The sequence below is a fragment of the Pseudarthrobacter raffinosi genome, from assembly GCF_023913735.1.
GTDB lineage: Bacteria > Actinomycetota > Actinomycetes > Actinomycetales > Micrococcaceae > Arthrobacter > Arthrobacter raffinosi.
Genome location: NZ_JAMXBH010000007.1, coordinates 115,344 through 216,629, shown reverse-complemented (window position 1 = coordinate 216,629; position 101,286 = coordinate 115,344). Strand labels below are relative to the sequence as shown.

At 66.0% G+C, this 101,286-nt stretch carries 85 protein-coding genes, 7 tRNA genes, 3 pseudogenes and 1 riboswitch (1 of these 96 cut by a window edge); of the genes and pseudogenes, 40 read left to right on the top strand and 55 right to left on the bottom strand.

Annotated features, from left to right (window positions below; translation table 11 throughout):
- Nucleotides 1-263: 263 nt before the first annotated feature.
- From NG698_RS08585 to NG698_RS08550, 8 genes and pseudogenes are all read left to right on the top strand, one after another.
- A pseudogene (locus NG698_RS08585) lies at nt 264-767 on the top strand (IS630 family transposase); the annotation flags it as partial.
- A gap of 331 nt (nt 768-1,098) precedes the next feature.
- Nucleotides 1,099-1,974, top strand: coding sequence for a MurR/RpiR family transcriptional regulator (locus NG698_RS08580; RefSeq protein WP_252603498.1), 876 nt, complete (start codon nt 1,099-1,101; stop codon nt 1,972-1,974).
- Between the two features lie 39 nt (nt 1,975-2,013).
- Entirely contained in the window at nt 2,014-4,170 is a 2,157-nt protein-coding gene (locus NG698_RS08575) for an outer membrane protein assembly factor BamB family protein (protein WP_252603501.1), read from the top strand.
- Nucleotides 4,167-5,120: a carbohydrate ABC transporter permease gene (locus tag NG698_RS08570; protein WP_252603503.1), complete on the top strand. Its 954-nt coding sequence runs from the start codon at nt 4,167-4,169 to the stop codon at nt 5,118-5,120. Before NG698_RS08575 ends, NG698_RS08570 begins: the two co-directional genes overlap by 4 nt.
- Nucleotides 5,117-5,947: a carbohydrate ABC transporter permease gene (locus NG698_RS08565; RefSeq protein ID WP_252603504.1), complete on the top strand. Its 831-nt coding sequence runs from the start codon at nt 5,117-5,119 to the stop codon at nt 5,945-5,947. The genes NG698_RS08570 and NG698_RS08565 overlap by 4 nt, the downstream gene beginning before the upstream one ends.
- Nucleotides 5,948-6,006: 59 nt before the next feature.
- Nucleotides 6,007-7,302 (top strand): extracellular solute-binding protein, encoded by a 1,296-nt coding sequence (locus tag NG698_RS08560; protein WP_252603506.1) that lies wholly within the window; start codon nt 6,007-6,009, stop codon nt 7,300-7,302.
- A 2-nt stretch (nt 7,303-7,304) separates the two neighbouring features.
- On the top strand, nt 7,305-8,426 hold the full coding sequence (locus tag NG698_RS08555) for an ABC transporter ATP-binding protein (RefSeq protein ID WP_252603509.1): 1,122 nt from the start codon (nt 7,305-7,307) through the stop codon (nt 8,424-8,426).
- Nucleotides 8,423-9,037 carry an HAD family hydrolase gene (locus NG698_RS08550; RefSeq protein ID WP_252603511.1) on the top strand — a complete coding sequence of 205 codons (615 nt, stop codon included), beginning with the start codon at nt 8,423-8,425 and terminating at the stop codon, nt 9,035-9,037. Before NG698_RS08555 ends, NG698_RS08550 begins: the two co-directional genes overlap by 4 nt.
- Nucleotides 9,038-9,443: 406 nt before the next feature.
- Here the strand turns inward: NG698_RS08550 and NG698_RS08545 are convergent.
- Nucleotides 9,444-9,843: pseudogene (locus NG698_RS08545) on the bottom strand (transposase family protein); the annotation flags it as partial.
- Here NG698_RS08545 and NG698_RS08540 point away from each other — a divergent pair.
- On the top strand, nt 9,827-10,369 hold the full coding sequence (locus NG698_RS08540; RefSeq protein ID WP_509908523.1) for a DUF4192 family protein: 543 nt from the start codon (nt 9,827-9,829) through the stop codon (nt 10,367-10,369). The pseudogene NG698_RS08545 and the gene NG698_RS08540 overlap by 17 nt on opposite strands.
- Nucleotides 10,370-10,686: 317 nt before the next feature.
- Here NG698_RS08540 and NG698_RS08535 read toward each other — a convergent pair.
- Nucleotides 10,687-10,768, bottom strand: a tRNA-Leu gene (locus tag NG698_RS08535).
- Nucleotides 10,769-10,972: 204 nt separating this feature from the next.
- Between NG698_RS08535 and NG698_RS08530 the strand changes: the two genes are divergently transcribed.
- Complete coding sequence (locus tag NG698_RS08530; protein WP_056345656.1) at nt 10,973-11,578, top strand: ANTAR domain-containing response regulator; 606 nt, start codon at nt 10,973-10,975, stop codon at nt 11,576-11,578.
- Between the two features lie 117 nt (nt 11,579-11,695).
- Here NG698_RS08530 and pyk read toward each other — a convergent pair whose 3' ends face one another.
- From pyk to hisI, 11 genes are all read right to left on the bottom strand, one after another.
- Nucleotides 11,696-13,180, bottom strand: a complete 1,485-nt coding sequence (gene pyk, locus NG698_RS08525; RefSeq protein ID WP_252600223.1) for a pyruvate kinase — start codon at nt 13,178-13,180, stop codon at nt 11,696-11,698.
- A 71-nt stretch (nt 13,181-13,251) separates the two neighbouring features.
- Nucleotides 13,252-14,709 carry a glutamate synthase subunit beta gene (locus NG698_RS08520; protein ID WP_252600222.1) on the bottom strand — a complete coding sequence of 486 codons (1,458 nt, stop codon included), beginning with the start codon at nt 14,707-14,709 and terminating at the stop codon, nt 13,252-13,254.
- Nucleotides 14,702-19,312 (bottom strand): glutamate synthase large subunit, encoded by a 4,611-nt coding sequence (gene gltB, locus NG698_RS08515; protein ID WP_252609190.1) that lies wholly within the window; start codon nt 19,310-19,312, stop codon nt 14,702-14,704. The genes NG698_RS08520 and gltB overlap by 8 nt, the downstream gene beginning before the upstream one ends.
- A 263-nt stretch (nt 19,313-19,575) precedes the next feature.
- Nucleotides 19,576-20,730, bottom strand: coding sequence for a prolipoprotein diacylglyceryl transferase (gene lgt, locus NG698_RS08510; RefSeq protein WP_252609189.1), 1,155 nt, complete (start codon nt 20,728-20,730; stop codon nt 19,576-19,578).
- 5 nt (nt 20,731-20,735) lie between these two features.
- Nucleotides 20,736-21,542: a tryptophan synthase subunit alpha gene (gene trpA, locus NG698_RS08505; protein WP_056345641.1), complete on the bottom strand. Its 807-nt coding sequence runs from the start codon at nt 21,540-21,542 to the stop codon at nt 20,736-20,738.
- The gene (gene trpB, locus NG698_RS08500; RefSeq protein ID WP_252600219.1) at nt 21,542-22,948 is read right to left on the bottom strand and encodes a tryptophan synthase subunit beta; all 1,407 of its coding nucleotides are present in this window, start codon (nt 22,946-22,948) and stop codon (nt 21,542-21,544) included. Before trpB ends, trpA begins: the two co-directional genes overlap by 1 nt.
- 75 nt (nt 22,949-23,023) lie before the next feature.
- Nucleotides 23,024-23,845 (bottom strand): indole-3-glycerol phosphate synthase TrpC, encoded by an 822-nt coding sequence (gene trpC / locus NG698_RS08495; protein WP_252600218.1) that lies wholly within the window; start codon nt 23,843-23,845, stop codon nt 23,024-23,026.
- On the bottom strand, nt 23,845-24,132 hold the full coding sequence (locus NG698_RS08490; protein ID WP_252600217.1) for an HGxxPAAW family protein: 288 nt from the start codon (nt 24,130-24,132) through the stop codon (nt 23,845-23,847). The genes trpC and NG698_RS08490 overlap by 1 nt, the downstream gene beginning before the upstream one ends.
- A gap of 118 nt (nt 24,133-24,250) precedes the next feature.
- On the bottom strand, nt 24,251-24,853 hold the full coding sequence (locus NG698_RS08485) for a Trp biosynthesis-associated membrane protein (RefSeq protein WP_252600216.1): 603 nt from the start codon (nt 24,851-24,853) through the stop codon (nt 24,251-24,253).
- Nucleotides 24,850-26,451 carry an anthranilate synthase component I gene (locus NG698_RS08480; RefSeq protein WP_252609186.1) on the bottom strand — a complete coding sequence of 534 codons (1,602 nt, stop codon included), beginning with the start codon at nt 26,449-26,451 and terminating at the stop codon, nt 24,850-24,852. The genes NG698_RS08485 and NG698_RS08480 overlap by 4 nt, the downstream gene beginning before the upstream one ends.
- 124 nt (nt 26,452-26,575) lie before the next feature.
- Nucleotides 26,576-26,983, bottom strand: coding sequence for a phosphoribosyl-AMP cyclohydrolase (gene hisI, locus NG698_RS08475; RefSeq protein ID WP_252600214.1), 408 nt, complete (start codon nt 26,981-26,983; stop codon nt 26,576-26,578).
- A 135-nt stretch (nt 26,984-27,118) separates the two neighbouring features.
- Between hisI and NG698_RS08470 the strand changes: the two genes are divergently transcribed.
- Nucleotides 27,119-27,763 carry a TIGR03085 family metal-binding protein gene (locus NG698_RS08470; RefSeq protein ID WP_058932697.1) on the top strand — a complete coding sequence of 215 codons (645 nt, stop codon included), beginning with the start codon at nt 27,119-27,121 and terminating at the stop codon, nt 27,761-27,763.
- Nucleotides 27,764-27,873: 110 nt separating this feature from the next.
- Here NG698_RS08470 and hisF read toward each other — a convergent pair whose 3' ends face one another.
- The 14 genes from hisF to NG698_RS08400 form a co-directional block, all read right to left on the bottom strand.
- Nucleotides 27,874-28,650, bottom strand: a complete 777-nt coding sequence (hisF, locus tag NG698_RS08465) for an imidazole glycerol phosphate synthase subunit HisF (protein ID WP_252609184.1) — start codon at nt 28,648-28,650, stop codon at nt 27,874-27,876.
- Nucleotides 28,651-28,708: 58 nt separating this feature from the next.
- On the bottom strand, nt 28,709-29,569 hold the full coding sequence (gene hisG / locus NG698_RS08460) for an ATP phosphoribosyltransferase (protein WP_248761504.1): 861 nt from the start codon (nt 29,567-29,569) through the stop codon (nt 28,709-28,711).
- A 94-nt stretch (nt 29,570-29,663) separates the two neighbouring features.
- Nucleotides 29,664-29,927 carry a phosphoribosyl-ATP diphosphatase gene (locus tag NG698_RS08455; protein ID WP_056345618.1) on the bottom strand — a complete coding sequence of 88 codons (264 nt, stop codon included), beginning with the start codon at nt 29,925-29,927 and terminating at the stop codon, nt 29,664-29,666.
- Between the two features lie 104 nt (nt 29,928-30,031).
- Nucleotides 30,032-30,517 (bottom strand): 6,7-dimethyl-8-ribityllumazine synthase, encoded by a 486-nt coding sequence (ribH, locus tag NG698_RS08450; RefSeq protein WP_252600213.1) that lies wholly within the window; start codon nt 30,515-30,517, stop codon nt 30,032-30,034.
- Nucleotides 30,518-30,534: 17 nt separating this feature from the next.
- Entirely contained in the window at nt 30,535-31,266 is a 732-nt protein-coding gene (gene ribA, locus NG698_RS08445) for a GTP cyclohydrolase II (RefSeq protein WP_252609206.1), read from the bottom strand.
- 10 nt (nt 31,267-31,276) lie between these two features.
- The gene (ribB, locus tag NG698_RS08440) at nt 31,277-31,993 is read right to left on the bottom strand and encodes a 3,4-dihydroxy-2-butanone-4-phosphate synthase (protein WP_252609182.1); all 717 of its coding nucleotides are present in this window, start codon (nt 31,991-31,993) and stop codon (nt 31,277-31,279) included.
- Nucleotides 31,990-32,625: a riboflavin synthase gene (locus tag NG698_RS08435; RefSeq protein WP_252609180.1), complete on the bottom strand. Its 636-nt coding sequence runs from the start codon at nt 32,623-32,625 to the stop codon at nt 31,990-31,992. The genes ribB and NG698_RS08435 overlap by 4 nt, the downstream gene beginning before the upstream one ends.
- The gene (ribD, locus tag NG698_RS08430; protein WP_252600210.1) at nt 32,625-33,743 is read right to left on the bottom strand and encodes a bifunctional diaminohydroxyphosphoribosylaminopyrimidine deaminase/5-amino-6-(5-phosphoribosylamino)uracil reductase RibD; all 1,119 of its coding nucleotides are present in this window, start codon (nt 33,741-33,743) and stop codon (nt 32,625-32,627) included. Before ribD ends, NG698_RS08435 begins: the two co-directional genes overlap by 1 nt.
- 174 nt (nt 33,744-33,917) lie before the next feature.
- Nucleotides 33,918-34,071, bottom strand: a riboswitch (FMN riboswitch).
- Between the two features lie 40 nt (nt 34,072-34,111).
- Entirely contained in the window at nt 34,112-34,792 is a 681-nt protein-coding gene (gene rpe, locus NG698_RS08425; protein ID WP_252600235.1) for a ribulose-phosphate 3-epimerase, read from the bottom strand.
- An 18-nt stretch (nt 34,793-34,810) separates the two neighbouring features.
- Nucleotides 34,811-36,400, bottom strand: a complete 1,590-nt coding sequence (locus tag NG698_RS08420; protein ID WP_252600209.1) for an RsmB/NOP family class I SAM-dependent RNA methyltransferase — start codon at nt 36,398-36,400, stop codon at nt 34,811-34,813.
- The gene (gene fmt / locus NG698_RS08415; RefSeq protein ID WP_252609178.1) at nt 36,397-37,317 is read right to left on the bottom strand and encodes a methionyl-tRNA formyltransferase; all 921 of its coding nucleotides are present in this window, start codon (nt 37,315-37,317) and stop codon (nt 36,397-36,399) included. Before fmt ends, NG698_RS08420 begins: the two co-directional genes overlap by 4 nt.
- Nucleotides 37,314-37,922, bottom strand: a complete 609-nt coding sequence (gene def / locus NG698_RS08410; RefSeq protein WP_252609177.1) for a peptide deformylase — start codon at nt 37,920-37,922, stop codon at nt 37,314-37,316. The genes fmt and def overlap by 4 nt, the downstream gene beginning before the upstream one ends.
- Before the next feature lie 120 nt (nt 37,923-38,042).
- Nucleotides 38,043-38,903: a cytochrome gene (locus NG698_RS08405; RefSeq protein WP_252609176.1), complete on the bottom strand. Its 861-nt coding sequence runs from the start codon at nt 38,901-38,903 to the stop codon at nt 38,043-38,045.
- A gap of 92 nt (nt 38,904-38,995) precedes the next feature.
- Nucleotides 38,996-39,067, bottom strand: a tRNA-Val gene (locus tag NG698_RS08400).
- 228 nt (nt 39,068-39,295) lie between these two features.
- Here NG698_RS08400 and NG698_RS08395 point away from each other — a divergent pair.
- From NG698_RS08395 to NG698_RS08370, 6 genes are all read left to right on the top strand, one after another.
- Nucleotides 39,296-39,368 (top strand) — tRNA-Gly (locus NG698_RS08395).
- 47 nt (nt 39,369-39,415) lie between these two features.
- Nucleotides 39,416-39,486: transfer RNA gene (locus NG698_RS08390), tRNA-Cys, on the top strand.
- A gap of 83 nt (nt 39,487-39,569) precedes the next feature.
- Nucleotides 39,570-39,644: transfer RNA gene (locus NG698_RS08385), tRNA-Val, on the top strand.
- Between the two features lie 58 nt (nt 39,645-39,702).
- Nucleotides 39,703-39,775: transfer RNA gene (locus tag NG698_RS08380), tRNA-Gly, on the top strand.
- Nucleotides 39,776-39,819: 44 nt separating this feature from the next.
- Nucleotides 39,820-39,891: transfer RNA gene (locus NG698_RS08375), tRNA-Val, on the top strand.
- Between the two features lie 155 nt (nt 39,892-40,046).
- The gene (locus NG698_RS08370) at nt 40,047-40,304 is read left to right on the top strand and encodes an antitoxin (RefSeq protein WP_141140172.1); all 258 of its coding nucleotides are present in this window, start codon (nt 40,047-40,049) and stop codon (nt 40,302-40,304) included.
- Nucleotides 40,305-40,417: 113 nt separating this feature from the next.
- Here the strand turns inward: NG698_RS08370 and zapE are convergent, their stop codons facing one another.
- Nucleotides 40,418-41,455 carry a cell division protein ZapE gene (gene zapE, locus NG698_RS08365; RefSeq protein ID WP_252600205.1) on the bottom strand — a complete coding sequence of 346 codons (1,038 nt, stop codon included), beginning with the start codon at nt 41,453-41,455 and terminating at the stop codon, nt 40,418-40,420.
- A 214-nt stretch (nt 41,456-41,669) separates the two neighbouring features.
- Between zapE and NG698_RS08360 the strand changes: the two genes are divergently transcribed.
- The 3 genes from NG698_RS08360 to ybaK are packed head-to-tail and all read left to right on the top strand — an operon-like array spanning nt 41,670 to nt 43,583.
- Entirely contained in the window at nt 41,670-42,581 is a 912-nt protein-coding gene (locus NG698_RS08360; RefSeq protein ID WP_252600204.1) for a sulfurtransferase, read from the top strand.
- A 10-nt stretch (nt 42,582-42,591) separates the two neighbouring features.
- Nucleotides 42,592-43,053 (top strand): SufE family protein, encoded by a 462-nt coding sequence (locus tag NG698_RS08355; protein ID WP_252600203.1) that lies wholly within the window; start codon nt 42,592-42,594, stop codon nt 43,051-43,053.
- 32 nt (nt 43,054-43,085) lie between these two features.
- Complete coding sequence (ybaK, locus tag NG698_RS08350; RefSeq protein WP_252609175.1) at nt 43,086-43,583, top strand: Cys-tRNA(Pro) deacylase; 498 nt, start codon at nt 43,086-43,088, stop codon at nt 43,581-43,583.
- On the opposite strand, the gene NG698_RS08345 is transcribed toward ybaK, so the two are convergent.
- Nucleotides 43,580-44,782 carry an alpha/beta hydrolase family protein gene (locus NG698_RS08345; RefSeq protein WP_252600234.1) on the bottom strand — a complete coding sequence of 401 codons (1,203 nt, stop codon included), beginning with the start codon at nt 44,780-44,782 and terminating at the stop codon, nt 43,580-43,582. The two genes, ybaK and NG698_RS08345, sit on opposite strands and share 4 nt — an antisense overlap.
- Nucleotides 44,783-45,001: 219 nt before the next feature.
- Between NG698_RS08345 and NG698_RS08340 the strand changes: the two genes are divergently transcribed.
- The 9 genes from NG698_RS08340 (at nt 45,002) to NG698_RS08300 (ending at nt 55,195) form a co-directional block, all read left to right on the top strand.
- Nucleotides 45,002-45,493 carry a hypothetical protein gene (locus NG698_RS08340; RefSeq protein ID WP_252600201.1) on the top strand — a complete coding sequence of 164 codons (492 nt, stop codon included), beginning with the start codon at nt 45,002-45,004 and terminating at the stop codon, nt 45,491-45,493.
- Between the two features lie 14 nt (nt 45,494-45,507).
- Complete coding sequence (gene msrB, locus NG698_RS08335) at nt 45,508-46,017, top strand: peptide-methionine (R)-S-oxide reductase MsrB (RefSeq protein ID WP_252600200.1); 510 nt, start codon at nt 45,508-45,510, stop codon at nt 46,015-46,017.
- A 154-nt stretch (nt 46,018-46,171) separates the two neighbouring features.
- On the top strand, nt 46,172-47,539 hold the full coding sequence (locus NG698_RS08330) for a DUF6421 family protein (RefSeq protein WP_252609174.1): 1,368 nt from the start codon (nt 46,172-46,174) through the stop codon (nt 47,537-47,539).
- Nucleotides 47,536-48,300, top strand: coding sequence for an SDR family oxidoreductase (locus NG698_RS08325; protein ID WP_252600198.1), 765 nt, complete (start codon nt 47,536-47,538; stop codon nt 48,298-48,300). The genes NG698_RS08330 and NG698_RS08325 overlap by 4 nt, the downstream gene beginning before the upstream one ends.
- A gap of 75 nt (nt 48,301-48,375) precedes the next feature.
- Entirely contained in the window at nt 48,376-49,491 is a 1,116-nt protein-coding gene (locus NG698_RS08320; RefSeq protein WP_252609204.1) for a threonine aldolase family protein, read from the top strand.
- A 61-nt stretch (nt 49,492-49,552) separates the two neighbouring features.
- Nucleotides 49,553-50,203: a DUF3000 domain-containing protein gene (locus NG698_RS08315; RefSeq protein WP_252600197.1), complete on the top strand. Its 651-nt coding sequence runs from the start codon at nt 49,553-49,555 to the stop codon at nt 50,201-50,203.
- Between the two features lie 31 nt (nt 50,204-50,234).
- Complete coding sequence (locus NG698_RS08310; protein WP_252600196.1) at nt 50,235-51,563, top strand: HRDC domain-containing protein; 1,329 nt, start codon at nt 50,235-50,237, stop codon at nt 51,561-51,563.
- Nucleotides 51,564-51,683: 120 nt separating this feature from the next.
- Nucleotides 51,684-52,982: a thiolase family protein gene (locus tag NG698_RS08305; protein ID WP_252609173.1), complete on the top strand. Its 1,299-nt coding sequence runs from the start codon at nt 51,684-51,686 to the stop codon at nt 52,980-52,982.
- Nucleotides 52,979-55,195, top strand: coding sequence for a 3-hydroxyacyl-CoA dehydrogenase NAD-binding domain-containing protein (locus NG698_RS08300; protein WP_252600194.1), 2,217 nt, complete (start codon nt 52,979-52,981; stop codon nt 55,193-55,195). Before NG698_RS08305 ends, NG698_RS08300 begins: the two co-directional genes overlap by 4 nt.
- On the opposite strand, the gene NG698_RS08295 is transcribed toward NG698_RS08300, so the two are convergent.
- From NG698_RS08295 to NG698_RS08285, 3 genes are all read right to left on the bottom strand, one after another.
- A complete protein-coding gene (locus tag NG698_RS08295; protein WP_308293022.1) occupies nt 55,181-56,635 on the bottom strand; it encodes an ABC transporter ATP-binding protein in 1,455 nt (484 codons plus the stop codon). The genes NG698_RS08300 and NG698_RS08295 overlap by 15 nt on opposite strands.
- A gap of 75 nt (nt 56,636-56,710) precedes the next feature.
- Nucleotides 56,711-57,457 (bottom strand): energy-coupling factor transporter transmembrane component T, encoded by a 747-nt coding sequence (locus tag NG698_RS08290; RefSeq protein WP_252609171.1) that lies wholly within the window; start codon nt 57,455-57,457, stop codon nt 56,711-56,713.
- 10 nt (nt 57,458-57,467) lie between these two features.
- Entirely contained in the window at nt 57,468-58,316 is an 849-nt protein-coding gene (locus tag NG698_RS08285; protein WP_252609169.1) for an ECF transporter S component, read from the bottom strand.
- Between the two features lie 212 nt (nt 58,317-58,528).
- Between NG698_RS08285 and NG698_RS08280 the strand changes: the two genes are divergently transcribed.
- The gene (locus NG698_RS08280; RefSeq protein ID WP_252609167.1) at nt 58,529-59,440 is read left to right on the top strand and encodes an aminoglycoside phosphotransferase family protein; all 912 of its coding nucleotides are present in this window, start codon (nt 58,529-58,531) and stop codon (nt 59,438-59,440) included.
- 188 nt (nt 59,441-59,628) lie between these two features.
- Nucleotides 59,629-60,801, top strand: a complete 1,173-nt coding sequence (locus tag NG698_RS08275) for an FAD-dependent oxidoreductase (protein WP_308293021.1) — start codon at nt 59,629-59,631, stop codon at nt 60,799-60,801.
- Here NG698_RS08275 and NG698_RS08270 read toward each other — a convergent pair.
- From NG698_RS08270 to NG698_RS08235, 8 genes are all read right to left on the bottom strand, one after another.
- A complete protein-coding gene (locus tag NG698_RS08270; protein ID WP_252609165.1) occupies nt 60,702-61,727 on the bottom strand; it encodes a nucleoside hydrolase in 1,026 nt (341 codons plus the stop codon). The genes NG698_RS08275 and NG698_RS08270 overlap by 100 nt on opposite strands.
- Before the next feature lie 12 nt (nt 61,728-61,739).
- Nucleotides 61,740-62,717, bottom strand: coding sequence for an aldo/keto reductase (locus tag NG698_RS08265; RefSeq protein WP_252600188.1), 978 nt, complete (start codon nt 62,715-62,717; stop codon nt 61,740-61,742).
- Nucleotides 62,718-62,728: 11 nt separating this feature from the next.
- A complete protein-coding gene (locus tag NG698_RS08260; protein ID WP_252600187.1) occupies nt 62,729-63,289 on the bottom strand; it encodes a hypothetical protein in 561 nt (186 codons plus the stop codon).
- The gene (locus NG698_RS08255) at nt 63,286-63,903 is read right to left on the bottom strand and encodes a DUF402 domain-containing protein (RefSeq protein WP_252600186.1); all 618 of its coding nucleotides are present in this window, start codon (nt 63,901-63,903) and stop codon (nt 63,286-63,288) included. The genes NG698_RS08260 and NG698_RS08255 overlap by 4 nt, the downstream gene beginning before the upstream one ends.
- Nucleotides 63,900-65,873: a 1-deoxy-D-xylulose-5-phosphate synthase gene (gene dxs, locus NG698_RS08250; protein ID WP_252600185.1), complete on the bottom strand. Its 1,974-nt coding sequence runs from the start codon at nt 65,871-65,873 to the stop codon at nt 63,900-63,902. Before dxs ends, NG698_RS08255 begins: the two co-directional genes overlap by 4 nt.
- Before the next feature lie 129 nt (nt 65,874-66,002).
- On the bottom strand, nt 66,003-68,813 hold the full coding sequence (gene acnA / locus NG698_RS08245) for an aconitate hydratase AcnA (protein ID WP_252600184.1): 2,811 nt from the start codon (nt 68,811-68,813) through the stop codon (nt 66,003-66,005).
- A 152-nt stretch (nt 68,814-68,965) separates the two neighbouring features.
- Nucleotides 68,966-70,390: a class I SAM-dependent RNA methyltransferase gene (locus NG698_RS08240; protein WP_252609163.1), complete on the bottom strand. Its 1,425-nt coding sequence runs from the start codon at nt 70,388-70,390 to the stop codon at nt 68,966-68,968.
- Nucleotides 70,387-72,363 (bottom strand): APC family permease, encoded by a 1,977-nt coding sequence (locus NG698_RS08235; RefSeq protein WP_252600182.1) that lies wholly within the window; start codon nt 72,361-72,363, stop codon nt 70,387-70,389. The genes NG698_RS08240 and NG698_RS08235 overlap by 4 nt, the downstream gene beginning before the upstream one ends.
- Nucleotides 72,364-72,481: 118 nt before the next feature.
- Here NG698_RS08235 and NG698_RS08230 point away from each other — a divergent pair, with 118 nt between their 5' ends.
- Complete coding sequence (locus NG698_RS08230) at nt 72,482-73,153, top strand: potassium channel family protein (RefSeq protein WP_056345371.1); 672 nt, start codon at nt 72,482-72,484, stop codon at nt 73,151-73,153.
- Nucleotides 73,153-73,902, top strand: coding sequence for a potassium channel family protein (locus NG698_RS08225; protein ID WP_252600181.1), 750 nt, complete (start codon nt 73,153-73,155; stop codon nt 73,900-73,902). Before NG698_RS08230 ends, NG698_RS08225 begins: the two co-directional genes overlap by 1 nt.
- Here the strand turns inward: NG698_RS08225 and NG698_RS08220 are convergent.
- From NG698_RS08220 to dut, 4 genes are all read right to left on the bottom strand, one after another.
- A complete protein-coding gene (locus NG698_RS08220; RefSeq protein WP_252600180.1) occupies nt 73,869-74,639 on the bottom strand; it encodes a DUF3159 domain-containing protein in 771 nt (256 codons plus the stop codon). The genes NG698_RS08225 and NG698_RS08220 overlap by 34 nt on opposite strands.
- Complete coding sequence (locus NG698_RS08215; protein WP_374209911.1) at nt 74,636-74,998, bottom strand: single stranded DNA-binding domain-containing protein; 363 nt, start codon at nt 74,996-74,998, stop codon at nt 74,636-74,638. Before NG698_RS08215 ends, NG698_RS08220 begins: the two co-directional genes overlap by 4 nt.
- A complete protein-coding gene (locus NG698_RS08210; protein ID WP_252600179.1) occupies nt 74,991-75,728 on the bottom strand; it encodes a DUF3710 domain-containing protein in 738 nt (245 codons plus the stop codon). The genes NG698_RS08215 and NG698_RS08210 overlap by 8 nt, the downstream gene beginning before the upstream one ends.
- 105 nt (nt 75,729-75,833) lie before the next feature.
- On the bottom strand, nt 75,834-76,376 hold the full coding sequence (gene dut, locus NG698_RS08205; protein WP_252600178.1) for a dUTP diphosphatase: 543 nt from the start codon (nt 76,374-76,376) through the stop codon (nt 75,834-75,836).
- A 115-nt stretch (nt 76,377-76,491) separates the two neighbouring features.
- Here dut and NG698_RS08200 point away from each other — a divergent pair, with 115 nt between their 5' ends.
- Complete coding sequence (locus tag NG698_RS08200; protein WP_252600177.1) at nt 76,492-76,980, top strand: DUF3093 domain-containing protein; 489 nt, start codon at nt 76,492-76,494, stop codon at nt 76,978-76,980.
- Nucleotides 76,981-76,990: 10 nt separating this feature from the next.
- Here NG698_RS08200 and NG698_RS08195 read toward each other — a convergent pair.
- Nucleotides 76,991-77,215, bottom strand: a pseudogene (locus tag NG698_RS08195) (DUF4193 domain-containing protein); the annotation flags it as partial.
- A gap of 218 nt (nt 77,216-77,433) precedes the next feature.
- On the opposite strand from NG698_RS08195, the gene sepH reads away from it, so the two are divergent.
- Entirely contained in the window at nt 77,434-78,807 is a 1,374-nt protein-coding gene (gene sepH / locus NG698_RS08190) for a septation protein SepH (RefSeq protein WP_252609160.1), read from the top strand.
- A gap of 4 nt (nt 78,808-78,811) precedes the next feature.
- On the opposite strand, the gene NG698_RS08185 is transcribed toward sepH, so the two are convergent.
- From NG698_RS08185 to NG698_RS08175, 3 genes are all read right to left on the bottom strand, one after another.
- Complete coding sequence (locus tag NG698_RS08185) at nt 78,812-79,978, bottom strand: alkaline phosphatase family protein (RefSeq protein ID WP_252609159.1); 1,167 nt, start codon at nt 79,976-79,978, stop codon at nt 78,812-78,814.
- Nucleotides 79,979-80,057: 79 nt separating this feature from the next.
- Nucleotides 80,058-80,804, bottom strand: a complete 747-nt coding sequence (locus NG698_RS08180; RefSeq protein WP_252600174.1) for a DUF5998 family protein — start codon at nt 80,802-80,804, stop codon at nt 80,058-80,060.
- 42 nt (nt 80,805-80,846) lie between these two features.
- Nucleotides 80,847-83,531, bottom strand: a complete 2,685-nt coding sequence (locus NG698_RS08175) for a bifunctional acetate--CoA ligase family protein/GNAT family N-acetyltransferase (protein WP_252609157.1) — start codon at nt 83,529-83,531, stop codon at nt 80,847-80,849.
- Nucleotides 83,532-83,643: 112 nt separating this feature from the next.
- Here NG698_RS08175 and NG698_RS08170 point away from each other — a divergent pair, with 112 nt between their 5' ends.
- Nucleotides 83,644-86,154 (top strand): DNA gyrase/topoisomerase IV subunit A, encoded by a 2,511-nt coding sequence (locus NG698_RS08170; RefSeq protein ID WP_252609155.1) that lies wholly within the window; start codon nt 83,644-83,646, stop codon nt 86,152-86,154.
- 9 nt (nt 86,155-86,163) lie between these two features.
- Nucleotides 86,164-86,682, top strand: coding sequence for a DinB family protein (locus NG698_RS08165; protein ID WP_252600171.1), 519 nt, complete (start codon nt 86,164-86,166; stop codon nt 86,680-86,682).
- A 6-nt stretch (nt 86,683-86,688) separates the two neighbouring features.
- Here the strand turns inward: NG698_RS08165 and cydD are convergent, their stop codons facing one another.
- The 3 genes from cydD to NG698_RS08150 are packed head-to-tail and all read right to left on the bottom strand — an operon-like array spanning nt 86,689 to nt 92,848.
- Entirely contained in the window at nt 86,689-90,177 is a 3,489-nt protein-coding gene (gene cydD / locus NG698_RS08160; RefSeq protein ID WP_252609153.1) for a thiol reductant ABC exporter subunit CydD, read from the bottom strand.
- A 6-nt stretch (nt 90,178-90,183) separates the two neighbouring features.
- The gene (gene cydB / locus NG698_RS08155) at nt 90,184-91,233 is read right to left on the bottom strand and encodes a cytochrome d ubiquinol oxidase subunit II (RefSeq protein WP_252600169.1); all 1,050 of its coding nucleotides are present in this window, start codon (nt 91,231-91,233) and stop codon (nt 90,184-90,186) included.
- A gap of 22 nt (nt 91,234-91,255) precedes the next feature.
- A complete protein-coding gene (locus tag NG698_RS08150; RefSeq protein WP_252600168.1) occupies nt 91,256-92,848 on the bottom strand; it encodes a cytochrome ubiquinol oxidase subunit I in 1,593 nt (530 codons plus the stop codon).
- Nucleotides 92,849-93,111: 263 nt separating this feature from the next.
- Here NG698_RS08150 and NG698_RS08145 point away from each other — a divergent pair, with 263 nt between their 5' ends.
- The gene (locus NG698_RS08145) at nt 93,112-93,498 is read left to right on the top strand and encodes a BlaI/MecI/CopY family transcriptional regulator (protein ID WP_056345326.1); all 387 of its coding nucleotides are present in this window, start codon (nt 93,112-93,114) and stop codon (nt 93,496-93,498) included.
- Between the two features lie 6 nt (nt 93,499-93,504).
- Nucleotides 93,505-94,530: a M56 family metallopeptidase gene (locus tag NG698_RS08140; protein ID WP_252600167.1), complete on the top strand. Its 1,026-nt coding sequence runs from the start codon at nt 93,505-93,507 to the stop codon at nt 94,528-94,530.
- A gap of 81 nt (nt 94,531-94,611) precedes the next feature.
- Here the strand turns inward: NG698_RS08140 and NG698_RS08135 are convergent, their stop codons facing one another.
- Complete coding sequence (locus NG698_RS08135; protein ID WP_252600166.1) at nt 94,612-96,720, bottom strand: DNA gyrase/topoisomerase IV subunit B; 2,109 nt, start codon at nt 96,718-96,720, stop codon at nt 94,612-94,614.
- Between the two features lie 256 nt (nt 96,721-96,976).
- On the opposite strand from NG698_RS08135, the gene NG698_RS08130 reads away from it, so the two are divergent.
- Nucleotides 96,977-97,198 carry a DUF7455 domain-containing protein gene (locus NG698_RS08130; RefSeq protein ID WP_056345317.1) on the top strand — a complete coding sequence of 74 codons (222 nt, stop codon included), beginning with the start codon at nt 96,977-96,979 and terminating at the stop codon, nt 97,196-97,198.
- Nucleotides 97,199-97,366: 168 nt separating this feature from the next.
- Here the strand turns inward: NG698_RS08130 and NG698_RS08125 are convergent, their stop codons facing one another.
- The 3 genes from NG698_RS08125 to NG698_RS08115 form a co-directional block, all read right to left on the bottom strand.
- Nucleotides 97,367-98,674 (bottom strand): RNA polymerase sigma factor, encoded by a 1,308-nt coding sequence (locus NG698_RS08125; RefSeq protein ID WP_058929344.1) that lies wholly within the window; start codon nt 98,672-98,674, stop codon nt 97,367-97,369.
- Between the two features lie 266 nt (nt 98,675-98,940).
- Entirely contained in the window at nt 98,941-100,200 is a 1,260-nt protein-coding gene (locus NG698_RS08120; RefSeq protein WP_252600165.1) for a DUF4192 domain-containing protein, read from the bottom strand.
- Between the two features lie 81 nt (nt 100,201-100,281).
- Nucleotides 100,282-101,286 carry the 3' portion of an MFS transporter gene (locus tag NG698_RS08115; RefSeq protein ID WP_252609151.1) on the bottom strand. It continues 357 nt past the right edge of the window, so the window shows 1,005 of its 1,362 coding nt (coding positions 358-1,362); its start codon lies off the right edge, out of view; its stop codon occupies nt 100,282-100,284.

Here is a 101,286-nt window from a genome sequence, read left to right as displayed (position 1 = left end):
GGCCACCGCAATGGCGGCCTTCACGCCAACCGCGCAACCGCTTCCCGCGGCTGCCTGACCAAAAAGAAACTACGCGACTGTCTCACATCCTTGACACACCTCAGATCAACCTCGGCCGAAACCTGGTCCTGCCCGCGCTCGTTAGGGACTTCCGGGCACACCCGCACGGCGCACTGAGTCTCCAGGCTTTGCATAACGATTTCACCTCCTCTTCACCCCTTCATGGTCCGATCGGCCGAAAGCCGCATGATCCCGGCTGCGTTCCTCAGATGCCTGGGACGCCCGAGAAACGAACCCACGACTACGTCAGGCACGGGACCACGACCTTGTTTGCCGCACTGAACACCGCGGATGGTTCCGTGATCTCCAGTCTTCACCGGAAGCACCGCGCCACCGAGTTCCGGAGCTTCCTGGTCAAGATAGACGCCCAGGTCCCCGAGGACCTGGACGTGCACCTGATCTGCGACAACTACCAAACCCACAAAACCCCGACTATCAGGAACTGGCTCCAGGCCCACCCGCGGTTCCACATCCATTTCACCCCCACCTACTCCTCCTGGCTGAACCAAGTCGAGCGCGGATTCGTCACCGAAGACCTCCTTCGCCGCAGCGACCACCGCAGCGTCCAGGCCCTCGAAGCCGACATTCGCAACTGGGTCAAAACATGGAACGAAAACCCCACACCATACATCTGGACCAAGACCGCTGAACAAATTCTCGAATCAATCGGCAGACTTCTGAAACGAACTTCAGGCGCAGGGAACTAGGTCAGCTTCGCAGCGGAGCAGTGTGGGGTTCCAGAAGGCCATGCCGAAGTGGCCTCGGCACGTGGCCAGTTGGGCAACGATGGCGGGGCAGCTTCCGCGCCGGAGAAGTGCTGTGCCTCCGCCACGTAAAGCCGCTCCAATGCCTCGTCTCCCAGTGAGTGGGCCCGCCACACCCGGAAGATGTGCCGCATTCTGTGGGCCGTTGCATGGATGCGCACTATTCCGGGCACAGCGTGAACGTAAATTTCACAGCTGACCATTTTGTGAAATGTTTTTTCTTCGTTTACCTCCGGTGTTCTCGCCCGTTGACTCAGCCACCTAACTTGAAGTTGTGAGCACGCAACAAATCAAAGTCCCCGCCAAGCACCAGACCCAGTTCCTTGAGTCCATCCGGGAAAACCTGGCCTCGTTTTCCGCCGTGGAGCTGCGTATCGCCCGTGCCATTCTGGGAGATCCGCAGAACATCATCAATCAGTCGATCGGCCAGTTCGCGGCTGAGGCAGGAGTTTCGTCCGCGTCCGCAGTACGGTTCTGCCAAAGCATGGGCCTGGCCGGTTTCCAGGCCCTCAAGCTGGTTCTGACCCGCGAGTCGCCGTCCGAAACTGTGCAGCTTGCCGATATCGAGGCCGATGACGATGAACGGACCGTTAGCCGCAAGGTGGTTCTCGGTTCGGCCGAGGCGTTACAGTCTGCCGCGGGGAACATTGACCACGGCAGCGTGGCAGAAGTTGCGGCCCGTATCGGCAGAGCACGCAGAACCCTGGTTTTGGGCATCGGCACGTCAGCTCCGTTGGCCGCGGATGTGGCGTATCGGCTTGCCTTGGTGGGAGTCGATGCTGTGTTTGTCGCCGATGCACATATCCAGAACATCATGGCCAGCCGCCTCACCCGGGAGGATGCCTGCCTGATCGTCAGCCATACGGGTTCCACCACGGAAACACTGGCAGCATCCCGTGCGGCGAAGGCAGCGGGGGCAGCGACGGTGGCGGTTACCAGCTTTACCGGAACACCGCTGACTGACCTCGTGGATCTGTCAGTGGTGGCGGGCAGTCAGGAAACGGCCTACCGGGTGGATGCCATGACCAGCCGTGTGGTGCACCTGGCTGTACTGGACGCCATCGTGGTTCTGCTGACCCATGGATCCCATCAGCGCATGGCCGCATTGTCCGCCAGCAACGACATCCTCTCCCAACTTCATCGCAGTTAGCGCAATTCCCAGAATATTCCGCTCAATCCTGGAGACCTCATGCCCACAATCATCACCGGCCGTGTCATCGCGGCAGAAGGAATGCCGCTTCCCGGCGTCGCCGTCACAAACGGTCGGGACGTCGTGGCCACCGGAGCGGACGGCACTTTCACTGTCGAAACCTTCGGCTCATTCATCACCCTGACCCGTCCCACCGGGTGGCATACGGACCACTGGTTCAGGCGGGTTCCCGCCAATGCCGGCAACAGCACGGAGCTCGTCTTCGAACTGCACGCCACGGAGCAATCCCTCCCGTACCAGTTCATGCACATCACCGATACGCATATCGACATGGCTCAGCCCGACCAGTGGGCTTTCGACAAAGGACGCCTGACAACGCCTGACCAGCTGAAGGAATTCATTCAGGACCTCCCTCAGCTTTCGCCGGCGAGCCGCTCCGTGATCGTCACCGGCGATCTGGTGGACCACGGATCTCCGGAGGAGTTTGCCGGTTTGCTGGATGCTGTGGCTGATGCCCAGGTTCCCGTCAACCTGGTTCCCGGGAACCACGACCACATGCACGCCGGACGGGCAGGGCGCATTTCCCGCAACAACTACATCGTCAACGATGGCGACCCGGGACTGTACGAGTCGTTGGTGGGCCCGCGGTGGTTCTCCTACGGTGTTGCCGGCCTGCACGTGGTGGTGATGGACTGGCACACGCACGAGCTCGGACTAGACCACACGGTCCAGGAGGAATGGCTCAGCAATGATCTCGCGGCCGCCGGGGACGATACCCCCTACATCCTGTGCATGCATGACCAGCCGGGGCATCCGGTCATGGACCGGCTCCCGCGGAAGCCGCTGGCCACCTTCTCCGGCCATTGGCACACGTCCCGGGTCGTGGACATCGACGGCGTCCTGCACGTCAACAGCCCCACCCCGTTTTTTGCCGGCCTGGACTATTCCCCGCCGATGTTCCGCGAAGTGGTGTGGGACGGCACGAGCCTGGAGCTGAACACCCGCACCATGCCGGCCCACTACCTGCACAACCCGGAACACGCGTTCGACGTCGACAAGGCCACCGTCGCAGGATATGACGCCAAATCCGGCAGTTCGCTGGTCCGCTGGCGCCATCAGCTGGCCGGTGCCGGCCACCGCGCCGGGCTCGCCCTGGCGGGGGACCAGATCTTTGCCGGCTCCCAGATTGAGGACCGCCCTGCCGGGACGGTAGAGGCGCTCGACGCTGAAAGCGGCCGGCTTCTGTGGTCGGCGCCCACCGGGTCCGCCGTCAAGACGCGTCCGGTCCTGGTTGGCGACGTCGTGGTGGTTGCCGAGGTCAACGGTGCGGTAGCGGGCCTGGCTGCCGGAACCGGTGAGCGGCTGTGGACGACGCCCTCCACGGACCCGTACCGGCGCTTCGCCTGGCAGTCACCAGTGGAATCGGCGGGCATCGTGGTGCTCGGCGACCAGAGCGACCTCCGCGCCCTGGACGCTGCCACCGGAGAGGTCCTGTGGCGGCGCACCGATCTGTCCCCCCACCACAACATCGTCACGCATTCCAGCCCCGCGATCGTGGGCACCATGGTGATGGTGGGGTTCTGGCCGACGCCGAACTCGCCGATCGCCGTCGACCTCCACACCGGGGAGTCTATCTGGCCCATGCCCCTACTGCAGGACGACCCGTGGGACGCCGCCCGGAACCTCCGGGTCACCGGGACCGCGGCCTACGACGCTGCGCAGGACAGCTTCCTGGTACCGGCGATCTCCAGCACGGCCAAGCTGGACCGGAAGACCGGCTCCGCGCAGTGGACCGTGCAGCATGAAGGCGGCTACAGCCCCTCCACCCCGGTCATCACCCCCGCCGGATACGTGGTCACCGTGACCGGCCGTGGTCTCCGCATGCTGGCCAAGGAGACCGGCGGGCAGCTGTGGGATGCAGCAGTGGATGGGCTGGCTCCGTTCCCCATGACGGCTTACCGCATGAAGGCAAACCCCGTCATGGCCGCCCCTGCCTACGAAGAGTCCAGCGAAACGCTGCTGCTGCCAGGGCTCGACGGCGTCATCCGCCGTTACGGACTGGACGGCACCCCGGCCGGGACGTACGACGTCGGGGTCCCCCTCGCAGCCCCGCTGGTCGCCGCCGGGGGCGGTAGCTACCTCACGGTGGGAGTCGACGGCGGGCTGCTCGCGCTTAATCTGGGAGCCGGATCATGAGCCTGCTGACGCGTTCGGCGGCGAAGGTCGCAGCCGCAACGCCGGCTCCCGGAGGCCGTACAGGCAAGCAGGCCCCCACTTCTGGATACTCCAGGCCGTCCCTGACGCCGTATCTGTTGCTGCTCCCCGCTCTGGCGGCCCTGTTGCTGTTCGTCTACGGGCCGGCCCTGTTGTCCCTGATCGGGAGCTTCTTCGTTATCCCGCTGTCCGGGGGTTCATGGAAGTACGCGGGCATCAATAATTACCTCAAGGTTTTTGCAGATCCGCTGATCCATCAGGCGGCGTGGAACACGCTGGTGTATTCGCTGGCCACGATCATCCCGTCCATTGTGCTGGGGCTGTTGCTGGCGTTGCTCATGGAAAAGATGGGCCGCGGGAGCTGGCTCGCCAAGACCGCCCTCATTCTGCCCATGACGGCGAACATGGTGGCCATGGCCGTGGTGTTCAAATGGATCTTCGCGTTCCAGGGCGGTTTCGCCAACCAGCTCCTCGGGATCGTCGGCCTCGCCCCGGTGAACTGGCTGGATGAAGCCGATACGTCATTGTTCACCGTTATTCTGCTGGGGCTGTGGCGGGCTACGTCCCTGTGCATGTTGCTGTTCATGGCAGGGCTGACCACCATCCCGTCCTCCATCCACGAAGCGACGGCCGTCGAAGGAATCCGGGGTTTCACCAAGCTGCGGACGGTCATCCTGCCGATGCTTCGGCCCACCGTGGTGTTCGTCACGGTCCTGTCCATCACCGGCGCCGTCCAGGTCTTTGAAATCGTCAACGTCATGACCAAGGGCGGCCCACTGGGAAGCTCGGAAACCGCCATGACCGCGGCCCACAAGGTGGGCTTCGAGTACTTCCGGATCGGCGAAGCATCCGCCATCTCCTTCATCCTGATCGCCCTGCTGCTTGCCGTCGGCATCATCGGACGTCCGCGGCGTACCAAGGAAACCCCATGACCAAACTGAACAAAGTCCACACAGCTTTGGCTACGACCCTCGGCATCCTCGCGGCGGCACTGGCACTGTTTCCCTTCTACTGGATGGTGCGGACGGCAGTGGCCCCCGCGGAGGGCCTGACAACCACGGGACTGAGCCTCATCCCCGTCGAATTCGACTTTTCAAACTTCACCCGGGCCTGGGACAAGGCGAACCTGGGCCAGGCCATGCTCAACGGCATCGCGGTGACGCTCGGCATCCTAGTCCTGCAGCTGTTGACCTGCATTCCGGCCGCCTACGCGCTGTCCAAGTTCCGGTTCCGCGGCGCCGGCCTCATCCTCGGCCTGGTGCTGGCCTGCCTCCTCATCCCGCACCAGGCCACCATGATCCCAACCTTCGTGGGGCTGAACCTGCTCGGCCTGGGCGATACACGGCTGGGCCTGGTGTTGCCGTTCGTCACGAGCGCCATCGGCATCTTCATGCTGCGCCAGCAGATGATGGCGGTGCCGGAGGCCATTATGGAGGCGGCAGAGACCGACGGGCTGGGCCCACTGCGGACCCTTGTCTCAGTGGTCGTGCCGATCTCGGCTCCGTCAATAGCCGCCTTCTCCATGCTGTCGATCTTCACCCACTGGAACGACTACCTTTGGCCGCTCCTGGTGGCACGTAGCCCGGCCATCATGACCCCGCCGCTCAGCCTCGCGATCTTCCAGAATGCCGACACCGGCTTCGACTATCCCGCACTCGCGGCCGCCGCCGCTATCGTGACCGCACCTGTGGTCATCCTCTTCCTCCTCGCCCAGCGTCACTTTGTCCGCGGTATGGCCGGCACCGAAGTCGCCGGCTGACTCCGTAACCCCTCCCCACCCCCATCTACAGACCTCCCAAATCACACGAAGGAATCCCCATGCGCCACAAAATCCTTGCCACCGCCGCGCTCGCCACCGTGACGGTCCTAAGCCTCTCGGCCTGCGGAGGTGCTGAGTCCGGCTCCGGCGGCTCTGTCGCCGCTGCAGCCGCCATCGACCAGTGCAAGCCGGAGGAAACCACCATCAAACTGGCGTTCGCCCCCCAGGGCACGCCCGCCGTCGACCACGCAAAGAAGGTCATGGAACAGAAGTTCCCCGGCCTCAAGATCGATGCCGTCGCCGCCCAGAGCGGTAACTATTCCGACCTCACCAAGCAGATCGTCGCGGATTCAGCAGTGGGTAAGCGGCCGGACCTGATCATGACGGGCCTGGGCCAGCTCCGGTTCTGGACCGACAGCTACAACCCCGCGCCGCTGGACCCTGCAACACTTCCTGAGGGTTACCAGAAGCAGTTCCTGACGGCCGGGGAAGTCAACGGCACCACCTACCTTGCACCGTTTCAGATCTCCACGCCCACCATGCTGGTCAACAAGAAGCTGCTGGCTGAAGCCGGCATTACCGATCCGGCGTCCATCAAGGATTTCGCAGCACTGGAGGAAGCCGCCAGGAAGGTCACCGAGAAGACCGGCAAGCCCAGCATCAACATCTCTTCGGATGATCTTCCGGACTGGTTCTCGCAGGCACTGGTGCAGTCCTCCGGCGAAAAGTACGTGGCCGAGGATGGGTCGTTCGGTTTTGACACCCCGAAGGGCCGCGAGGCCATCGGGCTGCTCTCGCGTCTGGCGGAGGACAAAGTGTCCCTGAATGTGCGCATGGATGACGGCCAGGCACAGTTTGTCGCCGGGAACCTCGCCTTCCATATGGCCACGACGTCCCGCATTGTGAAGGTTGCCAAGGAAGCTCCGAAGGACCTGGACTGGACGCCCATCGACCTTCCCGGACTCAACGGACCCGAGGGCGACCTGCCTGCGGGCGGCAATGGCTGGGTGGTCATCTCCGAGGACTCCTGCAAGGCAGCATTCTCCCAGGCAATGATCACTGAGATGCTCACCAAGGAGGCCTCGCTCCTGAGCAGCGGCAAGGACTACAGCTACATTCCGGTCAACAAGCTTGCCACCGAAGAGCTCCTCAAGGGAGAAAACATCGCTCCCCAGATGCGGTACGCGTGGACCTACGACAAGCCGCTGACGGTGTGGGGCGGTTTCGAAGGAGCCCAGACGGCCCAGATCATCAACACCGTGCGCACCATGATGGAGCAGCTTGCCACCGGAAAGCCGGCCGACGAGGTTGTGCCCGCCACAGCGAAGTCCATCAACTCCATGCTGGGTAAGTAACCATGACAGCGATTGAACTGACCAACATCACCAAGCGCTTCGGCGACGTGACGGCGCTCGACGGCGTCACTCTGTCCATCCGGGACAGGGAGAACCTCTCCATTTTGGGACCCTCGGGATCCGGCAAGTCCTCCCTGCTGCGGATCATCGCCGGGCTCGAACACCCTGACGAGGGCACCGTGGAACTGGACGGCAAGAACCAGGCGGGCGTGCCCGCCCACCAGCGCGACGTGTCGATCGTTTTCCAAAACTTCGCCCTGTATCCGCACCTGTCATCCCTGGGCAACATCACCCTGGGGCTGCGCCACGGCCTGGGCCTGTCCAAGCAGGAGGCGGAGAAGCGGGCACGCGAGGTTGCCTCCCGGATGCGAGTCGAGGAACTGCTTCACCGGCGCCCGAAGGCGATGTCGGGCGGCCAGCGCCAGCGTATTGCCCTGGCGCGCGCACTGGCCCGGCATGCCGGCGTCGTACTCCTCGACGAGCCCATGTCCGGACTCGATGCCCAGCTCCATATCTCGTTGCGCGCCGAAATCCACCAGCTCATCAGCCAGGAGGGCGCCACGGGCGTGACCGTCACCCATGACCAGCAGGACGCCATGTCCATGGCCGACCGCATTGCCGTGATGGACAACGGGCGCATCGTGCAGCTGGGCACTCCGGACGAGCTTTACGATTCTCCCGTCTCGGCCTTCGTTGCCGGGTTCATCGGAGCGCCGCCGATGAACCTCCTCTCCTCGGTCCGCTCGGAATCCGGGGCGCTGGAGACGGCCTACGGACGCGTGTCCACGGACGCCAGCAACGCAGGCCTGACGGGCAACGTTGTCTTGGGCGTCCGGCCTGAGGACGTCCGCCTTGGACGACCTGAGCGCGGCAACGCCTGGACTACGGAAGGCGAAGTGATCCTGATCGAGCCCAACGGCCCGCTCAGGACCGTTCATGTGGACCTGGGCGGCTCGGTGCTCCTCCTGTCCTGCCGCTCCGCTGAGCGCCCGCAGCTGCATTCCCGTGTTGGGGTGTGGTCTGATCCGGAGAAGATCCACGTTTTCCACGGCCCTGGCGGGCTCCAGGCGGGCATGGCCTCCGAACTGGGACTGACAGCCGCTGCATTGTCGGCCGCTGTATGAAATACCTTTTCGACTGGAACGGCACCATTGCCGACGACGCAGGCCGTGCCTGTGGTGCAACCAATGCGGCGTTGCGGCTGGTGGGAGGACAGGAGATCAGCCCGGATCAGTTTGATCGCAAGTTCATGCTGCCGATGGACGAGATGTTCCTGAAGCTTGGCGTTCGCGCCGGAGACGTGCCGGCCGCCATTGCGGAATGGAACGCGGCCATGGCTTCGCAGCCAGCGCCCCTTCGCGCCGGTACGGCGGGCTTTCTGGCCGAGCTCAATGCGGCCGGCGAGATGTGTGCGGTCATATCGGCGGCAGGGCCCGGGTACCTGCTGGCCGAACTGAGGACTTTTGACCTCGAGGACCGGTTCGGCGTCGTCGTTACTGAAGCCGCGGACAAAGCCCGGGTGCTGGCAGATCTCCGGGACGGCGGCGAAGCCCTGTACTTCGGCGACACAGAGTATGACATGCGCTGCGCCGCGGAAGCAGGCTGTGTCCCCGTGGGGGTGCTCAGCGGTTACTGCCCGGAAGAACGGCTTGTCGAGGCGGGAGCCGAACTGGTGGTGCGCGACTTCGGCGAGTTCAGGGCCACCGACCTGGGCTGCCGGTTGCTGGCTGTCTAAAAGCTGCGAAGCGGCGGGCCGTTCCTTTTGGGTGGCCCGTCGCTTGTGCTTCGCTTGTGCCCGGGGGAGGTAGCCGACGGGCGACCTCGAAAGCAGGGCTCGCACCCATGCTGTGGCCTTAGAGGGCAAGCTGGGCGGCGGTGACGCTTCCATCCATCCGGCAGGGACATCCGCGGCTTCAGCGACGGATCCGAAGTCTCGCCCCTGGTAGCCGAGCTTTGCGACGTCGACGCCGCAGAAGCGCCAAGCCGCGGAACTCGCGGCTGTTCCGCCCGCGTGATGGAGGAAAACAGATGCATGCCGAGCCCAGGGGCGCAATTTGATCAATTCCTATTGGATTCATTGGTCGTAGGCGATCAGCGAACGTTTTCGGGCTTGCCGGTCAGCCAGCTGTGCGACTCGTGGCGCTTGCCGCCGCGACCACGGTGCCCAGGGGGTTGCCATTGCCGTCGACCAGCAGGGAGCGTTTGGTGCCGGACTTGCCGCGGTCCACCGGGGACCGGGCCGCGGCCTCGCCGCCGCAGGGGGCTTTGACGATGCATCCGTTCACGGCCAGGTCCACGAATTCCATGCCGACGATGCGGTCATAGGCTTCCAGGCATAGCTGCTCGAGCTTTTCGAAGATTCCGGCGGCGATGTGCCCGTTCCCCGGTGCCGGACGGTGGTGGCCGAGCAGGTGCTTTCGGCGATCTTCTCGTAGGCGGCGCCGGGCACGAGGACCTGGACGAGCTTGACGAACACGATCGGTCCGGGACCTACGGCCGGTGGCAGCCGAGAGGGTGCCCGTCGATGACGGGCGAGACCAGGGCACGGGCGAAGACAACAACGTTGTGCTGGAGACGGAGGGAAACTTGCGTGAAATCAATGCAGAGCCTGAACGTCGAGGGTGTCAGGGACCGGGCCCGGACGCTTTGGACGGAAATGCTGGCCGGAAAATCCTTTCCGACCGACGAGCAAATCATCAGCCTGATCGCGAGCCTCCAGTTCCCCACCATTCGGGATCAACTCATGGCGGACATCCCCGGAATCGACGAACCCATGAACCGTGTCCTCCTGGCCCAGACGAACAGCAACCCGCACTGGTCCCGGGTCAAGTGGGCAGAGCAGGTGCTGCTGCACGCATACACACGCAGCAGCACCAGACACTCCGCCCCAATCCTCACCGCCATCGCCTTCATCAACTGGTGGGAAGGCAGAGGCAGCAAGGCCCACCAGTTCCTGCAACTCGCCCTCGAAGCCGACCCCGGCTACCACCTGGGCAGGCTCAGCGAGCTCATGATCTGCTCCGGATCAGTTGCCATGTCATGCCGTTCCCCCCGCATTCCTGCATGAACAGGTATCAGAGCGGAAAATCCAGACCGGCCGCAACCCTGGGTCGATCTAAAAAATAATCAGCAGGTCATGTTGTAGGCGGTTCTAGCCACCATGAAGTGGTGAACGCGAAAACCCAACGGAAGGACGAAGGAGGATGAGCTCCCAGAAGAGGCCCCACGGGGCGGCACCCGGTCCGCCGTAGTCAGCCGCTCCCCCACACAACCGAATACGCCTTCCGGGACCCCACACACCCGGAACATCAGATCAGAGGCAAGAGTGTGGACACTGTCCACACGAAGAAACACCAAAAAAGCCCCTGACCTGCGGAAACACTGTGCCCGAGGTGGGACTCGAACCCACACACCTTTCGATACCGCATTTTGAGTGCGGCGCGTCTGCCAATTCCGCCACTCGGGCGCGGAATACGCTGTGCAAACCGGTACGCCCACAGCTGATTGTGAGCAACGCGATCGCTTCACGTACGCGGAATTACTCTACATGCAGATAGGCTGAATTCCAGAATCGCGCCGCTGACGCCGCAATAGACCATGCAGATCAAACTACGGCCGCGGGCGCACCTAAGATGGTGATGTTCCCGCCGTACCTTTCCAAGGAGATCCCGTGACTGAACAAACGGAGTCAAAACCCACGTCCCAGCCGGCGCGCCGCGTCATTGTGGCCGAGGATGAAACCCTCATCCGACTCGACATCATCGAGATCCTGCGCGGCGAAGGCTATGACGTGGTGGGCGAAGCAGACAACGGCGAGAAGGCCGTGCAGCTCGCCGAGGAACTCAAGCCGGACCTCGTCCTGATGGACGTCAAGATGCCGATTATGGATGGCATCACCGCAGCCGAGAAGATCGTCAAGGCCCGCATCGCCCCCGTGGTCCTTTTGACGGCTTTCAGCCAGAAGGAACTTGTGGAGCGCGCCCGCGATGCCGGCGCCATGGCCTACGTGGTCAAGCCCTTCACCCCGGCCGACCTCATCCCGGCCCTGGAAATTGCGCTCTCCCGCCACGAGGAAATCAAGGCCCTCGAAAGCGAAGTATCGGACCTGCAGGAGCAGTTCGCCACCCGCAAGCTCGTCGAGCGCGCCAAGAGCCTGCTGACCACCAAGATGGGCCTGACGGAGCCGGAGGCTTTCCGCTGGATCCAGAAGACCTCCATGGACCGCCGCCTCAGCATGCGCGAGGTTGCCGAAACCATTATCAACCAGGTCAACTAAAAGATTCTGGATTGAGCCTGTCGGGATTTCGACAAGCTCAATCACCGGACAAGCACAATCACCGGAGCAAAGAAAAGGACCCCTGCCAAACTGGCAGGGGTCCTTCCTTTTAGGTTGCTATGCCGTTGGCCAGGGGCCGAGCTTCTCCCTGGGGGCACCTTCGCCGGCGTCGCCCAGGCTGCCGGCGTCTGCAAAGTCGCCCACCCTGTGCGCCTTCAGCGAGTTGGTGGAACCAGCCTTTCCGGGAGGGGACCCGGCGGCAATGATCACCAGGTCACCGTCTTCGACGAGTTTCATTTCGAGCAGGCTGCGGTCAACCTGCGCGGTCATCTCGTCAGTATGGCCCACCATGGGAACCAGCACCGGCTGGATGCCCCAGGTCAGCGCCAGCTGGTTCCACACGTGCTCCAACGGAGTGAACGCGAATACCGGCCTGATGGGGCGCAGACGCGACAGGCGGCGCGCGGAGTCGCCGGACTGGGTGAATGTACAGATGTACTTTGCATCCAGCTGGTCGGCGATTTCGACGGCGGCGCGGGTGATGGCGCCGCCACGGGTCTTGGGCTTGGTGCCCAGCGGCGGAACGCGTTCCAGGCCGTGGACCTCGGTGGATTCGATGATCCTGGCCATGACCTTGACGGTTTCGATCGGGTACTTGCCCACGCTGGTCTCGCCGGAGAGCATAACGGCGTCTGCACCGTCGAGCACGGCGTTGGCGCAGTCGGAGGCCTCTGCACGGGTGGGGCGCGGGTTGTCGATCATGGATTCGAGGACCTGCGTGGCCACGATGACCGGCTTCGCCCAGCGGCGTGCCAGTTCGATGGCGCGCTTCTGCACGATCGGCACTTCCTCGAGCGGAAGTTCCACCCCGAGGTCGCCACGGGCCACCATGATGGCGTCAAAGGCGTCAATGATCTCGTGGAGCTGGTCCACTGCCTGCGGCTTTTCGATCTTGGCGATGACCGGCACACGGCGGCCTTCTTCGTCCATGATCTCGTGCACACGGGTGATGTCCGAGGCGTCGCGAACGAACGACAGTGCAACCATGTCAACACCGCGGCGCATGGCCCAGCGGAGATCGTCCTCATCTTTTTCACTCAGCGCCGGCACGTTGACCGCAACGCCGGGAAGGTTGATGCCCTTGTTGTTGGACACCATCCCGCCGACGGTTACCTCTGTAACGACTTTGACGTCGTCGACCTCGATCGCCCGCAGGGCCACCTTGCCGTCGTCGATCAGCAGGGCATCCCCCACGTTGACGTCCTCGGTGAGGCTCTTCAGCGTGGTGGAGCAGATCTCCTTGGTGCCCGGAACGTCTTCGGTGGTGATGGTGAAGATGTCACCCTCGGCGAGGGCGTGCGGGCCGTCCACGAAGCGCCCAAGACGGATCTTGGGGCCCTGCAGGTCAGCCATAATGGCCACAGGCTTGCTCAGCTGGGCTGCTGCCTTGCGGACATTCTCGTAGGTGTTGTCATGCACGGTGTAGTCACCGTGACTCATGTTCATCCGGGCAACATCCACACCGGCTTCCAACACCGCGAGGGTGTTCTCAAAGCTGGCAATTGCCGGGCCAAAAGTGGCCACAATCTTAGCGCGTCTCATATACCTACCCTAGTAGCGTCCTGCATTGGTTAAGTTGTTGTGGAGGTTAATCCGCGGCGAACTGACGGCTGTCAGAGAACCGCGATGGCCCGGTCCGTCGGAGCCACCGGCGCCGGCAGGATGGTGCTGCCCATGAGGAACTTGTCCACGGCGGCCGCACAGGCCCGGCCCTCAGCGATGGCCCATACGATAAGCGACTGCCCGCGTCCGGCGTCGCCGGCCACGAAGATGCCCTCCGTGTTGGTCATGTAGTACCCGTCGCGGGTCACGTTGCCGCGCCCGTCGAATTCGGCGCTGACCTGCTCGGTGATGCCAGCAGGCTCGGCTCCGGTGAAGCCCAGCGACAGGAAGACCAGGTCCGCCGGGATGATCCGTTCGGTGCCGGCCTTCGGGAGCCGCTTACCGTCAACGAATTCCGTTTCGGCAACCTTGACGCCGGTAAGCTTGCCGTTCTCGCCGACAAACTCCACGGTGGAGGCGAGGTACGTGCGTTCGCCGCCTTCCTCGTGGGCGCTGGCCATTTCGAACAGGGTGGGGAACGTGGGCCAGGGCTGGTGCCCGGCGCGTTCGGCCGGCGGCTGTTTGCCGATGGCCAGGGTGGTCACGGATGCGGCTCCATGGCGGTGCGCAGTACCGAGGCAGTCAGCACCGGTATCGCCGCCGCCCAGGATCACCACGTGCTTGCCCTTGGCGTGGATCTGGTTCTCCACCGTCTCCCCCGCGACAACGCGGTTGGCCGGCACCAGGTAATCCATGGCAAAGTGCACGCCTTCGAAGTCACGGCCCGGGATGGGCAGGTCCCGCGGGACGGTGGCGCCGGTGGCAACCACGACGGCGTCGTAGCGGCGTCGCAGCTGCTCCCACGTCACGTCGGTACCCACAGCGACGCCGGTGCGGAAGCGGGTGCCTTCCGCCTTCATCTGCTCAACGCGGCGGTCCACCTGCTCCTTTTCCATCTTGAAGTCGGGGATGCCGTAGCGGAGGAGGCCGCCGATCTTGTCGTCACGCTCGTACACCGCAACGGTGTGCCCCACCCGGGTCAGCTGCTGCGCCACGGCCAGGCCGGCAGGCCCGGAGCCGACGACGGCAACGGTCTTTCCGGTCAGTCGCGTCGGAGGCAGCGGGTTAACCCAGCCGTTTTCGAACGCTTCGTCGATGATGGACACTTCAACCTGCTTGATGGTGACCGCAGGCTGGTTGATCCCCAGCACACAGGACGCCTCACACGGCGCCGGGCAAAGCCGGCCGGTCCACTCGGGGAAGTTGTTGGTGGCGTGCAGCCGCTCAATCGCTTCCTCGCCCTTGTCCCGCCAGGTGAGATCGTTCCACTCGGGGATGAGGTTGCCCAGCGGGCAGCCCTGGTGGCAGAACGGCACGCCGCAGTCCATGCAGCGGCCGGCCTGGGCCTTCAGGACACCCTTTTCCTGGGCCTCATAGACTTCCTTCCAGTCCATGATGCGGACCGGAACGGGGCGGCGCGGCTGGGTTTCACGCTGGCGTACTTTAAGAAATCCGCGTGGATCAGCCACCGGTCACCTCCAGGATTCGAGCCCATACTTCTTCGCCATCAGGGTCAAGGCCCTCTTCAATGGCGTCCAGACGGGTTTGCAGGACTGCCGCGTAATCGCGCGGCAGCACTTTGGTAATGCGGGCAGCAGTATCGTCGAAGTTCTCCAGCAACCGCGCCGCGTGGAGCGATTCCGTTTCCTCGACATGCTTCACCAGCAGGCCGTGGACAATGTCCCTGTCTTCGGCGTCGAGTTCAACGAGCTGGAGTTCGCCGGACTGCAGGGCGTCCTTGTTGACCTGGGTGGTCTGCAGGTCCAGCACGTAGGCGGTACCGCCGGACATTCCGGCGCCGAAGTTGCGTCCGGTGCGGCCGATGATCAGCGTCTGCCCGCCGGTCATGTACTCGCAGCCGTGGTCGCCGATGCCTTCGACAACTGCGGTGGCTCCGGAGTTGCGGACCATGAAGCGTTCGCCCACCTGGCCGCGCAGGAACATCTCGCCGCTGGTGGCACCGTAGCCGATCACGTTGCCGGCAATGACGTTGCTTTCGGCCTTGAACACGTTGGTGCGGTCCGGCCGGACGATGATCCGCCCGCCGGAAAGGCCCTTGCCCACGTAGTCGTTCGAGTCACCGAAGAGGCGCAGCGTGATGCCGGCGGGCAGGAAGGCGCCCAGCGACTGTCCCGCGGTACCGGTCAGGGTGATGTCGATGGTGTCCGGCGCCAGCACGTCCGTGCTGAACGTCTTGGTCACCGTGTGGCCAAGCATGGTGCCCACGGAGCGGTCCGTGTTAATCACGTCCACCGCGATCTTCACGGGGCTGCGGTCAGTCAGCGCTTCCGTGGCCATGGTGATCAGCCGCTGGTCAAAGTGCTTGTCCAGTTCGTGGTTCTGCGAGGTCATGTTGCGCAGCGGAGCGTCGTCGTCGAACTCGAGTCCGTGCAGGATCGGGTCCAGGTCCAGGCCGTCGGCCTTCCAGTGGTTGATCGCTTCGCGGGCATCCAGCACCTCGGCGTGGCCGATCGCCTCCTCGATGCTCCGGAAGCCGAGTTCCGCGAGGATCTCGCGGACTTCCTCGGCCAGGAATTCGAAGAAGTTGACCACAAATTCGGGCTTGCCGGTGAAGCGGGCCCGCAGTTCGGGGTTCTGCGTTGCGACGCCCACCGGGCAGGTATCCAGGTGGCAGACGCGCATCATGATGCAGCCTTCCACCACCAGAGGGGCGGTGGCGAAACCGAATTCCTCGCCGCCGAGCAGCGCGGCGATAACGACGTCGCGGCCGGTCTTGAGCTGGCCGTCCACCTGGACCACTACACGGTCGCGCAGGCCGTTGAGCATCAGCGTCTGCTGCGTCTCCGCGAGCCCCAGCTCCCACGGCACACCCGCATGCTTGAGCGAGTTCAGCGGGGACGCGCCGGTCCCTCCGTCGTGGCCGGAGACCAGTACGACGTCGGCCTTCGCTTTGGTGACACCCGACGCCACAGTGCCGATCCCCACTTCGGAGACGAGCTTGACGTGCACACGGGCCGAGGGGTTGGCGCGCTTCGCATCATAGATGAGCTGCGCGAGGTCCTCGATCGAGTAGATGTCGTGGTGCGGGGGCGGTGAAATCAGGCCGACGCCGGGCGTCGAGTGGCGCGTCCGGGCAACCCATGGGTACACCTTCTGCGCCATCAGCTGGCCGCCCTCGCCGGGCTTGGCACCCTGGGCCATCTTGATCTGGATGTCGTCAGCGTTGGTCAGGTACAGGCTGGTGACGCCGAACCGGCCCGACGCGATTTGCTTGACGGCAGAACGGCGCTTCGGGTCCAGCAGGCGGTCCACGTCCTCGCCGCCTTCACCGGTGTTGGACTTCCCGCCCAACTGGTTCATGGCGATCGCGAGGGTCTCGTGGGCTTCCTTGGAGATGGACCCGTAGCTCATGGCGCCGGTGGAGAAACGCTTCACAACGCTGGAGACGGGCTCCACTTCCTCCAACGGAACAGCGGGACGGTCGTTCTTGAACTTGAGCAGCCCGCGCAGGGTCATCAGGTTCTCGGACTGGTCATCCACGCCCTTGGTGTACGCCTTGAAAATGTCGTAGCGGCGCTCACGCGTGGCGTGCTGGAGGCGGAAGACGGTCTCCGGGTTGAACAGGTGCGGCTCGCCGTCGCGGCGCCACTGGTACTCGCCGCCGCCCAGGAGCGGGCGGTGCGGCAATTCGATGCCGCCTTCCGGGTAGGCCATCTGGTGCCGCGCCGAAACTTCGGCGGCGATAACGTCCAGGCCCACGCCGCCCAGCTGGGAGTGCGTGCCGGCGAAGAACTCGTCCACCAGTTCCTGTCCGAGGCCCAGGGCCTCGAACGTCTGCGCACCGGTGTAGGACGCAACAGTGGAGATGCCCATCTTGGACATGATCTTCAGGACGCCCTTGCCGAGGCCCTTGATCAGGTTGTAGACGCCGTCCTGCGGGGTAACCCCAACAACGTCACCGGCGGTGATCAGCTGCTCCACGGATTCCATGGCCAGGTACGGGTTCACGGCGGAGGCGCCGTAGCCGATCAGGACAGCCACGTGGTGCGTCTCGCGGACGTCGCCGGCCTCGACCACCAGGGCGGTCTTGGTGCGGTTGGCGCTGCGCAGCAGGTGATGGTGCACGGCGCTGACCAGGAGCAGCGAAGGAATCGGCGCCCACTGCGCGTTCGAGTCACGGTCGGACAGCACAACGTACTGCACGCCGCGGTTGATCGCGCCGGACACCTGCTCGCAGATCTCGGTGAGCCGGGCACGCAGGGCGTTCTCGCCACCTTCGGGGCGGTAGAGGCCACGGACCTTCATGGCCACGCGGTCGCCGTCGGGCGTTTCGATGTTGGCGATCTTGGCGAGCTGGTCGTTGTTGATCACGGGAAACGGCAGCATGACCTGCGGCTGGCGGACCTGCTTGGTGTCCAAGAGGTTGCCGTTCGGGCCGATGGCGCACGTCAGCGACGTGACCAGCTCTTCACGGATGGCGTCCAGCGGCGGGTTGGTGACCTGCGCGAAGGACTGCACAAAGTAGTCAAAGAGCAGCCGGGGACGCTTGGAGAGCACTGCAATCGGGGTGTCGGAGCCCATGGCACCCAGCGGCTCGGCGCCGGTGCGGGCCATCGGGCCGAGCAGGATCTTGAGCTCTTCGGTGGTGTACCCGAAGGTCCGCTGGCGGATGTTGACGGACGCGGCGGTGTGAACCACGTGTTCGCGCTCGGGGAGGTCCTTGAGGTCGATCAGGTTGTCCTTGACCCACTCGGCCCAAGGGTTCGCGGCAGCGACCTCGGCTTTGACCTCTTCGTCGTCGATGATGCGGCCGGCGTCGGTGTCCACGAGGAACATTTTGCCCGGGGAAACCCGGCCCTTCTTGACCACCTTGGAGGGTTCGACGTCGATCACGCCCACCTCGGACGCGAAGATGATCAGCCCGTCTTCGGTGATCCAGTAGCGTCCGGGGCGCAGGCCGTTGCGGTCCAGGGTGGCGCCGACGAGGTTGCCGTCGGTGAAGGAGACGGCCGCGGGGCCGTCCCACGGTTCCATGAGCAGGGAGTGGTATTCGTAGAACGCCCGCCGTGCCGGATCCATGGTGGCGTGGTTTTCCCAGGCCTCGGGGATCATCATCATGATCGAGTGCGTGATGGGGCGGCCGGAGAGCCACAGCAGCTCGGCGACTTCGTCGAAGGACGCGGAGTCTGACGCGCCGGGGGTGCAGATGGGGTACAGCTCTTCCGGGGAGTCACCCAGCAGTGGGTTGGCGAGCTGGGACTGACGGGCGCGCATCCAGTTCCGGTTGCCCTTGACGGTGTTGATTTCACCGTTGTGGGCGATGGTGCGGAACGGCTGGGCCAGCGGCCAGGACGGGAACGTGTTGGTGGAGAAGCGCGAGTGGACGATCGCCAGCTTGGTCTTGAAACGCTTGTCCGAGAGATCGGGGTAGAACGGCTCCAGCTGGGCCGTGGTGAGCATGCCCTTGTAGACGATGGTGCGCGAGGACAGTGACGGGAAGTACACGCCGAACTTGTTCTGGGCACGCTTGCGGATCCGCCAGGCGCGTGAGTCGAGCTCGTTGCGGTCCAGTTCCTCGCCGGTTGCCGAGGCAAGGAAGGGCTGTGAGAAGTAGGGCATGCAGGCGCGGGCCATGGCGCCCACGAGGTCTGCGACGATGGGCACTTCTCGCCAGCCGAGCACGGTCAGGCCTTCATCGGCGGCAAGACCTTCAATGCCGGCCTTGGCGGCGTCGGCTTCGCGCTGCTCGGCAGGCAGGAAGGCGGTACCCGCAACAAACTGGCCCGGTGCGGGGAGTTCGAATTCTGTGACGGCGCGGAAGAACTCGTCCGGGATCTGCATCAGCAGGCCGGCGCCGTCACCGGTTCCCTCGTCGGCACCCACAGCACCGCGGTGCTCCAGGTTGCGGAGCGCGGTCAGCGCGGCGTCGACAATGTCGTAGCCGGGCTCGCCGCGGAGCGTGGCGATGATCGCCAGGCCACAGGCGTCTTTTTCGTTCTCTGGGTTGTACAGACCCCGGGCCTCGGGCAGCGCGGCAAAGCGCTTGAACGGGGAGACGGGGCCCTGCGATCCTATTTTTTCGGACCAACGTGGGCTATGAAGATGGGTCATTGAAGACGTCCTTCCTCGAGATCGTGCGTATGGAAGGGACACCGTTGGCCCGCCTTGTAAGCGCCGATGTGATGGGCACAACAAAGTGTTATTTACTGGAAATTGTAGGCCAGACCGGCCTGCTGAACGAAGAGTTACGCAGGCCCGTGACCCGGACTTGACCGGCCAGCTGCTGTCTGCTGGCCGGATGGGCCCTGTTGCCACGACGCTGTGGTATGTGGGCGCTCCGAGTGTTGACTCTGCTACCCTGCCGTGCTGGCGTCCTACTTGTTCGTGCCAGCCTCCGGCGCGGATTCCGTTGCCTTGTGGCGGGAACTTCCGGTTACCGGCGACTCCGTTACGGGCTTGTCGCCGTCCCGGAATGCCGGTTCCTCTTCCGTTGGGGTGGAAGGGATCCGGGCACCATTTTGGTTATGTGGGAGACTATCACGCGATTCACTATCCGAGACAGAAGAGTCCGCATCGCGGACCGGTGCCTCTTCTTCCCCCGCAGCGTCCACGTCCTCGACTGCTGCCGGCTCGCGGCCCGCCAGGAAGGGAGTGTCCGGTTCCGGGCGGCCCTTCAATCCCAGGAGGACGAACACGATGAGTGCTGCCACAAAGACAAAGATGCTGGTCCAGACGTTGAGCCTGGTGGTGATCCCGAACAGGTTGATCTGTTCGGCGTCGTCGATCCGCATCGCTTCGATCCAGACCCGGCCCAGGGTGTAGTACATGGCGTAGAGCCAGAAGAGCCGGGCACGGCGGAAGTGGAATCGGCGGTCGAGTGCAAGCAGGATGAGCACACCGGCGATGTTCCAGAGTGACTCATAAAGAAACGTGGGGTGGAAAAGGGTATCCACCGGCACTCCGGCCGGGAAGTTGGGATTATCCGCATCAATCTGCAGGCCCCAAGGCAGGATGGTGGGCCCGCCGAAGAGTTCCTGGTTGAAGTAGTTTCCCCAGCGGCCAACGGCCTGGGCCAGCAGCAGTCCGGGCGCCGCGGCGTCCAGGAAGGCGGTGAGTTTCACGCCGGACCGGCGGCAGCCGATCCAGGCGCCCAGGACGCCCAGAACCACGGCACCCCAGATGCCCAGTCCGCCACGCTGGATCTGCGGGATGAGCCACAGGTCCCCGGTCCCGTCGAAGCCGGGCCCGAAGTAGGCGTCCGGGGACGAAACCACGTGGTAGAGCCGGCCGCCGATGATGCCGAAGGGAATCGCCCAGATGACGATGTCCCAGACGCTGCCTTCGGGCGCGCCGCGGCGGGCCCACCTGACGGACGTGAGCCACAGGCCCACGATGATCCCGGCGAGGATGCACAGGGCATAGGCGTGGATCCGCAGAGTCCCCCACGGCAGCGGGATGTCGAAGCCGGACCAGTCCGGGCTGGGGATGCTGGCCGGCACCAGGGCGGCGGCCTGAAGGAGGATCTGCATGGTGGTTAGGCTTCTTCCCTGACGAGTCCGGCGCTCAGGTCCCGGGTGAGGTCGGCGACGGCGGGGACTCCCCCGTCACGGATGGCGGCAACAAGCGCGGTGCCAACGATGACACCGTCTGCGTATGCTGCGATCTCGCGGACGTGGCTGGCGTTGGAGACACCGAGTCCCACGCAGACGCGTTCGGCGCCGGCGGCGTGCGTGTCGGCCACGAGCTTCTCCGCGCTGCTGCTGACGGCCTGGCGGGTCCCCGTCACGCCCATGATGGAGACGGCATACACAAAGCCGCGGCTTGCCTTGACCGTCATGGCCAGGCGCTCCGGGGTGGAGGACGGCGCCACGAGGAACACGCGGTCCAGTCCGTACTTGTCCGAGGCGGCGAACCATTCCGATGCTTCGTCCGGGATGAGGTCAGGCGTGATGAGCCCTGCTCCCCCGGCCTCGGCCAGCCGGCGCGAGAACTCGTCCACACCCATCCGGACCACGGGATTCCAATAGGTCATCACCAGCACGGCGACGTCGGTGGCTGCCGTGATGCCGGCGACAACGTCAAAGACGCTCTCGACCCGGAATCCGTTGGCGATCGCCTCGGTGGTAGCGGCCTGGATGACCGGGCCGTCCATAACAGGATCCGAGTACGGAATGCCGATTTCGATCAGGTCGGCACCGTTCTTCGCCATGGCAATGCCGGCGTCGATAGTGGCCTGGACGTCCGGGTACCCGGCAGGCAGGTAGCACACGAGCGCTGAGCGCCCGGCGTCCCGCGCACGGTCGATGGCGGCGGCGGACTTGCTGGCCGTCTGTTCAGTCATCAGTTCTGGTCCTCGTTGTTGTCCGCAGCATTGGTGGCAGTAGCAGCTGTGGCGGGAACGGCTTCAGTTTCCGCCCTGTCGGCAGGGCCCTTGGGCTTGCGGGTGGACAGGTTGGTGCCCTTGACCTTGCCCTCCTCGTCGAGCATGTCAAACCATTCCGCGGCGGTCTCAACGTCCTTGTCGCCGCGGCCGGAAAGGTTCACAATGACCACCGTTTCGGACGGGTCGGCACTGCCTTCGGTGAGGCGCTTCCCAACCTTGATGGCACCCGCGAGGGCGTGTGAGGATTCGATGGCGGGGATGATCCCCTCCGTCCGGCAGAGCAGTTTGAACGCGTCCATTGCTTCGCTGTCGGTGATGGGCTCATAGCTGACGCGTCCGATGTCGGCCAGGTAGGCGTGCTCCGGGCCAACGCCCGGGTAGTCCAGGCCTGCGGAAATCGAGTGCGACTCGATGGTCTGCCCGTCGTCGTCCTGCATGAGGTAGGAACGTGCGCCGTGCAGGACGCCCGGCTTGCCAAGGGTGATGGTGGCTGCGTGCCGGCCGGTTTCCACGCCGTCGCCGCCGGCTTCAAAGCCGTAGATCTTCACGGACGGATCATCCAGGAATCCGTGGAAGATGCCGATCGCGTTCGAACCGCCGCCGATGCAGGCGCAGACGGCGTCGGGCAGTTTGCCGGTCTGCTCCAGGATCTGGGCGCGGGCTTCCTCGCCGATGACCTCGTGGAAGAAGCGGACCATGGCCGGGAACGGGTGCGCCCCGGCAGCGGTGCCCAATAGGTAGTGCGTGTTGTCGACGTTGCTGACCCAGTCCCGGAGGGCGTCGTTGATGGCGTCCTTGAGGGTCTGGGAACCATTCACCACGGGCACCACGGTGGCGCCGAGCAGCTGCATCCGGGCGACATTCAGTGCCTGCCGGCGACAGTCTTCGGCGCCCATGTAGACAACGCATTCCAGGCCGAGGAGCGCGGCGGCGGTGGCGCTGGCAACGCCGTGCTGCCCGGCGCCGGTCTCGGCGATCACGCGGGTTTTGCCCATGCGCTTGGCCAGCAGGGCCTGGCCCAGGACGTTGTTGATCTTGTGGGATCCGGTGTGGTTGAGGTCCTCGCGCTTGAGGAAAATCCGGGCGCCGCCGGCGTGCTCGGAGAACCGCTTGGCTTCGGTCAGCAGCGAGGGACGGCCGGAGTAGTTCTTGTTCAGATCGGAGAGCTGGGCCAGGAATTCGGGATCTGCCTTGGCCTTTTCAAAGGTGTCTTCGAGCTCGTCCAGGGCGGCGATCAGCGATTCAGGCATCCAACGCCCGCCGTAGCCGCCGAAGTATGGCCCCGGGGCGTGCTTGAGGGAGCCGCCCTGCAGGAAAGCGTCCGCAGCGTTGTTGTCAGCGTTTTCTGAGGGTGCGTCAACCATCAGTCTCACCGTCCTGTTCAAGTTGGTCGTTCGGAAGTGTTGTGCCGCCGGCGCCAGGCCCGGCGGGTGCCCGGACTAGGCCCGGGCGGCGATGGCGGCAGCGCCGGCCGCCGTGAATTCGGCGATCCGCTCACGCGGCGTTGCGTCGCTGACCAGTGCCTCGCCCACCAGGATGGCGTTGGCGCCGTTGGCGGCGTAATGCGTCACGTCGTCCACGCCGCGCACACCGGATTCGGCGATGACCAGTGCTTGGGTCGGAATCAGTCCGGCGAGGGAGGCGAAAACTGAACGGTCGACGTCGAGCGTCTTCAGGTTGCGCACGTTGACGCCGATGATGCGCGCCTCAGCCGCCACTGCACGTTCGATCTCCTCTTCGGTGTGCGTCTCCACAAGCACGTTCATGCCGAGTTCGCGGCTGAGGGCGCTGAACTCCCGGAGCTGGCTGTCGGAGAGCGACGCCACGATGAGCAGGATCAGGTCCGCGCCGTGGGCGCGGGCCTCCCAGATCTGGTACTCATCGAGGGTGAAATCCTTGCGGAGCAGCGGAACGTCCACGCGGGCACGGACGGCGTCCAGGTCCGCGAGGGAGCCGTTGAAGCGCCGCTGTTCGGTGAGGACGCTGATCACGGCTGCGCCGCCGTCGGCATACTGCTCTGCCAGCGCTGCCGGATCCACGATGCTGGCGAGGTCGCCCTTGGACGGGCTGCGCCGCTTGATTTCCGCGATGACCTTGAACTGGTCCCGCTGCACCGCGGTGCCGCCGAGGGCCGACCAGGCGTCCCGGGCGGGTGCCGCCGCCGCGGCCAGGTCCTTCAGTTCCGCCAGCGAAACGAGGCGCTTCCTGGCCTCCATATCCTCCCAGACACCGGCATTGATGTCGTCGAGAACAGTCGCCATCAGTGGCCGGAGCTCTTCAGCTTGCTGCCTTCGACGCCGTAGCCCGCCTTGCGCATGATGTAGCCAAGGACTAGGCCGAGGACCATCACGGCTGCGCCGGCGATGAAGATGGGGGTGTTGGCGATGACAAAGGCGATGGACGCGATGAGGGCGCCGACCAGCATAACGATCACGCAGGTCCAGGCCGCCGGGCTGTTGCCGTGGCCAAGTTCCTGGCTGTGGTCAACGACGCCGGGGGCAACGGTCCGGGTGCCTGATTTCGATACGGAAGCGGGTGCTTTGCTCATGTGAATCTCCTCGGGATGAATACTGCTTACATTCTGCCATTTTTTGGCCGTGACCTGCCCATCGGCAGACCGGGCTCAGGTTTTAGCGGGCTGCTCGGGTTTGGCTGCGAGCGGGGGTTCAGGTGGGATCGTCGCCGCGCGAGAGCCGGTCCCAGCTGTCGATCTCGTCCACGGGACCGGTGGCGGCCGCCGTACTGCCGGCGGGCCCCCCGTATGTGGCTGCGTCATATTTGGTCCGCGACTTCCAGTGCCGGCCAGCGGGGATGATCAGCAACGCCGCCAGCGCCAGCAGGGCACCGGCGACGACGGCGAGGACCGGGAATGCGGTAGCAGCCACTTCCGCGTTCCCGCCGGTGACCCCGGTGGCAGCGGCGATGGAGCCCTGCGCGGCGCCCAGCGGGTCAGCCAGCACCGTGGCGGCCGCGGCAATGATGCCCACGGAGGCCAACAAGATGATGGCGGTGATGACCCACCGCGCGAACTTTCCGGCGATGGACGCTGCCAGTCCGCCCGCCAGGGCCACCAAGGCCAGGGCTGTCACCGTGGTGGCGGCCTTGCTGCCCTGGACCGGAAGGGTGTTCTGGTCCCCTGCCGCCTGGCCCACCTGATTGGCGTCCAGGGTGACGGTGATCCAGGTCTGGGTGGTGGTCCCGAAGACGGCCAGCGCAAGGACGGCGATCAGCAGTACCAGTGTGGACTTCCTGGCCCAGGCCGCCGTCATTCGGCGGCCTGGCTTTCCCCGGCGGTGCCGGCGTCGCTGATGTGAGAGGTGCCGGGGAGCGATTCCGCCGCGATGTTGTGCAGCGATCCGGCGGTGTGTACGGCCCGGAGCGGAGCGGCCGCCTTGTTCACGGTCTCCAAGGCTTCTGTGGGGTTCACCGAGTCCGCCACGATGCCTCCCCCGGCCTGGACGTAGGCGCGGCCTTCGCGGAGAAGGGCCGAGCGGATGGCAATGGCCATGTCCATGTCGCCGGCAAAGTCGAGGTAACCCACCACGCCGCCGTAGATGCCGCGGCGGTGGGGTTCAAGCTCGTCCAGCAGGCGCAGAGCCCGGGGCTTCGGGGCACCGGACAGAGTGCCCGCGGGGAAGGTCGCCTTCAGGACGTCGTAGGCGTTGGCGTCCGGGGACAGCTTGCCCACCACGGTGGAGACCAGATGCATGATGTGGCTGAACCGCTCCACCTCCATGAACTGCGTGACGTCCACGGTTCCCGCCACGCAGACCTTGGACAGGTCGTTGCGGGAGAGGTCCACGAGCATCAGGTGTTCGGCACGTTCCTTCTGGTCGGCCAGCAGCTCCTCGGCGAGGGCTTTGTCTCCCTCCACCGTCTTGCCGCGGGGCCGCGAACCGGCAATGGGGTGGGTGATGACTTCTTCGCCGGTCACCGTCACCAGGGCCTCGGGCGAGGACCCAACGATCGAGTACTCCCGGCCGTCGGCGTCCTCGAGGCTGAAGATGTACATGTACGGACTGGGGTTGGTGTTGCGCAGGACGCGGTACACGTCCAGGGGTGAGGCGCCGCACTCCATTTCGAAGCGGCGTGAAATCACCACCTGAAACACTTCACCGTCCACGATGGCTTCCTTGCCGCGGTCAAGGGCGGCCAGGTAGGAGGGTTCGTCCCACCGTTCCTCGACGCTGGAGGCGAAATCCAGGGCGGCGGGTTCCAGCACGGAAACCGGCTGGGCCACTGGTGTGCTGATCGTGGTCAGGAGGGCCTTGACCCGGGCCACGGCATCTTCCCAGGCCTCGTCCACGCGGTCGTTGCTGCCATCGAAGTTGATGGCGTTGGCGATCAGCAGCACCGTGCCGTCATGGTTGTCGTGCACGGCCATGTCCGTCACCAGGTTCAGCGCCATCTCGGGCAGGTGGAGATCATCCTCCGGCGGGCTGGTCAGCCGTTCCCAGTGGCGGACCGTCTCCCAGCCCAGGAAGCCGACTAGGCCGGAGGTGAACGGCGGCAGTCCGTCAAACCTGCTGGTCCGCAGTGCTTCGATGGTGTCGCGGATGGCATCCACGGGATTGCCGTCCAGGGGCACGCCGGCAGGGGGCTGGCCCAGCCAGTGCGCCTGGCCGTCCTTGGTGGTCAGGGTTGCCCGGGACTTCGCGCCAATAAAGGAGTACCGCGACCACGTGCCGCCCACCGCCGCGGACTCCATCAGGAACGTGCCGGGCTCGCCCTGGGCCAGCTTCCGGTAGAGGCCGATAGGGGTCTCCGCGTCCGCCAGCACTTTGAGCGTGACGGGGATGACCCGGCTGCTGCCGGCGAGTTCGCGGAACTCCTCGAGGCCCGGGCTGATGATTCCAAGGTCCTGCATGGCTATGCTTCGCCGCCTGTTCTTGTGTTTCGCCTCGTGAATGTCGCCGGGTGTGGAACGGCGCCAGTCTTATGCTGCCAAAAGTGTGTGTCTGCGGGCAGGTCTTCCGCCCAAGGGCCGTGGGTCAGAGTGCCTCGCCGGTCTGGACATCCAGGTCCCTGCCGTCGAAGCAGGTCCGGGTGCCGGTGTGGCACGCCGCGCCGACCTGGTCCACGCGGATCAGGAGCGCATCGCCGTCGCAGTCCAGGGCAACCGACTTGACCCACTGGACGTGGCCGGAGGTGTCCCCCTTGCGCCAGTATTCCTGGCGGGAACGGGAGTAGAAGGTGACCCGGCCGCTGGTCATGGTGCGGTGCAGGGCTTCATCGTCCATCCAGCCCAGCATCAGCACTTCGTGGGTGTCGAACTGCTGGACCACCGCTGCAACCAGCCCGGCGCCGTCGCGCTTCAGCGCGGCCGCAACAGTGTGCGGAAGCGGGCTTGTGGTAGGGGCCGGGACTATTACGGGGGCGGAGGCGGGCTGTTCAGACATCAGACCAAGTCTAGTGCCTCATCAGCGGCCCCTAATATGCACCAACGGGCATACAAACAGTGTGTGAACAAGGGCACCTATCGGCTGGCGGTTCTGCTGCCCAACTTCCCTGCTCTCGTGCTAGTTTCACAAGTGATGCATTTCGTCGAACCGTCCCGAGAAGTCCTGGCCGAAACCCTGCTGGCGGCCGGCCCTGATGCCCCCACCCTCTGTAGAGGCTGGCGCACCAGGGACCTTGCCGCGCACCTTTACCTTCGCGAACGCAAGGCTGCCGTAGGGCTTGGCCTCATCATCAAGCGCCTGTCCAAGGCTTCGGACAAGGCCACCGCCAAGCTCGCGGCGAAGCTGAAAACCGCTGACGACTACACCGGCCTCGTGAACACCTTCCGTGGTGGCCCGCCGGCTTTGTCCCCCATGAACATCAAGGCATTGGACGAGAGCTCCAACCTGATCGAATATTTCGTCCACACCGAGGACATCCGCCGGGCTGTGGACCGCTGGGCGCCGCGCGCCCTCGACGAGGCCTACTCGGACGCCCTCTGGGACGAACTGATCAAGCGGGCAGCCATCCTTTACCGTGGCGTCGACCTTGGCATTGTGCTGGTGCGCCCGTCCGGGCCGCGGCACGTCGCCAAGCGGGCACCGGTTTCGGTGGCGATCGTTGGTGAGCCGGGTGAACTGCTGATGCACGCCCACGGCCGGACCCGCCACGCCCTGGTCACCTTCGAAGGCCAGCCGGACGCCGTCGCCCTGCTCCAGTCGGCTGAAGTCGGCCTCTAGGTTTCGACAAGCTAAACCACCGGAATCGGTGATCGAGCCTGGGCCCACGCCCGCCGGGTTCCCTGTTCGAGCTTGCGAGAATAGGGGGCGGGTGGGGAGCGAGATCCCACTTAGCGGACTTCGAAGCCTGCGTCGCGGATAGCCTGCTTGACCTGGGACATCATGTTGTCCGGGCCCCAGTGGAAGATCGACGCTGCCAACACGGCGTCCGCTCCGGCGGCGACGGCCGGCGGGAAGTGGGCCGGTTCGCCGGCCCCGCCTGAGGCGATGATCGGCACTTTCACGGCTGCCCGGACGAGCCGGATCAGTTCCAGGTCGAAGCCGTCCTTGGTGCCGTCGGCGTCGATGGAGTTGAGCAGGATTTCCCCGATACCGCGGTCGGCAGCTTCCCTGGCCCACTCGATGGCGTCGATCCCTGTACCAGTGCGGCCGCCGTGGGTGGTCACTTCAAAGCCCGACGGCGTGAGCTGGGACCCGGGGCGGGTCCGGCGGGCGTCCACGGACAGGACCAGCACCTGCGAACCGAAATGCCGGCTGATTTCGTTGATGACGTCCGGCCGGGCAACGGCGGCCGTGTTGATGGAAGCCTTGTCCGCGCCGAAACGCAGGAGCTTGTCCACCTCGGCAACACCGCGGACACCGCCGCCCACGGTCAGCGGGATGAAGACCTCCTCGGCCGTGCGGCGGACCACGTCGAAGGTGGTTTCGCGGTTGCCTGAGGACGCCGTGACATCGAGGAACGTCAGCTCGTCGGCGCCCGCATTGTCGTACCGGTGCGCCAGCTCCACCGGGTCACCCGCGTCGCGGAGCCCCTCGAAGTTGATGCCCTTCACAACGCGCCCGGCGTCGACGTCGAGGCAGGGGATGACTCGTACAGCTACAGCCATGGGGACTCCTGGAATTCTCGGGTGGGTTCTGCGGCGCGGCGTGAAGCGGGCGGGATGCTCAGATACGGCAGGCGTGGATGCTGCTGACCAGGATGGCGCGGGCGCCGAGGTCGTAGAGCTCATCCATGATCCGGTTGGTTTCCTTCTTCGGAACCATGGACCGGACGGCCACCCAGTCGGAGTCGCGCAGCGGTGAGACGGTGGGTGATTCCAGGCCGGGAGTCAGTGCGGCGGCCTGTTCCACGAGTTCCTTGCGGATGTCGTAGTCCATGAGCACGTACTGGCGTGCCACGAGGACGCCCTGCAGGCGGCGGATCAGGACTTCAATCTCCTTGGCGGTGCCGTTCGCGGCTCCGCCTTCGCCCGTGCGGCGGATCAGGACCGCTTCCGATTTGAGGATCGGCTCGCCGAAGATTTCCATCCCGGCGGCCTTGAGGGTGTTGCCCGTTTCCACGACGTCGGCGATGGCATCAGCTACGCCGAGGCGTACTGAAGACTCCACGGCGCCGTCGAGCCGGACCACCTTGGCGTTGATGCCCCGCTCGGCGAGGTAGCCGCGGAGCAGTCCGTCGTAGCTGGTGGCGAGGCGTTTTCCTTCAAGCTCTTCTGCTGTGGCGAAGTCGCCCACCGGTCCGGCGAAGCGGAACGTGGACGCAGCGAAGCCCAGGGGCAGCAGTTCCTCGGCTTCCACCTCGGCGTCCAGCAGCAGGTCGCGGCCGGTGATGCCGACGTCGAGGGTTCCGCGTCCGACGTAGACAGCGATGTCGCGCGGGCGGAGGAAGAAGAACTCGATGTCGTTGTCCGGGTCCATCATGACCAGCTCGCGGGTGTCGCGGCGCTGGCGGTAGCCCGCTTCGGACAGCATGGCGGAGGCGGCTTCGGACAGGGAGCCCTTGTTGGGGACGGCTACTCGCAGCATGGGGGGTCTTTCTTGGTTAGGAGGTCTGTGGATCAGGCAAACGGGCCACGCAGGGCACGGGCCGGCAGTTGGTGACCGCCGCGTGCCGCAGTGGCTACAGATGCTTGTAGACGTCTTCCAGGGTCAGGCCTTTAGCGAGCATCAGAACCTGCAGGTGGTAGAGCAGCTGGGAGATTTCCTCGGCCGTGGCCTCATCGGATTCGTACTCAGCGGCCATCCACACTTCGGCTGCTTCCTCCACGACTTTCTTGCCAATGCCGTGGACTCCGGACTCCAATTCAGCGACGGTGCGGGAGCCTGCCGGGCGGGTGGCTGCCTTCTCACTCAGTTCAGCGAACAGCGTCTCGAAATTCTTCACGCCCTACAGCCTACTTGCTGCCGGCCCGGGGGCGCCTTTCGGGCCGCTGCATGACGGGCGCGATGTGAGCGAACACACACCGCCCCCCGGCAGCCCGCCCGCTGCTATGTGTACTGCTTGAGGAGGACAGCGGTGGCCAAGGCTGCCGTCACGGCTTCGTGGCCCTTGTCCTCGCTGGAGCCCGGCAGGCCCGCGCGGTCCAGTCCCTGCTGCTCCGTATCGCAGGTCAGCACGCCGAAGCCCACCGGCACGCCGGTGGAGACACTGACATCGGTCAGTCCCGACGTCGCGGCCTGGCAGACGTATTCAAAGTGCGGCGTGCCGCCACGGATCACGACGCCGAGTGCCACCACTGCGTCAAAGTGCCGTGCCAGCCGCGCGGCGGCGACGGGAAGCTCGAAGGCGCCCGGAACGCGCAGTACGGTGGGTTCGCTGATGCCCGCGTCCTTGGCGGCGCGCAGGGCACCGTCCAGGAGTCCGTCCATGATCTGGGTGTGCCAGCTGGCTGCCACGATGGCCAGCCGCAGCTGCGACGTTTCCGCCGGGTTGAGGGTGGTGAGGTCAATATCTGGTGCGCCGTGTCCGCTCATGCGTGAATCTGATCCGTTCAGTTTTGGTCGTGGTCGAAATCGTCGGCAGCGCCGCTTGGCACCGTGACAACGTGGGTGTCCAGCATCAGCCGGTGCTCCATGCGGTCCTTTTTGGTCTGCAGGTAGCGGATGTTCTGGTCACGGGACGGAACCTCGGTGGGCACCATTTCCACCACCTTCACACCGGCTTTGGCGAGCCTGTTCTTTTTGTCCGGGTTGTTGCTCAGGAGCCGGATCTCGTGGAGGCCCATCTCGGCCAGGATCTGGGCGGCCGCCTTGTAGCAGCGGGCGTCCACCGGCAGTCCCAGCTGCTCGTTGGCCTCCACGGTGTCAAAGCCCGCTTCCTGGAGGGCATAGGCCTTGATCTTGTTGGCCAGCCCGATCCCCCGGCCTTCCTGCCCGCGCAGGTACAGCAACGTGCCGCCGAACTCGTTGATCAGCTCCAGGGCATACGCCAGCTGTTCGCCGCAGTCACAACGGTAGGAGCTGAAGACGTCGCCGGTCAGGCACTCCGAATGTAGCCTGACCAGCGGGGCAACGCCCTCCCTGGGCGGGTTGGGCGAGCTCACGGCCAGGTGCTCGGCGCCCGTGACCAGGTCTGTCCACGCCTGGGTAATGAAATCGCCAAATGCCGTGGGCAGCTGCACAATGGGACCGCCGCTCACGGGGTGGTGGGCCCGGCCATTGCCGGCCGCCCCCCGGTGGTGGCCGTTCTGGTGGCTGTTGTCCGATACTCCGGAAGCCGTCATCATTACTCCTCTACTCCGCCCGGGCGTCCGGCCCGGTGTCACTGTCGGCGGGAGCCCCGGCCCCTGCTTCAAGGTAAGCCACCAGATCCTCAATCGAGATCAGGGGGCATCCATGTTCAGCGGCGAAACTCCGCAGCCCGTCGAGCCGCATCATTTCGCCGTCGTCGTGCACAACCTCGGCGATCACGCCCACTGGCTCCAGTCCGGCGAGCCGGCAGAGGTCCACGGCCGCTTCGGTGTGGCCGGGGCGTTCACGCACTCCTCCGTTAACTGCCCGGAGCGGGAAAATATGCCCGGGCCTGGTCACGGCCGCCGGTCCGGCGCCGGGGTCTGCGAGGACGCGGGCCGTGAGGGCCCGGTCCGTGGCGGAGATTCCGGTGCTGACACCCACCGCCGCGTCGCAGGAAACGGTGTACGCGGTGCCCTTCGCGTCCTCGTTCACTGCCACCATCGGCGGCAGTGCCAGGGCCTCGGCGCGCTCCCCGCTCAAGGGGACGCAGATGACGCCGGAGCTGTAGCGGATGGTCCATCCCATGAGGGCAGGGGTGGCATGCTGTGCGGCGAAGATGATGTCGCCTTCGTTTTCGCGGTCCTCGTTGTCCACCACCAGCACGGGCCGGCCGGCGGCCATGGCGCGGATGGCATCTTCCACGGGGTCAAGTCCGAAGGTTGCACTAGGCACCGGGCCGGCGGACGCGGCCGGCTCCAGCCGGACGGCGGCGTTCATCGCTTGCCCCCGGTGGTTGCGCCGGTGCTGAATGCCAGCAGGCGTTCGGTGTATTTGGCGAGCACGTCCACTTCAAGGTTGACCCTGCTGCCGGTCACCTTGGCCCCCAGGCCGGTCTCGGCCAAGGTGGTGGGGATCAGCCCCACTTCGAACCAGGGCTCCGGCTCCGCGGCGGGGCTGACCGCAGTGACGGTGAGCGAGACGCCGTCGATCGCTATGGAGCCCTTCTCCGCGATGTAGCGGGCGAGGTTGGCCGGCACACCGAACCGGAGGCGTTCCCAGTTGCCGAGCGCCTCGCGCTCCAGCAGCTGCCCGACGCCGTCGACGTGGCCCTGGACGACGTGGCCGTCCAGCCGGCCGCCGGCAGGGACACAGCGCTCAAGGTTCACCGAGTCACCGGCGGCAAGTTCGCCGATGGTGCTGCGGACGAGGGTTTCGCCCATCACATCAACGCTGAACTCTTTGCCCTCGATGGCGGTGGCCGTCAGGCAGACCCCGTTGACGGCGATGGACCCGCCCAGTCCGAGCCCTTCGGTAGTGCCGGGCGCCCGCAGGCGGAGCGTTGCGCTGGCATCGCCGTCCCGCTCCACGGACAGGACCTGTCCCTGTTCGGCAATAATTCCGGTAAACATCAGTAGCCTCCCATGGCTGGTTCCGCGGCAGCGCGGGATAGGTGTGGTTCAAGAGCTTCGGTTGGTACCGGACGGAGGTGCAGCCTCAGGTCCCGGCCCAGGGTCAGGACGGCGCCGCCGTCGGAGGGGTCCCAGTCCCAGTGCCGGGCATCCGCGAGCGTGGTGATTCCCAGTCCGTTGAGGGCGGGAGTTCCGGAGCCCAGCAGGGTGGGGGCAAGGTAGACAATGAGTTCGTCCACAAGGCCGGCGGCCAGGAATGAGCTGAGGATGCGTGAGCCGCCTTCCACCATGACGTGGCGGATTCCTTCCGCGTAGAGGAGCGAGAGCGCCTCCCGCGGATCCCGCGTGGGCAGGTGGAGCACGTTCCCGTCGTCACCGCGGACGGCGGCGTCGGCCGGGATGTCCCGCAGGCCCATCACGGCCCGCAGCGGTTGCTTGCCCGCTGTGGCTCCGGACGCATCGCGGGCTGTCAGCCGGGGATTGTCCACGAGCACGGTCTGCGTGCCGACGAGGATGGCGTCGATCCGCCGCCTCAGTCCGTGGTTGTCAGCGAGCGACTCCGGGGAGGAGATCCACTGGCTCGTTCCATCCTCAGCGGCGATCCGGCTGTCCAGGGTCTGCGCGATGTGCAGCGTCACGAACGGGCGCTGTGCGGCCACTCCCAGGAACCACTGACGGTTCAACTCGAACGATTGGCTGGCCGCGAGCCCGCTGCGGACGTGGACGCCCGCGTTCCGGAGGGTGGCTGCGCCGCCCGCCGCAGGGTCGTGCGGATCGTCGACGGCGTAGACCACGTCCGTGATTCCGGCACGAATGATCGCCTGGGTGCAGGGCCCCGTACGGCCGCTGTGGTCACAGGGTTCCAGCGTGATCACCATCGTGCAGCCGCTCAGGTCCAGCCCGGCGGCCTCAGCCTGGGCGATGGCGTCCGCTTCCGCGTGGGGTGTGCCGGCGCCGCGGTGATACCCGGTCACCAGCTGGCGGCCGGCAGCATCGATGACGACGGCGCCCACCAGCGGATTCGCTCCGCGCGGGCCCTGAAGGGCTGCTTCCAGCGCTGCGTCCATGGCGGCGGTTTCGGCGGCGCTGAACGCCGTGACGGTTTCGATCCGGGTCATGGGGCAGCCACCGGTTCGGCGGCTTCGGTTCCCGGACCATGGGAAATCCTGGCTTCAAAGAGCCATCGCAAGGGGTTCATGTGTGTTGTCGTTCCTTCCCTCTAGAACCGCGATGGCTCCGGGGGTATACGACAGCAGAAGACCGCAGCGCCAAAGGGCGCCGCAGATACAGCTGTACGTGCTTCTCTCATCCAGACTTTAACTGTCGGTACCGGAATTTCACCAGTTCAACCGTCCGCCGGTTCCTTCCCTGAAGGGGAAAGCGCCGGCTCGCGGGTCGCGGACTATCACCGCCGGTTCGGACTTACACCGACCCCGGAGCACGTATTGTGTGTTGCTATTGTGCCATAACCACAAGGTGGCCCAGACTATTCCGCGGACGCAGCACGTAACTTTATGCTGCCGGCTTCGCGGAGCCGTCCAATGGCTGCAGCCGGGTCCTCCGCGCCGTAAACAGCCGAACCCGCCACAAAGACGTTCGCGCCTGCTTCGGCCGCCCGCAAAATGGTTTCCTCGGTAATGCCGCCGTCCACCTGGAGAGCGACATTGATTCCGGAGCCGTCAATGGCTGCCCGTGCCCTGCGGATCTTGGGCAGGGTGAAGTCCAGGAACGCCTGGCCACCGAACCCCGGCTCCACAGTCATGATCAGGAGCATGTCCAGTTCCTCAAGCATGTCCAGGTATGGTTCCACGGCCGTCGCAGGGCGCAGCGCCATGCCGGCCTTGGAGCCCCGGGCCCGCAGTTCGCGGGCCAGTTTGACCGGTGCAATGGAGGCCTCGGCGTGGAAGGTCACGGATGCCAGGCCCGCGTCGGCGAACCCCGGCGCCCAGCGGTCGGCGTCGGAGATCATCAGGTGGGCGTCCAGCGGTACCGGGCTGACCGCCTGGATCCGCTGGACCACGGGCAAGCCCAAGGTGAGGTTGGGGACAAAGTGGTTGTCCATCACGTCCACGTGCACGGCGTCAGCGTTGCTGATGCGCTGCAGTTCGGCTTCGAGGTTGACGAAGTCGGCGGACAGGATGCTGGGGTTGATGCAGCACTGCGGCATGGGGGAACCTTTCACGGGTCAGGCTTTCTTCCGGATGAGGGCCAGGAACATGGCATCGGTGCTGTGGATGTGCGGCCAGAGTTGCGCCGTGGAATCGTGGCCTGCGCCCAGGTTCCCGGTCAGGCTCACGCTGTCCAGCACGGCACCGGCGTCCAGCAGCTCCAGGTCATCCCGCTTCCGGAGGGCATCGCTGACCACTGCCGTGGTTTCGGCCGGGTGGGGTGAACAGGTGACATAGGCAACCACTCCGCCGGGGCGGACGGCGTCCAGCGCCGATTTCAGCAGGGCGCGCTGCAGCGGCCCCAGGTCCGCGAGGTCCTTGGGGGTGCGGCGCCAGCGGGACTCCGGCCTGCGGCGCAGGGCACCCAGCCCGCTGCAGGGGACGTCCACCAGGACACGGTCAAAGGACTCCGGCTGCTCAGTGCCCACGTCGCGGCCGTCGCCGGTCCGGACGCGCCAGACGTCCCGGGGCACGGCGGACAGGGCCTGGCTGACGAGTTTGGCACGGTGCGGGGCCGGTTCATTCGCGAGCAGCGTGGCACCCTGGGCGTTGGCCAGCGCGCCCAGCAGGGCCGCCTTGCCACCGGGGCCGGCGCACAGGTCCAGCCAGGTTTCGTTCCTGCGTTCTGCTCCAGTGCCGTCGGTGGGATCGAGGTCCACTGCCGCCATGGCGCGGGCCACCAGCTGGGAGCCGACATCCTGGACGCGCGTACTGCCTTCCCGTATGGAGGCGAGGCGGCCCAGGTCTCCGCCGCTGGAGAGCGCCGAGCCTTCAACGAGTTCACCGGGGGTCGCCCCGCCCTCCAGGGCTTCATCCAGGCTGCCCAGGCCGGGCAAGGCCACCAGGTTGACCACCGGAGCTTCGTTATCGGCTTCCAGCAGGTCGTTGATTTCGGTGGCTGACCGCCCGTGGGCCACCAAGGACTGGCGCATGGCCCGGACAATCCATTCGGGGTGGGCGTAGCGGAGGGACGCGATGGTGGTTTCGTCGCTTTCACCGGCGACGAGGACCTCAAGCCATTCCTCCAGCGTGTGCGCCGTGACCTTCCGCAGCACCGCATTGATCAGGGCGGAGGGGCCGGCACCGATGACGGCGCGGGCCAGGCCAACGGTCTGGTCCAGGGCGGCGTGGGCCGGGACACGCATGGCCAGCAGCTGATGGGTGCCGATCCGCAGGGCGTCGAGAATGGCAGGGTCAAGCTGGTCCAGCGGCCGGTCAACGCAGCGGGCCAGGATGGCATCGTACGTGCCCTGGCCACGCAGGGCCCCGTAGCTGAGCTCGGTGGCGAAGCCGGCGTCGCGCTTGTCCAGGCCGTGATGGCGGATGCGGGACGGGAGCACCAGGTTGGCGTAGGCGTCCTCGGCGGCTACCGCGCGCAGGACTTCAAAAGCCACCAGCCGCGCGGGGTCCGCCCGGCGGGTCCGCTGCGCAGGAGCGTTTTCGGTGAAGCTCCGCTGGGAGGGGCGGTTGCGTTCGTGGCCCTGGGCGTTGCGCTGGCTGGAATCCCGCGGCCCGCCCTTGCCCCGTCCGCTGTTGCCGCGTCCGCCGCCCGGGGCGCCGCTTCCGCTGCCGCCCGTGCCGCCTGCATTACCGCCGGATTCGCTCATTCGAAGACCACGCTTTCCAGTGTTGCCATGCCACGCGCCCAATCGGCGGCGGCCATCATCTTTTTGCCCGAAGGCTGGATCCTCGTCAGCTCCACGGCGTGGGATCCGGTGCCCACCAGGACGCTCTTCCCGTCGAGGAATACTGCGCCGGGTTGCAGGTCAGTGTCACTTGGCCGGAGCCGGACAGGTTCGAGTTTGACGCGCTGTCCGTCCAGGGTGGTCCAGGCGCCGGGCTCGGGAGTCACGCCGCGGGCGCGCCTGCCGATCGCCAGGGCGGGCTGCTTCCAGTCGAGCCGGCCGTCATCGATGGTCAGCTTGGGGGCCAGTGAAACGTCGCCGACCTGCGGCTGTGCAGCTGCCCTCCCGGCTTCCACGGCGGACAGCGTCTGGGCAAGGAGCACGGCCCCGCTGCGGGACAGCCGCTCCAGCAGCGCTCCGGCGGTGTCCTCCGGGCCAACGCCCTCGCTCAGCGTTCCGAAGACCGGGCCGGTGTCCAGCCCTTCTTCCAACAGGAAAGTGACTGCCCCGGTGACGTCGTCGCCGGCCATCACGGACCGCTGCACGGGGGCAGCGCCACGCCATGCGGGCAGCAGGGAAAAGTGCAGGTTGATCCAACCATGCGGGGGAACATCAAGGGCGGGGCGCGGAATCAGGCCGCCGTAGGCCACGATGGCGGCCACGTCCGGCTTGGCCGCGGCGATTTTCGCCGTCACGGCCTCGTCCACGCGGGTGGCGTGGATGATGTTGATTCCCAGCTCGGCGGCGCGGGCTGCAACGGGCGACGGCGTCAGCACCCGTTTGCGCCCTATCGGCGCGTCGGGACGGGTCAGGACGGCAACGATCTCAAAGCCGGCCCCAACGAGGGCATCAAGGGACGGGACGGCCACGGCGGGGGTGCCGGCAAAAAGTACCCTCATGTGGTGGCGCCGCCGCCGAAGCTGGCCCCACCAGAGCTCGCGCCTCCAACGCTCGAGCCCCCGAAACTGGACCCGACCGTCTTGGCTCGCTTCGTCGTCGTGCGTTCCGTGATGGCGTCATAGTTGGCATTGCGGATGGAACGCAGGGCCGTTTTCCGGTCCTCGCCTTCCAGCCTGTCGGTGTAGAGGATGCCGTCCAGGTGGTCCGTCTCGTGCTGGAAGCAACGGGCCAGCAGGCCTTCCCCCTCCACCGCGACAGGATTCCCATTCAGGTCAACACCGGTGGCGCGTGTGGCGCGGAAGCGGCGGACCGGGAACGCCAGGCCCGGAACGGACAGGCAACCCTCAACCTGGTCCGCCTGGAAGTCCTCGCTGTTTTCCAGGACCGGATTGATGATGTGGCCCTCCACGCCGTCAATCCGGTAGGTGACGACCCGCTGGCTGACGCCAATCTGGGGGGCCGCGAGGCCGGCGCCATCCACGTCCTCCATGGTTTCCGTCATGTCCGCAACCAGCTTGGCGAGCTCAGGACCGAATTCCGTCACGGGATCAGCCACTGTGCGGAGCACAGGATCACCGATGATGCGGATATTCAGAATGGCCATGTGCTGTCTTTCCTCACGGTGGGCGTTATGGCGAACCTGTCCAGTTTAGGTGCAGGGGCACCGGTCCCGGGACTGGGCAGCCGGACTCCAGGCATGCGAAGTTCCGGCACGCGTGCTCCGCTAGGTGCTGCGGGCCTGCACGGAGACGGGCGGAGCCACCGGAAGAAGCGCAGACCCGGCGGCGAGCGTATCGGCGGACAGTTCCCAGACCCGGCGCAGGGCGCAGAACTTCCACCAGTGGTGCTTGAGGACGTCGGGGTTGGCGCGGACCGGACGGACTTCCGTCTCGCCAATGGCCACAGCCAGCAGCAGCGGGGCCTCGCCGTACTTCCAGGGCTCCCATTCCCCTGCCACGGCATCCACCAGGCTTTCTTCGGCCTTCATGCCGGCCACCAGTTGCATGACCACCTTGTCATCCAGCGGCTTGACGGTGCCATCCCGTGTGGTGCCCTTGGTCTTGTAATCAATGACGCAGATCCGGCCGTTGATTTTGGCCACGAGGTCCAGCGTCCCGGCGTAGCCCACTGACTTGTTCCAGACGGTAATTTCCGGTGCGATGGGCTCTACGCTGTAGAGGTCCCACCACTCATCGAACCGCAGGGCAAAGCCTTCCTCTCCGTTGGCCGCCAATGCCTCGCGGGTTTCCTTCATGGCGTGGGGCCGGCCCAGGGCGCGGAGTGCAACCTGCTCGCAGTAATTATGGACGCGGTCGCCGCGTCTGGCGGCCTCGTCGCGATACAGTTCTGCTGCTTTTGAGGCCCGGTTGACGGCCTGACGGATTTTCGCCGGGCTGCCCAGGCAATCGGCAAGCAACGGATCCTTCGCCAGGCTGCTGGCGCCCATGTAACCGAACCAGCCGTCCAGGCCGTGCGGCTGCTGGCCAATGACGGTGGTGATTGACGGAACGGAGAACTGTTCGGAGGTGGACCGCGCATACATGCGGCCGTATTCCGTGGCGTGGGCAAGGAGTGGATCAGTCATACAAAGACTCTTTCACAAGGGGCTGACAGAATGGCGGGCACAAAAAAGGTCCGTTTCCGCTCGGCTGAGCGGAAACGGACCAGATTCCTCGGTGGGCGATACTGGGTTCGAACCAGTGACCTCTTCGGTGTGAACGAAGCGCGCTACCACTGCGCCAATCGCCCCGATGCCTTTGAATGCTAGCCGACCGGGCGGGGTTTATGGAAATCGAGACGGGACGCCGCTCGAATTACACGCCTGTAATTAGAAAAATCCCCTAGATTGCAGGGATCCAGGGGCATTGCCGCCGTTGAAGCACGTTCGATTTGGAGATTCCCTGAACCTCCTATAGAGTTCTTACTCGTTGGAACGCGAGGAAATGCCCGAAACGGCACGGATTCAGCGGCCCAAATGCGGACGTAGCTCAGCTGGTAGAGCACCACCTTGCCAAGGTGGATGTCGCGAGTTCGAATCTCGTCGTCCGCTCGCAGGACACTGTCACGGCTAAGGTTTTTCGGAATCGGAGCTTACACGGTGGGTTGGCCGAGAGGCGAGGCAGCGGCCTGCAAAGCCGTTCACACGGGTTCGAATCCCGTACCCACCTCGGTGAAAANGCCGTTCACACGGGTTCGAATCCCGTACCCACCTCGGTGAAAACCATGGATTCCGGTTCACGCCGGACGAAATGGGCGATTGGCGCAGCGGTAGCGCGCTTCCCTGACACGGAAGAGGTCACTGGTTCGATCCCAGTATCGCCCACCAAGCAAGGAAACTTGCTTCATGCAGTACTTCTGGCCACCGGCCAGGGTGTACTTCATACGCGGACGTAGCTCAGCTGGTAGAGCACCACCTTGCCAAGGTGGATGTCGCGAGTTCGAATCTCGTCGTCCGCTCTCTACCCCAGTAATAAATCCGAAATGGCCGGCCTTCCGGTTCCGGGCGATTGGCGCAGCGGTAGCGCGCTTCCCTGACACGGAAGAGGTCACTGGTTCGATCCCAGTATCGCCCACACACACAGCAGCTCCCCGTGAGCTGCTTTTTTATTGCCCGGATACGCCGCACGGACTTTACAACATTTGTCACAGCACCTTGGCACGCCCGGCAGACAGGGCTAGGATCGGTTGCGGAGGAGCGAACTGGCTCCGCGATTGAAGGGAGGTGCTCGTGGGACTGATTGACGATCTTAAGGGCAAGGCTCAGGGTCTCATCCGCGGCAACGAGCAGGCCATCAAGGACGGCATCACGAAAGCCGGCGATTTCGTCGACTCAAAGACTGGCGGTAAGTACACCGGTCACGTGGACAAAGTCCAGGAGGGCGCTTCCAAGCTCGTTGACAAGAACGACGGAACACCCGGCGTAGCGCCTGCCACCGAGCAGACTCCGCCAGTCAACCCGGTTCCGCCGGTTGATAAGGCTCCGTAACAAGGATTTGGCCAGGGCACTGCCCTAGCACGTCAAGGGGGCGCGGGTCCCGCCGGGAGGTGGCACCCGCGCCTTTGGCGTTTAACTGATGGTCCGGCTTCCCCGGCCGATGCCTAGGACGGCTCGTGGTTCTGGCCCTCGCGGGCGAGTGCAGTCAGGCGGGACACCGCACGGAAGTACTTCTTGGTGTACCCGCCGTGCATCATCTCGTCCGTGAAGAGCTTGTCGAAGGGGACGCCGCTGGCCAGGATGGGCACATCCTTGTCGTACAGGCGGTCCGCCAACACAACGAAGCGAAGCGCCACGGCCTGTTCGGTGATGGTCTCCACGTTGCGCCACACAACGCCGTCGATGCCGTCGATGAGCTGCCGGTAGCGGCTCGGGTGGACACCGGCCAGGTGGCCGATCAGTGAACTGAATTCGTCCTCTGCCACGGTCTTGCCGTCGAACTCGGCCTTCATCTGTGCGGCGAGCTGGCTGTTCTTCAGCGGTGCCGGGGCGGCGGGCAGCCCACGGTGGCGGAAGTCCTCGCCGTCGATCCTGATGACGTCGAACTGGTCCGCCAGGACCTGGATTTCACGGGCAAAGTCGACGGCGGCAAAGCGGCCGTCGCCCAGCGAACCCGGCAGCGTGTTGGACGTGGCAGCCAGCTTGACGCCGGCGTCGGCCAGTTCACGCATCAAACGGGACATCAGCACGGTGTCACCCGGATCATCCAGCTCAAATTCGTCGATGCACACCAGCTTGTAGTGGCTCAGTGCCTCAACAGTTTTGCGGAAGGAAAGGGCGCCCACGAGGTTGGTGTATTCCACAAACGTGCCGAAGGCCTTGGGGCCCGGGGCGGCATGCCACAGCGAGGCCAACAGGTGGGTTTTGCCGACGCCGAATCCTCCGTCGAGGTAGATCCCCGCCCTGGTAGCGACCTTCTTGGTGAAGAACTTCTTGAACAGGCCATCGCCGTCGCCGGCTCCAACTCCCCCGGCGAACCCTTCCAGCCCCTTGACCGCCGCCGCCTGGGACGGCTGGTTCGGGTCCGGCCGGTAGCTGGCAAAGGAGACCTGGCCGAACCGTGCGGACGGATAGAAACCCTTGAGGAGCTCATCCACCGAAACCGCCGGAGTGCGGGCGGCAAGCTGTTCGATCTGTACCAAGGTGGTCCGTTCTGCTGGTGGGTTGTCCCCAGAAAGAATACCGGCAATGGCACTGGCCTCCCCCGCGATGGCGCCGGCAAGGGCCCCGGCGTGACGAAGGCCATATTTCCCACTGTTAACAAAGAGGCGGACAGGGCGGCCGGCCGTGGCTAGTGTGGGAGGCAGGTTTTCCTTCTACAGCATCCGCCGTGTGTCTCAGTGAAAGGCCATCACCATGTCCTACGCAGTTGAACAGAACGAGAAGTTCGCCGCCTACGCCAGCCCGGAGCGCCTGGTGTCCACCGAATGGCTCGCAGCCGCCCTCCAAAGCGGCGCCTTGGCGGACGGAAACCTTGTCGTGGTCGAATCCGACGAGGACGTCCTCCTCTACGAGACCGGCCATATCCCCGGATCAGTCAAGATCGACTGGCACACGGACCTCAACGATGACGTGACCCGCGATTACGTGGGCGGCGAGGCGTTTGCCGCCCTGGCCGCCGCCAAGGGCATCTCGCGCGACACCACCGTGGTCATCTATGGCGACAAGTCCAACTGGTGGGCCGCCTATGCGCTCTGGGTCTTTACGCTGTTCGGCCACGAGGATGTCCGGCTGCTCGACGGCGGCCGGGACAAGTGGATCGCCGAAGGCCGCGACCTGACCACGGAGCGGACCTCCCCGACGCCCGGCGACTACCCGGTGGTGGAGCGCAACGACGCCCCCATCCGCGCGTTCAAGGAAGATGTGCTGGCACACTTCGGCAAGCCGCTCATTGACGTCCGCTCCCCCGAGGAATACACCGGCCAGCGGACCCACATGCCGGCCTACCCGGAGGAAGGAGCGCTCCGCGGCGGCCACATTCCCACGGCAGCATCCATCCCCTGGGCGCGCGCCGCTGCGCCGGACGGAACGTACCGCAGCCGGGAAGAGCTCGAGGCCCTCTACCTGGGCGAGGCCGGGCTGACCGCCGGCGATGACGTGGTGGCCTACTGCCGCATCGGCGAGCGTTCCAGCCACACCTGGTTCGCGCTCAAGTACCTGCTGGGCTTTGACACTGTCCGGAACTACGACGGCTCCTGGACCGAGTGGGGCAACGCCGTCCGTGTTCCCATCGCCAAGGGCACGGAACGCGGCACGGTCCCGGCGTAAACTGGAACAGATGACTACACATGACCTGCCCGCCGCATTGGCGGAAATCGTCGATGACTTCCAGGCCCTGACCGAACCCGATCGGCTTCAGCTGCTGCTTGAGTTCTCGCGCGAACTGCCGGAGTTGCCTGACCGGCTGAAGGACCACCCCGAGCTCCTGGAGCAGGTGGTGGAATGCCAGTCGCCGCTGTTCCTGACGATTGAAACGGAAAAGAACGACGCCGGCCCGGCCGACGCCGTTCGGCTCTACTTCAAGGCGCCACCGGAAGCCCCCACCACGCGGGGTTTCGCTGGCGTGCTCCACGAGGGGCTCGACGGACTCAGCGCCGCTGAAATCCTGGCGGTGCCGGACGATATGCCGGAGCTGCTGGGCCTGACGCGGGCCATCACGCCACTGCGGATGCGTGGCATGACCGCCATGCTGGGACGGATCAAACGCAAGGTCGCCGCTACGTCCCGGCTTGCGTCCTGATCAGCTGACCTCCTAACAGGAAACTGAACGCTTTGGGACGCAAGAGTTCTTCAAACGGAACGCCGGCCACAGCCGCCCTGGCTGCTGCCGGCGTTCCGTTTGTGCTGCATCCGTATGCCCACGATCCTTCCGCGGCCAGCTACGGCACAGAAGCCGCCGAAGCCCTGGGCATCGCTCCGGAGTCGGTCTTCAAAACCCTCATGGTGGAAGTGGAAGGGCGGCTGGCCGTGGCGGTTGTGCCGGTCAGCGGAAGCCTTGACCTGAAGGCATTCGCGGCCGCCCTGGGCGCCAGGAAGGCTTCGATGGCAGACCCTGCGGCTGCTGAACGCCGCACCGGCTACGTCCTGGGCGGGATCTCGCCGTTTGGCCAGCGCCAGTCATCGCCCACGGTGGTGGACAGCAGCGCCCTCAATCTGGGGACGATGCTGGTTTCCGGTGGCAAACGCGGCCTGGACGTTGAGCTTGCACCGGCTGACCTCATCCGGCTGACGTCCGCGGTGACAGCCGCCATCGGCACGCGCACACTTTAGCGGTGCTGCCCTGGGTTGAGCCGCGGAGCCAACTGCGGCCGGAGCCACGCCTTGATCAGGTTCTCCCAGCGTTCGGGATCGACATTCCATTCCTTGGTGTGCCTGGCGTGGTTGAACGTTTCGAACGTGACCATGTCCGGATTCCGCTCCGCCAGAAGGGCGGAGGGTTCATAGGGAACGTACTCGTCATCAACGCTGTGGATGATCAGGGTGGGCGTCCGGACTTCCACGGCGCGCGCCACCCAGTCCATGGCTTTGAGGTCCACGGGTGCTGCCAGGCCGGTGAGCCTGCGGCCCACGGGGTGGCCCAGCATCAGTTGCCCGTAGCGGCCAACGAGGGACGGTATGCGGTTGATCTGCGCATGGTGGGCCAGCACATTGACCCAGTTGATGACGGGCGCGTCCAGGACCATGGCCCGGATCAGGTGACGGTTCGGCGAGAGATCGGCCGTCTGCAGGCAGATGGCGCCGCCCATGGACCAGCCGAAGAGAACAATTTCCTCGGCGCCGTTGGCCAGGGCGAACTCGATGGCGGCCTCTATGTCGTGCCATTCCGTGGATCCCAGGCCGTACCGGCCGTCCTCGGCCGATGGCGCCAACCCGTCGTTCCGGTACGAGACAAGCAGGCTGGTGAGCCCCAGTTCGAGGGCTGGGCTGACCGCCCGGAGAGCCTCCTGGCGGGTTGCCCCGCGGCCGTGAACCATGATTGCCCAGGTCCGGGACGTCCCGCCGGCCCGGACCAGCCACGCCGGTGCCGTGCCGCCGTCGACGTCGATCTGCACGTCCTCCGCCGCAAAGCCGGCGGTGGCGGGATCCGGGTAGAGCGCACCGCTCCACCATCCGCGGCGGGCCGTATCAAGATCGCCGGCATAGACGGCTTCCACTTCGCGCAGGACCGTGCCGTCCGCCGGCGAATAGGACACAATCCGCCCGATCCGGGCGTGCCCCTTCCCGCCGTCGAAAAACAACCCATAGACACCCTCCACCGTGGTCTCTGGAGTGGCTGTCAGGATGACCTGGCGGCCGCCCCCTTCCCGGAGCACGGCGAGGACTTCCTGGTCCGCCGTCCGCTGCCGGACGGGAGTGATCACACGCCGGGCAAAATAGAGCGCCAGCGCGGAGGAGCCGGTGGCCAGCAGGCCGGCAAGGGCCCCGCCGCCAATGACGCCGCCGAGCGCCCATTTGGCGCGCAGCGACATACGGCCGTCGGCCTGGGTCGGAACTGCCGCCGTCAACGTGGAGGTGCGCGTGGAAGGTGCCATGGAACCATTCTTACTGCCGCAGACGGGTTGACCATATTCCGTCCGGCACGTGGCATCGGAATTCTGCCGGCCCCGGGGACGCCGCGCTCATGACACCGCGTGCACCGTGCGGCCCAAATGGATGCAGGCGCCGGTGCGCACGACTAGGCTGATGCCATGAGCGATCCAATCGTCATCCTGACCGAAGAACCCCTGGGCGCGGACGACCGCGTCAACATAGAACGCCTGGTGGACGGGCAGGACACTCCCCTTGTCCTGCTGGTTCCAGGGAACACTGAACGGCATCTGCTGGTGGATTTCCTTGAGAATCTCTCCCTGCTGGACGTTGCTAAGGCGTTCCGCGAACTGACCGCCCACGCCCCGGACCCCACCGTTGAACGGGCCGAGGCTGCAGAGACACTGTCCGTCTCGCTTGCCGCCTTGGAGGGGCTGGGCGCAGGGGTAACGGGCGAGGTAGTGGACGGCGGGGCCGTTAAAGGCCTCGTTGCCAAGGTCAAGGAACTCGGCGCAGCCCAGGCAGTGGTGATCACCCGTCCCCACGCAGTTGCGGATACGTTCCACACGGACTGGGCCAACAAAGCCCAGGACCAGTTGGGGCTCCCCGTGCTCCACCTGTATGCCGGTTCGGGATTTATCGGCGACTCCTGAGCGTTGAGCTGACTATGAGCATCTTTGGTAAGAGCATCTTCGAGAACAAGGCCACGGATTCCGTCCCCGTTCCGGCTGCCGACGCCGTCGCTGCGGAACCCGCCTACCGGAAATCCGACGCCGAGTGGCGGCAGGAACTCACGCCGGAGGAGTACCACGTGTTGCGGCAGGCGGGTACGGAGCGCCCCTTCACCGGCGAGTACGTGGACACCCATACGGAGGGTGTCTACCAATGCCGTGCCTGTGGCACCGAGCTCTTCCGGAGCAACGAAAAATTCGACTCGCATTGTGGCTGGCCATCCTTCTGGGCACCGCTCGCCGAGGGCACCGTCCGTTACATCCACGACCGGACGCTCGGCATGAAGCGGGTGGAGGTACGGTGCGCGCACTGTGATTCACACCTGGGCCACGTATTTGAGGGTGAGGGCTACGGCACGCCCACGGACCAGCGCTTCTGCATCAATTCGGTGTCCCTGAAACTGGTGCCGCGCGGCGCTGCGGGGGAAGAATCCACGAAGTCCTGAGTCCGCCAGCCGTGGCTCCGCCTACATCTGGCGGAGCCGCGAGGCGCCTCGAGCCCGAGAGTATCTTATGCTCAGGCTCGATTTGAGTTAGAGACTCTGGTTGCTTGCTACGCTCGCCGTAGATGCCCCAAGCAATGAGAAAGGCAGTCACACCATGACCGTCACCGTGACCGTGGCCCCTACGAGGATCACCGCCGAAAATCCCGCCTGGCTCCGCCTCAGGAGCGCCGCCGAATCCCTGCAGGCACTGCAGGTCCAGGACGGCTCCGTGCCTGATGCCGGCCATCACGCCGAGGCAGCCCTGCAGGTTGCCGCCATCACGGAGTCGCTTGCCGAACTGGCACCGCTGTTCCCGCACGACGCGGCCTACCTTGACGCCGTCGTCGCTGATTTCCAGGCGTGGGCCACGGCTGGATTCGCCGTCCCGGACTTCCTCGCATCGCTGCTGGCGTTCCAGCCCCAGCTGCAGCGCCAGGACGGCCTGCAGCATGTTGTCATCTTCCCCATGTACACCCAGAACGGAAGCAGCAGCCGGCTCGTGGAGGCCGTACTGATCGAGGTCATCTGGCCCGATTTTGTGGCCGGCCTTGAGGCCGGGGACTATTCCAACAAGCTCTTTGTGCCCATCCGGTTCCTGGACTTCACCTGCGGCTACAACACCAACTCGGCGGTGCTGTTCCCCGAAACCGTGGCCGTCCGGGCGACACCCACGTTCACCTGGGGCGCTATTTTTGCGGACCGGGAAGCTGCCCGGTTCCGCCGGGTCCTGCGCGCGGCGGCAGACATCACCTCCCTGGACCTGCCCGCGGGCGCCGCGGAACTCCTGGCCGACCAGGAACTGACCGAGGCCACGTTTGTGATGTGGGACCTGATCCATGACCGGACCCACATGCGCGGGGACCTGCCCTTTGACCCGTTCATGATCAAGCAGCGGATGCCCTACTTCCTGTATTCGCTGGAAGAACTGCGCTGCGACCTCACAGCCTTCCGTGAATCCGTCCGGATCGAACAGGACGAAGACGCCGGGCCGGAAGCACGCCGGCACGCGAAACTGGTGCAGTACGCCATCATCTTCGACCGGATCTTCCGCTTCGCGATCACCGGCAACCGGGTGCGCAACTACGACGGGCTCGGCGGACAGTTGCTCTTCGCCTGGCTGCATCAGCACCACGTCCTGCACTGGACCGACAGCCGGCTCAGCATCGACTGGGACCAGGTGGCGGACGCGGTGATCGGCCTCGGCGCCTCGATCGACGAGCTCTACTGGCGTTCCATTGACCGGCCGAAGATGGCCCATTGGCTTGCCGCGTACCAGCTGATCTCCGCCACGGTTACGCCCAACCCCGCATCAGTCTGGGCCAAGGGCCCCGACGCGCTTCCCGTCGCCGGTCCGCCCCGCGGCCTCACCGACCAGGTGCTGGACGACGAATTTCCGCTGTCCATGTTCTACGAAGCCTTGGAGAAGAAAATGCGTCCAGTCATCGAATCCACCGCCGGCATCACCGCAGCGTCCGCGCTGTGAGCGAAACCGACGCACCGCCGGTGGCTCCTGTTCCGGACCATGCCCCCGGGCTGAACGTCCTGGTCACCGGCGGCAGCGGACCGTCCGGGATCGCGGTGGCCGGGGCCTTGCACCAGGCGGGGTTCCGGGTCTTCACGGTTGGCGCGGACAGGACGCGCATCGACGCTGCGGCGAGGCGGGCGGGCGAGGGCGTCACTCCCCTGGTATGCGATCTTGCGGATCTCGCCGACGTCCAGGCCCTCCGGAAGACCCTTCTGGCCGAAACCGCCGGGCGCGTGGACGGAGTCATCCACCTCGTCGGCGGCTGGCGCGGCGCCAAGGGCATCACGGACCAAAGTGACGCCGACTGGGACTTCCTGGAGCGCGGCGCCGTCACGACGCTCAGGAATGTGTCCCGGGTCTTTTACACCGACCTGGCCGCCGCCGGAACCGGAAGGTTTGCCGTGGTGTCCTCCACCGCGGTGGACAAGCCCACGGCGGCGACGGCCAGCTACGTGGCGGCGAAGGCCGCCGCCGAGACCTGGACCCTGGCGATGGCGGAGGGCCTGGCCCGCGGGGCTGCGGATGAGGGCACCGCCTTGCGCGGCGCCGCCGTCGTCCTGGTGGTGAAAGCTCTGGTGGACGCGGAACTCCGGAAGGCGCACCCGGAACGGACCTTCCCCGGCGCCACCGACGTTGAGGACCTGGCCGCCGCCGTCGTCGGGCTGTTCAGCCGCCCGGCAGCCGAACTGAACGGCCAGCGCCTGCTCCTGACCCCCTGACCGCAAATTCCGCTGACAGGCTGGCCCCGGACCGGCCGGACCCAACCTCCCTAGACTGAGAACGTGAGCAAAGCAATGACAACAACGGCAGATGCCGCCCCTCGGGTTGAAAATCCCGCCGCCCGGCTGCATGACGCGTCCGTCCGCGGTTTCGCGTCGGACAACTACTCGGGTGTTCACCCGGAGGTCCTGGCCGCCCTCGCGGCTGCCAACGAGGGCCACCAGGTGTCCTACGGCGAGGACGACTACACAACACGGCTGCAGGAGCTGATGGAGGAGCACTTCGGCACCGGCATCGAATGCTTCCCGGTGTTCAACGGCACCGGGGCCAACGTGCTTTCCCTGCAGTCGCTGCTCCCGCGCTGGGGGGCTGTGGTGTGCGCTTCGACGGCGCACATCAATATGGACGAAAACGGCGCTCCGGAACGGATTGGCGGGATCAAACTCCTGCATGTCCCCACCCAGGACGGCAAGCTGACGCCGGAGCTGATTGACCGCGAGGCGTGGGGCTGGGGCGATGAACACCGGGCACAGCCGCTGGCAGTGTCCATCACCCAGACCACCGAGCTTGGCACCTGCTACACCCCGGATGAGGTCCGGGCCATCGCCGATCATGCCCACGCCAAGGGCATGAAACTCCACATGGACGGCGCGCGGCTGGCCAACGCCGCCGCGCACCTAAACGTGCCGTTGCGGGCCTTCACCCGCGACGCCGGCGTGGACATCCTCTCCTTCGGCGGCACCAAAAACGGGCTGCTGTACGGCGAAGTGGTTGTGGCCCTGAACCCCGAAGCGGCCCACGGCCTGAAGTTCCTGCGCAAGATGAACATGCAGCTTGCCTCGAAAATGCGCTTCCTGTCGGCCCAGTTCATCGCCCTGTTGGAAGGCGACCTGTGGCTCCGTTCGGCGTCGCACGCCAACGCCATGGCCGCACGCCTCCGCGCCGCGGTGGACTCGATCGAGGGTGTGGAGCCCACGCAGAAGACGGAGTCCAACGGTGTGTTTGCCGTCCTGCCGGCTGGCATAGCTGACCGCCTGCGGGAGTCCTTCCGGTTCTACGACTGGGATGAAGCCGCCCGCGAGGTCCGCTGGATGTGCTCCTTCGACACCAGTGAGGATGATGTCGACGCCTTTGTGGCCGCGATCCGAAGGGAACTTGCGGCCCATCACGCGGGCAAGGAGGCCGGATAGCATGGGCCGGCCGACGGCGAGCCTGCACTGCCTCCCCCCTGCTGTTGCGTAATCTGCGAAGGTGAACGCACTAGCCCAGGTTCCCCCGGAATTTCTCCACGCCTTGGGAACCCTCAGGAAGGCCCAATGCCGCAGTGAACTGCGCCTGGCGGAAATTCCCGCCCCGGCGCGCCTGGCACCGTTCGCCGTGGCGCTCGGGGCCGAGGTCATGGCGCCCGGACCGGGCAGCGGCACCACACCGGTCCACGGGCCCGCCGCCATGGCCCTGGCCGCGGCGTCCGGCACCGAGGACGACGACGACACCGAGTTGGCCACGGGCCGCTTCATCCTGCTGCACGACCCGGAAGGCTCAGCAGTCTGGGACGGCGAATTCCGGATTGTCACCTACATTCGGGCCCAGCTTGAGCCCGAAATGGGCAATGACGAAATGCTGGGCACCGTCGCTTGGACCTGGCTCGTGGAGGCCCTGGAGAATCACAAGGCCCCCTACCGGGCGGCCGGCGGGACCGCCACCCGCGTCCTATCGGAGAGTTTTGGAACACTTTCCGACCGGCCCGGGTCGATCGATATCGAGCTGCGCGCTTCCTGGACTCCGGCGTCGTCGGACGTCACCGCCCATCTGGAAGCATGGTCAGACATGGTCTGTACGTTCGCCGGACTCCCCCCTCTGCCCGACGGCGTCACGGCCCTTCCGCGCCGGCGCCGGAACTAGGACTGCCCCGTGTCGGTAAACTGAAGGCATCATGACCCCTCATATTCCGGAAAACACCACGGCCGGCGCTCCGGCTGCTGATACCACTCCCCACATCACGGTGGAAGGCTTCGACAGCCAGGTCCCCGTAGTCATTGACCTCGACGCACCGCGCGACGGCGTGCCGCTGGTTATCGAAACGCAGTCCGGGCTGGAGCGGTGCGCGGCAGCCATCGCCGCCGGCACAGGGCCCGCAGGGGTTGATGCAGAACGGGCCTCAGGATTCCGGTACGGCCAGCGCGCGTTCCTGGTGCAGATCCGGCGCGAAGGCTCAGGTACCTGGCTGATCGATCCTGAACCGTTCGAGAACCTGTCCATCATCAACGATGCGCTCCAGGGGGTGGAATGGATCCTGCATGCAGCCAGCCAGGACCTGCCCTGCCTGCTGGAGCTGGGCATGTGGCCGGACAGGCTCTTCGATACGGAGCTCGCCGCACGGCTGGCCGGCCTGCCACGCGTTGGCCTGGCCGCCGTCATCGAACAGCTGCTCGGGTTTGGCCTGGCGAAGGAACATTCGGCCGCCGATTGGTCCACGCGGCCGCTGCCCGAGCCGTGGCTGCGCTACGCCGCCCTGGACGTGGAAGTCCTGACCGAGCTGCGCGAAGAACTCATCGAACTGCTGCAGGCCGACGGCAAGCTGGAATACGCCGAGCAGGAATTTGCCGCAATCCTTGCCGCCGGCGTCGCGCCTCCCCGGGTTGACCCCTGGCGCAAGACGTCGGGCCTGCACCAGATCCGCGACCGGCGCCAGCTGGCCGCGGTCCGCGAAATGTGGCTGGAGCGCGATTCCCTGGCGCAGAAGCGCGATGTGGCACCGGGACGGCTGATCCCAGATTCCGCCCTGGTGTCCGCCGCCAAGGCCATGCCGTCCACCGTTCCCCAGCTGCTCGGCACCAAGGGCTTCCATGGCCGTGCGGCTCAGCGTGAGGCACCCCGGTGGCTCCGGTGCATCGCCGCTGCCCGCGATCTTGAGGACCTTCCGCCGCTGCACCTGCCCACCAACGCACCGCCCCCGCCGCGGGTGTGGTCCGATCGGGACCCCGAGGCCGCCGCACGCCTGTCCACCGCCCGTCCGCTCCTGCAGGAGAAAGCGGAGGAACTGAACCTTCCCGTGGAGAATCTGCTGACGCCGGACTACCTGCGCCGCGTGGCGTGGCGTCCGCCGTCGGGCATAACCGAAGAAACAGTAGCCGCCGAGCTGCGCGCCCTCGGTGCCCGCGAATGGCAGATCGGCGTGGTGGCACCGCTTCTCACGGACGCGTTCCTCAACCCGCAACCTCTGCCGGCCAAGGAAACCAAGGCAACCGCAGCCACCGAGTAAACGCCCCTCACCGAGCCTTGCACACTATGTTACTGACGAGTAACATAGTGTGCACTGCCGTCCTGCCGAGTGCTGCCCTTTGGCCTCCGGACGGCGCCAACGTCTCGATGAGGAGTAAACGTGAGCCACCACGGAAGCAGCGGATCCCCGCGAACTGTCCGCGACGTCGTTTTTGTTGACGGCGTCCGCACACCCTTCGGCCGGGCCGGCGAGAAAGGCATCTACGCCGGAACCCGCGCCGATGACCTGATGGTGAAGTGCATCCGCGAACTTCTCCGCCGCAACCCCACCCTGCCCGCGGCCCGGATCGATGAAGTCGCTGTTGCCGCCACCACCCAGACCGGCGACCAGGGCCTGACCCTCGGCCGCACGGCCGCCCTCCTGGCAGGGCTCCCCCGCACTGTCCCCGGATTCGCCATCGACCGTATGTGCGCCGGCGCCATGACCGCGGTGACCACAACGGCGAGCGGCATCGGCTTCGGCGCCTACGACGTCGTCATCGCCGGCGGTGTGGAGCACATGGGCAACCACCCGATGGGCTCCGGCGCCGATCCGAACCCGCGCTTTATGTCCGAGCGGCTGGTTGACCCTGCCGCCCTGAACATGGGCAACACGGCCGAAAACCTGCACGACCGTTTTCCCGCCATCACCAAGGAACGCACAGACGCCTACGCGGTCGCCTCGCAGGACAAGCTCGCAGCCGCATACGCCCAGGGCCAGATCCAGCCTGACCTCGTTCCGGTCGCTACCCTGAAGCCGGGACAGGGCTGGACGGTGAACAGCGTTGATGAACCGCCCCGGCCGGGCACCACGCTCGAGGACCTGGCGGCCCTGCGGACTCCCTTCCGCGCCCAAGGCCGCGTGACGGCAGGCAACGCCGCCGGCCTGAACGACGGCGCCACGGCCGCCGTCCTGGCGTCCTCGGAAGCTGCCGCGGAACTGGGCCTGCCGGTCAAGATGCGGCTGGTCAGCTACGCCTACGCCGGCGTCGAACCGGAGGTCATGGGCATCGGCCCCGTGCCCGCCACCGAAAAAGCACTGAAGAACGCCGGCCTCAGCATTGAGGACATCGGACTCTTCGAGATCAATGAAGCCTTTGCCGTGCAGGTCCTGAGTTTCCTGGACCACTTCGGAATTTCCGACGACGACCCCCGCGTGAACCGGTACGGCGGCGCCATCGCAGTGGGCCACCCCCTCGCCTCCTCCGGGGTCAGGCTGATGAACCAGCTCGCGCGGCAGTTCGAAGAAGATCCCTCGGTCCGGTACGGGATCACCACCATGTGCATAGGCTTGGGCATGGGCGCCACCGTCATCTGGGAAAACCCGCGTCACTCGAAATACACAGATTACAGCGGCGCCGTCGCAGCAGTCGTCCAGGAAGCAAACTCAGTAGCCACCACCGAAGGAGCCGCAGCATGAGCGCCGCCGATTTCACCAAGCTTGCCGAGCTCTTCCCCGACGAAACCGTGACCCACTCGTACGTCCAGGACATCAAGCTGCCTGCCGCCCCCAGCCAGCAGAGCCCCGGAGTGTTCGTGCTGATCACCCTGGACAACGGCCTGGACCACTCCAAACCCACCACGCTGGGACCCAATACCCTGGTGGAGCTGGGCACCGTCCTGGAGGGCCTGAAGGAGCGTGCGGCACGCGGCGAGATCGTGGGTGTGGGCGTGACGGGCAAACCGTACTTCCTCGTGGCCGGCGCCGACCTGTCCGCGGTGAAGTCGCTGGAGAATCGCGATCATGGCCTGTGGATGGCCCAGCTCGGGCATGACGTTTATGCCACGCTGGCTAACCTCGGCGTTCCCAGCTTCGCGTTCATCAACGGCGTTGCCCTGGGCGGCGGCCTGGAGATCGCCCTGCAGTCCACCTACCGCACGGTGTCCACCGGCGCCGGCGCGCTGGCGCTTCCCGAGGCCTTCATCGGCCTGGTCCCCGGCTGGGGCGGCGTCTACATCCTGCCGCGCCTGATCGGACCCGAGAACGCGGTCAAGGTGATGATCGAGAACCCGCTCAGCAACAACCGGACGCTCAACGGGCCGCAGGCCTTCCAGCTCGGTATCGCCGACGCCCTGTTCGAACCGGCAGACTTCCTGGAACAGTCCCTCGCCTGGGCGGCCACCGTCATCACCGGCGAGGTGGTCCCGGCACGGGCCAACGCCGTGGATCCCGCTGATCCCGCCGTTGCCGGGCGCTGGTCCGCAGCAGTCGCCGCCGGCCGGACGTTCGTGGAGGCCAAGACCTCCAATGCCTCGCCTGCGCCGGCCAAGGTCCTGGACATCCTCGACGCCAACCGGACCATGTCCCAGGCCGAATCGGCCGCCTTCGAGTGCGAAACCCTCGCAGGTCTGATGCAGACAGACGAGTTCCGCGCTACGGTCTACGCGTTCCTGGATTTGGTCCAGAAGCGTTCCAAGCGGCCTGCGGGCGCACCGGACCGTAAGCTCGCCCGTCCGGTCACCAAGATCGGCGTCGTGGGGGCGGGCCTCATGGCCAGCCAGCTGGCCCTTTTGTTCGCCCGCCAGCTCAAGGTCCCCGTGGTGATGACGGACATCGACCAGGCCCGTGTGGACAAGGGCGTGGGCTACGTCCACGCCGAGGTGGACAGGCTCCTCGGCAAGAAACGGATCAGCCAGGACGCAGCCAACCGCACCAGGGCACTGGTCACGGGATCGGTCTCCAAGGAGGCCTTCGTGGACGCGGACTTTGTCATTGAGGCTGTCTTCGAAGAGCTGAACGTCAAGAAGCAGGTCTTCGCCGAGGTGGAGGCAATCGTCTCGCCGGAATGCATCCTCGCCACCAACACGTCCTCGCTGTCCGTCACGGCCATGGCCGAAGACCTCGCGCACCCGGAACGGCTGGTTGGCTTCCACTTCTTCAACCCGGTGGCCGTGATGCCGCTGCTCGAAATCGTGCGTGCACCCAAGACCGACGACGCCGTGCTGGCCACCGCTTTTGAGCTGGCCAAGGGCCTGAAGAAGACCGCGGTGCTGGTCAAGGATGCGCCGGCCTTTGTGGTCAACAGGATCCTGCTGCGGCTGATGGGCGAAGTGACGGCCGCGTTCGACGAAGGCACCCCTGCCGAGGTCGCCGACACGTCGCTGCGTCCCATGGGCCTGCCGATGACGCCGTTCACGCTGGGTGCCATGGTGGGCCTGCCGGTTGCCCAGCATGTCCAGGAGTCCCTCCACGCCGCTTTCGGAGACCGCTTCGCTGTGTCCACGAACCTGCAGAAACTGATCGAGAACGGCGTGAAATCGCTCTGGGCCCCGGCGGCCGACGGCTCCCAGGAGATCCCGGAGTCCACCCTGTCGCTGATGTCCTTCGGCACGTCACCGTCCACCGGGGACGACGTGCTGCGCCGTGTGCAGGACGCCCTCGCCGAGGAGATCGGGCTGATGCTGGATGAGGGCGTAGTGGCCGGTCCTGAAGACATCGACCTCTGCATGATCCTCGGCGCTGGCTGGCCGATGTTCCTGGGCGGCATCACGCCGTACCTGGACCGTGTTGGCGCCTCCGAACGGGTCAACGGCAGGCGCTTCCTGGCGCCGGGCGTCGCGTCGGGCCTGACGGGTCAGTCCTCCGAATCGGTCAGCCCGGATGCAGCCACCCCGGAATCAGTCCGCGGGTAGCAGGCGGCCGGCCTCGATCCGCACCAGCCGGTGCGCGATGGACCGGGCGTAGTCCAGATCGTGGGTGACCAGCACGACGGCGGCGCCCTCCGCCGTCGTGCTGCGCACCACCCGGTCCAGCGCGGCCAGCCCATGGCCGTCCAGGGAAACGGTCGGTTCGTCCAGGGCAAGGACTGGGGGACGCCGGGCAAGCACTGTGGCCAGTGCCAGAAGCCGCTGCTGGGACGCGGGCAGTTCGGCCGGGTGCCGCCCGGCAAGGTGCTCCAGGCCAACGGCGGCGAGGGCCTGCCGCACCGCCTGGTCAGCCGCCAGCTGCCCACGCTCGAGTCCGAAGCGGACTTCCCGTTCCACGGTCCGCTCAAACAGCTGGTCCCTGGGCTGCTGGAAAAGCAGCCCCACGTCACCGGACACCCGTCCCGCGGGCTGTCCGCCGATGTTCCGTCCCCTAACCAGTACGCTGCCTGCCGTGGGCTGGAGCAAGCCGTTGAGGTGCCTCAGGAGCGTGGACTTTCCGGCGCCGTTGGGACCTGTCACCGCCAGGATCTCGCCCGCGCTGACGGTCAGGCTGAGTCCGTGCAGGACCGGGTCAGCCGGCGGGCCCGGTTGTGCCCTGAACCAGCCTCTGCGCTGTGTCCCCCGGTATGTGAACGAGACGTCACGCAGCTCCAAAGCCGGCGGACCGTCGACGACGGGTGGAAAGCCGGCTTCTGCCAGCGGCCGGGGACCTGTATCTGGACGGGGGCGGACCACTCCCGCCAGTTCCAGCGCCCCGGCAGCCACGACTTCTGCCGGCGTGCCAGCCGCGGCCACGGTACCGCCGGCAAGGACCAGCCAGGTACCGGCGTTGTGCAGGAAGGCATCGGCCCGCTGGCTCAGGATCACGACGGCGGTGCCGTCCTGGACGAGTTTCCGCACCAGGGCAGCAAGGTCTTCGGCTCCGTCCGTGTCGAGGGAGGCGAAGGGTTCGTCCATGATGAGAACCGCGGGGCGGGCAATGACCGCGCAACCGATGGCCAGGCGGCGCAGCTGGCCACCGGAAAGCGTGGCAGGATCCCGGTTCAGCAGCCGGGTCAGGCCGGTCAGTGCTGCCGCGTGCCGGACGGCGCCGGCCATCGTCGCACGGTCAATCCCCGCGTTTTCCAGCCCGAACGCCAGCTCCTCGGCCACCGTGGCACGGACCGTGGACAGGGCGGCGGAGGGATCCTGCGGCACAAAGCCCACCTGGCGGCCCCAGCTCCCGGGATCGATCCGCGGATCGGCGGCTGTTCCGGTGAACCGGAGCCGCGTGCCAGCAAGCTCGAGAAAACCCGTGAGTGTCCCGCCGTCGCCGGGCAGCAACCAGCCGGCGAGCAGGCGTCCCAGCGTCGACTTGCCGCTGCCGGATCCGCCGAGCACGGCTGTCAGCGATCCCGCGGCGAAGGCCACGTCGAGGCCAGCCATAACCGGTTCCTGCTCGCCGGAGAAGACAAATTCTTCGATACCCGCTGCCAGGGCCGGAGGTGAGCCTTGCGCCACTTAAGAAGCACCCGCCGTCGGCTGCCAGAGGCGGGCGGCGATGGCCGCCACCGCCGCCAACACCAGCACGAGGCGAACCCACCGCTGGATCGGAGAATCCTGGACCGCCCGGTAACTGGTGTGTTGCCCGGCGCTGCCGAACCCGCGGGCCTGTAAGGCTGCCGCGCGGGTGCCGGCTTCCTCCACGAGGGACAGCACCAGGGGCACCGCCTGCCACCGGAACGCGCCTGCGCGCCCGACAATTCCAGGCCTGATCACCAGGCCACGCGCTTCCTGGGCCTGCCGGATGCGCCCCAGCCGTGAACTGATGGCCGGCAGCAGTGTCAGGGTGGAGGCGAGCACAAACGCGAACCGCGCGTGGACGCCGCGGGCGGACAGGGCAGCCACCAGGTCCGGGACACTTATGGTGAAGGAACATAGCAGCAGCACCAGCACCGCCGCGGAAAGCTGCGCAGCCCGCTCGAGGGCAAAATGAAGCCCTTCCACGGTGACCCGCGCAGGGCCCCACCGCACCAGGACCGTGGTGCCCTCCGGAAAAAAGAGTCCGTGCATGGCCAGCAGTGACAGGACCAGCGGAGCCAGGATGACCGCCACCGCCGGCAGCATCCGGCGGGCCACTCCCCCGGCTACCGACAAGCCCGCGGCCGCGGCGATCACGGTGAGGGACAGCGGCCAGCTGGCAGCCGCCGTCGTGATGACTGCAGTGCTGCCGGCAGCCGCCAGCGACGTCATGGGGTGCAGACGCATCAGGGGTGGGTCAGGCGTCCTGGCCGGCGGATTTTCCGGTGGATTCGCCGGTGGGCTGGCTGATGGCTGTTCCGGCAAGCACGCGGTGCCGCCGGACAAACGGGAACTGCAGGCGGGTGCGGCGCGGCAGGGCGTACACCAAGACGGCCACCAAGGTGAAGACGATGGCCTTGTCCATGGGGTCCGAGATCAAGGCCTGCTTGGTGATGGCCGCCAGGAGGGTGTCACCCATGGAGCGGAATGCGCTGACGATGGCGCCGGTGGCCAGGCCGGAGGTGCCGCCGAAGACGAACGCGGCAACGGGAGCGGAGACCACACCGCCGATGATGCCGGCCAGGAACCCTGCCACCGGTGCCAGGTAGAAGCGCCGGAACAGGCCGTGGCGTGCGGCGACGCCGGCCAGGAAGCCGATCAGGGCGGCACCGGCGGCGAACGGCAGGACGGTGGGGTTGAAGAAGGACCAGACAATGCTGCTGAGGGCGCCCGTGGCTGCTCCGGCGGCGGGTCCGGCCAGGACGGCGATCAGGACGGTGCCGATGGCGTCGAGGTAGAAGGGCACCAAGGTGCTGCCCACGAACTGGCCCAGGACAATATTCAGGACCAGTGCCACCGGAATCAGCACCAGCGTGGACACGGGCAGTGTGGGCAGTACGCCGACTATCAGCAGCACGGCCCCCACGAGGAAGCCGGACAGGGCGATCAGGGCCGACGCGCTGCCGGGGCCGCCGGTGATGTCCGCGGGCTGGTTCAACACCAGGTAGATGTACGTGCCGGCGATGGCCAACGCTCCGAGGGTTTCCAGCAAGCGGCGGTTCCGGGCAGTGGCCGGTGACGGCAAGGTGAGGGAGGGCGATGACATGGCGTTCCTTCTGGGATGCAGGCTGTGGCGCCCGGATGGCCCGGGCGGTGAGGAACGCCGCCTATGTCACCTCGGCGGCAGCCGGGGGCGTCTGCGCCGGCCCGGATCCGGCATCAGTCTACCGGTTCCGGGACCCGCCAAGCCGGGCGTTGCATGTCGGTGTGACCAGAGAGGTTCCCCGCGAACTGCTGACCTGTGTTTGAGTTAGAGACATGGCCTCCCTGCATACGGACGAAGTTAACCTCAAGGAGAAGACAGTCCGCCGACTCATCAATCACCAGTTCCCTGCCTGGGAGCACCTGGCCCTCTCGCCTGCCGGGGAAGGCACAGACAATCGCATGTTGCGCCTGGGCGATGATCTGGTGGTGAGGTTGCCGCGGACGTCGGGCACCGCGGCCGATGTGGCCAAGGAACAGACATGGCTGCCGCGCCTTGCACCGCACCTTCCGCTCAGCATTCCCGAGCCTGTGGCAATCGGCAGGCCGGATGAAAGCTACCCGTTCCCCTGGTCGGTGTACCGGTGGGTCGACGGTACAGAGCTGAACCCGGAAAGTGAGCAGGATCTGTCCCGGCTCGGCCGGGACCTGGCTGGCTTTGTCCGCGCCCTCCACAGCATCGACCTCATGGGCGCACCGCGGGAAGAGCCACTGTTGTCGTACCGTGGCGGCAGTCTGCGGGATCTCTCCACCGGGACGTCAGCGAACCTCGACGCCTGCCGCGGCATACAGGGACTCCAGTTGGATCTCGACGGCCTGCAGTCCATCTGGCAAGCGGCGTTGGAACTCGATCAGCCACGGTTGGCGCACACCTGGATGCACACCGACCTCAAGCCCTCCAACCTCCTGGTCCGAAACAGCGTGCTGGTGGGGGTGGTCGATTTCGGCGGTCTCTCGGTCGGTGATCCGACCTGCGAGCACGCCGCGGTCTGGGATCTCCCGGCCGAAGCCAGGCATGCGTACGCCGAGGAACTGGGCCTCGACAAAAGCACGCGGCTGCGCGCTCGTGCCTGGGCGTTGGCCATCACACTGTCGGGGGTTCCCTACTACTGGTCCACCTGGCCGGACTTCGCACAGGAGTGCGTTCGCAGGCTTCAACTGATTCTGCGGGACACGGACGATGTGTAACGCGGGGACCTCACAACGTGTCCCGGAAGCGGACCGGTTGACGGAACCTGGAACCCGCCAAACTAAGCTGCAATTAGCCGCCACTCCTGGCTAACAGTCACACTTGCCGTCCTGACCTTTCCGAAAGGCACAATACCCCCTTACGACCTGGCCATCATCGGATCCGGCAATTCGCTGATCACGCCGGCGTGTTCGGCGGCACGTGCCTGAACGTCGGCTGCATCCCCACGAAGGTGTTTGTGTACCCGGCTACCTTGGCGGCCGCGCCCAGGGAGGCCGCCCGCCTGGGTGTGGACCTGAGCCTGGACAAGGTGCGGTGGAATGAGCTGCGGGACAGGATCTTTGGCCGGATTGATTCGATTTCCGAGTCCGGCCGCCGCTACCGCGCGGAGGAATTGAAGAATGTGGACCTATACCAGGAACACGTCCGGTTCACCGGTCCGCGGACGCTCACCACTGATTCCGGGGTGGAGCTCACCACGGACCGCGTGGTGGTGGCCGCGGGTTCCCGGGCTGTGCTCCCCGACGTGCCGGGGATCGGCCTGCCGCACGTGCACACCTCGGACACCGTGATGCGCCTCGACGGTCCGCCCGAGCGGGTGGTGGTGGGCGGCGGGTACATCGAGGACAACGGCGACGGCAGCGTCACCGTTGTGTTCGCCGACGACGACGGCAAACCTCTGCGGGTCGCGGCGGACATCGTCCTGATGGCCACCGGGCGGGTGCCGAACACCGAACGGCTGGGCGTGGACGCCGCCGGCTTTGACCTGGATGAGGACCATACCCTGTCCGTGGACGCGAACCTCCGGGTCCTCGCCGACGGCAAACCCGTTGACGGTGTCTATACCCTGGGTGACATCGCCAATAGCTACCAGCTCAAGCACGTCGCCAACCGGGAGGCCCGGGTGGTGGCGCATAACCTGGAACACCCGGACCGGCTCCGGACCATCGACTACACCGCAGTGCCGTTTGCGGTATTCAGCAATCCGCACGTGGCCTCCGTGGGCCTGACCGAGGATGAAGCCCGGTCCCAGGCAGCAGCCGGGACAGACGTTGTGACCGCCGTCCAGGACTACGGCTCCACTGCCTACGGCTGGGCCATGGAGGACGAGGAAGGGGTGGTCAAGCTTTTGGCCGAGCGGTCCACCAGCTCGCGCGGGGACCGTACTGGATCCATCCGGCCCTCATGGAAGTGGTGGAGAACGCCCTTCTCGCGCTGGACGTGGACGTGCCTGAAAACGCGCCGCTGTAGGGCGAACGTTCAGCGCAGCCGCGCCGCGAGGCCGCCGACGGACCGTATCAATTCCCCGAAGGCCTGCTCAGGGTTGTTGTTCGAGACGATCCGGGCATTTGGCGGGTGATTCCACAGGTTCCGGTAATCGGCCACGGTGGTCCCCATCAGCAGGGGCGATTCAACCTCGACGTCCACGGTGGCCAAGCGGGTTGCGTAATCGAGCGTCCCGGCGGCCACACCGGCAGCGAAGTAGTCGTGGACGTGCGCCAGGTAGCCCTGGCCGTAGAGACGGTGAAACTCAAAGTAGAAGCGAAGGGCATCGGACAGGTGCCGCACCAGCGGACTGTCGGCCGTGCTCCTGAGCCCTTCAGGCTGCTTCGGCAGGACCAGCTCCCGCTCACTGCAGCCGGCCGCCTCCGCGAGCCGCAACACATGCTCCGGCCGCAGCTCGATCCGCTCAGTGGTGTCCAGTGAACAGACAATGGGCAGCCGGTCCACCGGCAGGCCGCGGTAGGCCGCATAAACTTCCTTGGCCGCCTGCGGATCAACGTGAGTATTCCATTCGGCGGTGGGAGTGGTGTTCCCCTGGTGGTAGAAGCTGCCGCCCATGATAACTACCTTGCCCAGCAGTTCGGGCAGCCGAGGTTCGCGGCGGATGGCCAGCGCGAAGTTCGTCAGCGGCGCCGTGATCAGGGCCGTGAGCTCCCCCGGATGTGCCCGGGCCGCCTCCACCCACAGGTCGGCGGCGTGCCGCGCCGAGACCGTCCCGGACGGCGGCGGCAGGACGGCGTGGCCAATGCCCTGGGGACCATGGGTTTCGGGCGTGGTCACCAGCGGAATGCTCAGCGGAGCGGATGCCCCCACGGCGACCTCCACCCCGGTGCGTCCGCACAGTTCCAGCATGGCGAGGGTGTTCCGCGCCACCTGGTGTGCGTCCACGTTCCCGGGCGATGCCGTCACGGCCACGAACTCCACCTCCGGCAAGGAGGCCAGGTAAGCCAGCGCCAGGGCATCGTCGATCCCGGTATCAACGTCCAGTAGTAGCTTGGTCATCTGCGGAGTTTCCTAAAAGAGCGCAACTTTGGGGACCTTCGGGAAGATCGCATCCAGTTCCGCGAGCTCTGCCGGCGACGGCACCCAGGCCGCAGCGGCCGCATTTTCGCGGACCTGCTCCGGCCTGGTGGCGCCGGCGATCACGCTGCTGACGGCAGGCTGGGCCGCGAGCCAGGAGAAGGCCACCTGGATCTCGGTCAGGCCGCGGACTGCCGCGAAGGAACTGAAACGCTGGAGCTGGTCCCAGTCGGCGTCGTGCACCATGTTGGTCCGCGTATGGCTCAGCCGCGACCCCGCCGGAGCCGAGCCCGGCGAATACTTGCCCGTCAGCAGGCCGTTGGCCAGCGGGAAGTAAGGCAGGACACCCAGGCCGTAGGCTTCTGCCGCCGGGGTGACCTCGAGTTCTGCCCGCCGGTCCAGGAGGTTGTAGTGGTTCTGCGTCGAAATGAAACGTGTGCCGCCGGCGGCCCGGGCCACAAATTCCGCCTCGGCAATCTGCCAGCCGGCGCGGTTGGAGTGTCCGATGTAGCGGACCTTGCCGCTGGAGACAACGTCATCGAGGGCACTCAGTGTCTCCTCGATGGGGGTCAGGGGGTCAGGCGTGTGGAACTGGTAAAGGTCGATCCAGTCCGTGCCCAGCCGCCGCAGCGAGGCCTCCACCGCACGGACTATGTAGCGCCGTGACCCCCGGGCCCCAAAGTCGTTGCCATTGGCACCCCGGACGTCCATGCCGAACTTGGTGGCCACCACCGCATCATCCCGCTTGCCGGCCAGGGCCTTGCCCAGCATCGTCTCGCTGAGTCCGGGCTCCCGCCCGTAGTTGTCAGCAACATCGAAAAGCGTCACGCCGGCGTCGAGGGCGGCATGAACGACGGCGTCAGTCCCCGCCTGCGATTCGGTCACCGTATTGGCACGGCCCAGGTTGTTGCAACCGAGCCCCACCACGGAGACGGTCAGCCCGGAGTTTCCCAGGCGTCGGTAGTCAGGCATGGATTTCCCCTCTAGAGGCTGAACGAGTTGGCAGGCTTCGGGGAGTGCTTGAGTTTGAAGTTGTCCGGTTCGCTGAAGGGCGCGGCGCCGATGCTGAGTTTGGTGAAGTCGAGGTCTTCGCCACGGCTGCAGACCTTGATTGCGCTGACAGCCTTGTTCACGTCGGGGCAGAGGCAGAAGATGTTCAGTTTATAGTCGCTGAACTCCGAGCGTTCCACGGTTCCCAGGCCGCGCCAGGCCAGGTGGCTGATGAGGGCGTCCTTCGCCTTTTCCTCAAGGTAGCGGTCACGGTCCGTGCCCTCCTTGGTTTTGAGGGCGAACTGCGCCACCACCCAGAACTGGTCCTCGTCGGGGATTTCGGCGAAGCCGTCCTCGGCGCACTGGACGGCAAAGGCATCCATCAGGCCCTCCACCGCGGCGGCGTCCGCCACATCAGTCTCTTCGGTTTTGCTCTGGTGGCCAACCACGCCGTAGTTCATCACGAACTGGCTGTAGTCCTCGTCGAACCAGCCTTCACGGAAGTGCAGTACTCCCTCGTCGTCCCGTTTGTAGACCCTGATGATCCCGCTCATGACCGTCCCTTCGTGAACCATCCGGCGTCTGTTCCGTCGAATGGTGCGTGCTGTGCCTTGACGGCCTGATATAGCTCGTCCGCGGCCGCCTGGATGTCATCCACCAGCAGGTCCGGGTAATTCATGGCGACGCGGTGCTCGGCGAACTCGTCCTGGTCATCGATGAAGACGCCCCGGCCGGCCATGCGGATCACGTCCAGGTCCATGTCGATCACATGGAACTCGGTGACGGCGGGCCGGATGTCCGTCCACTCGTGGGCGACGGCGAGGTCAACGTAGACCCTGACGCCGCTGGGGTGGGCGTCGTCGTAGAACGTGGCCACCCAGTCTCCGGACCGCGGCACCAGCAGCACGGCGTCGGATGCTGTGTAAAAGGCGGCGCCCGGGCGCGAACAGAATTCGTTGGTTCCCTGGAAGATCCACCAGCCGTGCCGGTCCTCGCCGAGGTACCGCCCCGGGACCACCCAGTGGGCTTGCCCGTTCCATTTCCGGTTCCGGGCCACCACCAGCTGGCCTGGCTGCAGTCCCGCAGGAACGCGGGTGGTGCTCGTGTGCCTCGCCGGGCTTGAATCCCCGACGGCGGACGGATACTTCAGTGCGTCTTCTTCCCTCACAGGATCGGCAGGCTGCCGGTGGTGGGGTGCTCCTGGCCTGGCAGGGGGCGCGCGAAGGGGACCTTTGTGCCCAGAACCTGGGCGACGACGTCGTGCGTGATCTGCTGGGCCGTCAGCCCGACGCGCTCCAGCACCTGGCTGCGTGTGCCGTGGTCCAGGAACTCCGCGGGGAGCCCCACCTCGTTCAGGGCGGTGTCCACGCCGGCGGCGCGCATTTCCTGCCGGATCCGCGATCCGACGCCGCCTGCCCTGACACCGTCCTCGATGCAGATGACCAGCCGGTGGTGGGAGGCCAGCGCGATGATGGAACGCCGCACCGGCAGCACCCAGCGCGGGTCCACCACAGTGGTGCTGATGCCTTGGGCGCCCAGGCGGTTGGACACGTCGAGGGCCAGTTCGGACATCGCTCCGACACTGACGATCAGGACGTCGTTTTCGGTGGAGCCGGCCGGCCGGCGGGCCAGCACGTCAACACCGTCGCCCAGGCGTTCGATGGCCTCCACTTCGGCGCCCACGGTGCCCTTGGAGAAGCGCACCACGGTGGGGGCGTCGCTGATGGCCACGGCCTCGCGCAGCTCTTCCCGCAGCCGGGAGGCGTCGCGCGGCGCGGCGAGGTGGAGTCCGGGCACGATCTGGACCATTGCCATGTCCCACATGCCGTGATGGCTGGCCCCGTCAGGGCCGGTGACACCGGCCCTGTCCAGGACGATGGTGACGCCGGCTTTGTGCAAGGCCACGTCCATGAGGAGCTGGTCAAAGGCACGGTTCAGGAAGGTGGCATACACGGCCACCACGGGGTGGAGCCCGCCGAAAGCCATGCCGGCGGCGGACGTCAGCGCATGCTGCTCGGCGATGCCGACATCGATCACGCGGTCCGGGTGCTTGGCCGCAAACTTATGCAGGCCCACGGGAATGAGCATGGCCCCGGTGATGCCCACAATGTCGGGGCGTTCGTCGGCGATCTTCGCGATTTCGTCAGCAAAAACAGACGTCCAGGACTGTGCCCCGGAAACTCCCGTCGGCTCACCGGTCTCCGGATCGATAATGCCGACGGCGTGGAACTGGTCCGCTTCATGGGCCCGGGCCGGGGCGTAGCCGTGGCCCTTTTCGGTCATGGCGTGGACAATCACGGGGCCGGCGTAGTTCCTGGCTGTGGACAGGGCGTGCTCCATGGCCTGCAGGTTGTGGCCGTCAACCGGGCCGATGTACTTCATGCCGAGGTCTTCGAACATGCCCTGCGGCGCCCACCAGTCCTTGATGCCCTTTTTCATGGCATGCAGGCTCTTGTAGGTGAACTGGCCTACGGGGCCGCCGTTCTGGAGCTTCTTCTTCCACCAGTCCAGCGTGCCCTCATAGGCAGGGGCGGCGCGAAACGAGTCGATGGTGGGGCGCAGTGAGGCGAGGTAGTCCGCGAAGCCGCCCACCGTGGGGGCGTAGGAGCGGCCGTTGTCGTTGACCACGATCACCACGCGGCGGCGCTTGTCCGCCGCAATGTTGTTGATGGCTTCCCAGGCCATGCCGCCGGTGAGCGCCCCGTCTCCGACGACGGCGACGGTGTAACGCTCCGACTCGCCGGTGAGCTGCCTGGCACGGGAGATGCCGTCCGCCCAGGAGAGGGAGGAGGAAGCATGCGAGCTTTCCACAATGTCATGCTCGGACTCGGCGCGGGAAGGGTAGCCGGACATTCCGCCCTGCTGGCGCAGGGTACTGAAGTCCTGGCGGCCGGTGAGGAGCTTGTGCACATACGACTGGTGGCCCGTGTCGAACACGATGCTGTCCCGGGGCGAATCGAAGATGCGGTGCACGGCCAGGGTCAGTTCCACAACGCCGAGGTTGGGTCCGAGGTGTCCACCTGTCTGGGAGACGTTGGTGATCAGGAAACTCCTGACCTCAGCGGCCAGCTCTTCGAGCTGCTCGTGAGACAGCTGGTTCAGGTCCTGCGGATTCCGGATGGTGTCCAAGATTCCCAATGACCCCTCCTTCGGGTGGTAGACGTGCCTGTTAACTCTAACGCCTTGCGGAAAATGCAAAGCCGAAGCCCCGGCTGGTCGGTGACCGGCCGGGGCTTCGAAAGAGTACTGCGTGGGTTCAGATTCCGGCTAGTTGGCCGAGATCTGGCGCAGGACGTACTGCAGGATGCCGCCGTTGCGGTAGTAGTCGGCTTCGCCCGGAGTATCGATGCGGAGTACTGCATCGAAGGACTTGGCGGAGCCGTCTTCTGCGGTGGCGGTGACCTTGAGGGTCTTGGGCGTGGTCCCTTCGTTCAGGGCAATAACGCCCTCAACCGAGAAGGTTTCCGTGCCGGTCAGGCCCAGGGTGGCCGCGGACTCGCCAGCCGGGTACTGCAGGGGCAGGACGCCCATGCCGATCAGGTTGGAACGGTGGATACGCTCGTAGCTCTCTGCGACGACGGCCTTGACGCCCAGGAGGGCGGTGCCCTTCGCTGCCCAGTCACGCGAGGATCCGGAACCGTATTCCTTGCCCGCCAGGACCACCAGCGGGGTGCCGGCTGCCTGGTAGTTCTGCGCGGCGTCGTAGACATATGCCTGCGGGCCGTCAGCCTGGGTGAAGTCGCGGGTGAAACCACCTTCGACGCCGTCCAGCAGTTGGTTCTTGATGCGGATGTTCGCGAAGGTGCCGCGGATCATGACTTCGTGGTTGCCACGGCGTGAGCCGTAGGAGTTGAAGTCCTTGCGCTGCACACCGTTGGCCAGCAGGTACTGGCCGGCGGGGGTGTCCGACTTGAAGGAACCGGCCGGGGAGATGTGGTCGGTGGTGACCGAATCGCCCAGCTTCAGCAGCACGCGTGCGCCGGAGATGTCCTGGACGGGTTCCGGCTGCGCCTTCATTCCGTCGAAGTACGGGGGCTTCCGGACGTAGGTGGAGTTCGGATCCCAGGCGAAGGTGTCACCGGCCGGCGTGTCGAGCGCCTTCCAGCGTGCATCGCCGTCGAAGACGCCCTCGTAGCCGCGGGCGAACATGTCCTTGTCGATCGAGGAGTCGATGACCTGCTGGACCTCAACCGGGTTGGGCCAGATGTCCTTCAGGAAGACGTCGTTACCGGCTTCGTCCTTGCCCAGGGAATCGGTGTCGAAGTCGAAGTCCATGGAACCGGCCAGGGCGTAGGCAATGACCAGCGGCGGGGAGGCCAGGTAGTTCATCTTCACGTCCGGGTTGATCCGGCCCTCGAAGTTGCGGTTACCGGAGAGCACCGCGGTGACGGAAAGGTCGTTGGCCTGGATGGCCTCGGAGATTTCGGCGTCCAGCGGTCCGGAGTTGCCGATGCAGGTGGCACAGCCGTAACCCACGATGTAGAAGCCGAGCTTCTCCAGGTACGGCGTCAGGCCCGACTTGTTGTAGTAGTCGGTGACAACCTTGGAGCCGGGAGCCACGGAGGTCTTGACCCACGGCTTCGAGGTCAGGCCCTTGTCGACGGCGTTGCGGGCCAGCAGGGCTGCGGCCAGCATCACCGAGGGGTTGGACGTGTTTGTGCAGGACGTGATGGAGGCGATGGATACCGCTCCGTGGTCCAGTTCGAACTCGCGGCCGTCTTCAGTCTTGATGTGCACCGGGTTGGTCGGACGCCCGTGGGCGCCGTTCGCTGCGGACACAACACGGCTGGTCTCGGTGGTGTGCGAGTCGGCGTGCGTGAACGACGGTGCATCCGATGCGGGGAAGGACTCGTCCAGGGACTCGTCCACGCTGCCGTCTTCGATGGCGACGTAGTTGTGGATGTCCTTGCGGAACTGTTCCTTGGCATCCGTCAGCTCAATGCGGTCCTGGGGACGCTTGGGGCCGGAGATGGAGGGAACAACCGTGGACAGGTCCAGCTCGAGGTACTCGGAGAACTTGATCTCGCGGGAAGCATCGTGCCAGAGGCCCTGTTCCTTGGCGTAGGACTCCACGAGCGCCACATTTTCGTCCGAGCGGCCGGTGAGGCGCAGGTAGTCCAATGTGACGTCGTCGATGGGGAACATTGCGGCAGTGGAGCCGAATTCCGGGCTCATGTTGCCGATGGTGGCGCGGTTGGCCAGCGGCACTGCCGCAACACCTTCGCCGTAGAATTCCACGAACTTGCCCACAACACCGTGCTTGCGCAGCTGCTCGGTGATGGTCAGCACAACGTCCGTAGCGGTGGCGCCGGCCGGAATGGACCCGGTCAGCTTGAAGCCCACAACACGAGGGATGAGCATCGAGACAGGCTGTCCCAGCATGGCCGCTTCGGCTTCGATGCCGCCAACGCCCCAGCCCAGGACACCCAGGCCATTGACCATGGTGGTGTGCGAGTCGGTGCCGACGCAGGTGTCCGGGTAGGCCCGGAGGACGCCGTCAATTTCACGGGTCATGACCGTGCGGGCCAGGTATTCGATGTTGACCTGGTGCACAATGCCGGTTCCCGGGGGGACAACCTTGAAGTCGTCGAATGCGGTCTGGCCCCACCGCAGGAACTGGTAACGCTCGCCGTTGCGCTGGTATTCGATCTCCATGTTGCGCTCCAGTGCGCCGGAGTTGCCGAAAGCGTCGATCTGCACGGAGTGGTCAATGACCATTTCCGCCGGAGCCAGCGGGTTGACCCGCTTGGGGTCACCGCCGAGTTCCTTGACCGCTTCACGCATTGTCGCCAGGTCCACCACGCAGGGGACGCCGGTGAAGTCCTGCATGATCACCCGGGCAGGCGTGAACTGGATTTCTGTATCGGGCTGGGCATTGGGATCCCAGCCAGCCAAGGCACGCACGTGATCGGCCGTGATGTTCGCGCCGTCCTCGGTCCTCAACAGGTTTTCAAGCAATACCTTGAGGCTGAACGGAAGGTTTTCTGCACCTTCAACGGAGTTCAACCGGAAAATTTCGTATTCGGTTCCGGCTACATTAAGTTTGCCTTTTGAACCGAAGCTGTCCACTGTGCTCATCGCAGGACTCCTCTCGCAACAGTTTCATCTTTGTCGCGCGGTAGACCGCTTGCTAGTTAGGCAGGCCTAATTAGTGCTGGCCACACAAATTGCAGGAGGTCAGCCGTGAATACGGGGCGCGACGTGGGATTACTACCGCCATCCTAGTAGCATCACTGACCCGGCGTCAGTAACGCCACCGTCTCCAGGTGGTGGGTGTGCGGATAGAGATCGAAGGCCCGCAGGCCCGCCAGGGACCAGCCTGCCTGCTGGAAGTACCCCACGTCCCGGGCAAACGATGCCGGATCACAGGACACGTAGGCGATGGCGCGGGGGCCGGCGGCGATCAGCTGGCTGACCACGGGCTTCCCGGCGCCCGCCCGGGGCGGATCCAGCACGATGGCGTCGAAATTCCGCGGCTTTTGGCGGAGGACACGTTCCACCCGGCCGTGCTCGATCTCCACCTGCGGCGCACCGTGAAGGTTCTTGCGGGCGTCCCGGCTGGTTCCCGGTGCTCCTTCCACCGAGAGAACCGACCCGGTCTCCCCCACCGCGTCAGCCAATGGAGCCGTGAACAGCCCGGCGCCGGCGTAGAGGTCTGCCACCACGGAACCCGGCGCCAGGAATCCGCCATTGTGGAGGAATTCTGTGACGGCCCCCACAAGCGTCCCGGGCGCGTCGCGGTGGATCTGCCAGAAACCCGCGCCCGTAACCCTGTAGTCGTGGCCGGCTGCCGACTCCTGGACCCAGGTCCGGCCACGCAGCTGCGCGACTTCCCCTGTGAGGGGGTCGAACGTGGCCACGGAAACGTCGTCCGGAAGCTGGGCCGCGATGGCACTGAGCCGCTTGGGCTTGGTGCCGGGTGCAGGAGCCAGCAGCACCAGTGGGCGTGAACCGTTCGACGGCGCTGCCACCTCCACGCGTTCGATGCCGGTCAGGTCGAGGTCCCACAAGCGCAGCCGGTTGATGCGCTCCGTTGCGAGCGGCATCTCCCGGACGGCAATGATGTGGTCGGAACGGTGCGCGTGCATGCCAAGTTTGCCGCCCGGAGCCACCGAGAAGCTGGCGCGCGTCCGCCACCCCAGGCCAGTGCCGGCGTCGTACGTTGACTCAGTCTCCAGGCTGGAATCCCGCCCGCCCGCGTCCACAGCCTCCACAGCCTCCACGAGGTTTCCGAGGTCCAGCCCGTCGGGCAGGCGTTCGACGGCGGCGAGGCGCTGAAGCTGTTCGGCCAGTACCGCCGACTTGAGCGCGCGCTGGCGGGTAAGGGAGATGTGGCCGAATTCGGCTCCGCCCACCGGCGGATGTCCGTGGGCCCAGGCGCGGAGGGAGTCAGCCGGACGCCAGAAGTGCTCCGCCCGGTCAGGGGAGGCTTCCAGCACCTCCACAACGTCGGCGCGCCAGAACTTGGCAGACTCCCCCGCGTCGGTGAGGCGGACGCGTACCTTTTCGCCGGGGATGCCGTGCCGGACAAAGATAACCCTGCCCTCGTGCCGGGCCACACAGTGGCCGCCGTGGGCCACCGGGCCGACGTCGAGCACCAGTTCGGTGGGGGCTGCCGTGGCAGCTGCGGGGTGGCTCTGGGTCTGGGGGTTCATCGGATATCCTGCATGTTTTTGGCTTCTTCGGACGATTTCAACTGCCACGGGACACTGGCCACCATCACGCCAGGTTCAAAGTGCAGCCGGGTTTTGATACGCAATGCTGTCTGGTTATGGACCAGCTGTTCCCACCATTTGCCGACCACGTATTCAGGGATGTAGACCACGATCAGGTCGCGGGGGGAATCACGGCGCATGTTCTTGACGTATTCCATGATGGGCGTGATGGTTTCCCGGTACGGGCTGGCGAGGACGGTCAGCGGCACGGGGATCTCCAGCTTTTCCCAGTCGGCAACCGTATGCGCGGTTTCCTCTGCATTAATGTCCACCGTGATGGCGTCCAGCCGCGACGGCCGCGAGGCCCGGGCGTAGGCCAGGGCACGCAACACCGGCTTGCGCACGTGGGACACCAACAGTACCGCGTGGACCCGGGACGGCAAGGCACGCGGCGAGGAGTCCTCGTCCACGGCCAGTTCCTTGGCCACGTTGTCATAGTGTGCCCGGATGCTCCACATGATCAGGAACAGGATGAACATGGCCAGCAGCGCGATCCACGCGCCTTGCTGGAACTTGGTGATCAGCACGATCACCAGCACCAGGGACGTCATGCCGAACCCGATGCTGTTGATGGTGCGGGACTTCACCATCCGGCGTCGGGTGGCTTTGTCCTTGGCGAGCTTGAGGTGCCTCCCCCAATGCCGGATCATGCCCAGCTGGCTGAGGGTAAAGGAAATAAAGACGCCCACGATGTAGAGCTGGATCAGTTTGGTGACGTCGCCGTTGAACGCGAGGATCAGCACCAACGCTCCGGCGGCCAGGGCAAGGACACCGTTGCTGAACGCCAGGCGGTCTCCCCTGGTCCGCAGCTGGCGAGGCAGGTAGCCGTCCTGGGCGAGGATGGAGCCAAGTACCGGGAACCCGTTGAACGCGGTGTTCGAGGCGAACACCAGGATTACTCCGGTGGCGGCGACCACGATGAAGAACAGGATTGATCCCGGGCCGAAGATGGTCTGGGCGATCTGGCTGATGGCCGGACTCTGAATGTAATCCTCCGGCAGCGGCAGGCCGTTCATCAGGAATTCCGTCGCCGGATCCAGCACAATATGCACCTTCGTGGCGTTGGCGAGAAAGATGATGCCGGCCAGCATGGACGAGGCGATGACGCCGAGCAGCAACAGCGTGGTGGCCGCGTTCTTGCTCTTCGGTTTCTGGAAGTTCGGCACACCGTTGCTGATGGCCTCAATGCCGGTCAGCGCGGCGGCGCCGGAGGAGAACGCCCGGAGCAGGAGGAAGGCGCCGGCCAGGCCCACCAGCCCTTCGTCGAAACCGGGAGCCGGCACAATCTCGAAGGCCGCCGACGGTGCTTCGCCCAGCTGGCCTGTGGCGGCCTGGAAGACGCCCACCGCTGTCATGCCGAGGATCGCTGCCATAAAAATGTACGTGGGGACAGCGAAAACGCTGCCGGCTTCCTTGATGCCGCGGAGGTTGACGAGGGCAAGGATTACGACGCCGATGGTGGCGAACAGGGTCTGTTGCCCGTGCAGGGACGGCACCGCCGTGGTGAGGTAGGTGGCCGCCGAGGACATCGAGACGGCCACCGTCAGGACGTAGTCCACCAGGAGCGCCGAGGCCACAGTCAGCCCGGAAAACTTGCCCAGGTTTTCGTTGGCGATCTCGTAGTCTCCGCCGCCGGAGGGGTAGGCGTGCACGTTCTGCCGGTAGGACGCCACCACCGTCAGGAGGACCACCATCACGGCCAGGCCCACCCACGGCGAAAAGGCCACGGCACTCACGCCGGCCAGGGCCAGCGTAAGCAGGATTTCATCGGGCGCGTAAGCCACAGATGACAGTGCGTCGGAAGCGAAAACCGGGAGTGCTACCCGTTTGGGGAGCAACGTATGGGCGAGCCTGTCATTCCTGAAGGGCCTGCCCACCAGCACCCGTTTCACGGCATTCAATATAGTCAGCACTCCACAAAGCTAGTCTGATTCCCTGCCCATGTCATGACGGCGTCCGGGCGGATGCAGCACGCGCGCTGCCGGTAGAGTTCTAGCAGCAGCAACAGGCTACGGAAGTTGAGGAGATACGGTGGCGCATTTCGTGATCATGGGATGTGGCCGGGTAGGGGCCACTCTGGCGCATACGCTGGAGGACGCCGGTCATTCCGTCGCCATCATCGACCAGGACGACCGCGCATTCCGCCGGCTTCGGCAGGGCTTCACGGGCCGGAAAGTCACCGGTGTGGGCTTCGACCGGGACACCCTCCAGCAGGCCGGCGTGGCAGAGGCGTACGCCTTCGCGGCCGTTTCCAGCGGTGACAACTCCAACATCCTGGCCACCCGCGTGGCGCGCGAGACCTTCCACGTCCCCCACGTTGTGGCCAGGATCTACGATCCCGGCAGGGCAGAAATCTATCAACGGCTCGGCATCCCCACCGTGGCCGCCGTCCGGTGGAGCGCAGACCAGGTCTTGCGCCGCATCCTGCCCGAACAGCATCTCGCCGGTGATTTCCGCGAGCCTTCCGGCCGGCTGGTCCTCGCCGAGGTGGACCTCGACGCCGGCTGGATCGGCCACCGGATCAGCGAGGTCGAAAAAGCTGCCGACATCCGGGTGGCATACCTCACCAGGTTCGGCGAGGGCATGCTTCCGGAAACCGGGACTTCGTACCAGGACGGCGACACAGTCCACGCCATGCTGCCGGTGGACCGCAGTTCCCAGGTCGCCCAGATTCTGGCCAAAGCACCCGCCAAGGAGTTGTAGTGAAAGTTGTTATCGTCGGCGCCGGCAGCGTCGGGTCATCGATCGCCAGGGAACTACTGGCCCACAAGCACGAAATCCTGCTGATCGACCTCAAACCTGAGGTCATCGGACGCAGCGGGCTGCGCGGCGCGCACTGGCTCGTGGGCGACGCCTGCGAGCTCAGCACGCTGCAGGGAGCGAAAGTGGAGGACGCCGACGTCGTTGTTTCAGCCACGGGCGACGACAAGGTGAACCTGGTGGTCTCGCTCCTGGCCAAGACCGAATTCGGCGTGGGCCGCACCGTGGGTCGGGTCAACAACCCCAAAAACGACTGGATGTTCAACGACTCCTGGGGCGTGGACGTTGCCGTCAACACCCCCCAGCTGATGACCGCGCTTGTGGAGGAAGCGGTGGAGATCGGCGACCTGGTCCGGCTCCTGACACTGCAGACCGGCGTCGCTTCGCTGGTGGAGTTCACGGTGCCGCACGATTCGCACGTCATTGGCCTGACGGTGGGCGACATCCATTGGCCCGAGGACGCCACGCTGGTGGCAATCCTCCGGGACCACGCACCCATCACTCCCAGCCGGGATGACGTCATTGATGGCGGGGACGAGTTGTTTTTCGTCACCACCATCGCGGCCGAGGATCAGTTGCGTGCGCTGCTGTCGCCCGAATCAGCGGAGGAGCCGGAGGAGGCCTCCCATGAGCCCGAAGGCGTGCAGCCTGCCGAAACTCAGGCGCTGGAGGACGACGGCCTCGGCGGCTGATCCGACGTCGGGGCGTCGGCGTCCGCCGGTACCGGCCGGGTGACAAGCCACGCGATCCAGACGCCGAGGATATAGAGCGGCGCCCCCATGATCAGGCGGGTCGTGGCCAGGGCGGCGAGTCCGTCCTCGCCCATCAGGTACAGGGGGACCTGAACGATCAGCCGAAGTACCAGGACAGCCACGATGATCCACGTGCCCAGGCGGTAAGCCTTAAGCCGCGCGGGATCCTTGCGCCAGTCCAGCCCTTCGTTGCGGATGATCCCGAACAGCAGGCCGGCCACCGGCCACTTGATCGCGATGGAGATCACCATGGCGAGGATGTAGGCGGTGTTCGTGAAGAAGCCCGGCAGGTAGAAGTCCTCGGCCTTGCCCGTAGTGTTGGCGAGCCAGGCCGAGATTCCCACCCCCACCACGCCGGCGAGGGCCTGGGTCAGCGGGCGCCGCTGGACGAGGCGGACCACCGTAAACACCGCGGCGGAGGCCAGCGCGGCCACCAACGACGGCGTCAGGTCCCGCGTGATGGTAAAGGCGATCAGGAAGACCAGGCCGGGCACAATGCTCTCGGCGATGCCCTGGATTCCTCCGGCGCTCTTGAGGACATCGATCCGGCCGTCATGGGTGCGGTGCAGGCCGGCTTTGGCTGCATAGCCCTCAGCAAGTCCCTTCACCGCGGACGGCTCGGGCTGTTTGGACGGCTCGGGCTGCTTGGACGGCTCGGGCTGCTGGGGCGAGGTCATTCGTTCTCCTGGCGGGAAACTATTTCATAGCGTGGATTGAACATGGTGGGCAGGCCTTGGCTTTGGGACAGCATGCCCTCAAGGCGGACTACGGTCCCGGCCTCGATGCCCGGCACCCTGCGCCGCCCCAGCCAGACCACACGCAGGCGGCCACCCGTTCCCTGTGCCGGTTTGGCGCCCGTCTCGCGAATGTCGGGGTCCGAGACAATGGCGGTGAATGCCGCGTTCCGGTCCGCGGGCATGTAGGTGACCGATTCGATGTGCCCCTGGCACACTACCCTCCCCCGTTCCGGCAGCCGGCTGACCGGCATCCCCGCGTCCGGGGAGGATTCCCGGGGACCTTGGCGGGAATCAGCCAATCTGGGTGGTTTCCGGACCACGTTCGGGGCCCTTGAACTCGGGGGCATTGAATTCGGGGGCACCAGGCGGCGGGGTGACGCTGGCATCCTTGGGCAGCCGCAGCTGAAGCAGGTCCCGGGGCGGCATGGGGCTGTCGCCCCGGATGACCACAATCTTGCGGAAAAGGGACTCAAGCGGTGCCGCAGCCTCGCGCTCCATCGCTGCCGCGCCGCCCAGGACGCCGCGCAGGAACCAACGCGGCCCGTCGATGCCTATGAAGCGCGCCACCCGGTAGCCCTGGCTGCCGTCCTGTGCACCGGCGGGCAGTTTGGCGATCAGTTCGGTTCCGAAGCCACCCTGGACTTCTTCAACCTGCCCGCCCTGGCTTCCCACGGACTGACCGATCTGTTCGCGGATCTCGTCCCACAGTCCCTCGGTCTTGGGAGCAGCAAACGCCTGCAACTGAAGGCTGGAGCCGTTCAGGTCCATGGTCACAGCGACCACGCGCTGGGTGGCTTCCTCAACTTCGAGCCGGAGCTGGAGCCCCTCGCTCGGGGAAATCAGCAGCGCACCGAGGTCAACATATCCCTCGCGGCTGGAGACCTCGGAAACATCAAAGGGGCCCGAAACCCGACGCCCGGCGTCCGCCGAGGCCGTGTCAGCGGAATCCGTTGATTCCACTGAGGCCTGGGATTCGTCCGGGTCGGCCGGATGTTCCTTCTTTGATTTCCTGCCGAGCCCAAAAACCATGGGGATTGTCTCCTTAGTTGTGAAAGTGACTCGCCGGGCCCGGTGGGTACCGTCGAAAGTCTTGCTGCCGCGGGCAACCAACGCTGGTTGCCGCCGTCGGGTGTGTCAGGCGTTTGGCGAGGTGAAGCCGCCGGTGGATCCGAATCCGCCGGCTCCCCGCACCGATTCGCTCAATTCGTTGACGGGGACAAACTGCGCATATTCCACCCGCTGGATCACCATCTGTGCAATTCTATCGCCGCGCCGCAGCTCTATGGCGTTCCTGGAATCGGTGTTGAGGAGGGTCACGGAAATTTCCCCGCGATAACCGGCATCCACAGTGCCGGGCGCATTGACGATAGTCAGCCCATGCTTCGTGGCCAGGCCGGAGCGAGGGTGGATCAGGGCTACAAACCCGTCCGGCAGCGCGATGGAAACACCGGTAGCCACCAGCTTCCGCTCCCCCGGTGCCAGGACCACATCTTCCCGGGTCCGCAGGTCAGCTCCCGCGTCGCCGGGGTGGGCATAGGAAGGTGCCTCCAGCCCGGCGTCGAGCATTTTCAGCTGCACCTGCAGCGTCGGGGCCCCGTAGGCTGCGGCTGCATCCGGTGCAGGGCCGGCCAGCTCATCGTCAGGAACGGTTTCAACAGTGGCAAGTTCGTCAGTCACAGTCACTCAGTCTAACGCCCAGCCGCAGTTCCGTCCTAGATTCAACGGGACGTCGCAGGCCAAGACCGGATGAAACCAAGATGAAATAGCCAGCCAAAGGTGGAAAGCTGGTGGCATGCCCGAATCCAGCTCCACCGCGCCCGTCCCTGACGCCCCCTCTGCCGGCACCCCGGCAGTTTTCCGGGAGAGGCTGTGGCCGAACGTCTGGATCTGGATCATCGCGGCAGGGATCTCCGGTGCCGGGATCCTCGTTTTCGCCCCGATCAGCATGGTTGCGGGCTATACGGCGGCCGGCGTCCTGTTCACGATCATTGCTGTCCTGCTCGTGCTGTCCACTCCGACGATCCTTGTCACCAGTGACGCCTTGACGGTAGGACGCGCCACCATTGAGCGCCGCTTCGTCGGCGACGCGGCAGCGTTCCACGGCAAGGACGCCACGGCCCAGCGCGGGACCCGGCTCAACGGCCTCGCCTACCTGTGCATCCGTGGCTGGATCGACCCGGTGGTGCGGATCGAAATCACGGACCCGTCCGACCGGACCCCCTATTGGCTGACGTCGTCCAGGCGGCCCGAGGAACTCACTGCCGCGCTTTCGCGGAAATAGGCACCCCGGATCAGCCCTCGCACTCCTTGCAATAGAAGTGGCCGTCCTTTTCCCGCGCAATCTGTGAACGGTGCCGGACCAGGAAGCACGAGGAACACGTAAACTCGTCCGCTTGTGGAGGCACCACCAGAACCAGCAGCTCCTCGCCGGACAGGTCCACCCCGGGAAGCTCGTAGCCTGCGGCGAGGTCGCTTTCGTCCACATCAACCGCGGCCGTCGGGTTATCTGATCGCCGGGTTTGTGCCCGGCGTGGGCTCATCCTTCCGCATGCACGCGGCAAAATCCAGACTTCCGCGCCGGTGCGGTCCGCTGGCACTGCGCAAACCCCCGCTGCTGACCGCACTGGCGTCCGAAAGTGCCGGAATATCGCGGCGCGCCCTTGCTCCTAACCCAAAAGGGGGCCGGTGAGTGGCAGAGTTTCGATTGATAGTAATGCCAGGGTGGAGGATTTGTATGCAGGATCTACGGCTTGTAGGCGTACACGACGACGGGGAGCATCTCCTGTTGAGCGGTGCCGGCGGCGAGATGTTCCAGCTGCCGATCGATGAAGCACTGCGGACGGCCAGCCGGTCTTCGGCGAAGACGGCTTCCGCGGCTGCGCCCATTGCCATGTCCCCGCGGGACATACAGTCTCGGATCCGCAGCGGTGCCACCGCAGCGGAGGTGGCTGAGCTTTCCGGGCTTCCCCTCGCAAAGGTCGAGCGGTATGAGGGCCCGGTCCTTGCCGAGCGGGAGTATGTAGCGCAACAGGCACGGAAGGTGGAAGTGGCTTCGCCCTCCCCCGGCCATGACACCTACCGCTCCATTTTCGGCGACCACCCGGCTTCCCTCCACGACATGGTCAACCACCGGCTCTCAGCCCACGGGATTGAACCTTCCACCGTGGAGTGGGATTCGTGGCGGCGCCAGGACGGCAATTGGACCGTGGTGGCCCGGTTTGAAGCCAAAAAGGACGGCACCTCCGGCATCGGGGAAGAGCCGCCTGCGCAGTGGACGTTCAGTCCGGCCCGCAAGTCGCTGCAGAACGCCAACCGCTGGGCCCAGCAGCTCAGTGAGCTGGAACCGCTGGACGGTCCCGTTCCGGCCCGCCGTCTCACTGCCGTCACGGACCGCCCGTTTGACTTTGAAACCGACGCGGAAGCAGCGGCCGCCCGAAATTCGACCGGCCCGCAGGCCGTCCCGCAGGCCAGGGAATCTGACGGTCTCCTGGATATGCTCCGTTCACGCCGCGGCCAGCGTCTGGGTGTCGACGAAGACGCGGACGACGCCCTGGCGCTGTTGCTGACCCACGGCGTGCCCGCTGCCCATCCACGTCCCTCGGAGGTGGTCTCGGAACCGGATTCCAGGGAGCAGAAGTACCGGGAGCCCGAAATGCGCGAGGCAGCACCTGCCGAGTCCACCGCGCCGGACGACGCCCCGCCCGCCGATCCCCTCACCCGCAAGCGTGATGCGCGGCCGTCAATGCTGTCCAGGCTGAGCCTCATCCCGCCGCACCGGGACTCCGAGGAGGATGACGTCCTGAAACTGCACGACGGCGTCAGCACCGACACGAGGGAAGTCACCATTGTGGCGTCCCCGCTTCGTCCCGCAGGGCAGGGTGCCCCCGGCGAGACAGCTCCGGGGCGTCCCGCGCCGAACGTGGGCCTGGACGAACTGCTGGGCGGCGGCAGCCCGCGCAGGGCGGCCTACGCGGCCGGCACCGATGACGCAGGATCGGGCCAGCACCACGACCATGACGCGGACCAGCCTGAACGGCAGCCCGCAAAACCGAAGCGGTCCACGGTTCCCAGCTGGGACGAGATCGTCTTCGGGACCAAGCGGGACTGACGCCTCAGCGTCGCCGTGGCTTGCCTTCGGCCTTAAAGCACAGCAGGGGTACTTCGCGTTCCGCTTTGGTCAGCGAGCCGTGCTGGCCCACCACCTCCATGGCGGCTGGGCGCCCGCGGCGGGTGTCGTAGAGGGCCAGCGCGTCCCGCGCTGCAATCATGATGTCGCCAATCCGGGGCCCGACGGCCGGGCGCAGTGTCCCGAACAGCCCGGCGGCGATGGCATCCTCCCGCGTAAAGGCCCAGATCCTGTCGCCGAAACGGGCACGCCACGCGCCCAGCAAGCGCTCCCGGCCCGCGGCGTCTGCCGGATCCTCAAGGTAGAGATGTACCATCCGGGGCTCCCCCGCCGTATGCCGCACGCCGTCAACAAGCGACGCGTCCGCGGCGAAGTCGATCCGCTGCTGTTCCGGGACGTCGAGCATCCCGTGGTCCGCGGTGAGCAGGACGGTGGTCCCGGCCGGGAGCGACGCGTGGAGCCGTTTGACGGTTGCGTCAAGCTCTTCGAGCTGGTGTTCCCACTGTTCGGACTGGCAACCGTGCCGGTGGCCGGCCTTATCCAGTTCGTTGACGTAGAAGTACATCAGGGACTTCCCGGCTGTGTCCATGGCTTCGGCGGCGGCTTCTGTGCGCGCGTGGGCCGTCACGGCTGAGACGAAATTCCCGCCGCGGAGGGCCGCCTGCGTCATGGGCGAGTTGCCGAACTGCGGCAGGCTGACCGTGGTCACACTAACTGAATCGGCAGCCCGTTCGAGGACGGTAGGAAACGGCTGCCACTCAGTGGGGTCCACCTTGGCATCCCAGTTGCCGAGCATGTTGACGACTTTGTCCTGGTCCGGGTCCAGGACGTCATAGCCCACCATTCCGTGCTGGCCGGGCGGGAGTCCCGTGCCGAAGCTGGCCAGGGCAGCGGCCGTGGTTGAGGGGAACGTGGAGTCCAGCCAGACGGGAACTTCCCCCTGCCCGGACTGCATCACGGAGCGCAGGAAGGGCGTGTGGGCAGACTTCTGTTTGAGCAGGTTCCGGCCCAGGCCGTCGACCAGGACCACGCAGACGCGCGACGCCGGCGGAAGGCCCAGGGAGTTCGTGAAACCTTCTACCCCGAGGCTGGCCGCCGCGCTGGTGAGGACATCCCCGATGGACCGCCGGCCAAAGGCAGGCGCGGGCGGCATTCTAAGCTGCGGGGCGGCCCCCTGCGAAACCGCTGCGGAAGAGACTGAGGAGACTGTTGCTTTCCCTTGGTCCGGCATCTCAGCGCTGCTGGTGCCCGCGGCTGAGCCGGTTTCCGAACACACCCGTCCGGGGCCGGGGCTGGAGCGTCTGGCCGGCGTGCGGCACGGGAGCCGTGGAACCGGTGTTCACGGCCCGCAGGGCGCGGGCAAAGAGTTTGGCGTCCTGGACGGCCTGCGGACCGTCGGCTTCGGCGCTGATCCGCAGGACGATGTCCTCCTGGGCAATGGTGCCGCTGTAGCCGTGGTCTGCCTCGCATTGCGGGTCTCCGCAGCTGGCGGGGCCCATGTCCAGCCGCTGGCCGCCGGACCAGGCAATGGCGAGGGTGACTTCCCGGACCGGATCCGAGGGCTTGTAGTCCTGCGGCTGGGAGTACATGTAGCTCAGGACCACGGAGCGGATCTGCGCGACGGGCACGGATTCGGTGGAGATCTGGGCCACGATCTGTTCGCCGGCGTCATCGAGCTGCTGGTCGTCCACGTGGGTGATCACCAGCATGTCTGCGGTCAGGACCAGCACGGTGATGTGGCGGCGGACTTCGGCCCGGTCAAAGTGGGTTTCGAGGTGCACCAGGTGGGCCACGCATTCGCGGCCGTCCAGGGCGTCGTCAACGACGTCAGCCACCAGGCGTGGGTAGAAGCCCGCTTTCTGGAGCGCACCGTCCAGGCTCTGGCCCTGCGGCGTGTGGCTGTGTGAGCTGTGGGGGCGGGTTGCCTGGTTGTCACTGCCGGAGGTGGAAGGCGTCGACTGGGAAGGCTGTGAGCTCATTCCCCCATTTTCACAGATCGGCCGGGGACATGCTAACCGCGGTCAGCCCAGCATGGCCCGGCGGGCACTGTCAGTGCGCTGGGCTGCGTTGCCGATCCGGATATCTGCGGCCAAGATGGACACGCCCTGGGTTCCGCAGAGGACAGGGTTGAATTCCACTAGGGCTATTTCCGGATGGTTGTCCTTCATCCAGGCCAAGCGCCCGGCGACTTCCTCCAAGGCGTCAATATCGACGGCGGGAAGGCCCTGGTAGCCGAAGAGTTTGCGGGCCGCGCGGGGCCCACGGACGAAGTCCTTCACGTCGGCCGCGGACAGCGGAGGCACACGGTGCGCCCAGTCATCCAGCAGGTTGACCGCGTCCCCGGCCAGCCCAAAGGAGACTACCGGCCCCAGCAGCGGATCCTCAATGGCCCGGAACGTGCACGCCTGCCCCACCGCGGCCATGGACTGCACCTCCAGGGCCCGCGAACCGTAAGGTGCCAGCGAGCGCCGCATCTGCGCGATGTTGCGGCGGAGGGAATCCGGATCCCCGATGTCGAGGCGGACTCCGCCCAGGTCGAGGCGGTGGCGAAGTGCCGGGTCGGTGGTTTTGAGCGCGACCGGCCAGCCCAGCCTGCCGGCGGCAGCAACGGCCTCCTCTTCTGAGTCGAAACCTGCGGACGGCAGCACCGCAATGCCGTAGTGCGCCAGCAGCTGGGCCGCGGACGCCGGCTCCAGGGTCTTGAGTTGCTCCCCGTGGACATCGTGGAGAAGCTGATCCAGCAGGATCCGTGCGCTTTCCGGATCGCAGCCTTCGGGTTGGACAAAGTGGCCGGGGTCCCGTGCCACCCACTCCGCGTAGCGCACCACGGCGGCGAGCGCCGCCACAGCCGCACCGGCGTTGGAGAAGCACGGCACTGTCCATCCCTCACTGCCCACCATGCCCTCCACGTAGATGGAGGGGTCAAGGATGCCGGTGAAGGCGGCGACTACCGGTTTTCCGGCGGCGGCCGAGCATTCGGCCAGGACCTCAGCGATATGGTCCACAGTCAGGCCCCGCACCGGCAGCAGGGCGGCCACCACGGCGTGGACGGCGTCGGACGCAAGAGCGTCCTGGAGGCTGCGGCGGAGGGCCGGCAGCGCCAGGGACATCCCGGCGTCGAGATCCACGTCGGTGATGATGCCATCCACGGTCAGGCCGTGCGCCTCGGCGCTGTCCGCCACCACGTTGCCCAGCGCAAGGGAGTTGCTGAAAATGGCCAGCCCTGGCCCCGCCGGGAGCGGCTGGCCGGACACTATCTGCGTGATGTCCATCAGCTGTTCGATGGTCTCGACCCGGATGACGCCGGACTGGCGCATCATGGCGTCCAGCGCACCGGCGGGTGCCTGGGTGGTCCGGACGGCGTGGCCAGGCGGCAGCCGCAGGCCCATGGTTTCAGACTTGGCCACCACCACGGGCTTGGTGCGGGCGAGCCGCCGGACGATCCGGGAAAATTTGCGGGGGTTCCCGATCGACTCCAGGTAAAGGCCCACCGCGGTGGTGTCGGCGTCGTCCTCCCAGAACTGCATCATGTCGTTGCCGGAGACGTCCGCGCGGTTGCCCGCCGACAGGAACGTCGAAAGGCCCAGCCTGCGGCGGTGTGACGCCGCATAGAGGGAAACACCGATCGCCGCCGACTGGCTGAACAGGCCCAGGCCCCCGCGACGCGGCAGTGAGGGCGCCATGGAGGCGTTCAGTCTCACGTCGGGATGGGTGTTCACGATCCCCAGGGAAGCGGGCCCGATCACCCTCATGCCGTTGGCCCTGGCCTTCCGGACCAGGTTGCGCTGGCGGGCGAGGCCGCGTTCGCCGTCGTCCGCGAAGCCCGCGGAGGCGATCACCAGCCCCTTGACCCCGGCCGCAGCGCACTGGTCAACCACGGTGGCCACTTCCTCATACGGAACGGCTATCACAGCGAGCCCCACAGGTTCCGGGACCTCGGAAATCCTGCCGAAGGACATCATTCCGGCGAGCTCCAACGCCTCCGGGTTGATGGCGTAGACCTGCCCGGAGAAGCCGCCTTCGATGATGTGTTCGAGCAGCTGGTACCCCACGGTCCCCCATTTGCGGCTGGCCCCGATAACGGCAATGGACGACGGCGCCAGCAGGTCCCGGACGCTTCTCGCCTCGGCGCGGTGCTCGCGTGATTCCATCACCACCCGGGACTTTTCGGTGGGGTCGATGTTGAACTCCAGGCTGACGACGCCGTCGTCGAAATGGCGTTTGACGTCGTAGCCGGCGTCGGCGAACACCATTAGCATTTTGCGGTTTTCCGGCAGCACTTCGGCGCTGAAGCGGCGGATCCCGATTTCGTGGGCGGCCGCGGCAAGGTGTTCGAGCAGGATTGAGCCGATGCCCCGGCCCTGGTGGGCGTCGGCAATGTTGAACGCGACCTCGGCTTCGAGGGGATCATCCAGCCTGTCGTAGCGGCCGATCCCCAGGATTTCGCCGCCAAAGGTGATCACCAGGGCAACCCGGTCCCTGTAGTCCACTTCGGTGAAGCGCTTGAGCTCCTTGCTGGACAGCCGGGCCTTGAACGCGAAGAAGCGCATGTAGATTGAGTTCTGCGACTGCCCGGCATGGAAAGCCTGGACCGCGTCCGCATCGCTGGGGTGGATGGGCCTCAGATGGGCGGTGCCACCGTCACGGAGCACGACATCGGCTTCCCAATGTTCCGGATATTCGCCGTCCCCGGGCTGATCCACCATAGGCTTAGCCTAACCACAAACTGACGGCGCAGGCCGTGTGCCCGGAGAACTTCCTCCAGACCTGCGCCCAGACCACAGCACCACCAGTAACCCAGAAGGATCCACCAGCCCCATGGCCCGCCGCCAAAGCCCAGCCCCTGCCGGGGACGCACCCCAGGATTTCGTCGAGAACATCGTGGACATCGATGTCACGTCCGAGATGGAAGGCTCCTTCCTGGAGTATGCGTATTCGGTGATCTACTCCAGGGCTCTGCCTGATGCCCGGGACGGGCTCAAGCCGGTCCAGCGCCGGATCCTGTACATGATGAGTGAGATGGGCCTGCGTCCGGACCGCGGCCACGTCAAGAGCGCCCGTGTGGTGGGCGAGGTCATGGGCAAGCTCCACCCCCACGGCGATACCGCCATCTATGACGCCATGGTGCGGATGGCCCAGGACTTCTCGCTGCGCCTGCCGCTGATTGACGGCCACGGCAACTTCGGCTCCCTCGACGACGGTCCCGCGGCCCCCCGGTACACGGAGGCCCGGCTCGCGGCAGCAGCCCTGACGCTGACCGACCACCTCGACGAAGACGTGGTGGACTTTGTCCCCAACTACGACAACCAGCTGACCCAGCCGGATGTCCTCCCGGCCGCGTTCCCCAACCTGCTGGTCAACGGCGCCACGGGCATCGCCGTCGGGATGGCCACCAACATGGCCCCGCATAACCTGGTGGAGGTCATCTCCGCCGCGCGGCACCTGATCGCCCACCCGGACGCGACCCTCGATGACCTCATGCGCTTTGTACCGGGGCCGGACCTGCCAACAGGCGGCCGGATCGTGGGCCTGGACGGCATCCGGGACGCCTACGCCACCGGACGCGGTTCCTTCAAGACCCGGGCGAAGGTGGAGATCGAGCAGCTCTCGGCCCGGCGCACCGGCCTGGTGGTCACCGAGCTTCCCTACATGGTGGGCCCCGAAAAGGTGATCGAGAAGATCAAGGACGCCGTCAATGGCAAGAAACTGACCGGGATCAGTGACATCGTCGATCTGACGGACCGCCAGCATGGCCTGCGCCTGGTCATCGAGCTGAAAAACGGGTTCAACCCGAACGCCGTGCTCCAGCAGCTCTACCGCTACTCGCCGATGGAGGATTCCTTCGGCATCAACAACGTGACGCTGGTGGACGGCCAGCCGCAGACCCTCGGCCTGGTAAAGCTGCTCTCCGTGTACGTGGAGCACCGGATCGATGTGGTGCGCCGGCGGACGTCGTTCCGGCTGGGTAAGAAGAAGGACCGCCTGCACCTGGTGGAGGGCCTCCTGATCGCCATCGTGGACATCGATGAGGTCATCCAGATCATCCGCTCCTCGGATGAGGTGGCGGCGGCCAGGGTCCGGCTGATGTCCATCTACGATCTTTCCGAGATCCAGGCCAACTACATCCTGGAACTGCGGCTGCGGCAGCTGACCAAGTACTCCCGGATCGAGCTTGAAAAGGAGCAGGAGGAGCTGCGCCGCGAGATCGTGGAACTGGAAGCCATCCTCGGCTCCGAGGAGCGGTTGCGCGGACTTGTGTCCTCCGAACTCGGCGAAATCGCCGAAAAATACGGCACTCCGCGGCGGACGGTTCTGCTCGAATCCGAGGCCGTCTCCCCCACCGTGGCGGCAGCCCTGGCGGCCGCCCCCAACGGCAAGGGCCAGGCCGCGCCGCTCGCCCTGGAGATCTCGGACGATCCCTGCTGGGCCATCCTGACGGCGTCGGGCCAGATCGCGCGCACGTCCAACCAGGAGCCCCTCGCCGAGTCCGGGCCGCGGGCCAAGCACGACGTTTTCCGTTCAGTGGTCAAGACCTCGGCCCGCGGGGAAATAGCGGCGGTCACCTCACAGGGCCGGATGCTGCGGCTTCAGGTCATGGACATGCCGGTGCTGCCGCCGATGTCCGGCCTGCCCAACCTCGCCGGCGGTGTTCCGGCCAAGGACTTCATCACGCTGCTGAAGGGTGAAGCGCTGGTGGCGTTCGCCCCGCTGGATGAAGTCCTGGCCATCGGCACCGCCCAGGGTGTGGTCAAGCGGGTCCAGCCCGATTACCCCCTGAACCGCGAGGACTGGGAAGTCATTGCGCTCAAGGACAAGGACGAGGTGGTGGGTGTGGCGTCGGCCGGGTCTGAGGAAACCGAGCTGGTGTTCCTGACCCGTGAGGCTCAATTGCTCCGTTTCAGCGCCGCCAACGTCCGGGCCCAGGGCAGAACGGCCGGCGGCATGGTGGGTATCAAGCTCGGCGCCGGGGACCAGGTGTTGTTCTTCGGGGCGGTCACCGCCGCCGACGACGACGCCGTGGTGGTCACCATTGCCGGCACGAGCGGCGCCCTGCCGGGCACCGCCCCGGGTGCGGCGAAAGTGACGGCCTTCGCCGAATACCCTGCCAAGGGCCGTGCAACAGCCGGCGTTCGCGCCCATAGGTTCCTCAAGGGCGAAGACACGCTGCTGCTGGCGTGGGCCGGGCACGGACCCGCGAAGGCCTCATCGCTCGCCGGTATTGCCAGGTCGCTGCCGCAGGAGCACGGCCGGCGCGACGGTTCGGGGATTCCGCTGTCCCAGGCAGTGGACGCGGTGGGTCCGGCCATGGCCTGGAGCGATCCGTCCTAGACTGCTGCCATGCCTATCATTCCTGATGAAAAGGACTGGACCTGGGTCCTCTCCCGGCCGTGCACCGAGTGCTCCTTCGACGCTTCCACCGCCACACCGGCCACGGTGCCGGGCAGCGTGGAAAACATGCTCCCGCGCTGGCGGGCCGTCCTCCGCCGGCCTGACGTTGCAGAACGCCCGGATGACAGCACGTGGTCGGCGCTGGAATATGCCTGCCACGTCCGCGACGTCTTCACGCTGTTCGACCAGCGGCTGAACCTTATGCTCGACGCCGACGGCGCCCGGTTTGAGAACTGGGACCAGGACCAAACGGCAGTCGACAAGGATTACGCCAATGCCGATCCCGCCGTGGTCAGCGCCGAACTGACGGCCGAGGGCAAGCAGATTGCCGAGTCCTTCGCCGGCGTCCGGGAGTCAGAGTGGGGACGGCGGGGCCTGCGCAGCAACGGTTCCGAATTCACGGTCCTGACGCTGGCCCAGTACTTCCTGCACGACGTCGTCCATCACCTCCACGATGTGGACGGCTGAGGGGACTCAACCCACCAGCGAAGCAGCCGTGCCCGTCCGGGACACCGCCGAGAGCTCCAGCCGGGCGTCATCCGGCTGGATGTCGGCCGGATTGTGGGTGACCATGACCACTGTCCGGTCTTTCAGGCCGGCGCGGAGGTCTGCCAGCATTTCCCGTCCCGACTGTGCGTCCAGATGAGCCGTGGGCTCGTCGAGCAGGATAACCTCGGCCCCCGTCAGCAGGGTCCGCGCCACGGCCAGCCGTTGCCGCTCGCCGCCGCTGAGGAAGGAACCACCCGGCCCGATCCGGGTGTCCAGCCCGGCCGGCAGCCGCGACACCAGGGCGCTGAGGCCGACGGCGGCCAACGCCGCTTCCAGCTCGGCTTCACCGGCGGCAGGCGCACCAGTGGTAGGCGGCGCATCGGTGGTAGGCGGGGCATGGACGCCCAGCATCAGGTTGCCCCGCAGCGTCGAATCGAACAGGTGTGCCTCCTGCGGGCACCAGGCCACCGTGCCGGTCACCGCGGCCCGGCCCGTGGCGGCCGGCAGGAATCCCAGCAGGACGGCGAGCAGCGTGGATTTCCCCGCGCCGGACGGTCCGGTGACCGCCAGCCACGTGCCGGGTCCGGCCGTTGCGGAGACCCCGGAGAACACGGGTTTCCCGCCGGGCCAGGCCGCCCCGACGCCTTCCAGTTCAACCCCCGGGGCGGCACCGGAACGGGCGGGGACAGCATGCAGGCCGTCGCCGGCCCCGGTTTCCGTGGCACCGCCATCCAGCACCCCTGACTCACCGACCCGGCGCATAACGCTGCGTAGCGCCGGGTACTGGCGCACCGCCGTCGTCATCGCCGCGTACGGTTCCACGAGTGCAAGCTGCAGCAGGACAGCAACCGCGGCGGTGGCGGGCTCCATGGTTCCTGCCAGCACCTGGGGTGCGGTCAGAACGGCAGCACCCAAGGCGGCGGTGCCGCAGGCGGCGACGGTGATGGCCTGGCCGAGGCCTTCGGCCCAGGCGGAACGCTGCGATGCCCGGGTGGCCAGGCGGTCCTCGGCGCGCAGCGCGTCCAGGACTGTTGCAGCGATGCCGTTCGCGTGCAGCTCCGCCCGGGCATCCAGCGCGGCGGACGTGCGCCGCAGGACGCCTGCCCGCAGGCTCTGTTCCGCTGTGGCCGAGCGGCGGTCCCCCCACAGGGCGGCGGCCGGCGCCACGAACAGGCTGAAAGCTGCTGCCAAGGCAACGGCCGGCAGCGCGGCAGGCGCCACGAGGGCGGTTGCCACCAGCGTTGAACCGGCCACGGCCAGCGCCGTTGCGGGCGCCAGCACAACCCGCGGCAGCAGGTCCCGGACGGTGTCGACGTCGTCAATCACCGTACCCAGGACGTTGCCGCCCTGTAGGAGCCGCCGCAGTGAGAGTGCCTTGCGGCTCAGTGATTCCCAGAGCCGGCCGCGCAGGCGGGTGAGGGCGCCGAACACGGCATCGTGCAGCAGGAGCCGTTCCCAGTAGCGCAGGACGGCGCGCCCGATCCCAAAGAATCGCACCCCGACGATGGCAGCGAGCAGGTACAGGATGGGCGGCTGTTCGCTGGCCCTGATGATAAGCCAGCCGGAAAGGCCAGACAGGGCAACAGCGAAAAGGGCGGCAAAAGTCCCCACCACGGCGGCGCCGGTGAACCGGCCAGCCACCGGTGCCAGCAGGCCGGCCAGCAGACGGACAGTCCAGCCTGGCCGGGAATCCCCGGCCGCGGGCGTCTGCGTCCTCGCCGGATGACGCCCGGAAATTTCCGGGGCATGCTCTTGCTCCACAATGGCCCCGGTTCCGTCGCACACGGTTCCGGACGGCCCTGTCCCTGCTGACAGCACAGCTCCGTCGGAGGGCGCCGTGATGCCGTGGGCGGAAACAGGCACCAGGTGGTCAGCCAGCTCGCGGGTCTGCTGGTCGTGGGCCACCAGGATGATGGTGACCTGGCCCCGGAGCGCACGGATCGAGTCCTGCACCAGCGCCGCCGACACGCCGTCAAGGTGTGCGGTGGGCTCGTCGAGAAGCAGCAAGGTGGCACCGGACCTGATGCGGGCCAGGCCGCGGGCCAGCGCAACGCGCCGCAGCTCGCCCGGGCTCAGTTCGGCCGGATGGTGGCCGGTGAGGTGGCCGGCAGCCGCAGCGGCCAGACAATCCGTGGCCGTCTCGGCTGCTGCCGGAGTATCTGAGCCCCTTCCGCCACCGAGGTACAGCATGACCTCCTCGAGCACGGAGTCCGCCACCATGACCGGATGCTGCGGGACCCAGGCGACCGCGTCGCGTGCCAGGCCGGAGAGGCGGCCGGAAACTGTGGTTCCGCCGCCGTCGCCGATGGTCCCGGCCAGCACGCCAAGGACGGTGCTTTTGCCGGCGCCGCTGGGACCGTCCAGGGCGGTGATCAGCCCGTGCGGGGCAGTAAACGTTAACGGCCCGACGGCGGGGGCGGACCGTCCGGAGTACGTGACACTGAGGTCGGTGACCGTCACTCCCCCGGACCCGGGCACGGAACACCGGCTGCCGCCGTCGGACGCGGCAGCCTCGCGTCCCTGTGCGGGCAGCGGTTGCGGCTCGGGTGCTTCAGTGACCTTCCTGGTCTCGGCCAGGGCCGCCCGGCCGTCATCACTGGCGTGGTGGGCGGCGCCCAGCTCGCGCAGCGGCAGGTAGCAGTCCGGCGCAAGAATCAGCGCCAGGAGGCCGGCCTCAAGCGGCATGTCGCCGTGCACCAGGCGGACGCCGATGAATACGGCAACCACTGCTACGGAAATGGTTGCGATCAGTTCCAGCGCCAGTGCGGACAGGAATGCGGTGCGCAGCGTCCCCATGGTCCTGGCGCGGTATTCCTCCGAGATCTCCTCTAGGGCCTTGCGCTGCGCGGTGGCACGGCCCAGCCCCACCAGCACGGGAAGGCCCTTGGCCAGTTCCAGCATGTGTGCGGAAAGCCGGGTCAGGGTTTCCTGGGCCTCGCGGACATGGTCCTCGGTATAGCGGCCAATCAGCACCATAAACAGCGGAACGAGCGGAACAGTCAGGACAATCACCACCGCGCTGACCCAGTCCGTGAACAGGATGCGGGCCCCGAGCAGCAGCGGGATCGCGGCGCAGTTCACGAGGGCGGGGAGGAACTGCGTGTAGTAGCTGTCCAGCGCATCAAGCCCGCGCGTAGCCAGGACGGCCAGCCCGCCATCGGCCGGACCGGTGCTCCGAGCACCGTTCCGCAGGGCCCGGGCCAGCAGCTCGGAGCGGAGTTCCTCCTTGATGCCCAGCGCGGCGCGGCGCGCGGCGATGCCCTGGGCCCAGACTGTGGCGGACCTTAGGACAACGCCCGCCAGGCCCCAGGGCAGCTGCTCGGCCCACGACCCGTTCCCGGTGGCCAGCCCGGCCAGCATGGCAGCCACGGCCTGCCCCATCAGGACCAGTGACAGCGCCTTCAGCGCTGCCAGCAGGCCAAGCCAGTAGATGGCGGAGCGGGTGGCCGGTCCGGCCGGAAAGTCTGGGCGCACAGCCGGTCAGCCCTTCGTGGTGAATGCCCGGACAGCAATGGCCGGCAGGAAGCTGTGCGCCGCGGGGATCTGGGACGCGCTGACACGGCGCCGGAACACCCAGTAGGTCCACGCCTGGTAAGTGATCACGAGGGGCAGGCCAACGGCTGCCACCACGCTCATGAGCCCGAGCGTGTAATCGGACGACGACGCGTTGGCAACAGTGAGGTCAAAGGCAGGGTCCAGGGTGGAGGGCAGCACCACCGGGAACACCGCACCGAAGATTGACGCGCTGCCGAGGATGAGGAAGACCCCCATCGCCATAAACGCCCTGCCTTCGGATCCCCGCCGTGCCAGGAACCAAGCGGCTGCTGCGGCAATGACGGCCACGATCACGGCCGCCCAGGTCCACGGCTTGCCCTCCAGGAACTGGATGAAGAGTGCCCAGCCTGCCAAAGGCAGCAGCAGGACCGGAAGCAGCCGGACGAACCAGCGGCGCGCGCGGTGGCGCACGTCGCCGTCGGTCTTCAATGCGAGGAACGCCAGCGCGTGCAGCAGGGAGAACCCCACCACGGCCAGCCCGCCCAGTACGGCGTAACCGCTGAACCACGCGAACGCACCGCCTTCGCGGTCACCGTTCGCGTTCAGCGGCAGGCCGGTGGTGGTCAAGGCCAGGGCAGCGCCGACGCCGAAGGCGGCGAAGAAAGAGCCGAGGGCTATGGCCCAGTCCCAGCGCGACCGCCATATGTCCGTGTCACCCTTGCCGCGGTATTCGAACGCCACGGCACGGAAGATGAGGGCAACCAGCACCACCAGGAGCGGGAGGTAGAGGGCGGAAAACAGCGAGGCGTACCAGAGCGGGAACGCCGCAAACGTTGCGGCTCCGGCCGTGATCAGCCAGACCTCGTTGCCGTCCCAGACCGGGCCGACGGTGTTCAGCAGCACCCGGCGCTCGGTGTTGTTCCGCGCGAAAAGCTTCATCAGCATTCCCACGCCGAGGTCAAAGCCTTCAAGGAAGAGGTAGCCGGTCCAAAGCACCGCGATGACGATGAACCAGATGGTGGGCAGCAGTTCCATGCTCGAGTATCCTCTGCTCTTCTTAGTAGGCGAATGCCAGGACGTCGTCGGCGGGCTTGCCAGTGCCGGGGCCCTTGCTGGCGTCCCCGTTTTTGTCGGCCGGCGTGTGGGCCAGTTCCGGCATCGCGGACACCACACCGCCCCGGATGAACTTGACCAGGAGCTTGACCTCAACCACCAGCAGCGCAGCGTAGACGGCGGTCAGGACGATCAGTGACGTCAGCAGCTCACCGGCCGACACTCCCGGTGAGACTGCGGCCGCGGTGAACATAAACACCTGGTCGATGCCGTTCAGGTCCGGGTTGGGGGCCACCACAAACGGCTGTCGGCCCATCTCGGTGAAAATCCAGCCGGCCGCGTTGGCGCCGAACGGGGCCAGGATGCCGAACACCGCCAGGCGCATCAGCCAACGGGACGCGGGCACCGTGCCATTCCGGGTAACCCAGAGCGCAATGAGCGCCGCCAGTGCCGCAAGGCCGCCGAAGCCGATCATCATCCGGAAGCCCCAGTAGGTGACTTCCATAACCGGGACGTACTCGATCTCCTGGCCGGCCCGCTCGCCGTAGATCGGGTTGTCCGGCAGGTGGGTTCCGTAGTCGGCCTTGTACTGGTCCAGGAGTCCGTTGACGCCCCTGACCTCGGTGGTGAAGTCGCCATTGGCCAGGAAGGAGAGGATGCCCGGAACTTCGATCAGGGCCACAATCTCATCGCAGTTCCTGGAGCCAAGGTTCCCGACGCTGAGCACGGAGAAACCGGTGCCGTCGTGGCACGCGGCCTCAGCCGCGGCCATCTTCATAGGCTGCTGCTCAAACATGAGTTTGCCCTGCAGGTCGCCGGTCAGGGCGGTACCGGCGAACGAGATCATGGCGACGACGGCGCCGATCCGCAACGAGCGGATCCACACTTTGTAATCGGTCCGGTCCCGGCCGGGGATGGCGGCTTCGCCGGGAATCACCTTCCCGTCGGCGCCGATGGTGTCGATGCCGTCCGTGCGCCTGCGCCAGAGATGGTACCAGGCGATGCCCAGGAGGAAACCGCCGGCAACGGCCAGCGCTCCCATCAGCGTGTGCGGAAAGGCCACCAGGGCCGTGTTGTTGGTGAACACGGCCCAGGCGTCGGTCATGACCGGCCGGCCGTCAATGATCTCCGCGCCCACCGGATGCTGCATCCAGCTGTTGGCCACGATGATGAAGTAGGCGGAGAACACCGATCCCACCACGGCCACCCAGAGGCAGGCCAGGTGGATGCCAGGCTTCAGCTGCTTCCAGCCGAAGATCCACAGGCCCAGGAACGTGGACTCAACGAAGAAGGCCAGCAGCGACTCCAGGGCCAGCGGCGCCCCGAACACGTCTCCAACGAAGCGGCTGTACTCGCTCCAGGCCATGCCGAACTGGAACTCCTGCACAATGCCGGTGGCCACGCCCATGATGAAGTTGATCAGGAAGAGCTTGCCCCAGAACTTGGTCATCCGGAGGTATTCCACCTTGCCGGTGCGGTGCCAGAACGTCTGCATCACGGCCACCACCAGGCCCAGTCCGATGGTGAGCGGCACCATCATGAAGTGGTAGACGGTGGTGATGCCGAATTGCCAGCGTGCGATTTCCAGAGCTTCCACAGCAGTCCCTCGGGTTGGCGGTGCAATTTTTCTACGTGACGTAGAACTTTGACTTCTACAGAGTGTAGAACAATGCGGCGGGCACTGTAAACCAACAGTTCCACCTGGAAGTGGCTCCCACAAGGCCGCGGCGCGCCGAGTGTTCTACCGTACGTAGAAACTCAGGCGAAAAACAGGTAAATTTGTTTTTGTATCTGTAGCGCATAGTGCAGTCACCGCGGCCGTCAACGGCCCGGTGCGGGGAAATCGAAGGAAGTATTGCAATGGCAAGTCTTGGCGAACTGGAACGGGCAGTGATGGATCTGCTCTGGGCGGGCCACGAAGCAGCCACCGCGAATACCCTGCGCGACAGACTGGCAACAACCACCGAGGCAAAAGGGGATGCTGCCGGGCATGAGGGCAAGGAGCTTGCCGTCACCACGGTCCTGACCGTCCTCTCACGGCTTGAGAAGAAGGGCCTTGTGGAGCGTGAACGCGGTATGCGGCCGCACCGCTACCAGGCCGTTTCCAGCAGGGAAGACCACACGGCCGAGCTGATGCACGAAGTGCTGGGCTCAGCGCCTGACCGTGAAGCCGTGCTGGCACGGTTCATTGGCTCCGTTACGGACAGTGAAGCGGAAACGCTGCGCAAGCTGCTTGGCCACATCTAGCGGACCATGTTCTGGACCTCGTACCTGCTGGCGGTCCTCGCGATAGTCCTGGCGTGGCCAGTGCCTATCCTGCTTTCCCGTGCCTCGTGGCCTGCCCGGTCACCGTTCACGGCCATGCTGCTGTGGCAGGCAATAGCACTTGCGGGCGGGCTGTCCATGATCGGCGCCATGCTGGTCTACGGGCTTGAACCGATCGGAGACAACCTCATCTCCGGGCTTCGCGGGCTGGCGGATATGGTTCTGTTCAACGCGCCCACCACGGCCTTGGGCTTCTGGCATCTGTTCGCCCTGTCCGCCGCGGCGCTGCTCACCGCCCACCTGGTCTTCACCCTCTTGCTGACCTACTACAAGATCGAACGGCAGCGGCGTCGGCACCGGGAACTCCTGGCCCTGTTGGCCGCCCCGTCCGTCGACGCGGCCCGCACGGTGGTCATCAGCCACGATTCACCCGTCGCCTATTGCCTGCCCGGCGGGGCCCGCTCCGTGACGGTGCTCTCGGACGGGCTGATGGCCGCGCTGGAGCCGGCTGAGTTGCGGGCCGTCCTGAGCCACGAGAATGCCCACCTCAACCAGCGCCACCATCTTCTGCTCTGGGCGTTTGCCGCGTGGCGCCAGGCACTCCCCTGGTTGCCCACCACCCGCCTCGCTCAGGAGGCGGTGAACTCGCTCATCGAAATGCTGGCTGACGACGTCGCGTTGAAGTCGGAAGGCAAAGCCACACTCATCAAGGCGATCGCCATTGTGGCCAGCGGACCTACCGGAGGTATGACGGCAGGGATGGGGGCGGGGATGGCGGGAAGCATGGCGGCCGCCGCCATACCGTCCGCGCACCCCGGCCTTGCCCTGGACGGACTTGAGGCGCCCACAGGCGCCGTCTCTGGTTCTGCCCGGACCACTATCTCCCGGGTCAGCCGGCTGCTGTCCCCTGAGCCGCAGTTGCCTGCCGCCGCCCGCGGGCTGGTGCTTGCCGGCTCCGCCTTGCTCCTGGCCGTGCCCACCGCCCTGCTGATCGTGCCGGGCCTGCTGGGCTGAACCGACGCCGCGGATGGAACCGCCGTCCGGACTAAACCCCGGCATGGGCTGTGCCGACGCCGGCCTCGCCATCACAGGACATCAGGCGTCGATCCGCTCCCGGTCCAGGCTGGAGGCGCCGGCGATGATGAAGTCCTTGCGCGGGGCAACATCGGATCCCATCAGCAGGTCGAACGTGTCTTCGGCATGCTTGGCATTCTCGATCCCCACCTTGCGGAGCGTCCGGTGCCGCGGGTCCATGGTGGTCTCGGCAAGTTGTCCGGCGTCCATCTCGCCCAGGCCCTTGTACCGCTGGATCGGTTCCTTGTAGCGCTTGCCTTCCTTGGCCAGCCGGGCCAGGAGCACATGGAGTTCCGCCTCCGAGTAGGTGTAGATCATCTCGTTGGCTTTCTGCCCGGCGTTGATGACCTCCACCCGGTGCAGCGGCGGCACGGCAGCATAGACCCGTCCGGCGTCGATCATGGGGCGCATGTACCGGAAGAAGAGTGTCAGCAGCAGGGTCCGGATGTGGGCGCCGTCGACGTCGGCGTCGGTCATGAGAATGACCTTGCCGTACCGGGCCGCGTTGATGTCGAAGCTGCGTCCGGATCCCGCACCCACCACCTGGATCAGCGCAGCGCACTCCGTGTTGGACAGCATGTCCCCCACGGACGCCTTCTGCACGTTCAGGATCTTGCCGCGAATGGGCAGCAGCGCCTGGAAGTCCGAGGACCGCGCCAGCTTGGCGGTTCCCAGTGCGGAGTCGCCTTCCACGATGAAGAGTTCGGAACGGTCGACGTCGTCCGTCCGGCAGTCGGCAAGCTTGGTGGGCATGGACGAGGTTTCCAGGGCATTCTTGCGCCGCTGGGTTTCTTTGTGCACCCGCGCGGAAATCCTGGACTTCATCTCGCTGACGATCTTTTCCAGGAGCAGCGCTGAGTGGGCTTTGTCGTTCCGGTTGGCCGAATTCAGCTTTGCGGTGATCTCCTGCTCCACCACTTTCGACACGATGGCGCGGACGGCGGAGGTGCCTAGGATTTCCTTCGTCTGGCCTTCGAACTGCGGTTCGGCCAGCCGGACCGTCAGGACAGCTGTCAGGCCGGCGAAGATGTCATCCTTCTCGATCTTGTCGTTGCCGGCCTTCAGCTTGCGGGCGTTGGCCTCCACTGCTTTCCTGAACGTCTTGACCAGCGCCTGCTCGAAGCCCGACTGGTGGGTTCCGCCTTTGGGCGTGGCGATGATGTTGACGAAGCTGCGGACGGTGCTGTCATAGCCGATGCCCCACCGGAGAGCCACGTCCACTTCGCAGTCACGTTCAACCTCGGCGAGCTGGCTATGGCCCCGTTCGTCGAGTACCGGCACGGTTTCCTTGAATTTGCCTGAGCCGTGCAGCCGCCAGACGTCGGTCACTCCGGGATCGGCGGCGAGGAACTCGACGAACTCGGACAGGCCGCCGTCGTGGTGGAACACCTCTTCGTGGCCGGCTGCTTCACCGGGGGTACCGGGCAGCCTGCGCTCATCGCGGACGGTGAGCTTGAGTCCCGGTACCAGGAAGGACGTCTGGCGCGCCCGTGCGGCCAGTTCGTCGTAGGAGAACTTGGCGTCCGGCGTGAAAATCTGGCGGTCCGCCCAGTAGCGGATCCGGGTCCCGGTCACACCACGCTTCGCCTTGCCCACCACATCGAGCACCGAGCCGTCCACAAACGGCGCAAACACCGCCGACGGGTCCAGCTTGGATCCCTGGTCCTTGAAGCGCCCAGGCTCGCCGCGCCGGAACGACATTTTGTAGGTCTTGCTGCCGCGGTCCACTTCAACGTCCAGGCGCGCAGACAGGGCGTTCACCACGGAGGCGCCCACGCCGTGCAGGCCGCCGGAGGCCGTGTAGGACCCGCCGCCGAACTTGCCGCCCGCATGGAGCTTGGTGAAGACCACCTCGACGCCGGTGAGCCCCGTCTTGGGTTCCGTGTCCACAGGGATGCCGCGGCCGTCGTCGTGGATTTCCACCGAGTTGTCCGCGTGCAGGATGATCTTGATGTCGTGTCCAAATCCGGCAAGCGCTTCGTCCACCGAGTTGTCGATGATCTCCCACAGGCAGTGCATCAGCCCGCGCGAATCGGTGGAACCGATGTACATGCCGGGGCGCTTGCGGACGGCCTCGAGGCCCTCCAGGACAGAAAGGTGCCGGGCGGTGTAATCAGAACTTGGTGCCACGGGTTGTGAACTCCTTCAGTGACGGAACAGCTGGCGCTGCGGGCGCTCCATCAAGCCTAGTCGGCGCGGCAGCAGACAGCGGGCTGCCACACTTCCCACGGGCTGTGGGCAAGGCCACTCGTTATCTTTCCGTGACCGAAACCGGCGGCTTGATCAATTCTTGTGGCTACGCGGACAGCGAACTTGACCCGTCCTTGCGATGGGATTGGTACGAATACTGGTTATATGGACATACAGATCTACTAAGGAGGCCGACATGACAACAGCAGTGGCAGACCGCACACTCAACGCACTGGACCGGTGCGATCGTTGCGGGGCTCAGGCATATGTCCGCGTTGTACTCGAGTCCTCCGGCGGTGAGCTGCTGTTCTGCGGCCACCACGCCCGTGCAATCGAGGCTACGCTGAGGCCGTTGAGCTCCGACTGGCACGACGAGACGGGCAGGCTTCACGAGAAGGCTCCCGTGTCCGTCGACTGACCAGGCGCACCACAACCTGATACACCTCGAAGAGGACCCCTCCAGCCGGAGGGGTCCTCTTCTGTCGTGAACTTGCCATGAAGCCGCAGACAGGAAAAGCGGGTCCCCTTCGGCCCATCCATCCGAAGATGATGGGCCGAAGGGGACCCGCACTGCCTGAGTCCTGATCTAGTCCAGGTAGTCTCGCAGGACCTGCGACCGTGACGGGTGGCGGAGCTTGGACATGGTCTTGGATTCGATCTGGCGGATCCGCTCACGCGTGACACCGTAGACCTTGCCAATTTCGTCTAAAGTCTTCGGCTGGCCGTCGGTCAGGCCGAAACGCATGGCCACCACGCCGGCTTCGCGCTCGGACAGAGTGTCCAGGACGGAGTGCAGCTGTTCCTGCAGGAGCGTGAAGCTCACCGCGTCGGCGGGAACCACGGCCTCGGAATCCTCGATGAGGTCACCGAACTCGGAGTCACCGTCTTCACCCAGCGGGGTGTGCAGGGAGATCGGTTCGCGGCCGTACTTCTGGACCTCGACGACCTTCTCGGGAGTCATGTCCAGTTCGAGGGCCAGCTCTTCGGGTGTGGGTTCGCGGCCCAGGTCCTGGAGCATCTGGCGCTGCACGCGGGCCAGCTTGTTGATGACTTCAACCATGTGCACCGGGATGCGGATGGTACGGGCCTGGTCTGCCATGGCCCGGGTAATGGCCTGGCGGATCCACCACGTGGCGTACGTGGAGAACTTGAAGCCCTTGGTGTAGTCGAACTTCTCAACAGCGCGGATGAGGCCCAGGTTGCCTTCCTGGATAAGGTCCAGGAACAGCATGCCGCGGCCGGTGTAGCGCTTGGCCAGCGAGACCACGAGGCGGAGGTTGGCTTCGAGCAGGTGGTTCTTGGCGCGCTTGCCGTCGTGGATGACGAACTCAAGTTCACGCTTGAACTTGGGGTCCATCGAGCCGTCGTCGGCGTTGATTTTCTCTTCGGCGAAGAGTCCGGCTTCGATCCGGAGGGCGAGGTCAACTTCCTGCTCGGCATTGAGCAGCGCAACCTTACCGATCTGCTTGAGGTAGTCCTTGACGGGGTCAGCCGTGGCGCCAGCCGACATCACCTGCTGGACAGGGGCATCGTCATCATCGGCATCCGAGTAGACAAAACCCTTGCCCGTGGCTGCTGATGCGGCCTTGGCGGCGTTAATCTCGCTGTCGTCGGCGATGTTGATGTCGTCGAGGTCTTCCTCAACGTCCTCATCATCGTCCGATGCGCCGCGGGCTGATTTTCCGGCTGCTTCGGCAGCGGCTTTGGCGCCGGGCTTGGGCCCGCGCTTCTTGGGCTCAGGCTTGCCGTCCAAACCGGTGTCACCGGAGGCATCCTTGATGGCTTTGTTGGCTGCCCGCGTCGCTGCTCGCTTGGCGTTCGTTGCAGCCTGCTTCGCCTCAGGGGACAAATCGTCCTGGGCGGCGGGTTCCTTCTTCGCGGAAGACGGGGTCACAGAAAACCTTTCTAGCGGCGGTCTGTGGAATCACCATACGGGCAACACCACTATGACCCTGTCAAGTCCGTGATGAATATCAGGTGCAACCACGGCCGGCAGAGTCTACAAGTAGAACTGCCGGGGCGGCTGTAATGTTCCCAACGGGGCTTCATCACATGCACTTGATTCACGGACCCAACCGGGTCTCGGCAACCATTGTCTCACGGTTTTCCCAAACCCGACCTCAACGCTGCCCCCATCCAAACCGGTCAGGCGGAATTCGGTCAGGCTGCATCCGGTTCGAATTTCCGCCAGGCGGCCTCTTTCCGTGCAGCCCAGCCGCAGAGGCTGCCGCGCCGGACCAGCTCAAGCATGAGTTCGGCGAGCCGGTAGCCTGGCTCCTCGTCAAGGGCGCGGCCGAGGTACGCAGCAGCGTAGGAGCCCCTACCCCTGCACCACGCGATCCACCCACGCCCGGTCAGCGCGGCTGCACCGGCCTGCCCGCCGCACGCCGACAGCTGTTCCAGCACTTTGTCCAGGCTGTTAAGGGTGTGCCAGGCAGGAACCACCGGGTCCAGACCCAACAGGACTTCGCCATATCCTGGAATGGCAGGCATGCTGCGAGTACCGGGTCCGGTAGCACGCGTTCCGGCAGGCTCCCGTCCTGTCAGTCCGGCTCCCGACGCTGGAAGTCCGGATGGTAAGGGCCCCGGGAGCATGGGCCCCACCGGAGCCAGGATGCAGCCGACATCGAAGATGCCGAACATCTCGGCACCCGCCAGGGCAGCCGCCTGACCGGCGGCGGCCATCACCAGGACGGCGTCACGCCAGGCGGGGACCCGGAGCGACGCGCGTAGGAAGGCAACGTCATTGACGGGCAGAGGCCCAGGCTGGTTGGCCAGCAGGGCCTCCCACTGGACCATCAGCTGGCCGAACTGTTCCCTGCTCCCCCGTCGCCGGTCCAGCTGTGCCGCCCACGTGGCCTCAGAGGCAAGGACGGCTGCCCGGTCCTCGCCGGAAAGCAGGGATGGAGGATGCGCCCCGTACTCCGGCGCGGGCCCAACGCTGCTGCCGCGGAAGACCATCTCGGCATTAAGCATGCTGTCCCGGATCGCCTGAACAGACCGGCCCGGCGAGGGGCAGCAGGACGGATCGGTGCAGAAAGCATCACGCCAGAAGGAGTCGCCGACATACCAGGCGTCCCGCACCGGCATCCCCGCGGCGCCTAGGACCCTCTGGAGTGCATCCAATAGCCCGCGGTAGGTTCCAGGTGGTTCCATCCAGCCGTCGTTGGTGAAGCATGCCAACAAGGCGGCGTCGGCATTCTTGTCAGCCAGGAGATAATCGCGCACCGTGCGCGCGTACTCCCGCGGGTCCGCGAGGGTTTCCGGGCCTGGAAGATCCAGCCTCAGGGTTGCTCCCAGCCGGTTCCCCTGCAGGGTCATCGCAACCAGGCTGTCGGCCGGCCAGTAGCCCAGGGAATGCGGAATGAACCCGAGGATGTCTTCAGGGCCTCGGACGGTCAGGTGTTCTGAAGGTTTCATGGTTCCAGCTTTGGCGCCGCGCGAGCCGCGGTGAAGCGCCAACTTGCCGTATGTGAATAACCTGCCTGTTCAGGAAAGGTGTCAGTCTTTATCCGCGCGGTCCTTGGTCTCGGACGGCTGGCGACGCTGGGCCAGGTTCGCCCGCCGCTGCTGCGCCATGGCCCGAAACAATGGTGCCACCACAACACCTTGCGCTGCCATCTGGCGCCGTACTTTGCGCCGACAGACAATCGTCATGGCGGCGCCAAAGCCCAGCAGCAGGAATTGTACGCTGAGCGCGATCCGGAACGGTTCCAACCCGTACAGGACGCCGTCGGAATAGCCGCTGGCCAGCAGGACGTCCAGCACCAGGCCGATCAGGAAGATGGCCACGAGGGCCGCGATAAAGCCGCCCACATTCACGATGCCCGTTGCGGTTCCGATCCTGTGCGCCGGATTGAACGTCCGTGCGAAATCAAACCCGATCATCGATCCCGGCCCCCCGATGGCCAGGACGACCACCAGGCACGCCAGCAGCCATAGCGGGGAACGGCCAGGCATCAGCAGCACCGCGGCCCAGGCAGAGGCCGTGGCGCCGGCGATGAGCAGGACCATCGTTGACCGGCGAAGCGGGTGGCGGGAAACGAACTGCCCAATGAAGGGGCCCGCCGCCATCGCCGCCGCAACGTACAAGGTCATCAGGCCGGCCACGGTTCCGGCATCCAGGCCCTGCCCCGAGATCAGGAACGGATAGCCCCAGGTCATGGCGAAGACGGTGCCGCTGAACTGGATGGTGAAGTGGCTCCACATCCCCAGCCGGGTGCCAGGCTGGCGCCATGCCCGCGCGAGCGAGGCGCCTGTGGCCTTCAACCCCTGCTGCGCCTGCGGCGCGGGCGCACCGGGCGGGTGGTCCTTCAAGAGCACCAGCACCAGGACAACCGCCACGCCCGCCATGCCCGCCAGCATCAGGAAACCGGAGGTCCAGCCGAAGGAATGCAGGACAAAGGCGAAGGGAAGCACACTGAAAAGCTGCCCGAGCTGGCCTGACATGCCCGTCAGCTGGGTGACCAGGGGAACCCTGGCCGGCGCGAACCACAACGGAATCAG

Bases quoted from the DNA above. Each gene is read 5' to 3' on its own strand.
- NG698_RS08560 (WP_252603506.1), top strand. From the start codon at position 6,007: ATGCGCCACAAAATCCTTGCCACCGCCGCGCTCGCCACCGTGACGGTC.
- NG698_RS08405 (WP_252609176.1), bottom strand. From the start codon at position 38,903: ATGACTGATCCACTCCTTGCCCACGCCACGGAATACGGCCGCATGTAT.
- NG698_RS08340 (WP_252600201.1), top strand. From the start codon at position 45,002: ATGAGCGATCCAATCGTCATCCTGACCGAAGAACCCCTGGGCGCGGAC.
- hisF (WP_252609184.1), bottom strand. From the start codon at position 28,650: ATGGCTGTAGCTGTACGAGTCATCCCCTGCCTCGACGTCGACGCCGGG.
- NG698_RS08180 (WP_252600174.1), bottom strand. From the start codon at position 80,804: ATGAGCTCACAGCCTTCCCAGTCGACGCCTTCCACCTCCGGCAGTGAC.
- cydB (WP_252600169.1), bottom strand. From the start codon at position 91,233: ATGGAACTGCTGCCCACCATCTGGTTCATCGTCATCGCGGTGCTTTGG.
- NG698_RS08360 (WP_252600204.1), top strand. From the start codon at position 41,670: ATGTCCTACGCAGTTGAACAGAACGAGAAGTTCGCCGCCTACGCCAGC.
- def (WP_252609177.1), bottom strand. From the start codon at position 37,922: ATGGCCATTCTGAATATCCGCATCATCGGTGATCCTGTGCTCCGCACA.
- NG698_RS08540 (WP_509908523.1), top strand. From the start codon at position 9,827: ATGACGGGCGAGACCAGGGCACGGGCGAAGACAACAACGTTGTGCTGG.
- NG698_RS08265 (WP_252600188.1), bottom strand. From the start codon at position 62,717: ATGCCTGACTACCGACGCCTGGGAAACTCCGGGCTGACCGTCTCCGTG.
- NG698_RS08555 (WP_252603509.1), top strand. From the start codon at position 7,305: ATGACAGCGATTGAACTGACCAACATCACCAAGCGCTTCGGCGACGTG.
- ribH (WP_252600213.1), bottom strand. From the start codon at position 30,517: ATGAGCGGACACGGCGCACCAGATATTGACCTCACCACCCTCAACCCG.
- NG698_RS08575 (WP_252603501.1), top strand. From the start codon at position 2,014: ATGCCCACAATCATCACCGGCCGTGTCATCGCGGCAGAAGGAATGCCG.
- fmt (WP_252609178.1), bottom strand. From the start codon at position 37,317: ATGAGGGTACTTTTTGCCGGCACCCCCGCCGTGGCCGTCCCGTCCCTT.
- NG698_RS08550 (WP_252603511.1), top strand. From the start codon at position 8,423: ATGAAATACCTTTTCGACTGGAACGGCACCATTGCCGACGACGCAGGC.
- ribD (WP_252600210.1), bottom strand. From the start codon at position 33,743: ATGACCCGGATCGAAACCGTCACGGCGTTCAGCGCCGCCGAAACCGCC.
- NG698_RS08145 (WP_056345326.1), top strand. From the start codon at position 93,112: ATGGCAAGTCTTGGCGAACTGGAACGGGCAGTGATGGATCTGCTCTGG.
- pyk (WP_252600223.1), bottom strand. From the start codon at position 13,180: ATGAGACGCGCTAAGATTGTGGCCACTTTTGGCCCGGCAATTGCCAGC.
- hisI (WP_252600214.1), bottom strand. From the start codon at position 26,983: ATGTCTGAACAGCCCGCCTCCGCCCCCGTAATAGTCCCGGCCCCTACC.
- NG698_RS08485 (WP_252600216.1), bottom strand. From the start codon at position 24,853: ATGACGGCGGCCTGGGCCAGGAAGTCCACACTGGTACTGCTGATCGCC.
- NG698_RS08120 (WP_252600165.1), bottom strand. From the start codon at position 100,200: ATGAAACCTTCAGAACACCTGACCGTCCGAGGCCCTGAAGACATCCTC.
- NG698_RS08240 (WP_252609163.1), bottom strand. From the start codon at position 70,390: ATGAACCCCCAGACCCAGAGCCACCCCGCAGCTGCCACGGCAGCCCCC.
- ribB (WP_252609182.1), bottom strand. From the start codon at position 31,993: ATGAACGCCGCCGTCCGGCTGGAGCCGGCCGCGTCCGCCGGCCCGGTG.
- NG698_RS08175 (WP_252609157.1), bottom strand. From the start codon at position 83,531: ATGGTGGATCAGCCCGGGGACGGCGAATATCCGGAACATTGGGAAGCC.
- hisG (WP_248761504.1), bottom strand. From the start codon at position 29,569: ATGCTGCGAGTAGCCGTCCCCAACAAGGGCTCCCTGTCCGAAGCCGCC.
- NG698_RS08295 (WP_308293022.1), bottom strand. From the start codon at position 56,635: ATGGCTGGCCTCGACGTGGCCTTCGCCGCGGGATCGCTGACAGCCGTG.
- NG698_RS08170 (WP_252609155.1), top strand. From the start codon at position 83,644: ATGGCCCGCCGCCAAAGCCCAGCCCCTGCCGGGGACGCACCCCAGGAT.
- ribA (WP_252609206.1), bottom strand. From the start codon at position 31,266: ATGACGGCTTCCGGAGTATCGGACAACAGCCACCAGAACGGCCACCAC.
- NG698_RS08355 (WP_252600203.1), top strand. From the start codon at position 42,592: ATGACTACACATGACCTGCCCGCCGCATTGGCGGAAATCGTCGATGAC.
- trpC (WP_252600218.1), bottom strand. From the start codon at position 23,845: ATGGCGACTGTTCTCGACGACATCAATGCCGGTGTCTGGGAGGATATG.
- NG698_RS08345 (WP_252600234.1), bottom strand. From the start codon at position 44,782: ATGTCGCTGCGCGCCAAATGGGCGCTCGGCGGCGTCATTGGCGGCGGG.
- rpe (WP_252600235.1), bottom strand. From the start codon at position 34,792: ATGCCGCAGTGCTGCATCAACCCCAGCATCCTGTCCGCCGACTTCGTC.
- NG698_RS08210 (WP_252600179.1), bottom strand. From the start codon at position 75,728: ATGGTTTTTGGGCTCGGCAGGAAATCAAAGAAGGAACATCCGGCCGAC.
- NG698_RS08165 (WP_252600171.1), top strand. From the start codon at position 86,164: ATGCCTATCATTCCTGATGAAAAGGACTGGACCTGGGTCCTCTCCCGG.
- NG698_RS08260 (WP_252600187.1), bottom strand. From the start codon at position 63,289: ATGAGCGGGATCATCAGGGTCTACAAACGGGACGACGAGGGAGTACTG.
- NG698_RS08185 (WP_252609159.1), bottom strand. From the start codon at position 79,978: ATGCCGCCCGCGCCTGCCTTTGGCCGGCGGTCCATCGGGGATGTCCTC.
- gltB (WP_252609190.1), bottom strand. From the start codon at position 19,312: ATGACCCATCTTCATAGCCCACGTTGGTCCGAAAAAATAGGATCGCAG.
- NG698_RS08435 (WP_252609180.1), bottom strand. From the start codon at position 32,625: ATGTTTACCGGAATTATTGCCGAACAGGGACAGGTCCTGTCCGTGGAG.
- NG698_RS08490 (WP_252600217.1), bottom strand. From the start codon at position 24,132: ATGAGCAAAGCACCCGCTTCCGTATCGAAATCAGGCACCCGGACCGTT.
- trpA (WP_056345641.1), bottom strand. From the start codon at position 21,542: ATGACTGAACAGACGGCCAGCAAGTCCGCCGCCGCCATCGACCGTGCG.
- NG698_RS08140 (WP_252600167.1), top strand. From the start codon at position 93,505: ATGTTCTGGACCTCGTACCTGCTGGCGGTCCTCGCGATAGTCCTGGCG.
- NG698_RS08310 (WP_252600196.1), top strand. From the start codon at position 50,235: ATGACCCCTCATATTCCGGAAAACACCACGGCCGGCGCTCCGGCTGCT.
- NG698_RS08280 (WP_252609167.1), top strand. From the start codon at position 58,529: ATGGCCTCCCTGCATACGGACGAAGTTAACCTCAAGGAGAAGACAGTC.
- NG698_RS08470 (WP_058932697.1), top strand. From the start codon at position 27,119: ATGCATTTCGTCGAACCGTCCCGAGAAGTCCTGGCCGAAACCCTGCTG.
- lgt (WP_252609189.1), bottom strand. From the start codon at position 20,730: ATGCAGATCCTCCTTCAGGCCGCCGCCCTGGTGCCGGCCAGCATCCCC.
- NG698_RS08130 (WP_056345317.1), top strand. From the start codon at position 96,977: ATGACAACAGCAGTGGCAGACCGCACACTCAACGCACTGGACCGGTGC.
- NG698_RS08320 (WP_252609204.1), top strand. From the start codon at position 48,376: ATGACAACAACGGCAGATGCCGCCCCTCGGGTTGAAAATCCCGCCGCC.
- NG698_RS08220 (WP_252600180.1), bottom strand. From the start codon at position 74,639: ATGACCTCGCCCCAGCAGCCCGAGCCGTCCAAGCAGCCCGAGCCGTCC.
- sepH (WP_252609160.1), top strand. From the start codon at position 77,434: ATGCAGGATCTACGGCTTGTAGGCGTACACGACGACGGGGAGCATCTC.
- NG698_RS08200 (WP_252600177.1), top strand. From the start codon at position 76,492: ATGCCCGAATCCAGCTCCACCGCGCCCGTCCCTGACGCCCCCTCTGCC.
- NG698_RS08285 (WP_252609169.1), bottom strand. From the start codon at position 58,316: ATGTCATCGCCCTCCCTCACCTTGCCGTCACCGGCCACTGCCCGGAAC.
- NG698_RS08570 (WP_252603503.1), top strand. From the start codon at position 4,167: ATGAGCCTGCTGACGCGTTCGGCGGCGAAGGTCGCAGCCGCAACGCCG.
- acnA (WP_252600184.1), bottom strand. From the start codon at position 68,813: ATGAGCACAGTGGACAGCTTCGGTTCAAAAGGCAAACTTAATGTAGCC.
- NG698_RS08290 (WP_252609171.1), bottom strand. From the start codon at position 57,457: ATGCGTCTGCACCCCATGACGTCGCTGGCGGCTGCCGGCAGCACTGCA.
- NG698_RS08420 (WP_252600209.1), bottom strand. From the start codon at position 36,400: ATGAGCGAATCCGGCGGTAATGCAGGCGGCACGGGCGGCAGCGGAAGC.
- NG698_RS08300 (WP_252600194.1), top strand. From the start codon at position 52,979: ATGAGCGCCGCCGATTTCACCAAGCTTGCCGAGCTCTTCCCCGACGAA.
- trpB (WP_252600219.1), bottom strand. From the start codon at position 22,948: ATGGTTGACGCACCCTCAGAAAACGCTGACAACAACGCTGCGGACGCT.
- NG698_RS08330 (WP_252609174.1), top strand. From the start codon at position 46,172: ATGACCGTCACCGTGACCGTGGCCCCTACGAGGATCACCGCCGAAAAT.
- NG698_RS08270 (WP_252609165.1), bottom strand. From the start codon at position 61,727: ATGACCAAGCTACTACTGGACGTTGATACCGGGATCGACGATGCCCTG.
- msrB (WP_252600200.1), top strand. From the start codon at position 45,508: ATGAGCATCTTTGGTAAGAGCATCTTCGAGAACAAGGCCACGGATTCC.
- NG698_RS08480 (WP_252609186.1), bottom strand. From the start codon at position 26,451: ATGCAGGACCTTGGAATCATCAGCCCGGGCCTCGAGGAGTTCCGCGAA.
- NG698_RS08565 (WP_252603504.1), top strand. From the start codon at position 5,117: ATGACCAAACTGAACAAAGTCCACACAGCTTTGGCTACGACCCTCGGC.